The organism is Thioalkalivibrio sp. AKL7 (assembly GCF_000381705.1).
In the GTDB taxonomy this organism is placed as follows: Bacteria; Pseudomonadota; Gammaproteobacteria; order Ectothiorhodospirales; family Ectothiorhodospiraceae; genus Thioalkalivibrio; species Thioalkalivibrio versutus.
Window position 1 is genome coordinate 56,710 of sequence record NZ_KB906949.1, and the last position, 114,216, is coordinate 170,925.

Genomic DNA, 114,216 nt, shown 5'->3' on the forward strand with positions numbered 1-114,216 from the left:
CCCTGGGCGCCTTCGACGTGGAACTGCTGGCCGAGAAGGTCGAAACGGCCGAGGCCTATGCTCGCTGCCAGGCCCTTGGCTTCAGCCTGTTCCAGGGCTTTCACCTGTCCTTCCCCCACGTGATCGAGGGGCAGCGCCTGGAGAGCCTGGAAGTGGCCCTGCTGCGCCTCCTGCGGGCGCTACAGGCGCCGGATCCGACGCCGGCCGAGCTGGAGGAACTGATCGCCGCCGAGCCCGGGCTCGCGATCCAGCTGCTGCGCATCGCCAACAGCCCGGCCTATCGCGGCTCTCGCCCGACCGATTCGCTCTACAACGCGATCCTGCGCCTGGGCCAGGGGCGCATCAAGCGCCTGGCGATGCTGATGGTACTGCGAGGTACCGGCAATCCCACCCACGGGCTCGAGCAGGTCATGATCCGTGCCCGTATGGGCATGCTGATGGCGCGCGCCCTGGGCCTGCACCCCGAGGAGTGCGAGCGTTACTTCACCCTCGGCATGCTCTCCGGGATGGATCGCGTGCTGGGGGTACCGCTGCGACACATCCTGGGCGAACTCCGCCTGTCCACCGAAATGGAACAGGCCCTGATGGAAGGCGCAGGACCGCTGGCACCGCTGCTGGCGACCATCGCCGCCTTCGAAGGCCCGACACCCCCGCTGGACAGCACGAATGCCCCGGTCCCGGCGCCGGTCTCCAGCCGCCTTTACCTGGAGGCCGTACGCTGGACCGAGGATTTGCTCGCCTCGCTGGCGGAGAACTAGATGCCCCCCCTTACCCTGCGCAGCCAGCTCATGCCGGAAGCCGCCGCCGGCCCCGATACGGGAATGCACATCCGGCTGCGCGAACCCGCCGGGATCGACAGCGGGCCCGGCCACCTGGAGATCCGCCCGGGCCTGCACCCCCTGGCGCCGGATCACTATGTCGAGTACTGGACCGCCAGCGGCACGCCAACGCCGATCCACGAGGGGCCCGTCCGCCTGCTGGAACACGAGGACGTCCTCTTCGCGACCTGGAGCGGACCGGATAACGGTCTCCGGGAGCAGACCGAATACGCCTACCGCGCCCTGCTAGCCGCCTGCCGAGCGCGCGGCTTCGAGCATTTGGCACGCGTGTGGAACTACTTTGGCGACATCCATACCGAGGAGGACGGGCTGGAACGCTATCAGGCCTTCTGCATGGGCCGCGCCACCGCGCTTGAGGCCCTGGAGATACCGCTGGCCAGCATGCCCGCCGCCACGGCCATCGGGAGCGACCAGCGCCAGCTGGTCATCTACCTGATCGCCACTCGCACCCCGGCCGATTCCCTGGAGAACCCGCGTCAGGTCAGCGCCTATCATTACCCGGCGCGCTACAGCCCGAAGAGCCCGACCTTCGCCCGCGCGACCCGCCTGGAAACCGCGGACGGCCCCCTCATCCTGCTCTCCGGCACCGCCAGCATCGTCGGCCACGAGAGCCGTCACCCCGACGACGTTGTCGCCCAGACACGCGAGACCCTGGCCAACTTGCGGTCCCTGCATGACACCGCTGGCCACGAACTGCCACACCCGGCCTGGCTGCGCGTCTACCTGCGACATCCGGAAGATCGGCCGAAGGTCGCCGCGGTCCTCGCCGAGCACTACCACGACGTCCAACCGGGGCCGATCGTCCAGTGGGTCCGCGGCGACGTCTGCCGGCGCGAGCTGCTGCTGGAAATCGAGGGCGTGCATGCCTGAACTGCCCGAGGTCGAGACCACCCGGCGCGGGCTCGCCCCCCTGCTGGCCGGGCGCCGCATCACGGCCTTCGAGGTCCGCGAGCCGCGCCTGCGCTGGCCGGTGCCGCCGGAGCTGGTGCAGCAACTGGCCGGCGCCCGGGTCCGCAGCCTGACCCGGCGCGCCAAATACCTGTTGCTGGAGACCGATCGTACCGGCCTCCTGCTGCATCTCGGGATGTCCGGGAGCCTGCGCCACTGCACGCCGGAGACGCCTTTGCGCCGGCACGATCACCTGACCCTGCACCTGGACAACGGCTACCAGGTTCGGCTGCACGACCCGCGCCGCTTCGGCTGTTGCCTGCCGCTCCCCGAGGGCGCCGGACCCCACGCCTTGCTGGCCGACCTCGGCCCGGAACCCCTGGACCCGGAATTCGATGGCGACTCCCTGTTCCGCCGCAGCCGCGGCCGCCGGGGCCCGGTCAAGGCCTTCATCATGGACCAGGCGATCGTGGTGGGAGTGGGCAACATCTACGCCACCGAGGCCCTGTTCCTCGCCGGCGTTCGGCCCGGGCGCGCGGCCGGACGCATCACGCGCGCCGAATACGAGCGCCTGGCAAGCCACATCAAGGCGGTGCTGGCGGCGGCCATTGAACAGGGCGGGACCACCCTGCGCGACTTCCTGCACGAGGACGGCACCCACGGCTACTTCCGCCAGTCGCTGCGCGTCTACGGCCGCGCCGGCGAGCCTTGCCCGGTCTGCGCCGAGGTATTGCGCACGCGCCGCATCGGCCAGCGCGCCAGCAGCTACTGCCCCGCCTGCCAGAAGTAGATCGACCCCACACGGGTCAGCGGCCGTTGTTCACCGCACAGGGCACGGAACACACGCAGAGAACACCAGGAAAGGATTCGCTGCGGTAAGCGACCCGCAACCGCCAGACGGCGGCCGTGCACCGCACAGCGCGGGCGGGCTTACAGATAACGCGAGACGCGCGGCACGGCATCCAGCAGGTGGCGGGTGTAGTCGGCCTGCGGATTGGCCAGCACCTCGGCGGTGGCGCCGATCTCCTCCATGCGCCCGTCGTGCATCACCAGCATGCGGTCGGAGAAGTACTCGACCACGCCCATGTCATGGGTGATGAAGATCATCGCCAGACGTCGCTCCGCGCGTAGCCGGCCCAGGATCTGCAGCACCTCTGCCTGGACGGATACGTCCAGCGCGCTGGTCACCTCGTCGCAGATAATCACGTCCGGGTCCAGCACCAGGGCGCGCGCGATCGCGATACGCTGGCGCTGACCACCGGAGAACTCGTGCGGATAGCGCCACAGGGTGTCCTCCGGCAACGCCACCTGATCCAGCACCTTCCCGGCCAGCGCAATCCGCTCATCCTGATTGGCGCCGATGCCGTGCACCGCCATCGGCTCGGTCAGCAGCGTCAGTACGTTCAGGCGCGGGTTCAGCGACGAGGCCGGGTCCTGGAACACCACCTGCAGATGCCGCCGCAGCCGGCGCAACGGCTTGCGTGCCATGTGGGTCAACGACTCGCCCCGGTAGCGGATCTCGCCACCGGTCGGCTCGATCAGGCGCAGGATCGCGCGGCCCAGGGTGGTCTTGCCACAGCCGGACTCCCCCACTACCGCCAGCACCTCGCCGTTCTCCAGCTCGAAACTGACGTCATCCACCGCCCGCACCACATCCACCTGGCGACGCATCAGGCCCTTCAGCACCGGGAAGTGCACCTGCAGGCCGGACACCTGCAACAGCGCTTCGCGCCCCGCGCCCGGCACCGGCGGCAGCGGTGGCAGGTTCTCCGGCAGCGCCTGGATCAGCTTGCGGGTGTAGGCGTCCTGCGGAGCGCGCAACAGCGGCAGGCATTCCCCCTGCTCCACCAGGCGCCCCTGGCGCATCACCGCCACGCGATCAGCCACCGAGGCCACCACGCCGAAGTCGTGGGTGATCAGCAGGACCGCCATGCCGTTCTTCTCGCGCAGGTGGTCGATCAGCTTCAGGATCTCGGCCTGAATGGTCACGTCCAGCGCGGTGGTCGGCTCGTCCGCGATCAGCAGATCCGGTTCGGCGACCAGGGCCATGGCAATCATCACCCGCTGGCGCTGGCCGCCGGAGAGCTTGTGCGGGTACTCGTCGCGGCGCTGTTCGGGGTTCGGCAACTGCACCTCGCTCAAGACCTCGAGGGTGCGCGCCGCGCGCTGCTCCGGACTCATCTGCGGGCGATGCAGGCGCAGCACCTCCTCGATCTGATCGCCCACCTTCAGCACCGGATTCAGGGAGGTCATCGGCTCCTGGAAGATCATGCCGATGCGGTCGCCGCGCACATGCTGCATCACCGCGCCTGGAAGCCCCAGCAACTCCTGGCGGCCTTCGCGTCCGGCCAGCCAGGCCTCGCCCGAGGGCCTCTCGAACCCCGCATCCAGCAGACGCATGATGGCCAGCGCCGTGATCGACTTGCCGGAGCCCGACTCCCCGACCAGGGCAAACAGCTCGCCCGCGCGGATGGCGAAGCTCACATCCTCCACCAGCGTTGCCTCGCCGTCGCGGTGGCGGATCTGCAGATTGCGCACCTCCAGCATTCAGCGCACCCCGCCGCTGGTGGCGCTGGTGGCCCCGGCCGCCGGACGCGCGCCGTCATCGCGATTGGCAGTGCGCGCCGCGGAGCGGGCATGCGGGTCCACCGCGTCGCGCAGGGCCTCGCCGATCAGGTTGTAGGCGAACACGGTCAGGAAGATCGCGCCCCCGGGGAAGGCCGCCATCCACCAGTTGAAGGTGGAGCTCTGTACCGCCTGGTTCAGCATCTGGCCCCAGGAGGGATCGTCTACCAGGCCCAGGCCGAGGAACGACAGCGTCGCCTCGGCGAGGATCGCAGAGGCGACGCCAAAGCTCGCCGCGACCAGGATCGGTGCGATGCCGTTCGGCAGCATGTGCCGGAACAGGATGGACGGCAGCGACAACCCCGAGGCGATGGCCCCCTGCACGAAGTCCTGCTGGCGCAGGCGCAGGAACTCGGCGCGCACGTAACGGGCGTAGCCGGACCATGAGGTCAGCCCAATGATCAGCATCATCAGGTACAACGAACGCCCGAAGAAGGCGACGAAGGTCAACAGCAGGAACAGCGTCGGGATGGCCTCGAAGATCTCCACCAGGCGCATCCCGATCATGTCCACGATCCCCGAGAAATAGCCCATCAGCCCGCCCAGGATCACCCCGATCCCCAGCGCAATCCCGGTCGCGATGAAGCCAATGGACAGCGCGATGCGCGTGGCGTGGATCATGCGCGAGAGCACGTCGGCGCCGGTATCGTCCGTACCGAACCAGTGCACCCGATCCGGCGACTCGCGCGGGGCCTCCAGCCCGGTATCGGCGTAATCGCGCAGGTAGTCGCGCGGCGAATACGGGATCGGCGCGCGGATTACCCGCTGATACTCGCCCAGCACCTCGGCCTCGCGGTACTGCTCGTGAATCACCAGCGACGGCGGCGACACTGTCTGCCAGGCCACCACGCCCAGCACCGCGCCCAGCACCGCCCAGAGACCGAAGCGCCGCCATGGCCGCCCGGGCAGACGCCAGAAGATCAGTGCCAGCACCAGCAGACCAAACAGGGTGACGTCCGCCGCCGTCAGGTAGCGCAGAAATGGCAGCGCCCACGCGCCGTCGGCGGTCTGCACCAGCAGCGGGTGGGAATTCGCCAGCACCGGCGCGAGGACCGCGACCAGGGTCAGCAGCGCGATCCAGCCAATCCCGAGGCGGGCGCCCCAGCGCAGCAGGATCTCGCCCACCACGCGCCGGGCCCAGGAACGGCTGCGGCGATCCGCCTGCTGCGCGTTGTGCGCGGTCTCAGTCATAGCTCACCCGCGGATCGACGATGGCGTAGGCCAGATCCGCCAGCAGATAGCCCACCAGGGTCAGCACGCCGGAGATCAGGGTGATCGACAGTACCAGCTCGCGGTCGCGCGTCTGCACGGCCTCCACCGCCAGCTTGCCCATGCCATCAATGGAGAAGATCGCCTCCACGATCACCGAGCCGGCCAGCAGCGAGGGCAGCAGCGTGGCCGACACGGTGATCAGGGGCAGCAGGGAATTGCGGAACACGTGACGCCACAGCACGTCGTGCTCGGCCACCCCCTTGGCGCGCGCCGTACGCGCGTAATCCGAGGTCAGGTTCTCCAGCACCGCCGAACGCGAAAGCTTGGCCAGGAATGCCAGCCCGCCGTAGGACAGGCACAGCACTGGCAACACCAGGTGCCAGGCCCGGTCCAGCAGGAAGCCCGGCACCATATGGCCCGGCGCCAGGCCCAGCGCCAGCGCCAGCCCGGCACCCAGCCCCAGGGTGCCCAGATAAAACCCGCGCAGGACGCCCCAGTCACTGTGCGCCATCATCCAGCCCACTCCGCCCCCGAGAAGCACGGCCACTGCGGTACTGACCATCCCGGCCGGTGCCAGATCGCGGAACATCAGCCAGCCGCAGACGGCCCCGAGTGCCGCCCCGACCCCGCCGCGGATACGGGCGGGCAGGTAGCGCGCAAGGTAGATCCCCAGCGCCACCCCCAGAAACGGCAGGATCAGCAACAACGGCAACGCCCAGACCACCTCCACCGTGGGCAGGAAAGTCATGTCCAGCGCCGCGCGCTGGCTGAGCCCCCCGGTGGGGAACCACTGCCAGAACTGGTCGGAGGCAAAGAAGCCGATCAGCAACACGCCGGCCAGCATGGTCGGCACCGACCACAGGGCCAGCAGCACGACGCCAGACTGCGAATCGAAGGCCTGGCCATGCTGGGTGGCCGCGCGCACCCCCACCGCAACCGCGACGATGTAGATCAGCGGGATGGAGAGCACGTTCAGCAGCAACGTGATCGGCAAGCGTTCGGCCACCAGATCGATCACCGGCCGGCCATAGCGGAAACTGGTGCCCAGATTGGGGACCTTGAAGTGTGGCCAGCCGGTGAGCGAGCCGTCCGCGTCCTGGGCAAATCCGATCGGCGAGATGTTGTTCAGCCAGCGCCCGAACTGCACCGGGGCCGGCTGGTCCAGCCCGTAGAGCTGGTTGTAGTAGTCCTCCATCGCCTTCTGTGCCTGGGGCTCCAGGCCCTGGCCTTCGACCAGCGTCAGGGCGCTGATCCCACCGGGTGCGGCCGCCATCACCGCAAACACGACCACGGTGATCCCGAACAGGGTCGGCACCATCAGGAGCATGCGACGCAGGATGTAGGTCAGCATCGCGTGCGGCGCTCCCCTGCCGCTTCAGCTTCCATGGGCATCGCCGGCTACTGCCCGTACCGTTGCGATTCGAACGGGACGTAGATCTCCAGCGGCACCGCCCCCAGGTTGAGCCCCAGCGCGGTCTGCTCCAGGTTCTGGATGCGTCGGTCGATGAAGGCCAGGGTCTGGCGCCGCATCAGGAAGGTATACGGCTGGTCCTCGTGCAGGATGCGCTCGGCTTCGCGCCAAAGCTCCATGCGCGCGGGCTCGTCCACCTCGCCACGCGCCGCCTCGATCACCGCATCCAGCTCGGGATTCTGGTAGTGGATGAAGTTGTCGCCACCGGAAACCACCTGACTGGAGTGGAACATCTGGTAGATATCCACCTCCACACCGCTGGTCCAGCCCAGGGTGATGGCATCGAAATCCTGGCGGGTGAGTTGTTCCAGCATCACCGACCACTCGGTCGGCGACGGGCGCATCTCGATCCCGGCACGCGCAAAGAGGTCGCGCAGGAACAGCGCGATGCGGCGGGTGTCCTCGTTGTCCTGGAAATACGACAACTCGAAGGAGAACGGCTCGCCGTCCTCGTTGACCAGCACGCCATCGCGATTGCGTTCGCGGAAGCCGGCCTCGGCCAGCAGCTCCAGGGCGCGCTCGACATCATAGGGGATCGGATCGAGATCCGGATTGTGCTGATCGCTGCGCGGTGAAAACGGGGAGATCGCGCGCTCGGCATACCCCAGCATGACCTCCTCGATCAGCCGGTCAACGTCGGTCAGGTAGCTCATCGCCTGGCGCACCCGCGGGTCGGCGAAACGCGTCGGCTCGCCATCGCGCTGCTGGTTCCAGGCAATGTACGAATAGCCGGCCGTGGGGCTCATGTACTCGTGGGTATCCGCGCGCTCGCGCAGGGCCTCGTCGTCGCGCAACCGGGCATACTCGCGCGGGCGCGCCCCGTACACGTCGATATCGCGATTGCGGAAGGTGGTCAGACGCGCACTGTCATTCTGGATGACCCGCCACACCAGACGATCCAGCGGCGGCTCCACCGGCCCCCAGTAACGCGGGTTGCGCTCCAGTTCGATACGCCCAGCGTCCGGGGTCCAGCCGGTCGGATCCTCGAGGCGGTAGGGCCCGGACCCAAGCAGGATGCCGCGTGACTCGTTGAAGGTCTCCGGGTCACCGAGATAGCGCTCGTAGAAGTGCTTCGGCAATACGTCGAGCCCCCCGGCCACCCGCATCGCATCGAAGTACGGCTCCTCGAAGGTGAACCGGACCGTGCGCTCGTCCAGTGCTTCCACCGCCTCGACCTTCTCCAGAAAGGCACGCGCCCGCGGCACCGCGATGGCATCGGTCATCAGGAAATCAAAGGTGAACTCGATGTCCGCGGCCGTCAGGGGCTCGCCGTCGGAGAACTGAGGCCCCGGGCGCAGGCGGAAGGTCAGCTCGGTCCCGCTGTCGTCGAACTCCCAGGATTCGGCCAGCAACCCCTGCCACTCCAGCGTCTCCGGGTCGCGCACCACCAGCGACTCCAGCACGTAGTTCTGCACCTCGGAGGCATAGGCATCGGAGGAGACATACGGCGTGATGGTCGCCAGGCCCGTGCCAAAGGCCTGCACCAGCCAGTCACCCTCGGCGTAGTCCTCCTGCTCGGCCGCGCGCGCCGCGCGCCGGAACGCCGAGGGGACATCGTCCGCCCGCGCGGCACGCTCGCCATCCATCCCGGCGAAGCGCCCGGAGGCAAGGTCGGATTCCAGGCCCTGCAGGCTGCGCCGCAATGCACGGAGATCCCGGGCCTGCTCGGTCATGGTGCTCTGCATGGAGGCCATGCGTTGCCACTGGCGGTCGATCTGGACCATCACCAGCAACAGCAGGATACCCAGCACGATCAGGGTCACGATCCAACCAAAATGACGACTCACAAGGCCTCCGGGTTGCTGCGGTGGCAGTCCGGCAGGCCCGATTCCGGGGCGCCGGGTGGGCGGCCCTGAAGACCGCAAGTGTTCGCACTATAGCAAGCCGCTCCCTCCGGCTCATCGGGTGCTGGCCGCACTTGCGGCACATCGGTATGATCCCGAAGACAGTCGCGTCCGTCCCCGGTTCCGCTCGCGGTCGGGCGCCGTCGAGACGACCCGCCCGGGTGCGTCGGCACGGATCAGAATCAAGGAGTTTTACATGGGTTTTCTCAAGGGCAAACGCGCACTGATCGTCGGCGTGGCCAGCAACCGTTCCATCGCCTACGGCATTGCCGCGGCCATGCATCGCGAGGGCGCCGAACTCGCCTTCACCTACCAGAACGAACGCCTGCGCGATCGCGTCGAGAAGCTGGTTGCGGATTTCGATTCCGACATCCTTGTGCCCTGTAACGTCGAGGACGATCGCGAGATCGAACAGGTCTTCGAGCACCTGGACAATTACTGGGACGGCGTCGACATCCTGGTGCACTCGGTCGCTTTCGCGCCCAAGGAGCAGCTGGAGGGGGACTTCCTCGACAACATGACCCGCGACGGCTTCCGCATCGCGCACGATGTCAGCTCGTACAGCCTGGCCGCGCTGGCCAAGGCCGGGCGCGGCATGATGAAGGACCGCGACGCCTCCATCCTCACCCTCAGCTATCTGGGTGCCGAGCGCTCGATGCCCAACTACAACGTGATGGGCCTGGCCAAGGCGAGCCTGGAGGCCAATGTGCGTTACCTGGCCTACACCCTGGGGCCGGAAAGCACCCGGGTGAACGCGATCTCCGCGGGTCCGATCCGGACCCTGGCGGCCTCCGGCATCGGCGACTTCAAGCGCATCCTGGATCACGTCCAGGCCAACGCGCCGCTGCGCCGTAACGTCACCACGGATCAGGTCGGCAACGCCGGCGCCTTCCTCTGCTCCGACCTTGCCTCCGGGATCACCGGCGAAGTGATGTACGTCGACTCCGGCTACAACACGGTCGGCCTGGGCGCAGCCGAGATCGGCCTCGAAACATAAGGCGACCCTGCGCTACCCGGGCGATCCCGGGTACCAGAAAAAAGCCCGGCACCGCGCAAGCGGGCCGGGCTTTTTCGTGGTCGGGAGCGCACCAAGCGCCCCCTCACGGTTCTACGGCGACTAGTCGAGCGCGTCGGGGAAGCGCTTGATCTCCGCCTGCTCTTCCAGCCATGCGAGATAGGACCGGAACTCGGCACTCCCGTAGGCGTTGCCAATCTGGTCGCGCGCCTGCTGGCGCGCCGCAGTATCCACTGCGTCCTCGCCCATGCGTACGGCTTCCAGCACGGTCACCGCGAAGTCACCATCCCCGACCCGGGCGCCGGCAATCTCCACTGCGCCCTCGCCTGGCGCCGGCAGCCGGAACAGGTGGTCCTGCAACCCGGTTGGCAGTTCGGTCGCCCGTTCACGGGTGATCTCGACCGACCGACTCCATTCTCCGTTCTCCACGGCCTCGGCGGTCCAGTCATCGGCTTCGCGCAGTTGCTCGATCAGGGCCTCTCCCGCCTCACGCGCGGCATCCGCAGCGGCCTGACGCTGCAGGCGCTCGCGGATCTCGTCCTCCACCTCCGCCAGCGGGCGCACCTCGGCCGGCTCGTGCTCATCGACACGCAGGATCACGGTGGAACGGTCCTGCAGGTCGATCGCCTCGCTGTTGTTGCCGTCCTCCAGTACCCGCGGGTCAAACGCCGCATCGCGGATGGAACGATGGCGGGCGATGCCATCGCCCGAGCCGCGGGAGAACCAGTCGCTGGTCTGGACCTCCAGGCCCGTTGCGTCGGCGGCCGGCTCCAGAGTGTCCGGAAACTCGATTGCCAGTGCCATCAGGTCGTCCAGGGCGTCGATCTGCATCTGCTCGGCCGTCCGGTCGCGTAGATCCTGCTCGACCTCCTCGCGCACCTCTTCGAACGGCTGCGCCCGGGATTCCTGGATCGAGGTCACCTCAAGGATGAACCAGCCACGATCCGTTCGTACCGGCTGGCTGATGAGGTCCTTCGGCAGGGTGAAAATGACGGTCTCCAGGGTGGAATCCAGATCGCCCCGGGCGACCTCGCCCAGGCTGCCACCACGGTCGGCCGTCAGGCTGTCTTCGGAGTATTCCTCCGCCAGGTCGCCGAAGTCCTCGCCATCATCCAGGCGACTACGCAGTTCACGGATACGTTCCTCGCCATCCTCGTCGGTATCCTGGATGCGGATCTGGCGCACCTCACGCAGTTCCGGCTCTTCGTAGCGGCTGCGATTGACCCGGTAGTGTTCGCGCACCTGATCCTCGGTGACATCGACCCCGGCCTCGAGGCCTTCCGGGTCCAGGCGCAGATAGCTCACCCGCACCCGTTCCGTGGTCGTGAAGTCTTCCGGATTGGCGTCGTAATAGTCGCGGATCGCGTCGTCATCCACCACATCCGGACGATCAAAGTCGTCCGCGGCGAAGACCTTCCAGCTCGCAACCCGCGTCTGGTTGCGCAGGCGGCTGTAATCCTCCACCAGGGCTTCCGGCACCACGCCCGTGGCCTGGATGCCACGCTGAATTTGCGACATGACAATACTGCGGGCGATGTCCTGCTCGAAGTCGGCCGGGCTGATGCGCTGGGCATTCAACAACTGGCTGTAGCGTTCGCGGCTGAAGCGGCCCTCCTCCTGAAACACCGGCATGCCGCGGATCTCGCGCAACACGCTGTCGCCCGCCGCCTTGAAGCCGGCGGAATCGGCCGCCTGGCGCAGCAGTTCCTGGCGGATCAGGGTCTCCAGCGCCTGCAGGCGGATGCCCTGCTCGTCCAGCACGTCATCCGGGATCTCGCCGCCAAACATGCGCGCCATCTCGTCGCGCTGGGCGCGGGCCTCCTGGTGCACGTCGCGCACCGCGATATCCGTGCCGTTCACCTCGGCGGCGACCAGCGGGCCCGCCCCGCCGAAATACTCGCCCAGGCCCCACAGGGCAAAGGGGATGGTGATCAGGCCAATGATCACATAGGCGAGCCAGCCGCTCGCCCGGTCACGAATCGCTTGCAACATGATGGTCTCTGCTCACTCCGGCAATTAGGAGGAAAACGGGAATCAGCGGCCGATGGTAGCAGGCACGCCCGCGCGCGTCTGCGCCTGGGCTCGGGTGTCTCCCACGAAGCGGCCGATGGCACGAAGAAGGGCCCGACCAAGAGCGTCTACCGGAAGATCAGAAGACTGGAAGGGAGGCGCGGCGAAAACCTGACCTCCTGGACGGGTCTCCTCGCATGAAGCCTTGCGCACTCTCGTGCCGGCGCCGATCGCTGTGGACATACCTCGGAGCCGTCGGCCCGGAGGATCGGACCTCGCATTCGATGCGCTCGCGCGATGACAGTGCCCGGCCCCGGACTCCCGGAAATGCGTCTCGGGCTTTGTTCCGCCCTTCCCACGTTCCGGTCGACTGCTGTGGACCTTGGTCTGGCCCAAAGACGTGGCTTCGAGCGCTCCGTGGCAGCCAACAAAGAAAAAGGCGCCACAAGGGCGCCTTTCTCAGAGATGGCGGAGCGGACGGGACTCGAACCCGCGACCCCCGGCGTGACAGGCCGGTATTCTAACCAGCTGAACTACCGCTCCGTATTCGTGCAGCGCAACCAGGGTCAGGGTTGCACTTGGTGGGTGCTGACGGGTTCGAACCGCCGACATTCGCCGTGTAAAGGCGACGCTCTACCAACTGAGCTAAGCACCCCATAAAGCGCGCTAGTTTACTCGATCCTTGAGCGCTTTACCAGCCTTGAACGAAGGCGTTTTCGACGCGGCAATCTGAATGCTCTCACCGGTACGCGGGTTACGGCCGGTGCGGGCTTCGCGCTCGCGCACCAGGAAGGTACCAAAGCCCACGAGGGAGACCTGGTCACCCTTGGCGAGGGTATCGCCGACCACACTCACCAAGGCATCCACGATGTTGCCGGCCTGGGCCTTGGGAACATCGGCTTCCGCCGCGATCGCGTCGATCAATTCGGATTTATTCATGAAGCGCTTCCTTATCTCAGTGGTGACTCAGGCTTTCTGCCGGACGGGGCCTAGCTTACACCAGCCGGGGACCTTTTCTCCATGGCCCCGCGACTGCCCTCGGCACGAAATCAGATGATGCGCATGGGGTTATAGCAAGCCCCCCGAAAAAGTGTCAAACGCCCGCCCGGCGGGGCCCTCGGGCTGGCTTGAACCAGCACACAAAAAACCGCGGGCGCCGATGAATCCAGCGCCCGCGGTTTCGCACCAATTACAGATGCTTAGTGATGCCGGACCCGACGGCGACCGGATTCCTTGGCCGGCTTGACGACTTCCTCGACCTTCTCCGGCGTTTCCCCGGCCTTGCCTTCCGGCATGTGGGTCAGCGCGAGCTCGAGGACCTCGTCGATCCAGCGCACCGGACGAATATCCAGCTTCTGCTTGATGTTCTTCGGGATGTCGACCAGATCCTTCTCGTTCTCTTCCGGGATCAGGACGGTGCGAATCCCTCCGCGGTGGGCGGCCAGCAACTTCTCCTTCAGGCCCCCGATCGGCAGAACCTGACCACGCAGCGTGATCTCGCCGGTCATCGCGACATCCGCACGCACCGGGATACCGGTCAGTGCCGAGACGATCGCGGTGCACATGCCGATGCCCGCGGACGGGCCATCCTTCGGCGTCGCGCCCTCCGGCACGTGGATGTGCAGGTCCTTCTTCTCGTGGAAGTTCTCCTCCAGGCCCAGGGCCTCGGCGCGCGAGCGAACCACGGTCAGGGCGGCGTGGATGGACTCCTGCATTACATCGCCGAGCTTGCCGGTCTGCTGGGTCTTACCCTTGCCCGGGACCACGCTGGCTTCGATGGTCAGCAGCTCGCCGCCGACCTCGGTCCAGGCGAGGCCCGTGACCTGACCGACCTGATCGTTTTCCTCGGCCAGGCCGAAGCGGAAGCGACGCACGCCGAGATATTTCTCCAGCGTCTTGGGTGTGACCGAGGTGGTGCGTGCCCGCTCCTTCTCGCTGGCCAGCAGACGCTGCTTGGCCACCTTGCGGCAGACCTTGGCGATCTCGCGCTCCAGCGAGCGCACGCCCGCCTCGCGGGTGTAGTAGCGCACCATGTCGCGCACCGCCGAATCGGAGATCTGGATCTCGGCCGGCTTCAGGCCGTTGGCCTTGATCTGCTTGGTCAGCAGGTAATTGTGCGCGATGTGGACCTTCTCGTCCTCGGTGTAGCCGGACAGGCGGATGACCTCCATACGGTCCAGCAACGGCCCGGGGATGTGCATGCTGTTGGCCGTGGCCACGAACATCACGTCCGACAGGTCGAAATCGACCTCCAGGTAATGGTCGCTGAAGGTGTGGTTCTGTTCCGGATCCAGCACCTCGAGCATCGCCGAGGCCGGGTCACCGCGGAAGTCCATCGCCATCTTGTCGATCTCGTCGAGCAGGAACAGGGGGTTGCGCACCCCGACCTTGGCCAGGTTCTGGATGATCTTCCCCGGCAGCGAGCCGATGTAGGTCCGGCGATGGCCGCGGATCTCGGCCTCGTCGCGCACCCCGCCCAGCGCCATGCGCATGAACTTGCGATTGGTCGCGCGGGCGATGGATTGCCCCAGCGAGGTCTTGCCAACCCCGGGCGGGCCGACCAGGCACAGGATCGGGCCCTTCAGCTTGCGCACGCGGGACTGCACCGCGAGGTATTCGAGGATGCGTTCCTTGACCTCTTCCAGGCCGTAGTGGTCCTCGTTGAGGATCTTCTCGGCGCGCGTCAGGTCCTTGCTGACCCGGGTCTTTTTCTTCCACGGGACGTTGACCAGCCAGTCGATGTAGCTGCGCACGACCGTAGCCTCGGCCGACATCGGCGACATCATCTTCAGCTTGTTCAGCTCGGCGGTGGCCTTCTTCTTGGCCTCCTCCGGCATCCCCGCCTTCTCGATCTTGTCGGCCAGGTCTTCCTGCTCGTTCGGCGCGTCCTCGAGATCCCCCAGCTCCTTCTGAATGGCCTTCATCTGCTCATTCAGGTAGTACTCGCGCTGGGACTTCTCCATCTGCTGCTTCACGCGGCCACGGATCTTCTTCTCGATCTGCAGCACATCCATCTCGCCCTCGATCTTGGCGACCAGGTGCTCCAGGCGCGCGCGCACATTGGCGATCTCGAGGACTTCCTGCTTCTCCTCCAGCTTCAGCGACATGTGCGCGGCAATGGTGTCGGCCAGGCGCGAGGTGTCGTCGATCCCGGCCAGCGAGGTCAGGATCTCCGGCGGGACCTTCTTGTTCAGCTTGATGTACTGCTCGAACTGATTCAGCGCGGAGCGGCCGAGGATCTCCAGCTCCTTGTCCTCGGTGTCGTATTCCTCGTCGATCAGCCGGATGTCGGAGACGAAGTAGTCCTCCTCCTTCTCGACATTGCCGGTAGTGGAGATATCCATCACATGGGCGCGCTGGGCACCCTCCACCAGCACCTTGATGGTGCCGTCGGGCAGGCGCAACAGCTGCAGGATATTACCCAGGGTGCCGATCTGGTGCAGATCGCCGGCCTCCGGCTCGTCGACCTCCGCGCTCTTCTGCGCGACCAGCAGCACCTGCTTGTTTTCGGCCATGGCCGAATCCAGCGCCCGGATCGACTTCTCGCGACCCACGAACAGCGGGATGACCATGTGGGGATAGACCACGACATCGCGCAGCGGCAGGACCGCGACGCGCTTGACGGGGGAGTCCACCTCGTTCTGGGAGGAGTGGGTATCGGTCATGTTGCCCCCTAAGGGCTGGACGAATGTACAGGAGGAAGTGGGGGCGGCGGCGCCCGTTTCAAGAGCGCCGCAACACTTCCGCTCAGGAATCCGCAGCAGCCTGCTTCTTGGCGAACGAGTCGTTCTCGTAGACCAGGTACGGCTCGGCATCGCCACGGATCACCGCCTCGTCGATCACCACCTTGCTGACCCCCTCCATGGAAGGCAGCTCGTACATGGTGTCGAGCAGGATGTTCTCCATGATGGTGCGCAGACCGCGCGCACCGGTCTTGCGGGCCATCGCCTTGTGGGCGATCGCGGACAGGGCATCGTCGCGGAACTCGAGCTCCACGCCCTCCATCTCGAACAGGCGCGCGTACTGCTTGATCAGGGCGTTCTTCGGCTGGGTCAGGATCGTGATCAGTGCGTCCTCGTCGAGCTCGTCCAGCGTCGCCTGCACCGGCAGGCGGCCAACGAACTCGGGGATCAGGCCATAGCGCACCAGGTCATCGGCCTCCAGCTGCTTCAACCACTGGCCACCGGACTTGGCCGCCTCGGTGGTGCGCAACTCGGCGCCAAAGCCGATCCCGCCCTTCTCGGCGCGCTGCTGGATCACCTTCTCCAGCCCGGAGAAGGCACCGCCACAGATGAACAGGATATTGCTGGTATCGACCTGCAGGAATTCCTGCTGCGGGTGCTTGCGCCCGCCCTGCGGCGGCACCGAGGCGGTGGTGCCCTCGATCAGCTTCAGCAGGGCCTGCTGCACGCCCTCGCCCGAGACGTCACGGGTGATGGACGGGTTGTCCGACTTGCGCGAGACCTTGTCGATCTCGTCGATGTAGACAATGCCGTTCTCGGCCTTCTCGACGTCGTAGTCGCACTTCTGCAACAGCTTCTGGATGATGTTCTCGACATCCTCGCCCACGTAGCCAGCCTCGGTCAGCGTGGTGGCATCGGCAATGGTGAACGGGACATTCAGCACCCGCGCCAGGGTCTCGGCCAGCAGCGTCTTGCCGGAGCCGGTGGGGCCGATCAGCATGATGTTCGACTTGGACAGCTCGACATCATCCTTGCCGGCCCGGGCCTGCAAGCGCTTGTAGTGGTTGTACACCGCCACCGAAAGGATCTTCTTCGCGGAGTTCTGGCCGATCACGTAGTCGTCGAGGATCGCGCGGATCTCGTGCGGGGTCGGCAGGGAATCACGCTCGGCGTGCCCCGCTTCCTGCATCTCCTCGCGGATGATGTCGTTGCACAGCTCGACGCACTCGTCGCAGATGAATACGGATGGCCCGGCGATCAGCTTGCGCACCTCGTGCTGGCTCTTTCCGCAGAAAGAACAGTACAGGAGCTTGCCGTCGGCGGGGGGGGTTGTTTCGTCGCTCATCCGTTTGCCTCGGTTGCGATTTCAGTGTTCTTCAGAACATGCCCCGTTTGCCTGGCAGTTGCAAACGAGCCAAGCGGAAGTCCGGTATTGACGCCCCCGCCCCGAAACGGTGCTCGGGGGCGAGCTTGCGAACAACGCGAACTCAATCGCTCGCGGAGTCGCGATGGGTCAGCACGTGGTCGATCAGGCCGTATTCCTTCGCGTCGACCGCGGTCAGGAAACGGTCACGATCGGTGTCCTCCGCGATCTTGTCGATCGACTGGCCGGTATGATGGGCCAGCACACGGTTCAGCTCATCGCGGATCTTCAGGATCTCGCGGGCGTGGATGTCGATATCCGAGGCCTGGCCCTGGAAGCCGCCCAGCGGCTGATGGATCATCACGCGCGAATGCGGCAGGGCATGCCGCTTGCCGGCGGCACCGCCCGCCAGCAGCAACGCGCCCATGCTGGCCGCCTGGCCGACACACAGGGTGCTGACCTCGGGCTTGATGAACTGCATGGTGTCGTAGATCGCCATGCCGGCGGTCACCGCGCCACCCGGAGAGTTGATGTACAGGCTGATTTCCTTGTCCGGGTTTTCCGACTCGAGGAACAGCAGCTGGGCCACGATCACGTTGGCCATATAGTCCTCGACCGGACCCACGCAGAAGATCACTCGATCCTTCAGCAGGCGGGAGTAGATGTCGTAGGCGCGCTCGCCGCGGGCGGTCTGCTCGACCACCATCGGTACCAGGTTCAGGCCCTGGGCGTGTTGTGCGCCCTGGTCGGCCATATCGTGGCTCATTCAGTCGACTCCTTGTTCGGATTCATCACGTCCTGGAAGCTGGTTTCCTTCTCGGTGACCTTGCCCTGCTCGAGCACCCAGTCAACCACCTGATCTTCCAGCACCAGTGACTCCAGGTTGCTCTTCGCCTGGGGATTGGAGCGGTAGTACTGCTTCACCTCTTCCGGATCCTCGTAGGTCGCCGCCATCTCCTCGAGATCGCGCTCGACCCGCTCGGCGTCCACCTCGAACCCCTTCTGTTCGATGATGGCACGCAGCGCCAGACCCAGACGCACGCGGCGCTTCGCCTCTTCCTCGAACAGGCTGTCCGGCAGCGGCTGCGTCTGCTCGGCGCCGCCGAAGCGCTTCTCGGCCTCTTCGCGCAGGCGGTTGACCTCAGACTTCACCAGGGCATCCGGAAGATCGAAGTCGTGCTTGTCGACCACGGCCTCCAGTACCTGCTGCTTGACCCGGCCCTTCAGGGCCTGACGCAGTTCCCGCTCCATATTGGACCGCACATCGGCGCGAAGTTTCTCGACCGAGCCGTCTTCGATCCCGAATTTCTTGGCGAACTCCTCATCCACCTCCGGCAGCTTGGGCCCCTCGACCTTCTTGATGGTCAGCGCGAACTGCGCGGTCTGGCCCTTCAGGTTCTCGGCCGGGTAGTCGTCGGGGAAGGTGACATCAATGGTCGGCTCCTCGCCGGCCTTCACGCCCGTGAGCTGCTTCTCGAAGCCCTCGATCAGGCGCCCGGCGCCGAGCTCGATCTGGAAGTCTTCGGCCTTGCCGCCCTCGAACTCCTCGCCGTTCAGGCTGCCGACGAAGTCCAGCGTCACCCGGTCGCCTTTCTTGGCCTTGCGCTTGACCTCGGCCCACTCCTTGTTCTGCTCGCGCAGGGAGTCGATCACGCGATCGATGTCCTCGTCCCCGACCTCGGCCACCGGGCGTTCGATCTCGACGCCGCTGAAGTCAGCCACGGCCACTTCCGGGAACACCTGAAAGCTGGCGGTGAACTCGATCGCGTCGTCGCCTTCCAGATTGGTCGGCTCGATGCTCGGGTTACCGGCCGGCTCCAGGCCCTCCTGCTGCACCGCCTCGCGGTAGCTTTCCTGCAGGACTTCGCTCATCACCTCCTGGTACACCCCGGAGCCGTAGCGCTGGCGCACGACCTTCAGCGGGACCTTGCCCGGGCGGAAGCCGTCCAGCTTGACCCTTTTGGCGAGGGACTTTAGGCGATTGTCGACCTCGGTATCGATCCGCTCGGAGGGGACCTGGATGGTCATCTTGCGTTCCAGGTTGCCGGTGGCTTCAACAGAAACTTGCATGGAGGGCCTCGTCATAGTTCGGTAATCGGTCATCCCTGCCGATCGCAGTGGTAACCTTCATGGCTGGTCGGAATGCAGACAGTGGTGCGAAAGGAGAGACTCGAACTCTCACGGGTTTTACCCCACTGGGACCTAAACCCAGCGCGTCTACCAGTTCCGCCACTTTCGCGATCTTGCAGAAAACTCTTGTTGCGTTCGCGCGTTAGCCGCGCATTCTAGCGTGTTCCCCACCCACAAACACAAAGAGCCCGTATAGACGGGCCCTTGTGCCGGTGCGGGGACCGGAGAAAATGGTGGGTCGTGTAGGATTCGAACCTACGACCAATTGGTTAAAAGCCAACTGCTCTACCAACTGAGCTAACGACCCTTTTCGGTTCGGCCCGGAGCGAACATCTGGATCGCCCTGGCCGTTGCAAAGTCGAAGGCCCGGGATCGCCGGGCCTCCAGTGCCGCGTAGTTTACGGCGCGACGGGGAAAACGCAAGACGCGCCCCCGTCGCTAGGCCATCAGATGGCTTCCAGCTTGCGCATGCCACCCGGCAGCAGCTTCATGTCCACCAGCGAGGTGATCAGCGCCTTGCCGAAGCTGGCCTCGTCTTCGTAGACCATCTTGTAGTACTGGATCTTCATGGTCAGCGCGGCGCCGAAGACGATCATGATGAACGTCAGGAAGCCGCCCAGGGCCAGCGTGGAGATGCCGGTGATCCCCTGGCCAATGGTGCAGCCCATGGCCAGCACCCCACCGAAGCCCATCAGGATCCCGCCCACGAAGTGGTTGACGAAGTCGCGCACCGAAGCGAACCACTCGAAGCGGAAGGCACGCGTGACCAGGGCCCAGAAGAAGGAACCCAGGATCACGCCGGCCAGCGCCATCACGCCAAAATACAGGACGGTGTTGTCGAAGCCGCTCGACACGTAGCGCAGGCTCTGTCCCATCGGGTTGATGAAGGTGAACGACTGGTTGGCCCAGGGGGCACTCTCGGCCGGACGCTCACCGGCGTCGGCATCCGCCACGAAGTCCCAGTCAGAGACATAGGCTTGCGGGGTGTAGGTGTCCATGCCGTCATCGACCTGGATGTTGCTGGTCAGCCACCAGGCGCCCAGCACCACCAGACCGATCACCAGCCCCCCCAGGATATTGTCAAAGCTGCGACGGAAGTCCGCGGCCTTGAAGATCAGGGCCAGCAGCAGCACGCCGATCACCAGACCCAGCACCAGGCGCGCGGTCAGGCCGTTCTCTTCACCGGCCACCAGCGTGCCCAGATCCTGGCCCGCCGGGGTGGAGATCGCCAGCGCGGTGGTCCAGTCCATGAACAGCAGGGAGTACAGGGTGTCGGACGTGCCCGGGAACGGGCGCACCATGAAGTACGCGATGATCGCGATCACGATCAGTACCATCAGCGACTTGATGTTACCGCCGCCGACGCGCACCAGGGTCTTGTTACCGCAACCCGAGGCATAGGTCATGCCGATCCCGAACAGGAAGCCGCCCAAGGCGTGCTCGACCCACTGGAATTCGGTCATGCGATAGTTGGGGAAGGAGCCATCCGCGCTCAGCACGCCGAAGAACTCGAGGATCGCCACGCCCAGCATGGCCACGGCAATCGCCAGCAACCAGGAACGCATGCGTCCGGTATCGCCCATGTTCACCCAGTCGGACACGGCGCCCATGGTGCAGAAGTTGGTCTTGTTCGCCACGGCTCCCATGATGAAGGCGAGGATGAACGCCCCACCCAGGAACGCCATTGCGGCAGTCGAAAAACTGGAGAATTCCATCACGTATCCTCTCGATGAAAGATTTCAGGGCACGCCTGCACCCATGGGGTGCGCAGCATACATCGGACGCTAGACGAGATCGAGCCCGCTTTCATTCCTGCCCGAGGCATTCCGGGGCCGCGGCTCAGTCGGGGACATAGCGAGTCGGGTCGGGGACACCGGCGGCCGCGAAGCCCTCGCGGCGGATGCGGCAGCTGTCGCAGCGCCCGCATGCGCGGCCGTCGGCGTCGGCCTGGTAGCAGCTGACCGTCTGGCTGTAGTTGACCCCGAGGCGGACCCCGGCCTGGATGATCTCGGCCTTGGACCGGTGCATCAGCGGCGCCCGCACCTCCCAGGGCGTGCCCTCCACCCCGCTGCGGGTCGCCACCCGGGCGAGGTCGCGGAAGGCCTCGATGAAGGCCGGACGACAATCCGGGTAGCCGGAGTAGTCCACCGCATTGGCCCCCACATACAGCAGGCGCGCGTCCAGAGTCTCGGCAAACCCCAGGGCGAGCGCCAGAAACACCGTGTTGCGTGCCGGCACGTAGGTCACGGGGATACCCTCGGTCGGTGCCGTGGGCACGGCGATCGCGGCGTCCGTCAGTGCGGACCCACCAATCGCGCTCAGATCCACCGCCACTACGCGGTGATCCGTCACGCCCTGGGCGGCGGCTACGCGCCGCGCGGCATCCAGCTCCGTGTGATGGCGTTGACCGTAGTCGATCGACAGGGCGTGACAGTCCAGCCCCTCGGCGCGGGCCATGGCCAGGCAAGTCGCCGAATCGAGCCCGCCCGAGAGCAGCACCACGGCCTTCTCCGCGCGCTCACCCATCTCAGCGCCCCGGCTGGTCGCCCCAGAGGAGCTTGTGCAGCTGCATCTGAAAGCGAACCGGGAGACGTTCCGCGATGATCCAGTCGGCCAGGGCCCTCGGTTCCAGTTCGCCGTACACCGGCGAGAACAGGACCTCGACCTCCGGGGCCAGCGCCAGACGCTCCAGCTCGGCTCGCGCCCAGTCAAAGTCCTCGCGCCCGGCCAGCACGAACTTCAGCTGGTCGCCGGCCCTCAGCCGAGGGATGTTGTCGGGGTGGTTGCGAGCGGATTCCTGCGACGCTGGCGCCTTCCAGTCCATCACGATGGCCACCCGCGGATCGACACCCGCGATCGCCATCGCCCCGCTGGTCTCCAGCGAAACACTGAAACCGGCATCGCACAGGCCCTCCAGCAGCGGCAGACAGCCCGGCTGCGCGAGCGGCTCACCGCCCGTCACGCAGACATGCCGGACCCCGGCACGCCCGACCCAGTCGAGGATCGTCGCCAGCATCAGGGCCTCGCCACCCTCGAAGGCGTATTCGCTGTCACACCAGCGACAGCGCAGCGGGCAACCGGTCAGGCGCACGAAGGCGGTGGGCCAGCCCACCTGCGCCGCCTCCCCCTGCAGGGAGACGAACATCTCGGTGATCCTCAGCCGCACCGCGGCCGGATCGATCACCCCGGCGCCCCGGGCATCGCGCAGCGTGTCCGTGGTCATTGGCTGTCTTCGATCCGCCGCAGGCGCTCACGGGCCAGGCGATCCAGGGTGGTCCCGCCGTAGTCGGCCCGTACCGCCTCCAGCGCCTCGCGCGCCGCGTCGAAGTTCTGCAGTTCGTAGTGGGCGTAGCCGATCTTCAGCAGGGCATCGCCACCCTTGTCGCTTTCGGGGAAATCCTCTCGCAGCCGCTCGAAATCCTCCAGCGCTGCTTCGAACTCGCCACTGGCGTATTTCGCCTCGGCCAGCCAGTACCAGGCATTGGCGGTGAAGTTGCCCTCGGGGTAGTCCTCGATGAACTGCTCCAGCTTGCGCATGGCGGTGGTGTAATCCCCGGCCATCAGGTCGTCAAACGCCGCCTGATAGGCGGCCTGCTCGTCCGCTTCCGGCAGGTCCAGTTCGACCACTTCCTCCCGCGGCGCAGCATCCGTGGCTACCGCCCCGCTCTCGAACGCGCCCACCCGCTCATCCAGGTGACGGAACTGATCGCGCTGGCGGGTGCTGAGACGGTTCACCTCGTGGCGCAGGGTTTCCACCTCGCCGCGCAGTTCGCGCAGATCCCGACTCAGCGACTCGGAGACCTGCAGCAGTTCGTTCATCGCACTGGAATCCAGCACCCGCTCGACCCGCTCGAGGCGGCGTTCGAGCTGACGGATCTGCGACTGCGTGGCGAACACCGTACCGTCCTGGGCCCCGGCCGTGCCCGGCACCAGGGCCAACGGGGCCAGGGCAAAGGTTACCGCCAGAATGGCGCCAAGAAGAAGGCCCGGACGTCCCGGGCACCGAAACAGAAATGCCCCCGAGGGGGCATTTCCGCAAGACTTGTCGAGCTTTGATTGCATCTGGCTTCCCGTCGCTTAGCGCCGGGATTCGTAGACCAGCTCGACCCGGCGATTCTTGGCCCAGGCCTCCTCGTTCTGCTGGAAGGCCACCGGCATCTCTTCACCATAACTGATGACCTCGAGCTGGTCATCCGAGGCGCCGTTCAGATTCAGCACCCGGCGCACCGACTGCGCCCGGCGTTCGCCCAGAGCCAGGTTGTACTCGCGCGTGCCGCGCTCGTCGGTATGCCCTTCCAGACGCAGGCGCGCACCCGAATTCTGCGAGAGATAGGCGGCATGCGCCTCCAGCATCGGCATGTATTCGGACTTGACCTCGTCGCGGTCGAAATCGAAATACACCAGGCGTTCGGCCAGCGGGCTGTCCGGGTCGTCCAGGGCCGCCGCGTCGAAATCGCGATCTCGACCCAGGCCGCGGGCCTCGGCGGCCTCGCGTTCGGCGCGCGCCTGTTCGGCGGCCGCCTCGCGCTCGGCGGCACGTTCGGCATCCTCGGCATCGCGCGTTGGTGTGGCACAGGCCGACAGGACCGCAATGACGACAGCCGCAAGGGCCAGGCGAAACAGGTTATTCATGGCTTTCGTTTCCTCGAAAAAGGGACAGTAAATAGGTCTGTGGACATCAGTTCAGGGGCGACCAGGCAGGTTCGCGCACTTCGCCTTCGCGGGCGGCCAACCGCTGGTGCACCTGGCCGTCGCGACTGACGGAGCCGAGCACGCCTCGCCCCCCATCCGTCATGGCATACAGGATCATGCTGCCATTGGGTGCGAAGCTTGGCGACTCTGCATCGCGCCCGTCCGTGAGGCGCGTCACACGGCGATCATCCAGATCGAGACGCGCCAGCTGAAATCCGCCATCGCCCCCATGGACGTACACCAATGAGCGACCATCCGGGGAAATCGTGGCCGCCGCCGCGTAGCCGCTCTCGAAGGTGAGACGGCGCGCATTGCCACCGCTGGCCGGCTGGGCATAGATTTGCGGCGCGCCCGCACGATCCGAGGTGAAGTAGATGGTATCGCCGTCGGGCGACCAGACCGGCTCGGTCTCGATCGCGCTGGAGCGCGTCAGTTGACGCAGATCGCCTGAGGCCAGATCCATCACGTAGATATTCGGCGAGCCGTCGCGCGAAAGGCTCAGCGCCAGCTGGCGGCCGTCCGGGGACCAGGCCGGGGCGCTGTTGATGCCGGTAAAACTCGCGATCCGGTTGCGCTCGCCGGTCTCCACATTCTGACGGAACACCTCGGAGCGGCGATTCTCGAAGGAGACGTAGACCAGCTCACGACCGTCCGGCGACCAGTCCGGCGACATGATCGGATCCCGCGACCGGAACAGGGTGCGCGGATTGGCGCCGTCGGAGTCCGCGACCTCCAGGCGAAACTCGCGCAAGTCGTTGCGGCGCTCGACGCTGACAAACGCGATACGCGCACTGAAGGCACCCGGGTCTCCGGTGATCTGCTCGTAGACGATATCTGACACGCGATGCGCGCCGCGGCGCAACATGTCCGCCGGCACCGGGATACGCCAGCCGCCCAGGCGTTCCTCGGCCAGCACGTCGAACACGTGGAACTCGACCATCACGTTGTCGCCGTCGGGGCGCATCGAGCCGACCACCAGGTACTCCAGACCCGCCTCGGCCCAGGGCTGGGCAAGGAAGTCGGCTGGGCCCGAGGGTGCTTGGGGCAAACCGTCGCGTTCGACGTCAAACAACCCGCTCCGGGTCAGGTTCGCGGCCAGGATCTGGTCCACATCCTCGCCCGGACGCCCGTCGCCGTCCCAGGTGAACGGAGCCACAGCCACCGGGATCGCACCCGTCACCCCCTCGGTTACCGTCACTTCCAGAACGGCCTGGGCCTGCGCCGACCACAGCAGCGCCAGCCCCAGCAGCATCGCGTAAATCATTCGTTGCATGGTGTTCCTCGTGGCCCGGTTGGCAGCGGGCCGGTCAGTCGGGCTCGAAGCGGATGCTTACCCCGCCGCGCACGGCATCCGCATCCGGCGGGCGCGGCAGCGACGACAGGCGATCCATGGTCTGCCGAACCGAGTCGCAGAAGGCGGTCCCGCCGGAGCAGCTCTGGATGTCGAAATTGATGATACGCCCGGTCTCGTTGACGCGCACGAGAACGATGGCACGATCCGAGGCATCCAGCCCCGATGGCTGGCGCCAGCGGCGCTGCACCACCGACTGCACCTGCGCGCGCCATTCGTTCAGCTCGCGATCCGCCTGTGCCTGGCGTTCCGCGGCCTCGCGCCGGGCCTGCGCCTCGGCCATGCGCTCCTGCTCGCGCTCCATCGCCTCGCGGCGGCGCTGCTCTTCCAGTTCGCGCTCCTGCTCGGCGCGACGCTCGGCCTCTTCCCGTTCGCGGCGTTCGGCCGCCTCGCGCTCGCGGCGCTCCGCCTCTTCCTGCGCCTGACGCTCCGCTTCCTCGCGCTCCCGCCGTTCCGCCGCCTCACGCTCGCGCGCCTCCTCGGCCTCACGCCGGGCCTGTTCCGCAGCCTCGCGCTCCTGGCGGATACGCTCGCGTTCGGCCTCGGCCTCCTCGCGCGCCTGGCGCCGCGCCTCCTCGGCCTCGCGGCGGGCCTGTTCGGCATCCTCCAGGGCCTGCTGGCGCGCGCGCTCCTGTTCCTCGCGGCGGCGTTGCTCCTCGGCCTGGCGGCGCTCTTCCTCGCGCCGGGCCTGTTCCTCGGCGCGGCGGCGTTCCTCTTCGGCGCGCAGCTGTTCGGCGACCTGCTCCTGCTCGGCCACCTCGCGCTGGTGTTCGATGCGATCGAAGGTTTCGGCATCCACCGCGACCGCGTCGATCACCTCGATATCCTCCTGCACGGCGATCTCGACAGCGGCACGGGTGGAGGTCGGCGAGACGAGGCTGACATTCAGCAACAACGCCGCAAACAACACGCCATGCAGAAGCAGGACGAGGACCAGGCTCAAGGGATGACGGCGCAGGAGCTCGAACACGGCGGGGCGGCTCAGTCCTGGTTGTCGCGCGGCGGCTCGGTGATCAGCCCGACGCGGCCGCCTCCGGCACGCTGCAGGGCAACCATGGCATCGATCACGCGGCCGTAATCGACATTGCGGTCACCGCGCACGAAGGTCTGGGTGCCCGGATTCTCGGCGAGGAACTCGCGCACGATCTCGGTCATCTCCTGCGGCGCCAGCGGCTCGTTCACATAGGGCCCCTGATTCAGGCTCATGGCGCCGCCAGCATCCACCGTGACCACCAGCGGCTCGGCCGCCTGCGGGTCCTCTTCCATGGCCTCGGCATCGGCCTCCGGGAGGTCGACCTCCACGCCCTGCTGCAGCATGGGCGCGGTGATCATGAAGATGATCAGCAGAACGAGCATCACGTCGATGAACGGCACGACGTTGATCTGCGACATGGGCCGCCGCAGGCGGCGACTGTTGCGACGCGACTCGGCCATGGCTTAGGCCGGCGCCCCGGCGGCACCCTCGGCAGGCTTGCCCGCCCCCTGGCGATTCAGCAGGGCCACAAACTCGTCGCCGAAGTTCTCCAGGCGCGAGGCCACGCGGTCAACATCCCCGGCGAAGCGATTGTAGGCGATCACCGCCGGGATGGCGGCGAACAGGCCAAGCGCGGTCGCGATCAGGGCCTCGGCAATCCCGGGGGCCACCATCGCCAGCGTGGCCTGCTGCACCCCGGACAGCCCCAGAAAGGCATGCATGATGCCCCACACCGTCCCGAACAGGCCGATGTACGGGCTGGTCGAGCCAACCGTGGCGAGGAACTGCAGGTAGCGCTCCATCTCGTCGGTCTCGCGCGCGATGGCCACGCGCATCGCGCGGTGCGCGGGCTCGCCGGGCGCCATGCCGTGCTGGCGGGCCCGCAGGAATTCCTTGAAGCCCGAGGAGAAGACATGCTCCATGCCGGACATCTCCGACTTGCGCCGCACCCCCTCGTACAGATGCGACAGATCGGCGCCGGACCAGAAGCGCTCCTCGAATTCATCGCTGGCGCGGTGGGCCGCGTTGAGGGAACGCGCCTTGATGATAATCACCAGCCAGGAGAGCACCGAGGCGACCACCAGGATCACCATGACCAGCTGCACGATCAGACTCGCGTCCATGATCAGCTGGTACATTGAAAAGTCGACTGTCACTTGTCCATCTCCCGTTATGCCTTTGTTCCATCCGCCGCACGCAGCGCGTGCGTCACTTCATCGGGGATTGCCACCGGCGCCTGCCGGGCCACGTCCACACAGGCAATGCCGACCTCGCCGGTCACCAGCACCGCCGCGTCACGCTGCACCGCCTGCGCGAATTCGATGCTGGCGCGGCGCAGACGCTGCACCCGGCAGGTCACCGTCAGGGCCTCGTTGAAATGGGCGGGGCGCTGCATCTCCACAGACAGACGCCGCACGGCGAACACAATTCCGTACTCGGCGCGCAACCGGTCCTGCTCGAAGCCCAGCGCACGCAGCCATTCGGTCCGCGCGCGCTCCATGAATTTCAGATAATTCGCGTGGTAGACCACGCCACCGGCATCGGTGTCCTCGTAATACACCCGCACCGGCCATTCGAAATCCGTCGTCATGGCTGGCGCGCGCCCTCGGCCATCGGCGTCAGCAGGTCACCCTCCTCCGTACGCGCCAGACCAAACATGGCCAGCGTGCGGCGGGTCGCCTGGCGCCCGCGCGGGGTGCGCTGCAGATAGCCCTGCTGGATCAGGAACGGCTCGACCACATCCTCCAGCGTGCCGCGGTCCTCGTTCATCGCGGTGGCCAGACTCTCGACCCCGACCGGGCCGCCATCAAACTTCTCCACCAGCACCTCCAGCAGACGGCGGTCCTGGGCATCCAGCCCCGAGGCATCGATCGCCAGCAGGTCCAGCGCCTGCGCGGCCACATCGAGCGTCACCACGCCGTCGGCCCGCACCTGGGCGAAATCGCGCACCCGCCGCAACAGACGATTGGCCAGACGCGGCGTGCCGCGCCCGCGGCGCGCGATCTCGGTCGCGCCCTCGGCCTCGATCCCCACGCCCAGCAAGCCGGCGGCGCGATTCACGATATGCGCGAGATCCGGGACAGTGTAATGATCGAGGCGCTGGACGATACCGAACCGGTCACGTAACGGGGCCGAGAGCAGCCCGGCGCGGGTGGTGGCCCCCACCAGCGTGAACGGCGGCAGGTCCACCTTGATCGAACGCGCGGCCGGACCCTCGCCGATCACGATATCCAGCTGGCCATCCTCCAGGGCGGGATACAGGATCTCTTCCACCACCGTCGGCAGGCGGTGGATCTCGTCGACGAACAGGACATCGCGCGGCTCCAGCGCGGTGAGGATCGCCGCCAGGTCGCCGGCGCGCTCCAGCACCGGGCCGGAGGTCTGACGCAGGCCCACCCCCAGTTCGTTGGCAATGATATGCGCGAGGGTCGTCTTGCCCAGCCCGGGCGGGCCGGCGACCAGCGTATGGTCCAGGGCCTCGTCACGCCCGCGGGCGGCCTCGATGAACAGCCCCAGCTGCTCGACCACGCGCGGCTGACCGGTGTAGTCCGCGAGCCGTTTCGGGCGCAGGCTGACCTCCGCCCGCTCTTCCTCGGACCGACTCTGCATATCCACCAGACGTGATTCCATAGCCTCGCAGTATGCATCGCCACCGGCGCCGTTTACAGGGCCTGCTGCCGGGTTTTCGGACCGGGGTCCGGGCGCGGGCCCGCGTGGGTCGGCGTGGTCAGGCGCTGGCGGGCAAGTCGCGGGCGTAGACCAGGAACACGCCATGCCCGCCGGCCTCGAACTCCAGCCAGATCATTGGCAGGTCCGGGAAGGCGGCCTCCACCGCGGCCTGGCTGTTGCCGACCTCCACGATCAGCGCGCCGTCCTCGGTCAGGTGCTCGCGGGCCCCGTCCAGGATGCGGCGCACGATATCCAGCCCGTCGCCCCCGGCAGCCAGTCCCAATGCTGGCTCGTGGCGGTACTCGTCCGGCAAGGCCGCCATGTCCTCGGCATCCACGTACGGCGGATTGGACACGATCAGGTCATAGCGGTCGCCGGCTTGCAGCCCATCGAACACGTCGGACTGCAATGCGCGGACTTGTTCGCCCATCTGGTGGCGCTCGATGTTGATCCGAGCCACCGCCAGCGCATCCGGCGAGACATCCGCCAGGTCCACCTGCGCCTGCGGCAGGGCCAGCGCCATCGCGATACCGATGCAGCCACCCCCGGTGCAAAGATCCAGGGCCCGCGTCACCCCATCGGGATCCACCCACGGCTCGAAGCCCGCGGCGATCAACTCCGCCAGGGGCGAGCGCGGCACCAGCACGCGCTCGTCGACATAGAACGGCAACCCGGCGAACCAGGCCTCGCGGGTCAGGTACGCCGCCGGCTTGCGGGTGGCGATGCGCTCGCGCAACACCGCCACGACCCGCGTGCGCTCGGCCTCGCTCAGGCGCGAATCCCACCACGACTCGGGTAGATCCAGCGGCAGGTGCAGGGTGTGCAGCACCAGCCAGGCCGCCTCGTCAAAGGCGTTGTCGGTGCCATGGCCGAAGGTCAGCCCGGCGCCGCGAAACTGGCTGGCGCCGAAGCGAATGAAGTCGCGCAAGGTGCGCAATCCGGTGGTTGAATCCATGCCCGGTCTTTCCGTTGCGTGCGGGGGCGGTCATCATACCGCCTCGATGTCACTGTGTACGCCCGAACGAGATCCCGCATGAGCAAGATCGACCCCTGGCTGGCGCGCCTGTCGCACCTGCTGCCGCAGCACGCCCTGTCGCGCGTGGTGCATCGTCTGGCGCGCATCGAGTCGCCGCAGCTGCAACCGCTGCTGCGCGCCTTCGTGCGCCGCTTCGGCCTGAACATGGACGAGGCCGCGGAACCGGACCTGACCACCTACCCCAGCTTCAACGCGCTGTTCACCCGCGCCCTGCGCGAGGACGCACGGCCATTGGAGGGGGACGCGAATACCCTGGTCAGCCCGGCCGATTCCCGGGTCAGCGCCGCCGGGCGCATCGAGGGCGGACAGATCTTCCAGGCCAAGGGGCATCACTACACGGTCCGGGAACTGCTGGGCGGGGAGGACGAGCTCGCGGAGGCCTTCCGCCACGGGCACTTCGTGACCCTGTACCTGTCGCCGCGTCACTACCACCGACTGCACATGCCGCTGACCGGCACCCTGACCCACATGATCCATGTGCCCGGACGGCTGTTCTCGGTCGCCCCGCGCATCGTGCGTCACGTGCCGCGGCTGTACGCCCGCAACGAACGCGTGGTGACCTGCTTCGACACCCCGGTGGGGCCGATGGCCATGGCCCTGATCGGCGCCCAGAACGTCGGTTCCATCGAGACCGTCTGGGCCGGCGAGGTCACCCCGCCCCATGGTCGCGAGATCAGTGTGAGCGAGTATCCCGACCGCGAGATCACCCTGGAGCGCGGGATGGAGATGGGACGCTTCAACCTGGGATCGTCAGTCGTGCTGCTACTGCCCGATCACCCACTAAAACTCGCGGAACACCTCACGCCCGAGACCGAAGTCCAGGTTCGCTCGGCGCTCGGCCAGTTCTACTGAGTTTTCAGTACGAAGCACACGCAGACAGGAAGAAGTTCAAGGGCGATTCACAGGAAGACGGGAAATCAGAAGAGTTCTTGAACGCTCACACCCAGCCCCAGTGCCTGGCGCGACGCTGTCGTCCGCAGTTCTCCCCAATGCCCTCGGAGCAAAAACGCCCCGTCTTCCCGCCGACCTGTAAAGGCTTTTCGCTTTGGACCTGGCCCGTCTTCGAGTCTTCGTGCGCGTGGTGGCGAACAAGGCACTTCAGGCCTGGGCCCCGGCCGGCTGATTGAAGTAGGCGGCCTTCCAGCTTTCGTAGTCGGCGACGAGCCGCTCGACATCGGCGGCATCGAACGCGCGCAGCCCGCTCAGCACCAGGTGCTTGCTGCCGTCGGCAACCACCGACTGGTCGATGACCAGTTCGTAGTCCAGGCGAATCTCTCCGCGCTTGCCATTGACCGTCATCACTGCATCCTTCAGACGGGGCTCCGGCACCCCGGCGCTGGCTGCCAGCGGCTCGGGCAGATGAAAACCCATGCGCTCATACATCACCAGTGGGCGCTTGGGGTTCACCATCACGCCGTGCTCTTCCATCAGCGGCACCAGCACGTGCGGGAAGTTCTGGCCGGAAAAGCCGACATAGCTGCGGATCAGCGACTCGATCGCACTGGGCTCGTCGATCACCGCCCCCGAACGCTCGACCTCGATTACGCTCTTGCCACTCTCGTCGGTAATGGCAAAGGCCGCGCCCGGGTTTTCCGGAAAGATCAGCGGCACATTGCCGCCGACCATGCCGGTGAAACGGAAGAGCATGTCCGCGCTCGCGCCGTAGGTGTCCAGCACCAGGGCAAACAGTAGATCCCCCGGGACACAGAAGCGCCGGTTGTCGGCATCGTGGATCGGATTGAAGTCGCCCGCGAGGGTCTTGGCGAAGTCGCTGCCCTGCTCCGGGGTTACGACCAGCTGACCGTCGCGAAGGCGGTAGAAATCCTCAAGGAAGCGGGTATCGGTCACGCGGTCTCCCCGAACGCATCATTTGGTGTGGTTTTCGCACCACTATAGCCCGAAATGCCCCTCGATGGCCTTGATAAAGGCATCGCCGTAGCGTTCCAGCTTGTGCTGCCCGACCCCGGAGATCCCGGCCATCTCGTCATGGGTGCGCGGCGCGGCCGCCACCATCTCCAGCAATGTGGCATCGCTGAAGATCACGTAGGGCGGCACCCCCTGATCCCGCGCCAGCTCGGTACGCAGGCCCCTCAGCGCCTCCCACAGGGAGCGATCCTCGGTGTCCATCGCCGCGACTGTACGGGCCGTATCACGCCGTGCCGGGCTGGCGGTACGTGCCCCCTTCTCCGGACGGGCCGCCTCCTCGCGCAGGTGAATCCCCTCCTCGCCGCGCAGAACCGGGCGACAGGCCGGATCCAGCTTCAGTCCGCCGTAGCCCTCGTCATCCAGGCGCAGCAGCCCACGCGCCAGCAACTGCCGGACCACGCCGCGCCACTGCGCCTTGTCGAGTTCCTTGCCAATACCGAAGGTGCTCAGACGATCGTGTCCCAGACGGGTCAGGCGCTCACTGGCCGAGCCGCGCAGCACGTCGATCACATGCCCGGCGCCGAAGCGCTCGCCGGTTCGATAGATGCAGGACAGGAGCTTTTGCACCGGCACGCTGGCATCCCAGGTCGCCGGCGGCTCCAGGCAGTTGTCGCAGGCCCCGCAGGGTTCCGGCATGTGCTCGTCGAAATATCCCAGCAGGGCCTGGCGGCGACAGCTGGTGATCTCGCAGAAGCCCAGCATGGCCTCCAGCTTCTGCTGTTCGACCCGCTGACGCTCGGCCCCGGCCTGCGACCCCTCCAGCATCTGGCGCAGGGTCACGACATCCTGCAACCCAAAGACCATCCAGGCATTGGCCGGCAGGCCATCGCGGCCGGCGCGGCCGGTCTCCTGATAGTAGCCCTCCAGACTCTTCGGCAGGTTCAGGTGGGCGACGAAGCGCACGTTCGGCTTGTCGATGCCCATGCCGAAGGCGATGGTGGCGACCATCACCACCCCCTCCTCGCGCAGGAAGCGGGTCTGGTTCGCCGCGCGGGTCGCGGCCGGCAGGCCGGCGTGATACGGCAGGGCGGTGACACCCTGCTCCGCCAGCCATTCGGCCACGGCGTCCACCTTCTTGCGTGACAGGCAATACACGATCCCCGCCTCCCCGGCGTGTTCCTCGCGGATGAAGCGCAGCAGCCGATCACGTGCCGAGCCGCCGCGGCCGCCGTCCGCCTGGGCGATGCGGTAACGGATATTGGGCCGGTCGAAGGAACTGACGAAGGCGCGCGCCTGATCGAGGCACAGCCGTTCGCGGATCTCCTGGCGGGTCGGGCCGTCGGCGGTCGCGGTCAGGGCCAGGCGCGGCACCTGTGGAAAACGCTCGGCCAGCACCGCCAGTTGACTGTATTCGGGGCGGAAGTCATGCCCCCACTGCGAGACGCAGTGCGCCTCGTCAATCGCGAACAAGGCGAGGTCGATGCCTTCCAGGCGTTCCAGCATGCCCGAGGCAAACAGCCGCTCTGGCGACATGTACAGGAGATCCAGTTCGCCGGCGTGCAGGGCCGCCAGCACGGAACGCGCCTCGTCCGCCTTCTGGCCGGAGTCCAGGCTGGCCGCGGCCACGCCGTTCTGGCGCAGGGCGGCGACCTGATCCTGCATCAGCGCGATCAGGGGCGAGATCACGATGCCGCAGCCGGATCGAGCCAGCGCCGGGATCTGGTAGCAGAGCGACTTGCCGCCGCCGGTGGGCATCAGCACCACCGCGTCGCCGCCCGCGGTCACATGCTCGACGATCGCCTGCTGCTGGCCGCGAAATTCCGTATAGCCGAAGGTCTCGCGCAGGATCTCCAGTAGCGCCGCCGCCGGAGCGCTTCCCTGCGCTTCTCCAGCTGCAAGACCCGAGGGTTCCAATGGATACACTCCAAACAAGATGACAGGCGGGCAAGACTGCCGAATGCCCGGCACCGCTGCAAGCGACAGGCGTCGGAATCACCCTGCGCCGCCCGCAACCGACACCTTCAAGAAGGCGCTGATTCGGTTTTTTGCGCCTTTCCGCGATAACACCCGCCACGCTAGACTGCCAACCCAGCCCCTCTTCTCCGGAGTCCCAATGCCGACCCCCGTCCGCCTCCTGCCCGTTGTCTGTCTCGCGCTATTGACGCTCGCCGCCTGCTCCGAGGCTCCGGATTCGGACACCGGCGACGCGGCCGCGCAGGCACCCGCCGGCGAGTCGAACGCGGCCTCGGGCTCCACGGCGCAGCTCGACTACAGCCTGCCGCCGGAGGATTTCGCCGCCGACCCCGAGGCCGGCCGCTCGCTGTTCCGGTCCAACTGCATGCAGTGCCACGGGGAGGAGGCGCGCGGCACCGACCAGGGGCCGCCGCTGATCCACCGGATCTACGAACCCTCGCACCACCCGGATATCACCTTCCATCGTGCCGTGGCCCTGGGCGTGCACCAGCACCACTGGGAATTTGGCGAGATGCCTCCGGTGGCCGGCGTATCCGGCGAGGACACCGCCCACATCATCGCGTGGATCCGCCAGGAGCAGCGCGCCGTCGGCATCGACTGATCTCGATGCCCTCCAACGGCAAGGCCGCCATCCGCCAGGTCGTTCACGGTTACCTCGACGCCTGGCTGCGTGAGCGCGACCTCGCGGATGTACTCGAGTGGCACGCACCACAGGTCAGTGGCTTCGGAACCGGAGGCGACGAAGCGGCCTTCACGCCGGAGGACGTGGAGCGCGTCGTCGGACGCGACATCGAACAGGTCCCGGAACCCTTCGACTACGAGATACACCGCGAAGACGTCCGCCTCGTCACGGATGAGGTCGCCCTGGTGATGCTGGTATTCGACATGCTGCTCGACACCCGCGGACAACGGGTGCGACTGAACGGGCTGCGGGCCAGCCTCTTGCTGCACCGGACCGGCGACGGCTGGCGCCTGGAACACCTGCACGGTTCCTTCCCCGCCAGCGTCCACGATGCCGACGAGCCGTACCCGGTCAAGGAGCTGGAGGAACGCGCGCATGTGCTCGAACGCCTGGTCCAGGAGCGAACACACTCCCTGGAGGCGGCCCAGAGACGCCTGGAACGTCTCGCCACCACCGACCCGCTGACGGGCCTGCACAACCGCATGAAGGCGAGCGAGATGCTGGCCGACGAAATCCGGCGGGCCGAACGTCACGGGGGCCTGCTTGGCGCGATCATGATGGATCTGGACCACTTCAAGCCGATCAACGACACCCTGGGGCACGGTCGCGGCGATGCCGTACTCACCCAGGTCGGTCGCGTGATCGCCGCCCGCATCCGCGAAACCGACCGGGCCGCCCGCTGGGGTGGCGAGGAATTCCTCATCCTGTGCCCGCAGGGCGATGTCGTGGCCACGAGCCAACTGGCCGAGGACCTGCGCCGCACCCTTGAGGCCACCGACTTCGAGACCGGGCACGCGCTGACCGCCAGCTTCGGCGTGGCCCAGCTGAACCCGGGCGAGAGCGCGGAGGCCCTGGTCGATCGCGCCGACCGCGCCCTGTACGCTGCCAAAAATGCCGGGCGCAACCAGGTACAGGGCACGTGAACTCGATCCGGCGTCTGCGGGTCGACCTGGAACAGGACCGGGGCGAGGGCTACCGCATCCACCGCTGACCTTCCGCGGACGCAGGGATGAGCCGCTACTGAACGCGCGCCCATGTGCGAATTCCGCCGCGCCTCTCTAAAGTAAGCGACCTACCCAGCCCCGGACTCCCCCATGCGCGGTCATTCCAGCGTGCACGATGCGCCCGACGAGGCGATCAACTGGCGCATCGTTCGCTCCCTGTTCCCCTATCTCGCGGAGTTCCGCGGGCGGCTGTTCCTCGCCCTCGGGCTGATGGGCCTGGCCAAGCTCGCGACCGTGCTGGTCCCGCTGGCACTCAAATACATCGTCGATCACTTCGAGGATTCCGGCACCGACGCGCTGGTGACAGTACCGGTGGCACTGGTGGTGGCCTACGGCCTGTTGCGCTTTGGCGGCACCCTGTTCGGGGAGTTGCGCGACGCGGTCTTCGTGCGGGTGGCCGAGCGCGCCATGCGGCGGGCGGCCCTGCGCGTGTTCGAACATCTGCATCGGCTGGAGCTGAGCTTTCATCTGGCGCGCGAGACCGGCGGCCTGGCCCGGGACATCGAGCGCGGCACCAGCGGTATCAGCTTCCTGCTGCGCTTCATGGTATTCAACATCCTGCCGACCATCATCGAGATCGCGATGGTCGCGGTCATCCTGCTGATCGCGGTGGGCCCGGTATTCACCCTGACGGTGATCATCGCGGTGGCGGCCTACATCGCCTGGTCGGTGTGGATTACCGAGTGGCGCACCCGCTTCGTGCGCGAGGCGAATCAGCGCGACAACGAATCCAACACCCGCGCAATCGACAGCCTGCTGAACTACGAGACGGTGAAGTACTTCGGCAACGAGGGCTTCGAGGCCCGGCGCTACGACGAGGGCCTGGCCACCTGGGAACAGGCGCGCACCAAGAACGTCCTGTCGCTGGTGCTGCTGAACTCGGGGCAGGCCCTGATCATCGCCGGCGCGATCACCGTGATGATGCTGCTGGCCGCCAGCCGCGTGGCCTCGGGGCAGATGTCACTGGGCGACCTGGTCATGGTCAACGCCTACATGATCCAGCTGTTCATGCCGCTGAACTTCCTCGGCTTCGTCTATCGCGAGATCCGCCAGTCGCTGGCGAACATCGAGCGCCTGTTCGGGCTGCTGGAGAAGCCCGTGCAGGTCGAGGACCGGCCGGACGCACCGGATCTCGAGGTCACCAGCGGGCATGTGTGCTTCGAACAGGTCGCCTTCCACTACCAGCCGGAACGGCCGATCCTCGCGGACGTCTCGCTCGACATCCCCGCCGGGCACAAGCTCGCGGTGGTCGGGCCCAGCGGGGCCGGCAAGTCCACGCTCGCCCGGCTGCTGTTCCGCTTCTTTGACGTGACCGGCGGGCGCATCACCATCGACGGACAGGACATCCGCGCGGTGACCCAGCAGAGCCTGCGCCGCGCGATCGGCGTGGTCCCGCAGGACACCGTGCTGTTCAACTCCAGCATTCGCTACAACATCGCCTACGGCGACCCGGAAGCGTCCGAAGAGGCGATCCGGCGCGCGGTCCACCTGGCGCATCTGGACGACTTCATCGAGCGCCTGCCCGACGGCCTGGACACGGTGGTCGGCGAACGCGGGCTCAAGGTCTCCGGCGGCGAGAAGCAACGCATCGCCATCGCCCGCATGCTGTTGAAGGACCCGCCGATCCTGGTGTTCGACGAGGCCACCTCGTCACTGGACTCGGGCTCGGAGAAGGCCATCCTGCAGGCCCTGAACGAGGTCTCGGCGCGGCGCACCACGCTGGTCATTGCCCACCGCCTGTCCACCGTGAAGGACGCCGAACAGATCGTGGTGCTGGACCAGGGCCGCGTGGTCGAACGCGGCACCCATCGCGAACTCCTCGCCAGGAACGGCGCCTACGCCCGCCTGTGGCAACACCAGCAGGAACACGAACCCACCACCGCCAACGCAAGCCCGAACGCCGGGGACTAAACCCTTGTTCACCACGGAGGGGTCAGAGAAAACAGGGAAGTAGGAGTGAGATACGGGTATTGATTGCAGCCTGGGTTACTGCCGGTTAACCGCCGCTGGTTCGTGCGCTTGGCGGCACCCCGCACCCTTGACGGATCGTTCAAATCAGAGCCTTTCGAATTTCTCCGTGTCCTCCGTGCTGAATACGCCCTTGAGTTCCTTCATGTCTTCGTGCGCTTCGTGGTGAACCGAGAAGTGAATCAGTCCGGGTCGACGCGGCCGCGCAGGGCCTTCTTGCGGCCGCGCTGGGTCTTGCCCTCCAGGCGGCGCAGCTTGGATGCGCGCGTCGGCCGCGTGGCCTTGCGGGCCTTGATCGGGCGGCCGGCCTCGCGCAGCAGCTCCGCCAGGCGTTCGAGCGCGTCCTCGCGATTGGCCTCCTGGGTACGGTACTGCTGCGCCTTGATGACGATCACGCCCTCCTTGCTGATGCGCTGATCGCGGCGGCGCAGCAGGCGTTCCTTGTAGACATCGGGCAGGCCGGAGGCGCGGATATCGAAGCGCAGGTGAATGGCCGAAGCGACCTTGTTGACGTTCTGGCCGCCAGCCCCCTGGGCACGGATCGGAATCAGCTCGATCTCGTGCTCGGGGACGCTCACGCTGTTGGAGATTTGCAGCATCGCGGGATCAGCGAAACTCGCCGCCACGGATACGATTTTCGTCGTCCAGATCCGCGAAGAACCGGCTGTGATCGGTGCGGTATTCCTGGGTCACGATGTCGCCGGGCAGCACCAGCATCACGTCGGGGTAGACGCGCCCGAATTCCGCGGGTGTCGGGCGGCTCTCGAGAAAATGCAGGAACGGGTTCATCTGCTCGACCGTGCCCGGACGCGGCTCGGGCCCGTCACCCCGGGTCTCGGTCTTGTGCACCGAACAGGCACCAACGCCCAGCGCCAGCACTACAACCACAAGGGCCGGGGTCCATCGGAAATTCAACGCCATGCGAACCTCCTGTGCAGGCAAGATGCAACGTCATTGCGAGGCGCGGAAGGCGCCGCAGCAACTTCCAGAAGCTCGCACCCCAGCTAGATCCGATGGCCCACGGGAGATTGCTTCGTCGCTTCGCTCCTCGCAATGACGGGCCAATGTCCCGCGCGCCGAGGGAGTAATTAGGAGCGCGGAGGTTACTCCGTCGGCTGTCCGTGCTCGCGGGTCGACTGGAAGCGGATCTCCGGCCACTTCTCCTGCGCCATCTGCAGGTTGACCCGGGTCGGGGCGATATAGACCAGATCGCCGCCGTGGTCGATGGCCAGGTTGGTCGCCGCCTTCTCCTTGAACTCGTCGAATTTCTTCGGATCATCGCTTTCGACCCAGCGCGCCGTCTGGACGTTCACGTTCTCGAACTGTGCCTCCACCTTGTACTCGGTGCGCAGTCGCTCGGCGACTACCTCGAACTGCAGCACGCCGACCGCCCCCAGGATCAGGTCGTTGTTGGTCAACGGGCGATAGAGCTGGGTTGCGCCCTCCTCGCACAGCTCCTGCAGCCCCTTGGCGAGCTGCTTCATCTTCAGCGGGTCCTTCAACTGCGCGCGGCGGAACAGCTCCGGGGCGAAGTTCGGCACGCCGGTGAAGGTGAGGTCCTCGCCCTGGGTGAAGGTATCCCCGATGCGGATGGTGCCGTGGTTGTGGATGCCGATGATGTCGCCGGGATAGGCGGTCTCCACATGCTCGCGGTCGGAGGCCAGGAAGGTCAGCGCGTCCGGGATCTTCACGTCGCGCCCGATGCGCACGTGGCGCAGCTTGGCGCCCTTGTCGAAGGTGCCCGAGCAGATGCGCATGAACGCGATGCGGTCGCGGTGGTTCGGATCCATGTTCGCCTGGATCTTGAACACGAATCCGGTGAACTTCTCCTCGGTCGGCTCTACCTTGCGCGAGTGGGTCGGCCGCGGCAGCGGGCCGGGAGCGTACTCGACGAAGTCGTCCAGCAGCTCCTCGATCCCGAAGTTGTTGATCGCCGAGCCGAAAAACACCGGGGTCTGCGCACCGCTCAGGTAGGCCTCCGGGTCAAATGCGTGCGAGGCGCCCTGCACCAGTTCCAGTTCCTCGCGCAGCTCCCCGGCCTGCGGCCCCAGCACCTCGTCCAGGCGCGGGTTGTCCAGGCCCTCGATGATCTCGCCGGTGGACTTCTTGCCGCCCTCTTCGGGGTCGTACAGATGCACCGCGTCGCGGCGGAGGTGATAGACGCCACGGAAGCGCTTTCCCGAGCCGATCGGCCAGGTGATCGGGGCGCACTGGATCTTCAACACCTCCTCGACCTCGTCCAGCAACTCGATCGGATCGCGGCCCTCGCGGTCCATCTTGTTCACGAAGGTCATGATCGGCGTATCGCGCAGCCGGCAGACCTCCATCAGCTTGATGGTCCGTTCCTCGACACCCTTGGCGGCGTCGATCACCATCAGCGCGGAGTCCACTGCGGTCAGCGTGCGATAGGTGTCCTCGGAGAAGTCCGCGTGTCCCGGGGTGTCCAGCAGGTTCACCATGCGGCCCTTGTACGGGTACTGCATGACGGAAGAGGTGACCGAGATGCCACGCGATTTCTCCATCTCCATCCAGTCGGAGGTGGCATGGCGCGCTGACTTGCGCCCCTTGACCGTACCGGCGAGCTGGATCGCGCCGCCGTACAGCAGGAGCTTTTCGGTCATGGTGGTCTTGCCTGCGTCCGGGTGCGAAATGATCGCGAAGGTCCGGCGTCGGCGGGTTTCCTCGATAAAGGACATGAATACGGGCCGCTTGAATCAAGCCCGTCAGTTTAACGCGAAAGCGCGGGTCCGGTTCATCTTTCCGGGTGCCCAACATGCAAACGGCCCCGAAAAACGGGGCCGTTTGCATGGGTTCCGGCGCTGCCCGATCAGCGCGCCGAGGCTGCCTGAAGCGCGGCGTTCTGTTCCTTGAGGCGCCCCTGGGCAGTCACCAGGTCACGGTTGTTCATGCGGGTCTCCAACGAGGCCAGGCGTTCCCGGTCGTCCGCCATGCTGTACCAGACATGTGCCTGCACCAGATCACGTTCGACCCCGCGACCGTTCTGGTGCAGGCGACCCAGCCCGATCTGGGCATGCCGGTAGCCCTGCTCCGCTGCAGCGGTATACCAGCGCGCGGCGGCGGCCGGATCACGCGAGGTGCCCTGACCATTCTCGTGCATCAGCCCCACATAATACTGCGCGGCAGGCAGTCCCTGATCTGCCGCCTTGCCCAACCACTCGAGTGCAGCGGTCGGATCCTGCTCGCCATTGGCCAGATGGCTGCCCAGCCAGTACTGGGCATCGGCATGACCCAGTTCCGCCGCGCGTGAGTAATGTTCGTGACTGCGTTCGGCGTCGGCCGCGGTGCCCTTGCCGGTCGCGAAGAGGTAACCCAGATAGTAATGCGCACTGGCGTGGTCGGCATCCGCAGCGCGAGCAAACCAGCGCAGGGCCTGATCGTAATCCACCGCCGTGCCGCGCCCGGCGTAGTTCGCCATGCCCACGTCGAACATCGCCGCCGTATTGCCCTTCTGTGCGTTGCTTTCACGGATCTCGTACCAGACTTCCAGCAGCTCCTGCTGGCGCTCGGCCTCGTCGTAGCCGAAGGCCTGCTGGGCATGGGCAAGCCCTCCGGTAGCCAGGAGCGGCAGCGCCAGAGGGAGCGAAACAAACAATGCACGTAGGGATCGGGACATGGGTTACCTCATCCGGAGTCGGGGCCAATACCGAGTTCGATCATAGACCCGGGGGGTGACCGTCACAACGCGGAGGTCCCGGGACGAGAACCCAAGGCGGCAAAACCCGACCGGGTTACGGATTTTGCACCCGACGCTGTGACTGACTTCACACTCCGGCGCCGAACCGACACATCATGCCCCGGCGGGTGCGGCGCAGCGACGCGTCAGCACCCAGGCATCCTCGCGGCCGCTGGGGAGCGGGTAATAGCGCGGACGGGTACCGATATGCTCAAAGCCCTCGGAGCGGTAGAGCTGCACCGCCGCCACATTGGATGGGCGCACCTCGAGGAACAACGCCTCTGCATCCTGACTGCACACATAGTCAAACAGGCGACGGACCATGAAACGGCCAAGCCCGTTGCCCTGCCAGCGCGGGTCCACCGTAAGGTTGAGCAGGTGGGCCTCGCCGGCGGCCACCGTCAGCACACTATGCCCCACCTGGCGACCATCCACCGCCAGCACCCAGCAGTCGTAACCCACCCGAAGGCAGTCCTCGAAGATGCGGGCGGTCCAGGGGTACACATAGGCCTCGCGCTCCACGCGCATCACGCCTTCCACATCGGCCACCTGCATGCGGCGCAACTCGGGCTGGACGCGGGGTTCGGCACTCATGACGCAGGCTTCTCCAGCAGCAGTGAAGGAAAGGACGGGGCGAGGTGTCGTTGGTTCGGAACCCGGCGACTCGGCCAAGGTTCCCAATCCCTCAATCAGTGAGCGGTTCTGACAGACAGGTCCGGGCGCGCTGCAGGTCCTGCCAGGCACGGGCCTTGTCACCCGGCTTGCGCAGCAGGTAGGCCGGATGGTAGGTCACGATCAGAGGAACGCCCTGGTAGCGCTGCTCCGTGCCACGCAGCCGACCGAGAGGCTCGTCCGTCGCCAGCAAGGCGTGGGCCGCTACACGCCCCAGCGCCACAATAACCTCTGGCTGGATCAGTTCGATCTGGCGATCGAGAAACCCGCGGCAGGCCGCGGACTCCTGGGGTTTCGGGTCACGGTTTCCGGGCGGGCGGCACTTCAGCAGATTGGCGATGAAGACATCGCGGCTCCGGTCCAGGCCCAGCGCCAGCAGCATGTTGTCCAGCAGCTGCCCCGCACGACCCACGAAGGGCTCGCCACGGCGGTCCTCTTCCGCACCCGGGGCCTCGCCGACGAACAGCCAGCGCGCGCGCGGGTCGCCCACCCCGAACACGGTCTGCGTGCGTTCGCGGGCCAGCTCGACGCAGGCATGGCAGCCGCGCACCCGCGCCTCCAGGGCCTCCCAGTCCAGGGTACCAACTGCGGCGCCCGGCGCCCCGGCATCCACGACCTCGGCGCGCTCGCCCGCCACAAGGGCGGATTCCGCCGGAGGCGCCGCGGCCTCGGTCTTGTCCTCCAGCGCGATGCGCGAGCGCCACACCGGAATGCCCATATCCGCGAGGATGCGGCGCTGGCGCACCGACAGCAACACGCGGCTACTCCCCCGACGGCGCCCGGCGACGATGCCGGCGCCAGCGCTCCAGGGTCAGCAACGGTCCGGACAGGGCATAGATGACGAAGGCCGCCAGCAGGACCTTGGGTGGATCCAGGGCCAGCAGCATCAGCGCCAGCACCACCCCGACAATCGCCAGGAAAGGCACCCGGTGCTTGAAGTCCATGTCCTTGAAACTGAAGTAGGTCAGGTTGCTGACCATCGCCGCCCCGGCGAGCACGGTGACCACCAGGATGCCCACCAGATAGGGGTCGGCCAGCTCCGCCGGGATGCCCCAGTCCTCCAGCACCCAGACCATGCCCACCAGGATCGCGGCGCTGGCGGGGCTTGGCAGCCCCTGGAAAAAGCGCTTGTCGCTGACCGCGAGCCGGCTGTTGAAGCGCGCCAGCCGTAGCGCCGCGGCGGTGGCAAAGAAGAACGCCGCCACCCACCCGAAGTTGCCAAGGTCGTGCAGTTGCCAGAGGTAGACCACCAGCGCCGGGGCCACACCGAAGGACACCAGATCCGACAGCGAGTCGTACTGCGCGCCGAACTCGCTCTGAGTGTCGGTCATGCGCGCGACGCGGCCATCCAGGGTGTCCAGCACCATGGCCACGAAAATCGCGATGGCGGCGGTGATGTATTCGCCGTTGATTGCGGACACGATGGCGAAGAATCCGGAGAACAGCACCCCGGTGGTGAACAGGTTGGGCAGCAGATACACCCCGCGCCGGCGCCGGCGATGGGGCGGCTGATCGTCGGCGACGGTATCCTCGCCCTCGATGTAGTCCGGCTCGGGATCCGTCCGTCGGTCGCCTTCGTCCCCTGTACTCATTGCAGCACCTCCGCCGCGCTCTCGTCGTCCCCGGTCGCCTCGGATTCGGGTAACCCGCCGAGCAAGGCCGAACCCGCCAGGACCCGCTGACCCGGCTCGACCATCACCTGCGCGCCGACCGGCAGCCAGACCTCGAAGGTACCACCAAAGCCGGCGAACCCCATGCGCTTGCCGCGTCCCAGGCGGTTGCCGGGGACGTTGTTCTGCATGCGCACCATGCGGGGCCAGTGATCGACGCTGAGCGCCAGGGTCAGCCGGGCGCCCTCGTCGGTCTCCAGCGCATAGGCCAGACGCCCCTCCAGCTGGGCATCCGTCACCTCGTCGGTCTCCTTGCCGGGCCAGACCCGTTCGCGAATCTCGGCCTCCTGCGGGGCGTGCACGTTGTATTCGCCCAGGCGGCGCTGACGCAGGCGGATGCAGACCGCCGGCTTTTTCGTAAACGGATCCCGGGTCTCGGTAATCGACTCGATCGTGCCATCGGCCGGGGCGATCACGCCCAGGGCCGGTGCCGGGGCCTTGCGCCGCACGTTCCGGAACAGCCCCATCAGGGCCACGGTGAGGATCACCATGAACAGGCCCAGCTCCGCCTCCCCGACCAGCAGCGTAATCACCGTCATCCACGCGGCGATGATGACGAACAGACGGCCTTCGGGAGCTAGCGGAAACAGCATCGGGTGCTCGGGAGAGAGGACGCCCTGCGACAGACCGGAATGTCCATCGCAGGGCCTCGCATCAGTTGCGGGACTTGTCGACCAGCTGGTTGGCCGTGATCCACGGCATCATGGAGCGCAGACGCTCGCCGACCTGTTCGATCTCGTGGGCGGCGTTCAGGCGGCGGTTGGCGGTCATCGACGGGTAGTTCATCGCGCCTTCCAGGATGAACTGCTTGGCGTACTCGCCATTCTGGATGTTGCGCAGGGCCTCGCGCATGGCCCAGCGCGACTCTTCGTTGATCACCTTCGGGCCGGTCACGTACTCGCCATATTCGGCATTGTTGGAGATCGAGTAGTTCATGTTGGCGATGCCGCCCTCGTACATCAGGTCGACGATCAGCTTGAGCTCGTGCAGGCACTCGAAGTAGGCCATCTCCGGTGCATACCCCGCCTCGGTCAGGGTCTCGAAGCCCGCCTTGACCAGTTCCACGGCACCCCCACACAGCACGGCCTGCTCGCCGAACAGGTCGGTCTCGGTCTCGTCCTTGAAGGTGGTCTCGATGATGCCAGTACGCCCGCCGCCGATCGCCGAGGCGTAGGACATCGCGATATCGCGCGCCTTGCCGGAGGCGTCCTGCTGGATCGCGATCAGATCGGGGATGCCGCCGCCGCGCACGAACTCGGAACGCACGGTGTGGCCCGGGGCCTTGGGCGCGATCATGATCACGTCCAGGTCCTCGCGCGGCTCGATCTGGTTGTAGTGGATCGCGAAGCCGTGGGCAAAGGCCAGCGTCGCGCCCTGCTTCAGGTTCGGCTCCAGCACGTCGCGGTACAGCGCGGCCTGGTACTCGTCCGGGGCCAGCACCATGATCAGGTCGGCGCCGGCGGTCGCGGCATCGACATCGGCCACCGTCAGGCCGGCCTCTTCGGCCTTGGCGCGCGAGCCGGAGCCTTCGCGCAGACCCACGGTCACGTCCACACCGGAGTCCTTCAGGTTGTTCGCATGGGCGTGGCCCTGCGAACCGTAGCCAATAATGGCCACCTTCATGCCCTTGATGATGGAGAGATCGGCGTCTTTGTCGTAATAGAGATTCATCGCAATTTCCTTGATATCAGCCCCCAGCGGGGCCCATGGCAAACAAACGGGCCCCGCCCCCGCAACCGGGGGCGGGGCCCGGGGATTCAGATTTGCAGGGCGACGTCGCCCCGGGCGATGCCCATCACGCCGGAGCGTACGACCTCCAGGACGGTAAACGCGTCGAGGGCCACGAGGAAGGCGTCCAGCTTGGAGCCCTCGCCGGTGATCTCGATCACGTAGCTGTCGTGGGCCACGTCGATGATCCGGCCGCGGAAGATATCCGCCAGGCGTTTGACCTCCTCGCGCTCGGCGGCCTCCGGCACACGCACCTTGACCAGCGCCATCTCGCGCTCGATGTGCGGATAGGCGGTCATGTCCAGCAGCTTGATCACGTCGATCAGCTTGTTCAGCTGCTTGGTGATCTGCTCGACGATCTCGTCGGAACCGCTGGTGACGATGGTCATGCGCGACAGCGACGGGTCGTCGGTCGGCGCGACGGTCAGTGATTCGATGTTGTAACCACGCGCGGAGAACAGTCCGGCCACCCGCGAGAGGGCACCGGATTCGTTTTCCAGCAGGACACTAATGATATGACGCATACGGCTCTTCCCTGTACCCGGCTCAGACCAGGATCATTTCGTTCTGGCCGGCACCGGCCGGGATCATCGGATACACGTTCTCGGACTGGTCGGTAATGAAGTCCATGAACACCAGGCGGTCCTTCTGCGCCAGGGCCTCGCGGATCGCGCCCTCGACGTCGCCCGGCTGGGTGATCTGGATACCGACGTGGCCATAGGCCTCGGCCAGCTTCACGAAGTCCGGCAGCGCATCCATGTAGGACATGGCGTAGCGGCCCTGATAGAAGAACTCCTGCCACTGCCGGACCATGCCCAGGTAGCGGTTGTTCAGGTTCAGGATCTTCAGCGGCAGCTGGTACTGGAAGCAGGTCGACAGCTCCTGGATGCACATCTGGATGCTGGCCTCGCCGGTAATGCAGCCCACCGTCGCCTCCGGATGCGCGAACTGCACGCCCATCGCAAACGGCAGACCCACGCCCATCGTGCCCAGGCCACCAGAGTTGATCCAGCGATTGGGCTTGTCGAAGCGATAGAACTGCGCCGCCCACATCTGGTGCTGGCCGACATCGGAGGTCACGTAGGCATCGCCCTCGGTCAGCTCCCAGAACTTCTGCACCACGTACTGCGGCTTGATCAGCCCAGAGGTCTGGTCGTACTTCAGGCAGTCCTGCGCCTGCCATTCCGCGATCTGTTTCCACCAGGTGGCCAGGGCCTCGGCGTCCGGCTTGCTGCCGGCCTCGTTCAGGCCCTTGATCAGTTCGCGCAGCACCGGCTCCACCTCGCCGACGATCGGCACATCCACCTTCACGTTCTTGGAGATGGAGGACGGATCGACGTCCACATGCACGATCTTCGCATGCGGACAGAACTTCTCGATGTTGCCGGTCACGCGGTCATCGAAGCGCGCGCCAATGGCGATCAGCACATCCGCGTGGTGCATGGCCATGTTGGCCTCGTAGGTGCCGTGCATGCCCAGCATGCCCAAGAACTGCTTGTCCGACGCCGGATAGCCACCCAGCCCCATCAGGGTGTTGGTGATCGGATAGCCGAGCTGGCGGGTGAACTCGGTCAGGGCCTCGGAGCCACGCCCCAGGATCACGCCGCCGCCGGTGTAGATCATCGGCTGCTTGGCCGACAGGATCAGGTCCACCGCCTTGCGGATCTGGCCGGTATGTCCCTTCGTGGTCGGGTTGTAGGAGCGCATGTGGATGCTCTCCGGGTACTCGAACACGCAGGTATCGGCCGTCACGTCCTTCGGGATATCGACCACCACCGGGCCGGGGCGCCCGGTGGTCGCCACGTAGAAGGCCTTCTTGATCGTGGTCGCCAGGTCCTTCACGTCCTTGACCAGGAAGTTGTGCTTCACGCAGGGACGCGTGATCCCCACGGTATCCACTTCCTGGAAGGCGTCGTTGCCGATCATGCTGGTCGGCACCTGCCCGGTGAACACCACCAGCGGCACCGAATCCATGTAGGCATCGGCAATCCCGGTAATCGCGTTGGTCGCGCCGGGGCCCGAGGTGACCAGGGCCACGCCCGGCTTGTCGGAGGACTTGGCATAGCCCTCGGCCGCGTGCACCGCACCCTGCTCGTGGCGCACCAGCACGTGGGAGACCTTGTCCTGCCGGTACAGCGCATCATAGATGTGCAGTACCGCACCACCGGGATACCCGAATACGACTTCGACGCCCTCGGCCTGGAGGCTGCGACAGAAGATTTCGGCGCCGGTGATGGCGGTGGCGGAGCTTGCGGACTCGGACATGGTGGTCGACTTCCTTACCGGGGGCTTGTGCACGATCGTCGGGCGATCACGCACCACAAATCAAAATAGCCCACCATCCTAATATGAAATCGCCCCCATTTCACGCCATAAAGCGGATGGGCACGCGCCGGTCCTCGCGGGGAACCAGCGACGTAGCCATCGGCACACGGGGCTAACCGACCCCGCCGCCCTGCCCGCTCCCACGAGATTGCCAGGCCCCCTGCGGGGCCTCGCAATGACGGGGGCAACAAGCACCGTCATCGCGAGGCGCGAAGCGCCGTGGCACAAAAGCGCGGAGCGCGTTGAACGGCCGCAGGCCGGCCCGCAGGGCGAGCGCAGCGAGTAATCTCCGCGGGCGGCCCCGGCGCCGGACCGAGCCGACACCGTAGGTCAGCTGTGCTCGCCCCCGGCCTGCGCGGTGGGCAACTCGGCAAAATGCTCGCGGGCCCGCGCCACCAGCTGCGGTGGCAGGCCGTTCTTCTCGGCAATGGTCAACCCGAAGGAGACCCCCGGCTCGCCGATCAGCAACCGATAGGTGGGCGACAGGGTCTCCGCGTCGAACTGCATCGAGGCATTCACGATGCCCGCATGCTGCGCCGCGTAGTCCTTCAGCGGTGCCAGATGGGTATTCACAATCCCGCGCGTACCGCGGGCGCGCAGCTCGTCCAGCATCGCCATGGCGAGGGCTGCACCTTCGTCGGGGTCGGTACCGGTACCCAGCTCGTCCAGCAGGATCAGGCTCTCGGAGCCAGCATGGTCGAGGATCCGCTTGAGCACCTCCACATGCCCGGCGAAGGTCGACAGATGGTGGAACAGGCTCTGGTGGTCACCGACATCGACCATGACCCGATCAAAACGACCGATGCGACAGTCCTGCTCGGCCGGGATATGCAGCCCGCACCAGGCCATGGTGACCAGCAGGCCCAGGGTCTTCAGCGCGACTGTCTTGCCGCCGGTGTTCGGGCCGGTAATCAGCAACAGCGGCTGCTCGCCATCCAGACGAATCGACAGGGGAACCGGCTGCGGGCCGTTCCCCTCGGCGAACTGCAACAGCAGCAGCGGGTGGTAGGCCTCGATCAGCTCCACGCCGGCCTCGGGCTCCAGCCTCGGGGCATGGGCATTCATCTGCGCCGAAAGCTGTGCGGCGGCCGAGGCCAGATCAATCCAGGTCAGCGCGGTCAGCATCAGATCCAGGGGCTCGCCATGCTGGCGCACCCCATCGGTCAGCTCGCGCAACAGACGCTGCTGTTCGGTGTTGATCTGACTGTTGACCGTATCGAGCTGGTTGTTCAACGGGACCGCCTCGATCGGCTCCACGATCTGGTCACGCCCACCCATCGCGGTGCCCCGACGCACACCCTTGACCGCCCCGGCCGCGTCGCCGCGCAGCACCATGACTGCGCGCTCCTGGTGCCACTGCACCTTCAGCGCATCCTCGCCCTTCTGCGCCAAATCGGAGTCCGCCAGGCGCTTTTTCACCACCGCCTCGACCTCGTCACGCAGCCGCCCGCGCTGCCCGAAGGCCTCGACCAGCTCGGCGCTGGCGTCTTCGCGCAGCGAGCCGCCGGGGTTGAGGCAGGCAGCCAGGCGCTCTTCCAGCGCCTCGGGTGGGTACAGCTTGTTCAGGTCCGCCGGATAGATCTCCGGGGTGTCGGCCAACCGATCCGCCAGTTCACGGGCCTGGCGCATGATGACCTGCAGGTTGTGCAGCGCCTGCACTGGCAGGGCCGCGCCGGGGTTGGCCGCCTGGCGCAGCGCGGCACGCACATCCGGCAGCTGGCCCAGCCGCGGCAGCGTGCCGGCATCCAGACGCTGGCGTGCGACGGTCACCGCCTTTTGCAACGCCCGCGCCGCATCCAGGTTCGGCGCCGGTTCCAGCCCGCGCGCGGCATCCGCGCCGTAGGGCGTGGCAGTCAGGCGCTCCAGCAGACGCTGGATCGCGGGGAATTCGAGGGCCTTCAGATCAACCTGCATGGCATACCCTTGTGTATGAAATCTCCACCACCGCAGAGGCTCCGGAACCCTTGTAGGAGCCGGCTTGCCGGCGAAGCCCCTGCCAAAGTCGGACGCGGGCAGGGGCTTCGCGTGCAAGCACGCTCCTACAAGGCGTTATTCCTCCTCGGCCTTCTTGAACATGCCGAGATAGGCCTTCTTGTCCATCATCGGCTCGCGCATCACCGCCAGCATGTCGTCCAGATGCTCCGGCGTGCTCATGCCGACCAGCGAGGTGCCCAGACCCGGCGTGGAGCGGTTGAACTGCAACGCGCGCTGCGCCGGGTTGGGCAGGCTCGCCAGTTGCTGCTCGACCACCTCCACCGACTGCTTCGCCAGATGCCCCTTCAGCATGGAATGCGAGGCGATCATGTACACCTCCAGCTGGTGCGCGGCCTGCAGCGGGCTCGCCACATTGCCCTGCCCGGTCGCGGTGTTGAAGCGGGTAAAGCCTTCCAGCATCACCTGGTTGAACGGCAGCATGGCGATCTTGAAGTGGTGCCGCGCATGGTCGTCGCCGGTCACCGTCTGCGCGGCGCGTTCGGCCAGGCCCTGCATGGAGGTGAGCGACTGGAACACCGCCGCGTCGGTCTCCTCGCGGAAGCCCTCGAAGGTGGAGATGCCGTAGGTGCGGATCTTCTTTTCGAGTACCGCCCGCTCCAGCATCTCGAACACCGGCTCCAGCTTGCGGTTGGTCGGCTCCTTGCCGATCTCGTGGATGTGCACTTCGGGCTGATCGATCAGGAACGCGTCCAGCGTCTCCACCCCCATCAGCGAGCGCGACAGCTCCATCTGGTAGTGGAGGTATTCCGGCGTCAGCAGATGCGCGCCCTTGGCCAGATCATCCTTCGTGCCCATGCCCTGGGCCTCGATCTCGCGCTGGAACCAGGCCTCCATATCGTCCGGAGGCCCACCGCGCAGGGTCAGGAAGCCGCCCTTCGAGATCAGGAACATCGCCTCGCGCGGAACCCCGGCCTCCAGCGCGGTACGCACGCCGGCCCCCACCGCGGCCAGCGACCGGCCGTAGCGGTAGTGCGCGCCGGTATCGACCACGTTGACGCCCTCGGCCAGGCCACGCGCAACGATCGCGGAGATCTGCGCGTCGACCTCGGCGGTGGCTGCCCCGCCGAAGGTGCCGATCCCGAGGCTCGACAGGCGCATCTTCGCGCGCGAGAACTCGCTGTAATGCCCCTCGGCGGCCTTGCCCTCGGACACGAACTGCTCTGCGTAACGACGCGTCGCCTTGGCATTGGCGTATCCGGGTATCAGTTTCTGCACGGGCTGCATGCGTCTCCTCGATTGGTCGCGGGCCCCGGGTGACGGACTCCGGGAAGCCCCGAACCCTCACCCACCCGATGAGGGGGAGAATCGTACGTCAGCGGACGGGATTTGCGAAAACCCGCAACGCGAGCGGGCCACTACCGGCGGCATTGTACGGCCGCACAAACAGCCGCGCCCTGGCATGTGCCAGGGCGCGGGGCAGAGGCCGACCCGAGCCGGAAGCCGGGGGCGGCAGAGGAAAGCAGCAGAGGCTACAGGCCCGGGGCCGAATGCCGATAGCGGCGGAAGGCCCCCAGCATCACGAGCCCAAGCCCGATCAACCAGACCGGCCCAGGGAGCGGGACCTCGGTCGTGGTCGTGAACCGTCCGCTGAGATAGAGCTCCTCGAAGCCATTGTTCAGGTCATCCAAGAAGAAATCGATCCCGAACAGATAGCCTTCGCCGGAGAACAGGCCGAGATCCATGGTCGGGGCAAACACGATGTAGTCCAGCTTGCCGCTGCCCTTGTTGGCATCGGCCTCGTACACCTCGCCCGAATCGCCAATCACCTCGACCTCGCCGGGCGAGAGAACCGGGCCGCCATTGCCGTCGTCGAAGATCCAGCGAGCCACGCGTTCCCCGGTGACGGGGTCGTAGATAAAGACCTCGGCCTGGACCCACAGATCGGGGGCTGAGCCTGTCTGGTTGTGGTCGAAGATGAACGTGGGGATTGTGGCCCCCGGGTTGATCGCATCCAGGTACGCCAGGAGGTTGTCCACCAGCACAGGCCCGTTGGCCTGGGTGCCCAGCCCCCAGTCACCAGTGAAGTCGGTCGTACCGCCACCCGGCAAGGGCATGGGGTCCTCGAAATTGTAGCTGCCGCCGGGCCCGATACCCTGGTTATCCGCGCCACCAGCACCCGTGCCCACAATCAGATCCAGCGTGCCGGTGCCCTGCCCGGTAAACTGGTCATTGGACAGGAAACCCCACTGGTTCAGCAACGAGCCGGAGTAAGAATAGAAATCGTTGTACTGAATGGCGACCGGGATCCCGTCATAGGTCGCGTCGACGTCCGGAAGCTCGATAATGGCCGCGTTCGCCACCGAGCCTGCGAGCATTACGCCCGCTAGCACCACCACCTGCTTACTCCACCACTTGCGCATCACACTCACCTCCGGGTCCCGGCCTTTTGACCGCTCAGGGCGCCTTTCGCCCTCTCGAGCAACTACGAAGCAAGACACGCGCCAAAGCCGCTACATCCCTGTTTTATCGTGAGTTTTTCGCAAGTCCGATTCACCGCGAAGGGCCTCGTGTAAACCATACCGACACTTTTCTGGAAATCGGCCCGAAACCCCGTCGGAAAGCTTTACACCCGATGAGCGCCCCAGGAGACACGGAGCCGCAATCCAGGCTCGGTATCGTCTGTGCCCGCAGTCACGGGCCGGTGATGGTTCAGCGTCTCTCCACTACCCGCGCAACAGCGGGTGTGTATGGAAAAGCCGCTCCAGGCGCTCCTCGAGTTCGGGACGCACGGGGCCGGAACGATCGGCGTCCAGGCGGGAGACGAACAGGTTCGCGTACCACGCCTCTTCCTCGTCCATGTCCCAGTCGACCTCGCGGAGCAAGGCCTGGCCGGCCGCGGGGATCGCGGCGGGCAGGTCGCGCCCGGTGAGCAGGGCCCAGACGCCGGTCCAGCAGCGGGCGAGCGCGAGGGGGTGATAACCGCCACCGCCGAGGACCAGCAGCTTCGGCGTGCCATCCACATGGCGCGGGCTGGTCTCGATCACGTCGTCGATGCAGGCGAGGAAGCACTGGGTGGAGATGCCGAACTTGCCCAGCGGATCCGGCAGCAGGGCATCGGTGCCGGCCTGGACGACAATCACGTCCGACCGCCAGCGATCAAGCACCGCGCCCCAGACCCGGGTGAAGGCGGCGCGGAATTCGCTGTCGTTGGTCTCCTTCGGCAGCGGCACGTTCACGGCGTTGCCGAGCGGACCGGTGTCCTCGATGCGGCCGCCCTCGAAGGGATAGCCGTATTCGGTGTCCATGTGCAGGGAGACGGTGATGACATCCGGGTCATCGATGAACGCTGCCTCGACGCCGTCGCCGTGGTGGGCATCGATGTCGAGATAGAGCACACGCTGACCGGCCTGGCGCAGGCGCAGGATCGCGAGCGCGGGGTCGTTGAAGTAGCAGAAACCGCGCGCCTGGTCGGGGGCGGCGTGGTGCATGCCGCCAGCCGGATTAAAGGCCATCTGCCCGCCCAGCACGACCTCGGCGCCCTGGATGGAGCCGAAGGTGGCAGTGGCCGGGGTGGCGAAGAAGCCGGCGAAGAACGGGTTTTCGAAGTTGCCGATGTTGTGGCGGTCGCGGTAGCGCTGGAAGACCTTGCCCAGCGCCTCGGCGCGCTGCATCGCGGAGACATACTCGCGGGTGTGGAACCATTCGAGCTCGGCCGGCTGCGCACGGCGCGTGACGGCCATCTCCCCGGGGGTGATCGCGTCATAGGCCTCGATCAGGTCAATGGTCAGCGAGACGCGCGGGATACCGAGGGGATGGTTGTCGCCGTAGCTGTGCCCGCGATAGCGCGGCGCATGCAGCAGGGTCGCGTGGCGCCGGGCCGGAGCGCGCTCCGACCCCGGGGCTGTGGCGTCCTGATCGATGGCTTCGGGGGTGGCATTCACTGGCGCAGCCTCAGGTAGATCTCGGGCAGACGGCGCGGCAGCTCGTCCACGTGGTCGATGATGGTGTAGTGCCCGGGGCCGAAGATGGCCGGCAGGTACTCGGACCCGGACGGGTCCAGGGTGATGCAGAAGGGGTGAATACCGGCATCCACCGCCTCCTTCATCGCCATGCGGGTGTCTTCGTGCAGATAGCGCTGGTCACCGCCGTCGTCATAGTCGGCCGGGCGCCCGTCGGTGAGGATCAGCAACAGGCGGCGCTGGCTGGAGTTGCGCTTGAACGCCTCCAGCGAGTGACGGATGCCCGCCCCCATGCGCGAGGCCAGGCGCCCGGACACCCCGGCGATGCGGGCGCGCACGGTGTCGTTCAAGTCCTCGTTGAAATCCTTCAACCAGTAGTAATTGACCTGGTCACGCTGCTTGGAGGCAAAGCCGGCGAGCGCATAGGGGTCGCCGACCTTCTCGATGGCCTCGGCGAACAGCATCATCCCCTCGCGCACGCGGTCGACAATCTTGCCCTGCCCACTCGGGTGGCGCGCCATGATGGAGGTGGACATGTCCGCCAGCATCAGCACCGAGGTGTCGCGGTGCTGCACTGCGCGGCGGCGGTAGATGAAGGCCTTGGGCGAGAGCCCGGCCTTCTTGTCGGCGATGTAGTCGATCACCGCTTCGGTATCCAGCTCGTCGCCGTCCAGCTGCTTGCGCTGCGGCGCCAGGCGCATCGGGCGCTGCATCTCCAGGCCGCGGGTCAGACGCTTCAGGGTGTCGGCGTTCTCCGACAGGATGGTCGCCGCCAGCTCCGGGTTCTCGTCGTCCAGCACACGCTCGTAGAGGTTCACCCAGTCGGAGATGTAGCGTTGTTCGCGGTAGTCCCACTCGGGATACGGGATGCCGTCCTTTCGTGGCGTATAGGGTACGCCGCGCTTGGCCACCTGGGCCGGCTGCGGTATGCCGGTGCCGATGCGCCCGCCGGTGCCGGAGGTCTCCTGCTGCGGGGTCTGGATATCCGCGTCCGGATCCTTCTGCGCCTGCTCCGGGGCCTGCTGGGGCTGTTCTTCCTGTTTCTGGTGCTCGAGCTTGTGCTCGTCGTGCGCCTCGTGGTCACGGAAATCGGCCAGGATGCCGTCGCGCTTGCGCTGCGGGTAGACCGGCAGCGACTGGTTCAGCGACAGCCCCGGCAGATAGGCCTCGGCACGCTCCTCGATCGTAATGTCCGGGAAGGTATCGTCGGCGAACAGCGCCTCACCCACGGCCCACGCAGTGACGATATCGGCGTCCGGCTCCAGCATGCGCGCCAGGCGCGGGTCCTGGGCCTCACCGCGCAGCAGGGCCTCGTGGGCGCGCAGGGCGAAGTCGTAGTAGATGCCGGCCGCACCCTCCGGACGCTCGTGGGCGCGGGCAAGCTCCACCAGGCGCGACAGGAAGTTCGGGATGCGCGGGGCCAGGCGCGCGTTCACGCGCAGATCCTCGGCCAGGTCAAACAGCACCTGGAAGCTGAACATGCGCGCCTCGAATTGAGCGAACAACGGGCGCCAGGTGATGCGCGACTTGTCGTCCAGCGGCGGATGCTCGGCGCCGGCACGCTCGAACAGGCGCTCGACATCGGGTTGCGCGTAGGTATCGAACGCGAGATGCGCGGCCGCGTGCTGGGTGGCGACGATCGCCTCCTCGCGGGAGTCCATCACGGCCGGCATGAACAGGCGGCGCCCGTCGGTCTCGAGCATCGGGCGGCCCTCGCCCGGCTTCCAGCTCGAATCCGCCAGCGGGATGTCGGCATCCAGCCAGGCCATCAGCACCAGGCGCAGGAAGCGCCCGTTCATGCGCGGGCGGAAGCCCGGCAGCGCCTCCAGCAGGAGCTTCAGACTCTCGTCGCTCTCCAGGCGGAAATAGGCCTCGCCGCGCGAGCGCCCGGCCTTCAGCAAGTCCGCCCCGCGCCGCGCCCAGGAAAGCAGCCCCGCGTCACCGACCAGGTTGCGCGCGATCGGGGCACCCTCGAGGTAGGCGTCCAGGGTCAGGCCACGCTCGTCGAACAGCTTTTCGGCCGGCTCGATCAGGGCGCGCAGGCCCTCGATGCCGCGCCCGCCCGAGAGCTTGTCGAATGGGGCCTCGAAATAGGCACGGGCATCCGGCAGGCTACGTGCGCACCAGCGCAGGCCGATCTCGGCCCACTCGCGCTCGCCGGCCTCGCCCCACTCCGCGTACACCCGGTCGGCCTGCGCCATGAAGCCTTCCAGGGCGTAATTGGAGTTCACCCACTCCTGAAAGCGCGCAGCCTGCTCCAGCCACAGCTCCACCGTCTGCATGTGCTCGGCAAGTCGGGCCGAGTGGCGCATGAAACTCTTGCCGGCCTCGCGGTCATGGAAGAACAGGTCGCGCGCGGTCTCGATCCAGCGCCGCGCGATGGTGGCCCCGAACGGACGGATCGCCGGCAGGGCCTCCTTCGTATCGCGGTGCGCGACGAAGCTGATGTCCTCCAGGTGCTGGAGGATCTCCTCGATCTCGACGAGTTCTTCCGCCTCCGGTTTCGCGCCGCCGTTGGTCGCGGGGTCCCTCACGCGGCTTCGGACTCGGGGAAGTGGGCGTCGAAGATCTCCTCCAGTGCCTGGATCAGCTCGGGGTCATCGGTGATCGGGGCGATCATCGCGGCGCGGCAGGCGACGCGCGGGCTCAAGCCCGCCTGCATCAGTTCGCCGGCGTAGGCCAGCGCACGGGTGGAGGTGGCCTCTTCCAGACCGTGGTCCTTCAGCGCGCGGGCCTTGCGGCCGGCGGCGACCAGCTTCTCCACGCGATCGGCATCCAGGCCGCCGGATTCCTTGGCGACGATCTCGCGTTCGACGTCCTCCGCCGGGTAGTCGAAGTGGATACCGACGAAGCGCTGCTTGGTGGAGGGCTTCAGGTCCTTCAATACGGTCTGATAGCCCGGGTTGTAGGAGATCACCAGCATGAAGTCTTCATGCGCATCGATGATCTGCGACTTCTTGTCCAGCGGGAGCTGGCGGCGGTGGTCAGTCAGCGGGTGGATCACCACGGTGGTGTCGGTGCGCGCCTCGACGATTTCGTCGAGGTAGCAGATCGCACCCTCCTTGACCGAGCGCGTCAGCGGGCCGTCCTGCCAGACGGTTTCCTCGCCCTCCAGCAAGAAGCGGCCGACCAGGTCGGAGCTGGTCAGGTCCTCGTGGCAGGACACCGTCACCAGCGGCTGGCCCAGGACGTGGGCGATGTGTTCCAGGAAGCGGGTCTTGCCGCAACCGGTCGGCCCCTTGAGCATCACCGGCAGGCGCTTCGAGTAGGCCGCCTTGAAGATCTCGATCTCGTCGCGCTGGGGCTTGTAGAACGGGGCGTCGCCCGCGTCCCCCGGTTTCTCGATGACGTCGCGTTCCACACCGCGGATGCGGTTGATCAGGTTCTTCATGGGATCTCCGATGTCGACCGCGCGGTCGGGACTGACCGCGGGGCCGGGACTGGTGTATGCGCGGGGGCGGCGTTACCCTGCTGCGCGTTGGGCGGGCCGCCAATCGTGTTCCCGCAGGCTTTGTTGTATCATTCTCTGTTTCTATTCTATCGAACCTGCGCACTTGCATGAACCAAACGCCCCACGGCTGCGGGGTTGGTCTTGCGGATGCGCCCGTCACTCGGATTCAGCGCTTCAATAGAGGACCCGGTATGAAACTTGTCAAGCTCGTCAAGCTGAACAACCTGCAGTACAACCCGAACCGCGACCCGAACTTCTACCGCCGTCCGGTCAACGAGGAATTCCGGCTGCAGGCCGTGCTGAACGGCTCCGGCAGCGCCCAGTGCTCGTTCTCCGTGGAAGGCGAGACCCTGTGCGAGGGCAGCGTGTCCCTGCCGGGCACCTTCGACTGCAAGTTCAGCTACGACACCGCCGGCACCCGCATTGGCGACCTGGTGATCGAGGGCAATGGCGAGACCTTCCACGAGAAGGTCCGCATCGACGTGCTGGAACACGCCTGGATCGGCTGATCCAGTCCGGCTAGCGCGGCCCCGCTCCATCGGGGACGGCAACAGCGAAAGGCCCCGCGGCAACCTGTCCGGGGCCTTTCGCGTTTCGGGTCCAGCCACAACCGTCCCTTGCCATCTCCTGCCACACGCCCCTCGTCATCCCCGGCCGCATGCCCCTCGTTATCCCCGGCCGCATACCCCCTCGTCATCCCGGCCGCACGCAGCGAAGCGGAGAGCCGGGATCTCCCGGGCGAGCCCCCGGACGTCCGGGTGATCTCCAGCAGTGGCGATCCCGGATAACCGCTGCGCGGTTTCCGGGATGCCGAGGGAGGGGCGTCTTCATGGTGACCGGAGAATGCCGACAAGGTGTTCCGATCGACCCGTCGCCCGCCCCCTAATCGCGCTTCTGCGTACTGATTTGTGTCCTCCGTGGTGTGATCGCCTTGGCCCTTCTTCGTATCTTCGTGCGCTTCGCGGTTAACAATGGAGTCGGGGCCCCAGACGAAGAAAGCCCCGCCGGAGCGGGGCTTTCGGGCATGGCCATGACCTGCGGTGATCAGTCGATCACGCCGGTCACCCAGTACTGCACGTACTTCGGGTTGTCCTCGATAAAGCGATCCACGGCCTCCGCGTAGGAGTTTTCCTGGGCGTAGAACATCGCGTCTTCCAGGACCTCGAGATCCAGGTGCATACGCGAGATCATCATCGCCACGTCGTGGTACTCCTCGGCGAAGCCTTCACGCGCCAGGGCATGGATCCGTTCGAAGCTGCCCAGGGCCCCTTCCGGGTCTTCGAGGTAACGCAGATCATGGGCGCCGAATTTCCAGTGCGGGCTCCAGCCGGTCACCACGATCCACTCGTCACGACGGATGGCGCGTTCCAGCGCGGAGGTCATACCCGCCCCGGAGGAGATCTGCAGGTTGTAGCCATCCAGGCCGTAGGTCTCCATGGCCTCTTCCGACAGCCGCGTCAGGCCAGCGCCCGGGTCGATCCCGGTGATGCGGCCATTCAGCTTGTCCCGCACGGAGTCCTTCTTCAGGTCCTCGATGGAGCCAAGCTCGTCCTCGGGGATATAGTCCGGCACCACCCAGCCGAGGCGGGCGTTGCCGTACAGAGGACCCAGGTTCACCACGTCCTGCCCCACACGATCCATGTAGTCGGCATGGGTCCCTGGCAGCCAGGCCATCAGCATCATGTCGATGTCGCCGGAGGCCAGGCCCTGGTATTGCGGGGCGATATCGGTCTGGATCAGATCGACCGAGTAGCCCATCTCGTCCTCGATGACGCGTTCAGCCAGCCTGGTCACGAATTCGGCATCGGACCAAGCGGTCCAGCCAATCTGGATATCGTCGGCCTGGGCCGTGGAGAGGCCCATGGAGGCGGCCAGCACGCCGCCCAGCAGGGTTGAAGTCAGTGTCTTGTTCATCGTGCTACTCCTTCCTTCGAGTGAAACGGATAGCGCGACGCGAGGGCCGGTCAACTGCTCGCCTTGCGCCGCAGTCCTACGCTCTGAGTGATCCGGTCGAGCAGGATGGCGAGGATCACGACCCCCAGGCCGCCCTCGAACCCCAGCCCGACATCAAGCCGCTGGATACCGGTGAGCACGGTGTTGCCAAGCCCGCCGGCACCGATCATCGACGCGATCACCACCATGGAGAGCGCCAGCATGATGGTCTGGTTGATGCCGGCCATGATCGACGGCATCGCCAGAGGCAACTGAATCTTGGTCAGGAGTTGGCGCCGATTGCAACCGAAGGCCAGCCCGGCCTCGATCTGCTCGCGATTCACCTGCCGGATGCCGAGATTGGTCAGACGCACCACCGGCGGCATGCAGAACACCACCGTGGCGATCGCGCCGGGCACCGTGCCCAGCCCGAAGAAGATTGCGGCGGGGATCAGGTAGACAAACGGAGGCATGGTCTGCATCAGATCCAGCACCGGACGAATCGAGGCCTCGAGCCAGTCGCTGCGCGCCATCGCGACCCCGACCGGCATACCGATCGCCAGCGCCACGGCGGTGGCCGCCAGCACCAGCGACAACGTCTTGATGGTGGGCTCCCACAGGTCCATCCCGAGGATCAGGCCCAGCGCCACGATGGCGAAGATGCCGAAGCGCCAGCTGACCCGCCACCAGCTGAGCCCCACCAGCACCAGCACCAGCAGCCACGCGGGGATCGCGAGCAAGGCCCCCTCGAAGGAATTGGTCAGCAGCCCCAGGAACCAGGCAATACCGTCCAGCGCCGGCTCCAGGTTATCGAGGATCCAGTCGACTCCGCTCTCGATCCAGTCGCCCACCGGGATATTGATGCGCCCCTCCATGTCAGTAATCTCCGTTCGCGGCGGCCGCGTTGCGGCTGCGGTCCAGGGCCTCGACCAGGCGCTGCAGGGTTACCAGGCCGCGGAACCGGCCCTCGCCATCCACCACCGGGATGGATACCGGGCTCTGCGCAGCGCGCCGCGGCAGGTCGGCCAGCGCCGTATCCTCGGGGACCGGCTCCACCTCCACCGCGATCTCGCTGGCGGCGCGATCCAGGGTAAGCTCGCCCAGACGCTTGGCCTGGACGACGGACTGGAAGCGCCCGCCGGCATCGACGATCACGGCCTCGTTACCCGGTACGTGGGCAATGCGGTTGCGCGCCTCACCGGCCGTGGTATCGGCATCCAGTACCGGGATGTTCTCGCTGTCCATGATGTCGCAGGCCTGGAATACCTGGGTGATGTCCACGCCGTGGAAGAACGAGCGCACGTATTCGTTGGCCGGGTGCGTGATGATTTCCTTCGGCGTACCGACCTGCACTACCTCGCCACCCTGCATGATGGCGATGCGATCCCCGATCCGGATCGCCTCGTCGAGATCGTGGGAGATGAACACGACCGTACGTCGTTGCTCGCGCTGCAGGTCCAGCAAGCGGTCCTGCATCTCGGTGCGGATCAACGGATCCAGCGCCGAGAAGGCCTCGTCCATCAGCATGATCGAGGGGTCGGTGGCCAGCGCACGGGCCAGGCCCACGCGCTGCTGCATGCCGCCGGAAAGTTCATCCGGATAACTGCGGGCATGGGCCTTGAGACCCACCTGGTCCAGCGCCTCCTGGGCGCGTTCACGGCGGCGGGCGCGGCCGACCCCGGCGATCTCCAGGCCGAGGGCGGCGTTGTCGATCACGGTCTTGTGCGGCATCAGGGCGAAGGACTGGAACACCATCGCCAGATCCTCGCTGCGCAGCCGGATCAGATCGCGCTGGCTCATGCGCGTGACGTCACGCCCACGGACCTCCACGGTGCCGGCAGTGGGCTCGATCAGGCGGTTGAGCAGACGCACCAGGGTGGACTTGCCCGATCCGGACAGCCCCATCACCACGAAGATCTCGCCCTCGGCGATATCGAGGTTGCAGTCCTTCACGCCCACCGTGTTGCCGGTGCGCTCGAAGATGGTGTCCTTGTCCAGGCCGTCCTCGATCAGGCGCAGGCCTTCCTGCGGGTTCGGCCCGAAGACCTTGTACAACTCGCGCACCCGGATGATGGGTTCCATGCCACGATCTCCCTGTAACGCTGCGTCCGACCCTCGGGCCGGACCGGGGCCCGTTACCAGTCGTACTGGCGAATGAACTCGGGAAGCTTGTCGATCATTTCGTCGCGCCCGAAGAAACGATCGGCGCGGGCCAGGCGCATCTCGTCCTGGATGTCCTGATCCCCGCCGAAGCAGAATACCGGAAGATTGATCTGGTATTCCATGCGCAGCATCCGGATCACGTCCAGCGGGTCGAAGGCCTCGATCTCCTCCAGATCCAGCAGCAGGAAGCGATACAGCAGGATCTCGTTCCACGGACCGAGCTCATCGAGGTCGGTCACCCGGTGCAACTGCCAGCCCTGCGGCAGTTGGGCCTGCATGTGCTCGGTCAAGCCGGCATCCTGCGTCATCAGGATGACGCGTTTCTCCAGGCGGCGTTCGATCGTCGGTTCGGACATAGGGCATCTCCGGCGTTCGTGGGTAACGAAATGGGCGGGTCAGGCCGCCGCGATTCCGCGATAGAGCCCGTCGATGCGGGCACTGATCTCGTCGACCATGCGGGCGTCGAGCTGGCCATTCAGGCGCGAGCGCACGCGCAGGCGCTCCGGAGACTCGCCAACCAGGTGCTCCTCGAGGATGGCGGTGGTCGCCGGGTCCTCGCACCAGACCCGTGCGATGTGCGAGCCCTCGACGTGCAGGCGCAGGCGCCCACAGGCCCCGCGGGTCTCGAACACGTGGTTGTCGCGGTTCACCCGAATCCCGTCGCGCACCGCAGGCGACCCCTGCCCGTCGGCCAGATCCTCGAGCTCCTCGCGCCCGGCCGCCAGCCACTGTTCGATGGTGTCTCGGTCCGGCTCGATCACCCGCACCGGCACGCCGAAACGGCGCTCCAGGACCGCGCGCAGGGCGGCCTCGACCTGCGCGGGCTCGGGCGGCTCCGGGCACTGACGGGCGCAATCCGTCATGCCGGTCTCCAGCGCCGGGCGCAGCCAGTCGCGGTAGCCCTCGCTAGGGGCATGGACACAGGCGAGAAAACGCTCGACCGGGAAGTGCCGCAGGAAGCTGGCCCCGAACACGCAGCCCTCGTCGAGCGTGGCCGCGCCGGTACCCATGATCTTGCGCCCCTGGACCCAGACATCCTGACCCCGCGCCTCCACGCCCTCCAGCCCAAGCTCGCGCAGGACATCCATCGCAATGCCCAGGCCCATGGCAAACAAGTGGCGATGCCCCCGAGCGAGGACATGACGCGGCTGGATCAGGAAGAAACAGGCCTGATCGGCATCCACCCAGACCGAGCCACCGCCCAGCGGGCGCCGCACCACCGGGACGCCCTGCTCCGCACAGGCCGCAAGGTCCAGATCGGACGCGGCATCCTGGCTGGCGCCGACCGATATATGTGGCTCGCGGGCGTGCGTCCAGAGTACGCGCGGGGGGGCGTCCGGCGAGGTCATGCTCGCCAGCCCCGCATACAGCGCGTGGAGTTCCTCGGCGGAGCGAGCCCCGGCGTCGATCCACTCCGGGGTCACCGTCGATGCGACCAAGTGTCAGCCCTCGGTCTTGTCCTGGCCGGCAGCGGGATCGTCCGCCTTGTCCTCCTGGCCGGGCTGGTAGAAGTAACGGAAATAGAAGTCGCTGCGCGAGAGGTCCTCGTACAGCTTGGCGCGTTCCTCGACCCCACTGCGCATGATCTCGACCATGGCCATGGCCTGCTCGCCATCGATGATATGGATGCCGCCGGACAGCTCCTGGTCGGTATCGAGAAAGTGCGCGGCCAGCTCTTCCGGCTCCTGGATGTAGACCAGGAAGGACTTGCACTCGGCATCTTCCAGGTCCAGCGGCTGCATCACGATCTTGCCGAGCCAGGCTAGGCGCGCGACCTGGTTGAACTGATGGATATCGAGCTTCTTGCCCTTCTTGTACTTGTTGAGTTCGTTGCGGATCTCGCCAATATTGGCGATCTTCATCGATTTCATGGATGTGCATCCTGCCGCGAGTGTTGCGGGAGCATAAAACAACTGCGTGCCCGGGCCGTAAAAAAACCCCGGCAGACCGGGGTTCTTGAGTGGGGTACGCGGGAATTCCGCCACCCCTTGCGCCGTTCCGTGGCGCGTACGGATTATAGCGGGGTTACCACTCGAATCCGCTGTCCTCCGGTTCCTCAAAGCCGGCGACCGCCTTCAGGGTCTCCTCCAGCGCGCCGGGCGAGCTGCGCAGACGCATGAAGCTGTTGTCCCCCAGCATCCGCAGATCCGGGAAATGCAGCGCCTTGCGGAAGCGCATGTGCAGCGCCTCCACCTCGCCCCCGCGGACCATGATCTCCAGCGGCACGGTCGCGGTATGGCGGAACTCGCCCACATCCACGATGCCGAGCTGGTGCAGGTCGGCCGAGTCCTGGGCGGCCCCGTCGGCCTCGCGCACGGCCACGCCGATCACGGTGACGTCCTGCCCCGGGATGTCCACCCGGTAGACCTCGCTGACCCCGGCGACACGGGACGCGAGATTGCCATCCAGCTCGCTCAGCGCCGCCCGCCGGGAGCCATGACTCGCCAGCTCGTACGGGGCATCAAAGCGCTCCATGCCAAAGGTATAGCGATAGCGACTGAGATCACGTTCGCTCAACCCGTCCTCGGAACCGTACTCGCGTTCGGCACCCAGGGTGCTGGACAGGCGGTTGGCGACACCCGTTACCGGACGATCCAGGCGATAGGCGTGACGGAAGTACTCCAGGTTGTTGTAGCTCACCTGCAACTCGCCATCGACCGCGGTGACGGCCACGCGGATCGGGGCGATATAGCCACCCCGCTCCTCCGAGCCCGCGACGGACAGCAGGTCATCGTGGGTGACCACGACCACGTGTCGGTCATTGCTGACGGGGTATTCGCCCAGGAACCGGAAATCGGCCCCCTCCAGGCGTTCCCGCACACTGGCAGCCTCGCCGGAGACATCGGTCCCCGATCCGGTGTAGGCCAGTACAAACGGGCGATAGGTATCGGCCGCCACGGTCTGGCTCGCCGCGAACAGCGCAACCGCCGCGACCATGCCGACCGCACGGACGCTCCCGCGCAAGGCGTGGATTGCTCGCATGGCATCCTCCTTTGAATTCACTAATAGGTTCGAGCGGAATGCTCGGCAGGAAGAAGGGCCCGGAACGCACCCCCCAGTGCGTCACGAACCTCGGGGTCACCCGCCCTCCCCGGCGGATCCGGCCTTCCCCTCAAGGCCGGGCGCCCCTCCCGGGCGCACAACACCGAGGCCCGCTGCGGTCAGACGACCGCCCCGAGCCTCCCGATCAGAACCGGTACGCGTACCCGATCTCGAGCTCGTACTGTTCCATTTCGATCTTCACGTCCGTTCCCGGCTGCATCATGTGTGCCCCGGATACACTCTTGCTCGGAGCATACATGGCCGCGAAATTCAGCTCATGCTGACCGAATGCCTTGGTGAATCCGGCGGTGAAGTGATCTTCCATCACGGCCGGCGCCAGGATATTGAGCGTTACGTCACGTGCATGGATCGGGTTCTGTCCCCGGTTGTAGCCCACACGCCAAGTCCAGTCGTTGGCCGTTTCGAACTGGGCACCAATCTTGAATACCCCGATGTCGCGCCAGCCGAAACCGGGGCCACCTTCGGCGCCGAAGGGCATACCGGTCATGCTCGAGTTGGAAATCGAATCAATCTCGGAATAATTGATGCGCGTGTAGTCTGCGGAAACCGTAATACTCGGGGTTACGTCAACGGCAATGCCCAGACCCAGGGTCGATGGGATATCAAAGCTCCCGCCGTCTGCAAAGAGACCACTGTAGTCATCAAATTCACTGTTGCGAATCTTGGTGCGATAACTACCGCCCAAAGTCACGGTCTCGGCAAGTTCAGCCTGGAAACCAATCTGCGCGCCGTAACCCCAAGTAGTGTCCGTCCCCTTGTTAGTGAGGTTGTCGGGGTCGCTGCTCATCCCCTGAAACGCCCCCAGACCCTTCGCACTAAATCGCTGGTAACTGATAATCGGACTGAAGCCAACGCTGAAACCGCCGTTGGCCGATTGCTGAGCGTAGGTCGGGATAATCGCCAGCTGCTCCAGGTCCACTCCAGCCGGGCCTCCACAAAAGATCCCGCCCCCCCCTTGGTCACACTCCGCATTACCGGTCATGTAGCCGGGATAATCGGTGTTCATGCCGCCATTGCCCAGCAGCGCAATACCCCAGGAGCGGTTCTGATCGATCTGTTGCACGTAGCCGAACGAGGGAATGAAGAAGTCTTCACTACCAGAATCGACGGTCATGGCTCCCATCTGATTTTCAAAGGTGACCGAACGTTCGGGGCGGAAGTAGGCGAACGAGCCGTCGATGCGGGTTTCCATGCCGGCGATGCCAGCGGGGTTGATGCCCGGGGCGTAGGAATCCTGGGAGATCGCCATGCCGACGCCCCCCATGCCCTTGGCCTTGGTGCCGTAGCCGTGGGCGAAGTAGCCGTTGGTGGCGTGCGCGACGCCGACGGAGCCCATGGCCAGGCCGACCGCGATCGTCACCAGGCTGCGGCGAATGAAGCGTGCTTCCATCTTTTATCTCCTTTGGTGGTCTTCTTGTTGTGTTGCGCGAACACCCCGGTTCCGCGCGGCCCCCTTGTATCGCCGCCGGTCCGGTCTTGGTGGTGTTCCCACGGCCCGCGTCACGGTGACCGACCGTGGCGCGAGTTTTTCGGCAGGTGTGTTCAAGGGCACTCGGACGAATGGCCTTGATAACCCCGCTCGAAACCTGAATATTCAAAAAGTCTTATTGATCCCCTGACGTGCGAAAGCCCCGGGGGTGCCGGGGCTTTCGCTGGATACTACCACTATCGATTTCAGGCTGTCTTCTCGTCTTCCGCCTCGTCGGCGTCGAAGTCGAAGGTGCCGACATCCTCCCCGGCCATTTGCCGCTGGACGAACCCGACATCGGTCGAGTTGAGCGCAAACGGGAAGGACAGGATGTCCGTCGGGCTGGAATCGCCATACGGGCGGTTGCAGGCTGAGACCTCCTCGTCCGACTTGCCGGGGCAGCCGGAGGTCTGGAACGGCTTGCCGGAGGCAATCAGTCCTTCCACCTCGGCCTGCGGCAGACCGAAGTCCACCACCTGGCCGTCGGCATTGAACTTCATGTCGTCGATGCGGCCACCGGCGTAGTCGATGACGAAGCGGCCGAGCTGCACGCGGCGCCACTGGTCACGCGGGACCGGGTTCCAGTCTTCCATCAGCGAGCCCTCTTCCGGGAAGAAGGCAAACATGTGGTTGTGGCCACCCAGGTCACGGATGCGCTGGCAGACCTGCAGGATCTCTTCCTCGGTCTCGCCCATGCCGCAGATCAGGTGCGCGCCAAACTTCTCCGGACCGAAGATCTCGGCGGCCCACTCGATGGACTGCCAGTACTTGTCCCAGCTATGCGGGCTCTCGACCGCCTTGCCGCGGGTGCGCTCGAAGATCTCCGGGGTCACCGCGTCCAGTGCGACGGTGAAGATGTCCGCCCCCTTGTCGCGCAGGAGCTGGAGGTCTTCATAGCTCATGGTGGTCGGATTGGACAGGATCGACACCGGGATATGGTTGACCTCGGCGACCCAGCGCTCCAGCAGCTCGACGGTGTCGGCGTCGGAGTTCGGGTGGGTGATCATGGAGATGCACATGCGCTCGAACTGGCCGCCGTCGGCGTGGTTCTTCACGCGTTCGATCACCTCGTCGTACTTGGCGGTCGGCCAGTCGACGCGGATGAAGTTGCGGTCGGCGTAATCCCGCGATTCCTCGCGGTGGCGGGCCAGGCCGCAGTAGGAGCAGTTGGCACGGCAGCCTTCCGGGTACGTGACCAGGAGGTTCAGGCAGTGCGTGCAGGACGTGCGATGCATGGTGCCCGGCACCAGGCCCAGCGTGATCGCGGCCGCGGTGGACATCTGCACGTACTCCGGCGAACGCATGTCCGGGGTCTTGATGTGATAGTCGGGCCGATAAAAGTTGATCGGCGCGACCATCTCCTCTGCACTTGCACTCATGGAATTCCTCCAGCGTTGTCTCGGGGATGCCAGGCATCCGTCGACCGGGGCCGATTACGCGGCCCGGTCACCATCGTTGAAATACTCGGAAAATGCAATCCATCCGCGGCGCTGAGTGACATCTTCCTGCGCCCGCGGGGTTCGCCAGTGTTCGTTGAGGAAGGCGCGCCGCTCGCAGGCGCGATCCAGCGCCGGCCCATACTGGTCGCGCATGTCCTCGTCGTAGTCGGCCAGGGCCTCGGCGTCGCCCTCCAGGTGGCCGATCGCGGCCTCGCCGGCGGCCTCGCCCGAAACCACCGCGGCGGCAATACCGGCACCGGTAATCGGGTGCGTCAGACCACCCGCGTCGCCGACGAACAGCACGTCTCCCGCCACCAGCGAGTCGCGCAGGCCGCCGACCGGGATCGACCCGCCGGTGCGGTAGCGGATCTCCTCGCCCAGCAGTCCCTGTTCGACCAGCTGGGCATGCAGGGATTCCAGCGGCGCCTTGAGGTCACCGGCAATGCGCTTGTCCGCGCCCAGACCGAGATTGGCCCATTGGCCCTTGGGGAACAGCCAGGCGTAGCCGCCCGGGTAGTCATCGGACAGCCAGACATCGGTGGCGGTGTAGGGCTTGTTCAGCGGCACGGTGTACTGGCGGGTCTGCACCGTCGGCAGGGCCGGCAGGCCCAGCGACTCGGCAACCGGCGAATGCGGCCCATCGGCCGCGATCAGCACGCGGTAGCCGATCTCGTGTTCGGCACCGGCGTGTTTCACCCGGGCGGTATGACGTTCCGCGTCCACCGCCACCAGCGGAGTCGAGGTCACCAGCTGCGCCCCGTTCGCCTCGGCGGCACGGATGATGGCGCGATCAAACTCGCCACGATCCACCATCAGGCCCGGGAAGTCGGAATGTTCCACCGCGCCGGAGGGCAGGAAGCTCTGCATCGCGTCGATCCGCTGCAGCAACACGCCGTCGGGCTGCGCGTACGCGCCCATCGGGTTGGGGATGAACTCGGCGCACTGCACCGGCTCGCCGAAGGCCTTGTTACGCTCGACCGCGAGCACCGACAACCCGGCCTCGGCACACACACGCGCGGCCGAGGCCCCGCCCGGGCCCAGACCAACGACCAGCACATCCACCGCGGCGGGCAGCATTAGCGAAAACCTCGTGTTCCGTTCATCATTCCGCGACCGCTTCGACCTCGGCCTGCGCCAGCGCCGACTGGATCGCGGCGATGAAGTCATCCGCGCTCAGCTGGAGCATCTCGACGTCGCGCTCGGCGAAGAAGGCGCGCACGCGCTCTTCCATCTCCGCCTGCGGCGTATCCCGCAGGGCCGCCTCGAGATCGGCGATCGTGCGGGCCGGCTTCACGAAGATGTCCCCGGTAATCCACAGCTGCTTCAGACGCTTGCGCTCCGGGTCCAACGCCACGCCCACCCGCATCAGCCCGCCATCGGACTTGGAGATGCTCTCGAACATTGGGGCATCGGTCGCCGGACGGTTGCGCTGATACACCCACTCTTCGGTATCGATGTCGGCCAGCGCCTCGTCGAAGGCGCGGCGCTCTTCCGGGAGCAGGCCGGCGGCTTCGGTGCGCACCCCGAACTCCTCGGCGAAGGCGCGCGCAATGGCCCCCTTGACCACGTCCAGTGCGGGCATCTCGTCGAGCAGCGTGGCGAGGTTCACTACCCGGTCGCGCGCGGACTCGATGGCCTTGTTGGAAAGCTTCTCCGCCGGAATGCGCAGGATGCGCAGCATGTCCTCGACATCGAACTCGATCAGCAACGTGCCCTGGTACATGATCGAATCGCCGTCAAAGGCGCCGCCGGTACCGGAGATCTTGCGACCATCCACTTCGATATCGTTCCGCGGGCGGAACTGCGCGTCCACGCCCAGCGAACGCATGCCGGCCGCCGCTGCGTTGCAGATCCGCGCGGCAATCTGCGCCATGTCGGCCGAACCGAGAAAGCGTTTGTCCAGATACAGTTCCCAACCGAGCTGGGTGGCATCGAAATAGATCGCACCACCGCCGGTGATGCGGCGCTGGATGGCAATGCCGTTCTTCTGGCAGTACTCGGTGTTGATCTCCTGGTCCACGTTCTGGTGGAACCCCACCAGGGCACAGGGCTGGAACTGCAAAAAGCGCAGGGTATGCGGCGATGCGCCTTCTTGATGGCATTCCAGCAGGGCGCGGTTGAACGCCATGTTCTCGGCGGCCGGGCGCAGCCCAGTGTCGAGGATGCGCAGGGCCGTCTGGTCGCGCTCAGGCATGACATCCACCTCCGGCTGCAACCTCGCCCCCCTCGGTGACGATGCGAATGCCGCCCAGGCCCTGGCGCGCCTTGCGCTCCTGCTCGCGACGCCGGGCTTCCTCCGCCACGATGGTGTCCAGGTCCAGTTCGACGCCACTGGCGGCGCCGGCGTCTTCGGCCATCACCTCGTCACCGACAGCGATCGAGCAACAGGCCGGAGTCACGCGCACCTTCTTGCCCAGGCGCGCGGCGAGCTCCACCACCCCTTCCGCCGGGTGAGCGATCCCGGACAGGCCCGCCATGACGGCATAGCTGTCGATCTGGCTCTTGGCCTCGCCCGGCGGACGGGCGCAGCCCAGCAGCAGCGAGGTATCACCCAGGCGTGCGCGGGCGTCGTGGAAGAAGCGGCCTACAGCATGCACATCCGGGGTCTCGAACGGGCGACTGGCCGGCGCGTAGAACGGCATGACTACCACCAGCACCACGGCGTCCGGCAGGTGGCGCGCCAGCATCTCGAGCGCATTCCATTCTCCCAGCAGCTTGCCGTAGTGCAGGCCGATCACGATATGCGGGACCACCTTCATGTTGGTGTTCACCAGGCTTTCGAGCGTGCGCTCGAAGTCGTCCACGCTGCGCCGCAGGTGATAGACCTGCGTGATGGTGTCCTGGGCACCGATGACGTCCATCATCGCCGCATCGATTCCCGCCTGTTCCATGGACAGCGCAATGTCGTCGTCCACTAGGGCGGTATGCATGGCAATGCGGAATTCGGGGAACTCGTCCTTGATGCGCCGGATGGTGGAGTAATACGGGTCGTATTCGACCTCGTTGCGATGATTCGAGCCACCGGTCAGGAGCATGCCCTGGGCGCCGGACTCGATCACGCCATTCACCTGGCGCCAGAGATCCTCCGGGGTGCGGACGGGGATCATCGGGTCCAGGATCTTCGCCTTGCAGTGATCACAGGCCAGCTTGCAATCGCCACCGGTGATGGACATCGCAGGCCACGCACTCTTGCCACAATCGGCCAGCTCGCTGGACTGGTAGGACTTGAAGGTCGGGGTATAAAAGTGCACCGAACCCGGATCCCCGGCGTCTTGCAGGCTATGCTGGAGGTCATCAACCAGCAACGGATCGACGGGGACGTCCTCGAGGGGCTCTACCCGCTGGATTACATCGTTCCAGCTTATCATCGGCGGTCTCCGGGTCGGCGCATTTCTTGAAGGTTTTACTCGGGTATTACCGAAAAAAAGAGGCCGCTAACCGCAACGGGTCAGCGGCCCGGACCGGATCGGGGCTTAGCAGCCGCCGAAACCGTCCGCTTCCATCTTGGCTTCGAAGGCCGCATGGGCGTCGGAACCGGTCTTCAGATCGCCGATTTCGCCATCCCAGTCTTCCGGCTTCAGCTTGATCAGCCAGCCTTCGCCGTAGGGATCTTCGTTGATCAGGCCCGGGTTACCCGCAACCTTGTCGTTGGTCTCGGTGACTTCACCGGTGACCGGGGTCTTCGCCGGACCCACCCACTTGCCGGATTCGACGGTGGTGCAGGACTTGTCCTTCTTGACCGTCTTGCCGACCTTCTTCGGGGTGTAGGACACAATCGTGCCCGCCAGCGAACAGGCGTAGGACGTCAGACCGACGGTGGCGGTACCGTCGCTTTCCTTGCGCACCCAAACGTTGTTTTCAACGTTGTACATCAGATCTTCCGGAATATCACAACCCCGAACTGCACCCATGTCTTCCTCCAGGAATATTCAAATAAAGCGGGAAAATTAAAACGTTATCGTTTTATCACTGCGTAGTATCAGGTCGGCTAACTCGCTCGCCCGATTCACTTCATCGACATCGTCGATGAGATCCGAAGACGCGTCGATTCTATACCCCGGCAGAGCGGGCTGGCAAACGTGCAAGCGCACGCCTGCACGTTTTGCGTCCTGGATAAAGTCCTTGATCAGCTTGCCGTCTTCCATGGCCCGCAGATCATCCGCTACACCCTGCTCCATCAGGCGCACGCCCTCCATGGTGAAGAAGATGTGCACGTCCACATCCATCGAGGCCATCACCGCGCCGAGATAGAACGGCGTGGCGCAACGGCCGGGCGTCGACGGACCCGAGGTCATGATGATCACGACCGTCTGTTCGTCGTTGTCCAGGTAATAATCGTTGTCGATATCCGCCATGGTCCCGCTCACCGCAGCTTGCGCTGGCACTGGATGTCATCGTCCTTGGCCCGCTTGCAGTAGCCTTCCTCGGCCTTGTCCCCGGTCAGGAACACCTCCAGCGCGGCCTCGATCCCGTTGGTGGGCTCGACTCGGGCAATCCAGGCATTGTAGGGATCGGAATTCAGCAGCACCGGGTTCTCCAGCACTTCCTCGTTCCCCTCGACGATCTTGCAGTCGATGAAGTTGGGGATCGGACCCGCCCATTTTCCACTTTCGATCGTGGCAACCGGCTTGCCCGGCGGTCGCCGCGTACCCGGCCGCCGCACCCGCACGTGGATGATCTTGCCCGCAATCGTCTGCGACAGGTCGGTCATCCCCACGGTCAGGGTGTCGTCGTCCTCGCGACGAAGCCAGATCTGGAATTCGTCGTCGTAGAACAGTTCAGGGTGAAACTCGCAGCCGTTGCAATCCATGTTTCGCCTCATTCCCGGGACCGCGGGGACCCGTGCCTACACAAAAAAACGGGCGCCAGGCGCCCGTCTTCCAAACTCATCGATGGGCCATGCCGGGCATGGGTCCAGGGATCAAATGACCCCCTTCTCCTTCAACAGGCCAATCGAATCACTCACGTTCTCGTGAATGCCCAGTTTCCGCGCAGACAGGCCCATGGCCAGACCCAGCAACTGGGTGAAGTACAACACCTTCACATCGGTCTTGATGCCGAACTCGGTCTCGGCACGCACCTGGTGCATCTCCAGACCGGAGTGGCAGGTCGGGCACTCGGTGGCGATCACTTCCGCACCGGAGTCTTCCGCCGACTGCAGCAGGTTCAGCACCAGCTGGGTCGAGGTATCGGAATCGGACAACGTGTGCGCACCCCCGCAGCAGGACGTCTTCAACGGATACTCGACGTTCACGGCACCCGCGGCACCCAGAAGGTCATCCATGAAGTGCGGCTGATAGCTGGAGTCGGAGCCCGGGCCATTGTCCTTCTCCGGGAAGATCTGGCGCGGACGGGTGTACATGCAGCCGTAGTAGTTCGCGACCTTGATACCGTTCAGGCTCTTGGTCATCTTCTGCTTGATGCCTTCCGGGCCGAGTTCTTCCATCAGCCACTCGAGCAGGTGCAGGGTGCGAACGTCGCCGCTGTAGACCGGGTCATCCGACTGACGCGCAAGATCCTGCACGGTGTTCATCGCGTCTTCCGACGTGGCAGTTTCGAACTCGGCTTTCTTCAGGTTGTGATAGCAGCCGTTGCAGGGGGCCATCACGGTGTCCATGCCCATCTGCTCGGAGGCGATCGCCATGTTCCGTGCGGACAGGTAGGTCTGCAGCATGGGGTGAACGTTCTTCACCTCCATCGCGCCACAGCAGTTCCAGTCGCGCAGGTTTTCCATCTCGAGACCCAGCGCCTTCACCAGCACACGGGTGGAGCGGTCATACGGCCCACCGGAGCCCTCAAGTGCGCAACCCGGATAGTAAGCAACCTTAGCCATGAGCGGCCTCCTTCTGTTCGCGCACGTAACTCTTCAGCACGTCCCCGGTCTTGCCCCAGGACTTGGTGCGCGGCGTATGAATCGTGTTGAAGCCCATCGCCATCAGGTGCTTCACCGGGAGGTGCTTCATCATGCGGAAGACAAACACCTTCAGCCATTCCTGCAGAAGCGGCTGGCCAGTCTTCTTGAAGAAGTTCTGCATCACCTTGCCGTCTTCGATGCGGCCGGTCTTGTAGATCTGATCGGCGAACTCTTCATCAAAGATGCTGGACGGGGTCTTTTCTGTGATCCCTTCCTCTTCCATCCAGTGCGCCAGCGCCTTCATCACGCCTTCCGGCTTCACGTCCTTCGGGCAGATGTTCGTGCATTTGTTGCAAGACACGCACTGCCAGATGATGTCCTTGTCCTTGACCAGCTCTTCCTTCATGCCAAGGCGGGTCAGGTAGATCCAGTAGCGCGGATTGAACTGCACATTCTGCGCGTACATCGTGCAGGAGTTGGTGCAGGACCCGCACTGCCAGCAGCGGTGCACATTCTCCGCACCCGTGTAGGTCTGAATCTTCGTCTCGAAATCGTCGTCGTAATCGCGAACGGTGCGCGGGGCAATCATGGTGTTCCAGTGACCGGAAACATCCACCCCGTCGACCACCAGCTCGTCGTGCTGCTGGAGTCGTTCGTCCTCGATCAGTGCTTTTTCATGTATTGCCATGACGTCTCTCCGAAAACCTGTCTTGCCAGGCTCAAGTTCGTTCCGTTATTCAATGCAGCGACGCATCGGTTCCTTTCAGGCGACCTTCCGGGGAATCGATCCCCAGCATCTTCACCGCCAGCTCCAGCGGATCCTGCTTGCCACCAAACTGGTTGTCGATCATCCCTAAACTCATCGATAGCGAACGGGCGTAGTCCGAATAGGCCTGGACCCAGACCAGATCCGTCACGAACGGCAGGTCACGGTAAAAGCCCTCTTCCGCCAGCGCCTCGTAAAACCAGCGCCGCGCTCCCTCGATCGCACCGACCGACTCCCCGATCGGGATCGACCGCAGCGTGTCGTTGGCGCGAATGAACTCGCGCAACGACCCGGTCGTGGTCGACGTATCCCAGACCCAGCGACAAGCCAGTGGCACGGCGTCGGGATCTGCAAAATGCAGGATCTCGGCACCGAAGTCCCAGATCGCCCGGCGCAGCTTCTTGTCATCCGCCGCCAGGTCCGCGAATGCGGCCAGGCGGTCGTTGACATCCACATCCGGGCGGACCAGGGCACGTACCCCGTCCACCAGGGCCCCTTGCCGTTCCGCCATCAGGGTGACCAGTTTCCGGCGAACCGAAAATATCAGCCCCCCAAGGGCCCGAACATCCTCTGCATCGATCTCGTCGCCCTTGGCCACGATCGCCGCAAAGACTTCGTGCTTCGAACGCAAGGCCTCGATGAACGTCTCCAGCCCATCGACCCCGCCCGCTTCGGCGATGGCCTCTTTCAGGGTGGAGAGCTTGGACGCGAGGATCTCCTTGTCAAAGGTAACCTCAAGCGGCTCCGGGACCAGCCCCGAAGCCGCGTCGTCGCTGACGACCTCAGCCGGCTTTCTGAACCAGCGCATGCAGATCCGCAACCGCGCGGCCACCCGCGGCGGCACCCTGGGCGATCGAGTCGTCGATCGTCTCGGGACCGTAGGCCGCACCACAGGAGTAGACCCCCTTGCGGGTGGTGCCACAGGTGTTGGTGTACTGCTCGGCCTTCTCGATGAAGCCGTGCTTCTCGAGACCGATACCGAAGACCTGAGAAAGCTCGGGGTTATCGGCGTTCGGATCCATGCCAATGGCATGCACGACGATATCGAACGGGATGATGATCGGGCGCTTGACCAGGGTATCTTCACCCTTGACCAGCAGGCGACCATCGCCCGAGGCCGTCACTTCCGCGATACGGGCCTTGACGAACTTGGTCTTGAACTCTTCCTGGGACTTCCAGTAGAACTTGTCTTCGTACAGGCCGTAGGTCCGGATGTCCATGTAGTAGATGAACACGTCCGTTTCCGGCGAGATCTCCTTGATCTCCATCGCCAGGTTGGCGGAGACGGTACAGCAGATCTTGGAGCACCACTCGCGGCCGATCTGACGGTCACGGGAACCGACGCACAGCAGGATGCAGACGCGCTCCGGCACGCGGCCGTCGGACGGGCAGGCGATCTTGCCGCTGCCCACCATCTGTTCCATCTGGGTGGTGGTCAGCACGTCTTCATACGTGCCAAAGCCCCACTCCGGCTTGTTGATGGAGTCGAAATGGGTAAAGCCGGTGGCCAGAACCACGGCGCCCGCCTGGACGGACTCGCCGTTGGTCAGCGTGGCGGTGAAGTTACCCGCCTCGCCTTCCAGCTTCTCGACCTTGGCGCTCTTGTGCACGGTCGAGTTGGCGTCGTCTTCGACGCGCTTGACCATGCGACCAATGGCGTCCTTGGCCCACTCGCCGGAAGGCACCAGCTTGGCGTAACCCGACAGGATCGGGGCGCCGCCCAGGACGTCTTCCTTCTCGACAACCACGGCCTTGTAGCCGGCCGAGTTGACATTGGCGGCAGCGGCCAGACCGGCCGGCCCACCACCCACTACTAGAACGGTATCTTGCTGCATCAGACCTTGCCCCCGTAAGCGAGTTCAGGATTGTAGAGGTATTCGATATTGCCGGCTTCGACTTCCTTCAGGTATTCCTGGAAGGTCTTCTTGGCCTCGGACCAGGACATGCCCATCTTCTCGACCAGGTCCTCGCAGGGCGACGCGTGCCACTGCAGCTGGACGATCTTGAACGGGTCCGCACCGCAGGCCAGGGCCGCGAACTGGACTTCCGCCATGATCGGGATCTGGAAGTTCTGGTTGTGTGCCTTGCCGATCCACTGGTTCTTGTCCATGGTCGTGACACAGCCGGTATCGTTGGCCAGCATCACGTCGGCGTTGGCTTCCTCGCGGGCCACGCGGATCTTGCGATCCATCGTGAACGAGCGAGTGAATTCGCGCTCGGAGATGATGTGGCGGAAGCCGAAGCCGCAGCAGTCGTACCACGTGGAATAGTCGATCACCTGCGCACCCAGAGCCTGGGCGGTGGAGGTGATGATCGCGGTACGGTTGCCGCCCAGCACGGTCGGATCGTACACCGCGTCCTCGTGGACCATCTTGTAGTAATGGCAGGCCACGTGAGCGGTGGTGCGGATGTTGGAGACGTCGATGGTCTGCAGCTCGGAAGCGATACGGTTACGCATCACGTGCACCCACTCGGAGTAGTGGATGATCTCTTCCGGGATGACCAGCTTGCCGTCGACCAGGCGACCCAGCTTGCCGAGGATCTTGGTGACCTTCTCGCGCAGCTCGGCGGACTCGATCAGGTACTTGCGGATCTCCTTGTAGTTGCCGAAGGAGGTGCCGCAATGCACCAGCGGGAAGAAATGACCCAGCTCGTGGCCGTGCTGCTTGCCGGAGACGTAGGCCTGGTGGAAGTTGCGCAGGAACACGGCAGCGAGCGATTCGACGTTCCCGATACCGGAGCCGTGGTAGTTCCACGCGGTGCAGGAGGTCTGGTCGGTTTCGTCGAGGTAGTCCTTGCCCGGCTCGAAGTCGAACTTGTTCATGAACCACAACAGCGAGGTCGGGTAGCCAGGGATGTTCCCGCACTGGCCACAGGACTTGTGGTGCCAAAGCTGCTTGGTCGGGATCTTCTTGTCCCAGCCGAACAGGGTCTTCACCGACATCGGCTCGTGTTCATCGTTGATGCGATGAATAATGATCTGGCCGTCCTTCTCGAGCTCGTACATATGCTCGCGGACGTCGTCCATGCGGTCGCCAAGGTCGACGGTGCGGCGGTCGACGTGCTTGCGCACCCAGTCGGTGGCCTTGACTGCGTCTTCCTTCGACAGGTCGGTCGACTGGAAGAACGAACCGTGACCGGCGATGCCCTGCCCGTCGGTGTTGTGGGAACCGGGCTTCATGGTGCCGGCGCCAGCGCCTTCACCATTCTGGTTGTGATTGCCTGGGGTCTGTTCACTCATAACGCTTCTCCTGATGTCTTGGATGCGGGAATCGGTGGACGACTTACTCGTCGTCTTCCTCTTCCTGCTCCTCGAGCCAGTCTTCGTAGTCCTCGCGCTTCTCGTCGATGAAGTCTTCGATCACGTCGAAGAGGTTCTCGTCCATCAGCTCGAGGGACTTCAGGACTCCGGTCATTTCCCAGATGGTGTACATCTCCACCGAGGTCTTCAGGGACACTTCCCAGGCGGTCTCGACCGTCTGCAGCGTCTTCACCGGAATCGCCTTGCGCAGGATGCGCAGATCACCTTCCACCTTCTGGATGTTGGGGCCCCAGTCAGGGAAGTGATCGGGCTGGATCATATCGGGAGACAGCTGGTTCCCCGTGGTGATCAGCTTGAGCATGACGCGGCCGAACGGACGAAGCACGTCCTTGGCGGACTGCATCTCGTGCTTGATGGCCACTTCGCGCATGATCGCGACCAGGCCACCAGGGGAGTTCTTGAACGGGCAGCGCGCCGCACAGGTCATGCACTGGGCGCAGGCCCAGATCTTTTCCTGCATCGCGTCGTAGATCTGCTCGACGTTCTCGGTCCAGAGCAGCTGCACGATCTCGCGCGGCGAGTAATCGTAGAACTGGGCGGACGGACACGTGGCCGTGCAGATGCCGCAGTTCAGGCAGCCGTTAAGCTCGTGGTCGTAGCGAAAATCTCCACGAATATCGTCGAAGATTTGCTGCATCTCAGCGTATGTCGCCATATCTCACACCTCTTCGCTTTAGGCGATGCAGGTTTCTTGTGAACCTTGCGCAGCCAGCCTAGACCTCGTCCAGGCACCAATCCAGTTACCGCATGGCAACCATCGTTATTCAGGATTCGGGGCGGCAACCCTTGCGAATTGCCGCCCCGAATCAAGCACTTGAAGCGCCTTAGCCCTTCTTGATCAGGAAGTAGAACTTGCCGCCTTCTTCCTTGTGCTCCATCAGCTCGTTGCCGGTCTGCTTGGAAAACGCCTGGAAGTCCTTCACGGCGCCCGGGTCGGTCGCGATGATGTGCAGAACCTGGCCGGCGTCCATCGCGGCCAGCGCCTTCTTGGCGCGCAGGATCGGCAGCGGGCAGTTCAGGCCGGAAGCATCGAGTTCTTGGTCAAAGTTGGCCATCGTTTCTCTCCTTTGAGTGCGTTTTATCAGTCGTGTACTGCGGTCCGGTTGGGCCCCGTGCACTGCAGCCATTACCGAACGGTAATCCACCGAATTCCCCCTTATAGGCGAATCGGCATCGGAATACAACCGAATTCTAATCCGGGCTTACCACCGGTTTTCCGGTCTGGGCCCACCCGACAATGCCGCCGCGCAGGCTGCTTGCACAGTCCACCCCCTGTTGGGCGAGAAAGGCGCAGGCCTGGGCGGAACGCGCCCCACTCTGACAGTAAATGACCACCGGCGCATCGCTACCGGCGAACTCGTCCTTGCGCAGCGGCAAGGTGGCCAGCGGGACAAGCTCGGCCCCCGGGATAACGCCGCGACCGGTCTCGCCCGGCGAGCGCACATCCAGCAAACGAAAGCTCTTGCCCTCGCTGCGCCACTGTTCCAGTTCGTCCGGGGTGATCTCGGTAAATCCGTACACGCTGCGCTCCGGGTCGTTCACTTGCGGGGGATGCCGTACTCGTCGCGTGAGCTCTGACCGGCGGCCGCTCTACGCAAGGAGTGGGCGCGGAGCATAGCGAAACCGATCGGAAATGCAAACAAGACCAAGCGAGGAGAGGTGGATGGTCGCCCGGGACGAAAAGTTCTGCTATCGTCGCCCACGCTTAAGAAAACGCTGATGCAGACTCATCAGCTTCATTGCTTCGCGGAGGATATCCCGGTGGACAAGAGCGAATTCCAGGTGGACGGCCACTATGCCGTTACGCTGAAAGACGAAAACGGCAAGCTGCGCCCTGCCAACATCTACGTGCACGACATGCAGGACAACTACATGATCGCGCGGCGTACCTCCGGCGGCGACGTGGGCCTGCTGTTCAAGATGGACTACGACGACGTGATCAAGCTCGTCCGCACCCACAAGGTGCTGGACCGCAAGAAGTTCATGGTGCCTGCGGCGATGCTCAAGCCGAAGCTGTGGGAAACCCGCGACAGCATGCGCACCTATTCGTCGGCCCCGGGGCTTGGCAAGTAACGACCGCCCCCGGCATGCCCACACCAGAGGGCCGGCGCCCGCCGGCCCTCGCGGCATGCCCTCTATTGTCCATTTCCTGCTCGCCGCCCTTCTGGTGGTGGCGAGCCTGGCGGTACCACCCGCCCACTCCAGCGGCGTTTCCCTGCCCGACCTGGGCGAGGCCTCCGGCGGCGTACTGACCCCGGCGGAAGAACGCGAGCTCGGCCGCTCCCTGCTACGCGAGGTCCGCCGCAGCGCCCCCCTGGTGACCGATCCCGAGATCGTCTTTTATGTCGACTCCCTGGGACGCCAGTTGCTGGCCAACGCACCCAGCGCCGATGGGCCGTTCTACTTCCTGACCATCGACAATAGCCAGGTGAACGCCTTCGCGATGCCCGGGGGCATTATCGGCATCCATGCGGGTCTGATGCTGGAGGTCCGCGACGAGGCCGAACTGGCCGCCGTGGTCGCACACGAAATCGCCCACGTCACCCAACGGCACCTCGCGCGCATGTTCGCGCGCGGGCGCGACATCAATTTCACCACCGGCCTCGCCATCCTGGCGGGCATCCTTGCCTCGGCGGTGGATCCGACCCTGGGCTCGGCCATCATTACCGGGGGTGTGGCCGGCGGCATCCAGCAACAGATCAATTTCACCCGCGCAAACGAGGCCGAGGCGGATCGTGCCGGGATGCAGATCCTGCAAGGCACCGGCTTCGACCCCAATGCGATGGCCGATTTCTTCGAGCGCCTGCAAGAACTCTCGCGCGGGGTCGGCGACCAGGTGCCGGAGTACCTGCGTACGCACCCGGTCACCCTCGACCGGATCACCGACGCCCGCAACCGCGCCAACCAGATGGCTGCCAGCGACACCCGCAACCGCGGCCCCGAATTCCAGTGGATGCAGGCGCGCATGCAGGCGCTGCAGGATCCACGGCGAACCCTGGAACGCTTCCGCGCAACGGACACCCCTTCGCCCCAGCAGCGCTACGGGGCGGCGGTCGCCTATCTCCAACGCGGCGAACCCGGCCGCGCCCGCGAACAGCTCGAACGCCTCGATGCGGCGGACGCCCCCGGACTGACCCTCGAACTCGCGTTCGCAGCACTGCTGCGCGAGGAAGGCGACCACAGCGCGGCGCTGGAGCGGCTGGAGGATCTGGACGCGGTGTATCCCGGCCACCCGGTGATCCGCGAACGCCTGGCCCGGGTCCACCGGGACCTCGGGCAGCCCGACCGCGCCATTCGCATCCTGTCCGACATGATCCGCCGCGAGGCGGCCCCCAATCCGGAGCTCCTGCGCCTGCAGGCGGACATCGCGGACGCGGCCGGGTATATTGCAATCAGCCGCGAGGCCATGGCCGAATACTTCTTCCATCGCGCCCAGTACGAGGAGGCCGTGCGCCAGTTCGAGGCGGGGATGGACGCCTCGGATGCCAGCGAGCGCGACCGTCAACGCATCGAGGACAAGCGCGACACGGCCCGACAGACCGCACGCGAGGCGCGCGAGGACCGGCGATAGAAACCGCGTACGCAGGGAATGTTCCCGCAGGACCATTCGTCTACCGACAGTCATAGAACTGCCCGAAAACCCACCACCAATTCACCCGGACAAGAGAGGTAGAACTCCTCATGCACATCTCACGCCGAGAATTCATGCAGTTACTGGCCGCCGCCAGCGCCGCCGGTTTCCCCCTGGGCACCGCCGCCTGCAGCAACAACAAGGGCGGTACTGCGGGTGATCCCTACGACACCCTGGATCGCTTCGGCAATGTGCACCTGTTGCACTACACCGACTGCCACGCCCAGCTGAAGCCGGTGTACTTCCGCGAGCCGAACGTCAACCTCGGCGTGGCGGACATGCGTAACCGTCCGCCGCACATCGTGAGCGAGCACTTCCTCAAGCATTACGACATCGAACGCGACAGCATCTACGCCCACGCCTATACCAACCTGAACTTCATGGAGGCGGCCGAACAGTACGGTCGCGTAGGCGGCTTTGCGCATCTGAAGACGCTGATCAACAAGCTGCGTGACTCGCGACCCAACGCCCTCCTGCTGGACGGCGGCGACACCTGGGGCGGCGGCTCCGGCTCCGCGCTGTGGACCAACGCGCAGGACATGGTCGATGCACAGAAACTGCTGGGCATCGACGTCATGACCGGTCACTGGGAATTCACCTACGGCGCCGACCGTGTGGAAGAGGTCGTGAACGGCGACTTCGCCGATGCCGGCATCGACTTCGTCGCCCAGAACGTGCGCGACGTGGACTGGGGTGACCGCATCTTCAAGCCCTACGTGATCCGCGAGATGAACGGCGTGAACGTGGCGGTGGTGGGCCAGGCCTTCCCCTACACCCCGATCGCCAACCCGCGCTGGATGGTCGAACAGTGGTCCTTCGGCATCCGTCCGGACGACATGCAGGAGACCGTCAACGACGCGCGTGCCGAAGGCGCCGAGATCGTCGTTGCCCTGTCGCACAACGGCATGGACGTGGACATCAAGATGGCCGGCATGGTCGAGGGCCTGGACGCCATCATGGGCGGCCATACCCATGACGCCGTGCCGCAGCCCCTGCCAGTCGAGCGCCCCGACGGCGGGACCTGCCTGGTCACCAATGCCGGCTCCAACGCCAAGTTCGTCGGCGTGCTGGACTTCGACTTCCGCGACGGCGCAATCAAGGACTGGGAATACCGCCTCGTGCCGGTGTTCGCCGAGATGCTGCCGGAAGACCCGGCAATGGCGACCTACATCCACAACATGCGCAACAGCGAGGTCACCTGGAAGGGCGAGACCTTCAACATGGAGGAGAAGCTGTCCGAGGAACTGGCGGTCACCGAGGACCTGCTGTTCCGCCGCGGCAACTTCAACGGCACCTTCGACCAGCTGATCTGCGATGGCCTGATTGAATACAACGATGCGCAGATCTCGTTCTCCCCGGGCTTCCGCTGGGGCACCACCGTGCTGCCGGGCATGCCGATCACCTTCGAGCACGTGATGGACCAGACCGGTCTCACCTACCCGGAGATGACCCGCAACGCCTTTACCGGTGCCCAGATCAAGGAGATCCTGGAAGACGTGGCCGACAACCTGTACAACGCCGATCCGTTCTACCAGCAGGGCGGCGACATGGTCCGTGTCGGCGGCCTGAAGTACGCCATCGACCCGAGCGCCAGTGCCGGCAACCGGATCTCCGAAATGGAACTGGACGGCAGGAAGCTGGACGCCGACAAGGAATACGTCGTCGCCGGCTGGGCCAGCGTGCAACAGAGCGTGCCCGGCGGTGTCGGGGTCGACATCTGGGACGGCGTCGCCGATTACCTGCGCAGCCAGGACGGTAATGTGCGCATCAGCGACCTCAACGAACCGAAGGTCAAGGGCATCGGCGAGGACAACCTCGGCTACGTCCCGACCACCGAGGACATGTACCGCAGGTCCTGATCGGTTCGCACCCCCTTCCGGGGGCAACCCCGGAACGAGAAAGCCCCGCTCATGCGGGGCTTTTTTGTGGCCGTCTTCCGGGTGACCCGCCTCCGGACAAGTCGCCCGGGGCCCCAGGGGTTCCCTCTAAACATCCACCCAGCGCCCGCTGGCATCACGGCAGGCCGTGCCGTTAATCGTTTCGGGGTAGCCGTCCATGGTGGCCTGCACCTGGTACTCGCGGCAGTCCTGCCCCGAGGAGCGGTAGGTCCGGGTCGGTGTGGCGTGGTACTGATGCCCGGTATTCGGGTTGCGCCAGGTCGAGCTCTGGCGATCCGGGACCGTCTCCAGCGTACGCGACACGCGCATCCGGTCTACGTCATCCATGCTCCGCCCCACCGAACCGCCAACCGCCGCACCCGCCAGGGTCCCGGCAATAATCGCCGCAGTACGCCCGCGCCCGCCCCCGATCTGACTGCCGATAACACCGCCTGCCGCGCCCCCGATCAGGGCCCCCGTCTGCTGCTTGCTCACCGTCTGACACCCCGACAACAGCAAAATCAGGCCCGCTGCCACCAGGAACAGCACTAGTTTTGTCATCTCTGCCTCCATTGCGCGGCCCGGGGGGCTGCGCGATTCGGTCTCGCCATTAAGGAAACACTGATTAATGTGCACACTCGCGCTCGAGTCGCTTTTGCGTGCGAACAAGGCGCGGTGACTGCCGTGCAGTCATTCTGCACAAGGGAGCCGCAACGCCGTGCGCACGCCCGTTTTTGATCAACAACGGGCGGCCGAGCCCCTGCTTTTCATGGTTTGTGGGGTTGGCACCCCAGGTTCCCCGATCCTGCGTTGCACCCCTTGCCGGTAGAACCACTACCGGCTGCGGACCGCGCCTTGTCTCGGAAAACCTGGCGTGCCAACGCGAGTGTGCGCATTAATCAGTGTTTCCTTAAGCCTAGACCGGCCAAGCTGAACGCTTCGTGAAAGGGTCCGCGGGACAAGAACCACCCACGAATGTGACCTCCAGGAGGCAAAATTTCCAACTGGTTCAAGACACGTGCGCGAAACCTCCCATTCACCTCTCAGAATCAACCCCGTCTGCTGTTCCCGGCGGACATCCATTCCTACACTGTCCCTCGGTAAACGACACCCCCGGTGAAGTGAGGAACGTGACCATGATCAAGAAGATATTCGCCACTGCAATTGTTGCCAGCGTTTTCGCATCCAGCCCCCTGATGGCCCAGTCGGCCGGGGGCGCGGGAGGCCCCTCCGCTGGGACCAGTGCGGGCGCCAGCGCCAGTGCCCCGCAGGGCACCCCCAACTCTCCGGTCGCCGGCGGCTCCCCGTCGGGCGGCATCTCCGCTGCGGCCCGCTCCGAACCCGGCGCGGTCTCGCGCATCGCCACCCGTTCCGGCCGCCTGGTCGGCCTGATCGCGTCCACCGGGACCACCCCGGGCACGGGCACCACTCCGGGTAGCGGTACCACCCCGGCCACGGGCACCCGGTAACGCACGCCCATGCGGACCAATCCGCTCTTCCTTCGCGAAGGCCGCCTCCGGGCGGCTTTCGCATGTCTGGGCCTGGGAATTTTCGTGAGCCTGATCACGGCCTGCGGTAGTGGCGGTCCCACACCGCTGGGGGCATCCCTGCAAAGCATGGTATCCGGTGGCCCGGATGCGTCTTCCCGCGCGGAGGAAATCCCCTACGCCTCGCTCGCGGTCCACACCGAACATCACCGGGGACTGCTGATCCTCGGGGCGATGTCCAATGGACACACGTACTGGCCGAGTGCCGAGGGCTTGTCGCTCCAACTGCACGACGGGGGCCTGTTTGCCACCGCCGGCCTCGGCGCCGACCTGCTTGGCACCCACCACCCCGACCTGGAAACGCCCCCATGGCGCGGCGAGGCCTCCGCAGGCTACCGGATCGAACGCCATGTCCGGGATGACTCGGGAACCGTGGTGCGCCACGTCGGCCAGGGCACCCTCGAGTGTGCCGCACCCTCGGCGCGGGACCTTCCCCTGGCGACCCTGGAGCTCGAGCGTTGCCGCGAGCGAATCGACTGGCAAGGGGACGGCACTACCCGTGCCGAACTCTGGCGCGACCCCGAAACCCGCGATCTATGGGCATACGACGGCCAGGCCTGGCCGGGCGGCCCCATGATCGCCTGGCAGGTGGCTCGCCCCTGGTGGTAGCCCCGGCAGGAGGCCTGATGCAACACCCTATCCGTTTCCCTTGGCTGGCCCTGTGTCTGCTGGCCGCGGCTCCGTCCGCGGGCCTGGCCGACCGTTCGCCCGCCGAGACCCCGCTCACCGATCACTGGGTGGCCTGGCAAGGCGAGCTGTCCGCGCCAATCGACTGGGCCTACAGCTTTGGCCTGCGCAGCCGCGATATGCGCCCGGTCGACCACGAACGCAGGCGGCTCCTGGCCGAGATTGAACTGATCGCACAAACCATGGACATCGCCGGGCGCCCACACGTCGCGCAAGCGCTGGACAACTGGAGCCGTACGGTCGAGTCGATGGAGCCCACCCCCCATGCGCGCAGCGCGGAACGTCTCGATCTGCCCTGGCTCCTGGCCAACCTGCGGCATACCCCGACGGCGACGGACCTGGAACATATCGGTTACTGCGACCCGCCCGACTGGGTGGAGCTGTGGTCCATGGACGGCGTTCAGCGCCACGAATGGGACCCGGGCATGACCTTGCAGGACCTCCTGTCACGTCCGCCACGCGCCGCGGTGCGCGGCTCCGATACGGCCGCCGTAGTGACACCGCTTGGCGAAGTCCATGTGTTCGGGGTCGCGGCCTGGAACAGGGAAGACAATACGATCGCCCCCGGCACCCGGGTGATGGCCCATCTCAACATCCGCGACCTTGGAGGCACCCTGGAGGGGGACCTGCTCAACCATCGTCTGCCGCGCTTTCTCGCCACTCGCCTGCCGGGTGACAACTGCACATTACGGACCCTCCCATGAACATTACCGCTTCGCGCCTGCGCCGCCGCAGCCTGGTGGCCGCCGTACTCGTCGGCCTGGGCATTCCCTCGGCCCAGGCCGAGGACTTCGGACTCGGCCTGGGCCAGCGGGACACCGGTGGCATCGGCCTGATGCAAACCCCGACAGCCCGCACCGGCGATGCCGGCCATTTCGCGGGAGGCTGGAATCGCACCTTCCCTTATCGCCGCTGGAGTGTCTTCGTCCAGCCCATGGACTGGATGGAACTGGGCTTCCGCTACGTCCAGGTGGAAAACCGGGCCTACCTCGCGGCCGGTGATGATGACCGCTACAACATCGACAAGGGCGTCGACATGAAGCTGCGCCTGAAGCAGGAGACCCGGTACATCCCGGAGGTGGCCGTGGGCTTTCAGGATCTCGGCGGCACGACCCTGTTCGGCGGCGAATATCTGGTCGCGAGCAAACGCTGGAACAACCTCGACTTCTCCCTCGGGCTCGGCTGGGGCTACCTCGGTAACCACGGAGACATCGAATCGCCGCTGGGCTGGATCCACGACAGCTTCGACCGCCGCCCGCGGTCCGCCGGCGGCGGCCAGGGGGGCGAAGTCGCCACGCACCAGATGTTCCGCGGTCCCGCCGCGCTGTTCGGCGGGGTGGAATACCAGACCCCCTGGGATCGCCTGCTGCTGCAGGTCGAGTACGAGGGCAACACCTATCAACAAGAGCCCCAGAGCAATGCCCAGGAACAGGACTCGCGCTTCAATTTTGGCGCCCGCCTGCGCCTGACCAGCAACGTGGAACTGCATGCCGGCTGGCAGCGCGGGAACACCGCGATGGTCGGCCTGCACTTCACGACCAATCTGGCTCGACTCTCGCAGCCCAAGGCCGATGATCCACCCCCGGTCGAACCCGCGCATCTCGACCGCCGCGACTGGGACGCGGTCGCCGCGGACCTCAATGCCAACGCCGGGATTCATGTGACCGAGATTCGCCAGGTCGGCGACACCATTCAGGTGACCGGCCAGCCCAGCCGCTTCCGCGACCTGAAGCAGTCCGAAGGGCGCGCCAACCGCCTGCTGGAGGCCCAGGCCGAAGCTGGCATTCATACCTTCCAGTATCGCTGGCAGACCCTCGGTCTCGATCTGCGCGAGAGCCTGCACGATCGCGAGGCTTTCGGCCGTGCCCTGGCTTCGGCCGATCACGAAACCGACTACCGCCACAGTGTGCGGGTACGCGATGCCAAGCCCACCGACAACGATCGCGGCGAGGTGCTCTACGCAGCCGAACCGCGCCGGTTCGAATGGGGCATGGGGCCCTCGCTGGAGCAGAACTTTGGCGGACCGGATGGCTATCTCTATCGCCTCTCGGCCTACTTGGACGCCAGCTATTTCCTGAGCCAGGGCACCTGGATCTCGTCGATGCTCTCCACCACCTTGCTGGACAACCTGGAGAACTATGACTACATCGCCGACTCCGAACTGCCCCGCGTGCGCACGCACATCGGGGACTACCTGGCCGAGACCGGCGTGGGGGTCTCCAACCTGCAAGCCACGCATACCCAGCGTCTCGGCCAGGACTGGTACGCAATGGCCTACGGCGGCCTGCTGGAGACCATGTACGCCGGCATCGGGGGCGAGATCCTGTACCGGCCGTTCAACAGCCGCTGGGCCCTGGGGGTCGATGCCAACTGGGTCCGCCAGCGCGAGTTCGACCAGCAGTTCGGCCTGCGCGACTATGAACAGGTGACCGGGCACGTCACTTCCTATCTCGATACCGGTATCCAGGACATCCATGCCCGAGTCAGCGTAGGCCGCTATCTCGCAGGGGATCTCGGGACCACACTCGACTTCTCGCGCCAGTTCGACAATGGCGTGGTGGTTGGTGCCTGGTCGACCTTCACCGACGCCGGCGACGACTTCGGCGAAGGCAGCTTCGACAAGGGTCTGTACCTGTCGATCCCCTACGATTCATTCTTCTCCACCTCCAGCCGCAACCGGGCCAACATCGCCTGGCAGCCGCTGACCCGCGACGGTGGGGCGCGCCTGAACCGGCGCCATCAGCTCTTCGACATCACCGAGGAGCGCCAACTCGGTCGCTACTGGGACGAGCCCGGCGCCACCTGGCGATAACTCTTAGGTATCCGGGTCCCTCGGGGCCCGGATACCGCTTCCACCAGACCCGCCGCCCTTTGCGCTGGCAGAGCGACCAGTCCAGCCTCAGCCCGGCCGCATGCACAACCCCCTGGCGGCGCGGGGCCCGTGCCAGGATGCCAGCCGGGCAGGCCGTCTATTCCCATGTCGGGCCTTCTGAATGCCCACTCTCCCCCGTTTGCGCTTGAGTTCGACCTTCACGGAGTCTCGCGAGGCCGGTGATACCGACCCTCTGCACCTACACGGCCGCAATCGATTCCGGCGACCCGCCCTGCCACAAAAAGGCCCCGGCAAGAGCCGGGGCCTCGGGTTAGCGCGTTCGCGACCGCCAATCCCTGTCAGGAAGCGCTATTTGTAGGAGTAGTGATAGTAACCGTACCCGTAACTGGTCGAGGCCTTGTACTCGATCGAGTTCAGGATACAACCGCGCACGTCGACCCCGGCCGCTTCGAGACGCCTCCGGGCCGACTCGATCTCGCGCAGCGGATTCAGCTGGAAACGCACGACCATCAGGGTGGTCGCGCACTGACGTGCCACCACGGCCGCATCGGTCACCGCCAGGATCGGGGGCGTGTCGATCAGCACCAAGTCGTAGTCGCGGCTGACTTGCTCCAGCAGACGGCTGAAACGATCCCCCATCAGCAGCTCCGACGGATTCGGCGGAGCACTCCCGCGGGCGATGTAGTGCAGCCCATCGATCTCGGTGCCTCGCAGGATCCCGTCCAGCGATTCGCGGTCGGCCAAATACTCCGACAGGCCCCCGTCACTGCGCTGCCCGAACGCATGATGCACATGCCCCTTGCGCAGATCGGCATCAATGACCAGGACCCGCTGCCCCGCCTGAGCACAGACCGCGGCAAGATTCACCGATACAAAACTCTTGCCGACATCCGGACTCGGCCCGGTGATCACCAGGCGATTGTCTCCGGCTTCGAGCATCGCAAAGTGCAGGCTGCTGCGCAGTCCGCGCAGCGCCTCGATGGCGTCGTCGGCCGGGTCAAGGGAGGCGAGCACGCCACCCGGCACGTCGAAGCCGCGCGGCTGACGCCGCCGCTTGACCCTGCGCAGCAGGTTCTCCTGCTGCCGCGACCGGGGAACACTGGCGTACACAGGCAGATCGATACCCTCGATCTCTTCCTGGGATTCCACACCGCGCGTCAACATCCCGCGGACCAGCACCAGCGCAATGGCCAGGCCACCGCCAAAGACCGTGGACAACATCACGATCATCCTGCGCTGCGGCTCCACCGCCGAGAGGCCGGCCTGCGCATCGTCCAGGATGCGGACATTCCCGACCGTACTGGCCCGGGCAATATCCATTTCCTGCATGCGATTCAGCAACTGCACATAGATGTCCTGATTGACCTCGACATCGCGGTTCAGGCGCAGGATCTGCTGCTGGGTCTCCGGCAGCGCACCGATCTCTTCATTCAACCGGCCGCGCTCGCTTCGCAACTTCTGACGCTTCTCGATCAGTGCCGCATAGGTCGGATGGCTGGGCGTATACCGCCGGGATATCTCCGCCTCTTCGAACTCCAGCTCATTGAGCTGACGCTCAAGGTTGACCAGCCGGTCCAGCACGGTGCGGGTCTCCTGCGAAAGGTCCACGCTCTCGCGCTCCATCCGGTATTCATTCAGGGCGTCTTCGGCCGTTTGCAGTTGTTCGCGAACATCCGGAACCTTCTCCTCCAGAAAATCGAGGCTCTTCTCCGCCTCGGCCGCCTTGCGCTGAACGTTCTGCGTGAGGTAGATCTGATTGATTGTATTCAGGATGCGGCGCGCATGGTCCGGGTCCGGGTCGGTCAGGGCCAGGCTGAACACGCCACTCTCCCGACCCTGCTGTCCGACATCGAACTGGGCGCGCAGGCCATTGATCGCGGCCAGGCGGGAACGCCTCTGGATATCGAAGCGGGCCCCAGGGGCCGCCTCCAGTTCGGCCACCCGGAGCCGCACGTCGCCATCAAGAAACTCCACGTCCGCGCCGACCCGGCCCTCGCCCAGGTCGCGATCGCCGCCCAACAGGCGATAGTGGTTGTCATCCAGGACCTCCAGCGTAAAGGTGTGTCCCTCGTATGCACGGGCCACCCGGAAGTCGCCAACATTGAGGGACTCGCCCGCCCAGACGCTCGAACCTGCAAAGGCAGGGCGCTCCATGCCGCGCCGCACCAGGTAGTCCCCCACCACGGGCATGCGGTGCGGGCGCACCACCAGGTCCAGCGACTCCTGGTCGACCGCGCGTCCGAGGACCATGCGGGAGCGGAGGATCTGTAGCTCGGCCTCGACCCGGGGTTCCTGCCCCAGCATTTCACGCACGTTGGCCAGGGGGCTGCTGAAACGCCCCATGTCTTCGACCTGCACCAGCGCATCGGCCCGGTAGATCGGAGTCGACAGCGTCGCATGGATCGCGCCCGCCACTGCGAACAGGACCGTGATCGCCACGATCCACCACTTGTGGTCCAGCAACTGACCGAGCAGTCGGCCAATATCCAGTTCGCCTTCCGGCCCCCCGGGAGAATGATTCTGGGTCATCGGGATTTACCTGTGTCGAAGATCATCGATTGAGCCGCCGCGCCCAGGCGTCGGCAGCCTCCACGAGCAGGGCATGTGCCTGCCCGAATACCTCGGGGCTCTTGCCATAGGGATCAGGAACATCACGGCCCCGGCCATCTTCCAGCCAGTGACCGAAGCGCATCGTCTTGCCCAGCACCTCGGGGTGGCGCGCCCCCACTGCCTGCCTCTGCCGCTCGCTCATGACCAGCACCAAGTCGGCGTGATGCAGGAGCTCCGGCTCCACCTGACGCGCCACGTGTGCCGAGACATCCAGGCCGTCGGCCTCGGCGAGACGCCGGGCTTCGGGGTGAACGCCCTCCCCGACCAGGGCCCCAAGGCCGGCGGATTCCACCGCGCGCTCGGGCAAACGATTACGCAACAGGGCTTCCCCAATGGGGCTGCGGCAGATGTTGCCGGTACAAACCACCAGAATCCGATTGAACATGGCTAGAAGTCGTCGCTGAGGTTTCGAACATCTCGCGTGGTCCGCGATGCCTGATAGACCGCGCTCACGGTGGGCAGGATCTGACTGATCACGCGATTCCAGCGCCCGAGGGGCGTGGTGGTGACATAGACGATGTCCAGCGGTTCGAGCTCGAACTCGGCCCCGAGCATCAGTGCCGAGGCATTGCGCGCGTCCAGCTGATAGACGGTCGCGAGCTTGTCGCTCTCGGGTGGTGCACGGCGGATCACGAAGATCCCGCTGGCATCCGCCCGGGTTTCGTTGAAGCCTCCAGCCTGGCTCAGCGCATCCATCAGGGTGACCTGACCACGGCCCAGGGGCAGGCGCTGAGGATCACCCACCTCGCCCATCACATAGACCTGCTGGCCGGCGGTGTCCGGGATGTGCAGGACATCCCCATCACGCAACAGCCGGTTCTGCGACATGTCCCCATGGCGCAGCATCTCGTAAAGCGAGACGACGATTTCCTCCCCGTCCCGGGTCAGGATCACCTCATGCCAGTTGGCCGTGTCCGCCAGACCACCGGCGTGGTGGATGGCATCGAGCACCGTCTGCGGGACGTTCGTAATGGGCTGCACACCCGGCTCGCGCACCTCGCCCGTCACCCGGACCTTCTGCGAGTTGAACGCGGCGAGCCGCACCTCGACCTGGGGTTCGTTCACAAAGGCCGCCAGGTCGCGCGCAATCAGATCGCGCACCTCCGCGACCGTGCGCCCCTCCACATGCACCCGTCCGATATACGGATAGAAGATCGTGCCGTCCGAATGCACGGTGTTGCCCGATTCCACCGCCGACCGCTCGCTCCCGGCCGGGATGGTCAGCTCCGGGTGCTCATACACAATGACCGCCAGCACATCGCCACGACCCACGCGGTAGTCGTACTCGTCGACGTCCCGCACCAAATCATCGCTCGCCCGCCGCAGGTCCGGCGGTACCGAGCGCTGCTCCTGTGCCCGGATCAGACCGAACGTAATCGGTTCAATGTCGACCAGATCTTCGACCGGGGCACTCGAGCTGCGCTCGGAGATATGCCCGCCAGGTGCCCAGGCACAACCGCTCAGCGCCAGTAGCGTGACCAGCGACAGGGCCCAGCGAATGGGGGTTGTCTCGTTCATGGATCATCCTCTTTCGCGCATTACCGCAACGCCTGCCGTGCCAGCAGCTGCGGGGCTTCCAGTGATCGTGGCGAACCCGGGCGGCTTGGGCCTCAAGCGGGGTAACCCTGTCACGAATGAGCAGGATCGTCGCCGAACTGGCGCAGAATATCGGCGCACCCCCCCCGGGGGACAACGCCCAAACACGAAACTTACGGGCCTGTTCACAGCTTCGGCGGATCGACCTCACGTTTCCCGGAAACGGCGTTGCAGGGCCCTGAATGGGGGTGCTTGAATCCATCGCGTTCCGTCCATCTGCGACTGTCCCGGACCTCCATCACACCGCCCTACAGCGGGCTTGTGGTCCGGAAACAGCCGCCATTCATCCGACGAGGGAAAGGCGACATGAAAGTCCTGATCACCGGCGCGGCAGGTTTTATCGGCTCCCATCTGGCCCTGCGCCTGCTGGAACGTGGCGACACCGTGATCGGTGTCGACAATCTGAACGACTACTACGACCCGAGCCTGAAGCGGGCCCGGCTGGATCACATACGCGCCTTCCCCGGCGCCCGTCAGCACTTCGTGTTCGAACAGCAGGACATCTCCGATCGAGCGGCGGTGGAACGGGTGTTCCGCGAGCACCGGCCGCAGCGGGTGGTGAACCTGGCGGCCCAGGCCGGCGTGCGCTATTCGCTGGAGAACCCGGCGGCCTATGTCGACACCAACCTGGTCGGCTTCGGCAACATCCTGGAGGGCTGCCGCCATAACGGCGTCGAGCACCTCGTCTATGCCAGCTCGAGCTCGGTCTACGGCGCCAACACCACCATGCCGTTCTCGGTGCACGACAATGTCGATCACCCGCTCACCCTGTACGCCGCCAGCAAGAAGGCCAACGAGCTGATGGCACATACCTACAGCCATCTCTACGACCTGCCGGTGACCGGACTGCGCTTCTTCACTGTCTACGGCCCCTGGGGCCGCCCGGACATGGCGCTGTTCATGTTCACCAAGAAGATCCTGGCGGGCGAGCCGATCGACGTCTTCAACTACGGCCAACACCGCCGCGACTTCACCTACATCGACGACATCGTCGAGGGCGTGATCCACACCCTGGATCGGCCCGCGGCCCCGAACCCCGAGTGGAGTGGCGCGGCCCCGGACTCCGCGAGCAGTTCCGCGCCCTATCGCCTGTACAACATCGGCGCGCACCGTCCGGTGGAGCTGATGCACTACATCGAGGTGCTGGAGGACTGCCTGGGTCGCAAGGCCCAGAAGCACCTGCTGCCGCTGCAGCCGGGGGACGTGCCGGATACCTACGCCGACGTCGAGGCCCTGCGCGCCGATACCGGCTACGAACCAACCACCACCGTCGAGGATGGCATCGCCCGTTTCGTGGACTGGTACCTGGGGTATTACCGGGCGGCCGCCTGATGGGCATCTACCGCAAGACCCTGCGACTGCTCACCCCGGCCGAGAGACGGCGGGGCGCCCTGGTGCTCGGCATGGTGATGGTGATGGCGATACTGGAAACCGCCGGCGTGGCATCGGTCATGCCGTTCTTGTCCGTGCTTGGAAACCCTGAACTGGTCCACACCAACCCCGTGCTCAACCAGCTCTACACCGGGCTGGGCTTCACCTCGGTGGACCAGTTCATCTTTGCCCTGGGCGCCGCAGCCTTCGCACTGATCCTGTTCTCGGCGGTGTTTCGCACACTCACGCACTTTGCGATGAACCGCTTCATCGAGATGCGCCGCCACAGCCTCGGTAAGCGACTCCTGGAGACCTACCTGCGCCAGCCGTATGCATTTTTCCTGAATCGCCACAGCGGCGACATGGCCAAAAGCATCCTCTCGGAGGTCGACCAGCTGGTACTCAATGTCTTCCGCCCCGGGATCACCATGGTGGCCTACCTGGTGGTCACCCTCGCCATCGCGGCGCTGCTCGTCATCGTCGACCCGTGGCTGGCGCTGGGAGTCGCGGTCGTCATTGGCGGCGTGTACGGCACGATCTTTGTGTTCGTGCGCGGCCTGCTCGGACGCATCGGGCGCGATCGTTCGCGCGCCAACAAGGAGCGCTTCACCGCCGCCGGCGAGGCCCTGGGCGGCATCAAGGACATCAAGCTACTGGGCCGCGAGCACGCCTACCTGTCGCGCTTCGACGCGCCGTCCAAGCGCCAGGCCCGGCACCAGGCCACCAACCAGACCATCGCCCAGGTCCCCAAATTCCTCATCGAGGCGATCGGCTTCGGCGGCATCATCGCGCTGACCCTGATCCTGTTGCACACCCAGGGCGGAACGGGTACCGATTCCCTCGGCGAGATCCTCCCGATCATCGGCTTGTATGCCTTTGCCGGCTATCGCCTGCTGCCCGCCGCGCAGCACATCTACGCCGGCCTCGCCAAACTGCGCTTCGGCGCTGCGGCCGTGGAAAGCGTGACCGCCGACCTGCGTGAACGCGAGGCCCTCGCGGAGCTGCATCGACGTGCACCGCAGCCGTTGGTCCCACGCCAGACCATCCAGCTCAAGGGCATCGACTACACCTACCCGGGCGCCCACCAGCCCGCCCTGCAGTCCATTGATCTGGAAATCCCGGTTGGCAGCTCGGTGGGCATCATCGGCACCACCGGGTCCGGCAAGACGACCCTGGTGGACGTGCTTCTGGGCCTGCTACGGCCGACCCAGGGCGCCATCCTGGTGGATGGCCAGCCCGTCACGGATGCCAACCTGCGCGCGTGGCAACAGTCCCTGGGCTATGTGCCCCAGGACATCTTCCTGACGGATTCGACCGTGGCCGAGAACATCGCGCTGGGTATCCCGGCCGCACAAATAGACCACGACCGGGTGGAACGCTGCGCCCGCATGGCGCAGGTCCACGACTTCATCGTCCAGGACATGGCGGAGCAGTACGCCACCATGGTCGGCGAGCGCGGCGTGCGCCTGAGCGGCGGTCAACGCCAGCGCATCGGCATCGCCCGCGCCCTCTACCACGACCCCGATGTCCTGGTATTCGACGAGGCCACCAGCGCCCTCGACACCACCACCGAGCGCGCCGTGATGGAGGCGATCGAGTCCCTGGCGCAGAGCAAGACCATCATCCTGATTGCCCACCGTCTGAGCACCGTGCGGGCCTGCGATCAGGTCGCCCACCTGGAGCGCGGCTCGTTCACGTCAGTGGGCCGCTTCGACGACCTGGTCACCGAACCCGGGACGACCGAGTCTCCGGTCCAGTCGATTACCGACGCTGCGCCCTCCGGCACCCACGGCTGAAGCCGGCGTGCCGATGCAAACCGAGGAAATGCCCGTGACACACGTTCAATCCCAGCCCCTGCAGATCAAGAACAGCGGACGCCTCGCGCGCACCCTTGCGCGTGCGGTGCACCTGCGCCACCTGCAGAAGTCGCGCAAGATCGCGATCCAGTGGCGCGAAAAGCTGATCCGCGCGCATGGCGAATCGGTGGTGACGCGCCCGGTCCTACAACAGATCAAGCGTTACGCCGCTCAAACCTACGGCAGCGATTCCTGGTGGCCATGGCTGGCGGCCTACACCGAGGTCCGCCGCGAGTTCATCGAGGGCTGGATCGGCGACGACTACTACACCGAACACCTCAATCCGTTGTGGAACCGCCAGGACATCCGCCGCCTGAGCGGACTCAAGACGATGGACTCCCGCCTGTTCCCGGACAGCGTCGTACCGCCCATCTTCGTGCGCGTGGGTGGCCAGTATCTGGACGCCCGGGGCACACCGGAACCGCTGGCTGCCGCCCTCGCCCGTCTCGAAGACGACAAGAGCTACGTCCTCAAGCCCGACGAGGGGCGTCAGGGCCTCGGCGTGACCTTTGCGCCCGCCGACCGCGTCGCCGAGGAACTCGCCCGGATTCCCGGCAACTGCATCGTGCAGCCCCTGATCGAGCAGCACGCCGATATCGCGAGAATCAATGCCAGTTCGGTGAACACCCTGCGGGTCCTGACCTTCCTCGATCCCGAATCCGGCGAGCTGCGCATCCTGAACCACTTTCTGCGCCTCGGGCGCGAAGGACAGCGCACCGACAACGTCTCCACCGGCGGCTATTTCGTCGGCGTGGACGGCGGAGGCTGGCTGGATGGCCACCTGCGCGACCCGGTCTGCGTCAGCATCGGTTCGGTCCACCCGGACAGTGGCACTGACGTCAAAGGCCTGCGGATCCCCAACTTCGGCGCCGTGCGCGAGCTCTGCCTGAACGCCCACCGCCGCATCCCCTATCTGCGCTTCATCGGCTGGGACGTCTGCATCCAGGCCGACGGCAAGCCCGTGATCCTGGAATGGAATGCGGAGCAAGTGGCCTGGTCGCGCAACGAGTCCTGTTTTGGCCCGTTGCTGCCCTCGGTCCCACAGGGCTATCCGCGCTAACCCAGCCCGCCGCAATCACGAGGACGTCATGCACACGATCAAACTGCTGTGGACCGGTGGCTGGGACTCCAGCTACCGCCTTCTGGACCTGGCGCTGCACCGCCAGCACCGGGTCCAACCGATTTATGTCCTGGACCCGCGACGCAAGTCCTATGTCCACGAGCTGCGCGCCATGGCTACCATCCGGGCAGGGCTGGAGTCCCGCCCGGAAGCCCGCGGGCGGGTCGCGCCGGTCCGGGTCTACCTGCGCGACGACATCCTCGCGAACCCGGACATCACCACGCTTTATCAGCGCCTGGCCAGCGAGGTGCATGTGGGTACCCAGTACGACTGGCTGGCACGACTGTGCGCACAGGAGGGCCTGCGTGACCTCGAACTGTCGCTGACCGGTCACGAGGCCGGAACCGAGTTGCAGGAACGCTTGTTCCGCAATCCGCAGTGCGGCGATTACCGCTTTCGCGAGGACGACTTCGCCTGGGAGCTGTTCCAGTACTACCGCTTCCCGCTGCTGTCAGTAACCAAGGAGGCGATGAAGTTCGATGCCGAGGCCAAGGGCTTCCTGCCCCTGCTCGAACAATCCTGGTTCTGCCACTCGCCGATCCTGGGCCGGCCCTGTGGTCACTGCCAGCCTTGCCGCTTCTCGCGCGAGTCGAACCGGGCAATCCAGTATTCGCGCTTGGGGCCGCTCCTGGAGCTCGCACGCCGGGCACGCTCCAGCCTGCGCTTGATGCGCACCGCCGGCGCCTGAGACGCAAACGCCATGTCCCTCGCCTTTGGTGCCCTCCTTCCCTGGCTGTCCGGCCCGCGCGAATATGCCGCGTTGCGCCGCGCCGAGCGGCTCTCACTCCCTGCCCTGCAACGCCTGCAGGCCGAACGACTGGCCCGTCTCTTGATGCAGGCGCGAGACGAGGTCCCGTACTACCGCGACCTGTTGCCACCGGTGAACGTGATCGCGACTGATCCGGTTGCGGCCCTGCTGTCACTGCCCATTCTCGACAAGCACACCATCCGCCGCGAAGGCGAGCGCCTGTGTTCCGAGCGGCCACGCCCCGGACTGCGGCGCAACACCTCCGGCGGGTCGACCGGCGAGCCCGCAACGTTCTACCAGGACACCGCCTACCGCCGCTGGGGCCGCGCCACCAAGGCCCTGTTCGATGCCTGGACCGGCTACCGGCCGGGACACCGCAAGGCCGTGCTCTGGGCCGCTTCACGCGACCTGACCGCCGGGCGCGGCGTGCGCCGACTGGCCGAGCGGATGAAGAATCGCACCCTTCTGAACGCCTACTGCATGGATCCGGCCACGATGGATGCACACCTGGAGCAGCTGCGCGCGGCACCGCCCGCGCAGCTCCAGGTCTACGCGGAGAGCGGCCACGAACTCGCCCGGCACGCCCTGCGCCGGGGGATCCGCATTCAGGGTATCGGCAGCGTGCTGAGTTCGGCCGGAACCCTCTTTCCCGATATGCGCGACACCATCGAGGAGGCCTTCTCCGCCCCTGTGTTCAACCGCTACGGCTCGCGGGAGGTGGGCGACATGGCCTGCGAATGCGAATGCCACCGAGGCCTGCACGTGAACCCCCTGACACAGTTCCTCGAGATCCTCGACGACGAGGGCCGGCCGGCACCCCCCGGCACCCCGGGTCGCGTCGTGGTCACCTCGCTCACGAATCACAGCATGCCCCTACTGCGCTACGCGATCGGCGACCTGGCCAGCTGGGCGAGGGAGACCTGCGACTGTGGCCGTGAGTGGCCCCTGCTGGAGGGTGTATGGGGGCGCGTGACCGATCACCTGCGCGGCGCCAACGGTGCAGTCGTATTCGGCGGCTGGCTGCGCCAGCTTCTGTACCCGGAAGACTGGATCGGGCAGTACCAGTGGGTACAGCACGCGGAGGATCACCTCCGCCTGCGGCTGATCCCTGCAGACCACAGGTCCGACAGCGAGCGCGAGCAGGCCCTGCGCGAGCGACTGGAACCCGCCATCCACCAGCAACTGGGCGCGAGCACCCGACTCGATATCGAACGCGTGGGCACGATCCCGCCCTCGGCCAGCGGGAAGCACCTGCATGTCATCAGCGAATTGCGGGAGAATCGGCGGTGAAGATCCTGCATGTGATCAATGGGCTCGGCCAGGGCGGAGCGGAACGCCAGCTAGGGAACCTGCTACGGGCCGCGCCGGATACCGGGGCGGTCTTCGCACTCAAGGAGCCCGGCGTAATGGCCGGGACCATCCGCGCGCACGGCATCCCGGTGTATTCCGGAGGACTGCGCAGCCCGCTCTCGGTGGGATGGATCGCGGCATTGCGCCGGACACTGGACGCCTATCAGCCGGATGGCGTCATGGGCTGGATGTACCACGGCAACCTTGCCGCCTCGCTCACCCGGCGCCTTGGACACCGCGGTCCGGTGTTCTGGAATGTACGCCACTCGGTGCACGACCTGGCACACGAGAAACGCGGAACCCGCTGGGTGATCCGGACCGGGGCGTGGCTGTCGCGGCATCCGGCGCGCATCGTCTACAACAGTGCGGCCGCGGCCGCGCAGCACGAGGCCCTGGGTTTTGCGTCCAGCGGTCGCGTGGTGCTGCCCAACGGCTTTGATCTGGGGCGTTTCTGCCCCGAACCCGAGGCGCCCGGTGGCCTGCGCGCGCAGCTGGGCATTGGTGCGGAAACCTGGTTGCTGGGCATGGTGGGCCGCGCCCATCCGATGAAGAACCATGCCGGACTGGTGGCCGCCCTGGCGCAACTGGTCCAGTCCGGGGTGGACGTGCACTGCGTGATGGTCGGCACCGGGGTCTCCGCAGACGACAATCCCCTGGCCCTGGCCATGCGCGAGCACGGGATGGCCCGGCACGTAACACTGCTGCCTCCGACCCCCGAACCCGAGGCCCTCTATCCAGGCCTGGATTTGCTGGTGCTGCCATCGCGCTGGGGCGAGGGCTTCCCCAACGTCGTAGGCGAGGCAATGGCCTGCGGCGTCCCCGCCGTGGTCACGGACATCGGCGATGCAGCCACCGTGGTCGGAGAGACCGGTTTTGTCTCCGCAAGCCCAAAGCCGCCGGACCTGGCCGACGCCATTCGCTACGCCGTTGGCCAGGGCCGTGAACGCCTGCGCGGTCTCGGGGGCAAGGCTCGTGCACGCATGCAATCGCATTACGCCCTCGATGCCGTGAGCGCGCGCTATCAGGCCCTGTTCCAGGATGCCCTGGCAGGCACCGCGTCCGTCTCGCCATGAGCTATACCGCGATCCCGTTCACCTTCATGGAACTGCTTCTGTCGGGCAGCTTCCTGATCATCGTGCTGGTCGCCGTGCTGTGGACGGGCCGCACCCGGGAGGGCTATCTGTGGCCACTGCTGGCGGCCCTCCTTGCCCGCATCGGCGCCGCCCTGGTGCAGCGTTTCCTGTTCCCGTTGCCCCAGGGCGGCGCCGATGCGATCAGCTTCGAACGCCGCGCCTGGTTCTGGGCCCAAAGCGGCTGCGGCAATCTCGGGGATCACTTCAGCATGGGCAGTTCCTACCTGCACAGCTGGCTGATCGCGAACATCTATGCCTGCGTCGACCGCGCGCCCTTCGCCTTCCAGGCCGTGAATATCGCCCTGGGCATGCTGACGGTCTACCTGATCGCGCGCATCGCCGAACAGCTCTGGGACCGCCAGGCTGCGGTGCGCGCCGCCTGGATCGCCGCGCTGTTCCCCATCCTGATCGTGAACGCCGCCGTGCCGTTGCGCGAGGTCTGGTTCACCGCCTTCTTCCTGCTCGGGGTGCTCTGGCTGGTGCGCTGGGTGCAAAGCCAGCGCAGCGTTTTTCTGGTGGCGGCGGTGGGGGTCTTGCTGGCCTCGGCGATCGTGCATGGCGCCGCGGTGTTTGCGATCGCCGGCATTGCGGTCGTGCTGGTCGGCTGGTCGATCAAGGAGTTTCTGCGCGCCTCGGACCTGGGCCGCATGCGCCCAGGCCTGCTGTTCGGCGGCATCCTGCTCGGCGCGGCCGGTGTCCTGGGCTTCCTGGTGATGGACGACATGCGTTTCTCCTCCATTGGTCAGCTAGGCGATGTCATGGAGCAGACCGAGACCCTGGACCAGCGGGCCGAGCGCAGCGCGCGTGGCGGCGCCGCCTATCCGTCTTTTCTCATTCCCTCCAATGATCTTCAGGCGCTGGTCCTGACGCCGGTCCGCATGGGCTATCTGCTGTTCGGCCCCCCGCTGTGGGAGGTGCGCTCCCCGGTTCACCTGATCGGCATGCTGGAGGGCTTGTTCTACTTGTCCCTGGTGCTGCTGCTGGCGGTTTATCGCCACCACTGGTGGCAACGCAAGGACTTCCGACTGCTGGTGGTGATGTTCGTCGTGCTCACGATCATTTTCGCCTGGGGCACCAGCAACTTCGGTACCGCCGCCCGCCACCGCGCGAAATTCCTCGGAATTCTGATTGCCCTGGCCGCGGGCCTGGCCGGCCGCCGCGTATGGCGCTGGGAACGCCTGCAACGGCTCACCGGGAGGCGTGCAGCGACGACCGACAATGTCACCGATCCACCCGAATCTTCCGATACAAGCCTGCCGCACCCGCGGCGTGCCTCGCCCTGATTTGCCGCGCACCCCACGCGCACCCGCCCCACTCCCGGGGCCCCTACGCACATTCACACAGGAGATTGAAAGATGGCGGAATTTGCGGCACCGGACGCCCCGCGTCTGGCCATTATTGGTCTGGGTTATGTCGGCCTGCCTCTGGCGGCCGAGTTCGGACGGGTCCTGCCCACGCTGGGCTTCGACATCGATACGGGTCGGGTCGAGGAACTGCGTGGGGGGCATGACCGCACGCGCGAAGTCTCGCGCGAGGAACTCGCCGGCGCCGAACATCTGGAGCTGACCGCAGACAGGGAGCGGCTGCGGGAATGCAATGTGTTCATCGTGACGGTGCCGACCCCGATTGATGCGCATCGCTGCCCCGATCTGGGCCCGCTACTGGCCGCCAGCCACACGGTGGGGGGCGTGCTGAAGCCGGGCGACGTGGTGATCTACGAGTCCACGGTCTACCCCGGAGCCACGGAGGAGGACTGCGCCCCCGTGCTGGCTGCCGAGTCGGGGCTGGAGCTCAATCGGGATTTCTTCCTCGGCTACAGCCCGGAACGGGTCAACCCCGGCGACAAGGAACACCGTATCCCCGACATCGTCAAGGTCACCTCCGGCTCCACCCCCGAGGTCGCCGCCTTCGTCAACGCGCTCTACACCCGCATCATCCGCGCAGGCACCCATCCGGCGGCCAGCATCCGTGTCGCCGAGGCGGCCAAGGTCATCGAGAACACCCAGCGCGACGTGAATATCGGGCTGATCAACGAACTCGCCATGCTGTTCGAGCGCCTGGACCTGGATACCGAGGCGGTACTGGCCGCGGCCGGGACCAAGTGGAATTTCCTGCCGTTCCGGCCCGGCCTGGTGGGCGGGCATTGCATTGGCGTAGATCCGTACTACCTGACGCACAAGGCGCAGGCCGTCGACTACCACCCGGAGATGATCCTCGCCGGACGCCGCACCAACGACGGCATGGGGGGGCATATCGCGGACCGCACCATCAAGGCAATGATCCGCAAGGGGTTCCCGGTCGTGGGTTCGCGCATCCTGATCATGGGTCTCGCCTTCAAGGAGAACTGTCCGGATCTGCGCAACACGCGCGTGGTGGACATCGTCCATGACCTGCACGGTTATAACGCCAACGTCGACATCTGGGACCCCTGGGTGGACGCAGCCGAGGCCCATCACGAGTACGGCCTGGACCTCCTGTCCGATACCCCGGAGCCGTCTCGTTACGATGCAATCGTCCTCGCCGTCCCGCACTGGGAGTTCGTGGAACTGGGCCCGCAGGGCGTACAGAAGTTCGCACGCGAGCGCGCGGTGATCTTCGACGTCAAATCCGTGCTCCCGCCGGAGGCGAGTGACCTGCGTCTATAAACGCTCAATCCCTCTTGGTTCGCGCTGTCTTTTCGGGGTGTCTCGCACACTTTGAGCCCCCGGAAAGATGGCGATAAACCATTGTCTTGTTTACCTTTTGCCCTCATGCACACGGACTTACGAGGTGCCTGAACGCCGCCACCCCGGAGGGGGGCGAAGCACCCTCGAGACAGGAGCGCAACGCATGCAGGAAACCGAGCATCGCCGAATCGTATCGCCCCTGCGCGGCAACACCTCCAGTGCTGCCGAGACCGCCCGTCAAGGCGCGGTACGCGAACGCTGCAGCGTCGATCTGCTGATCGTGGCCGCCAACGCCCGCTCGCTGATCGCCAACCGCGGTGATCTGATCCGCGAGATTCAGGCGCGAGGGCATGGCGTGGCCGCGGCAGTCCCGCGCAAGGACTATCTACCCGAGGTCGAGGACCTGGGTATCCCGATCTACCCCTTCGACCTGGGCCGGACCGGAGTCAACCCGGTCGAAGACCTGCGGACCACAATGTCCCTGGCGCGGCTGATTCGGCGGCTGCGCCCGGAGGCGGTGTTCAGCTACACCGTCAAGCCCGTCGTGTACGGCTCCCTGGCTGCACACTGGGCCGGCGTTCCGCGGGTATACGCCATGATCACCGGCCTGGGGCATGCCTTCACGACCGAGTCCTGGCGGACACGGGTGTTGCGGACCATCAGTTCGCGTCTGTACCGAACGGCACTCGCTCGTTGCGATCGCGTGTTCTTCCAGAATCCGGATGACCTGCAGGATTTCCTCGACCGCGGGGTTTTGCCCGACACCCAACGGGTGGTCCGCATCAACGGATCCGGCGTGGATGTGGAGCGCTTCGCGCGGCAGCCCCTGCCCGAGGGCGACCCACTGTTCCTGTTTGTCGGTCGCCTGTTGACCGAAAAGGGCATCCTCGAATTCGTGGAGGCGGCGCGCCAGGTCCACCAGCAATCCCCCAGCGCCCGGTTCGTCGTCGTCGGTCCCCACAACCCGGACCTGCCCCACTCGATCCCGGCAGAACAGGTCGAGGCCTGGAAGCGCGAGGGCATCGTCGAGTTCGCAGGCGGCGTTACCGATGTTCGGCCCTGGCTCGAGAAGGCCTCGGTCTTCGTCCTGCCCTCCTACCGAGAAGGCACGCCCCGCTCGGTGCTGGAGGCGATGAGCGTGGGGCGCCCGATCATCACCACGGATGCCCCTGGCTGCCGTGAAACCGTCCTGGATGGCGAGAACGGCTTTCTCGTCCCGCCCCGAACCACTGCGCCCCTGGCCGAGGCCATGCAACGGTTTCTGGATCAGCCGGAACTGTTACCCCGGATGGCCGGGGCCTCGCGTGAGCGGGTGGAAGCGAAATACGAGGTTGGACAGGTCAATCGCGTGATTCTTCGGTCCATGGAGCTCACATGAACGCGACTCTCAAACGACTGTTCGACGTCCTGTCCAGCATGGGGGCCCTGATCCTGCTGGCACCGGTCCTGTTTCTGATCGCCGCGGCAATCCGCCTCGACAGCCCGGGCCCGATCCTGTTCCGCCAGCGACGTATTGGCCTCCATGGCCAGCCTTTCCGGGTGCTCAAGTTCCGCACCATGGTGGATCGCGACCCGGACACCATCGACCAGCACCACGAGCAGGTCGTCAGTACCGGGATCGATCCGCGCATCACGCGTGCAGGCCGGCTGCTGCGCGCCAGCAGTCTCGATGAACTGCCACAGCTCTGGAACATCCTGCGTGGAGACATGAGCGTGGTCGGCCCCCGCCCCATCCTGCCGGAGCAGGTGGAGGTCGTCCCGCCTTCCTACGCCTCCCGTTTTTCCGTGCGGCCCGGCCTGACCGGCCTGGCCCAGGTCCGCGGTCGCCGCACCCTGGGCTGGATCCAGCAGCTCGAGGCCGATACCGAGTACGCCGCGCAGCATCACCTGCTGTATGACCTGGGATTAATCCTGCGGACCATTTACGTAGTCCTGACCGGCCAGGGGGTGTACGGCGAGGCCGGCATCAACTGGCGTACCTATCGCGATTCGTTGCGTAACCGACAGCAAGGGGACACGAAATGAACTCGACCCTGAAACACATGTTCATCACCGCCTCCGCCAACGTCGCCCGACAAGCTGAGGCAGCCGGGATCGCGCGCATCTTTGTCGATATGGAAGTCCGCGGGAAGGCCGAGCGTCAGGGCCATATGGACACGCACAAGGCGCGCCACACGCTCGAGGATGTGCGCCGCATTGCCGGCGCGTTGACGAGCGCCGAATTGATGGTTCGCATCAACCCCCCGGCATCGCAAACGCCCTCCGAAGTCCGCCAGGCGATCGAAGCCGGCGCCGACCGGCTGATGCTGCCGATGTTCACCCACATCGACGAGGTCGCGCTCTTCCTCGACGCAGTGGGCGGACAAGTGCCGGTCGCTCTGCTGGTCGAGACACCCCAGGCACTGATCCGGCTCCCCTCCTACCTGCCGCTGCTGGGGCCCGACGACCAGATTCACATCGGCCTGAATGACCTCAGCCTGGCCACCGGGCTCGATTTCCTGTTCGAACCCCTGGCCGGCGGCATGCTCGAGGCCCCTGCGGCACTGTGCCGCGAGGCCGGCGTCGCGTTCGGGTTTGGAGGCGTCGGGGCCGTGGGCAAAGGCGAGATCCCGGCGGAATCCATTCTGGGCGAGCATGTCCGCCTCGGCTCCGAATGGGTGATCCTCTCGCGCGCATTCCGCGAGGTCGTCAGTCAGGAAGACCCGGCCACCGGGGCCGCGCGCCTGCGCGGCGAACTGGGACGCCTGCAAGCGGCGGAACAACGGTTTCGCGCGGCGACGCCGGAACAGCTGGGGGAGAACCGCGACGAGGTCCGCAGCCGCATCTTCCGGCTGGCGGCCCGGCTGCACAACCGGAGTCGGGCATGCGCCTGAGCCGGACGCTGTTCCTGCAGAAGCCTGACGTCCTGCGGCAACAACAGGGCCTCATCGAAAGCCGCCTGTGCGAGGCATTTCCCAACACCGCGCTGACCTTCGCCGGGGGGCCCGACGCCGTTCCCGAGGGGCTTGAGGTCGACGCGGTCATCGCCCCCACGCTGCCCTGGCTGCCCGAGGCCCTGAACCGCCTGTCGCGCTATCAGTGGATCCATTTCCTGTCCGCCGGGGTGGAGCGAATCTGGGACATGCCCTTCCCCAAGGATGGCCTGATGATGACCAAGAGCAGCGGCGTCCATGGTGCCCCGATGAGCGAGTATGCGATCGGCGCCATGCTCTACTTCGCCAAGCACTTCGATCGTTTCAACGAGCAAAGCCGCCAGAAACGCTGGGAGCGCAGCTGGCTTGGGGAACTGACCGGACGCACCGTCATGGTGCTCGGCATGGGGCACATCGGCGCGCTGGTAGCCCGCCGCGCCCAGGCGTTCGACATGCGTGTGATCGGCGTCCAGCGCAACCCGCGGGCCCATGACCATGCCAGCGAGGTCATCCCGCTGGACGCTGTGGAAGACCGTCTATCCGAAGTGGACTACCTGGTCGTCTGCCTGCCCCTCACGCCGGGCACTCACCACCTGGTCGCCGAGCCCCAGTTGCAGCACCTGAAGCCCGGCGCGGTTCTGGTGGACATATCGCGTGGCGGCGTGGTGGATCAGCGGGCCCTGACCCAGGCCCTGGACACGGGCCACTTGCGCGGCGCCGCACTGGATGTCTTCGAGGAGCAGCCCCTGCCCGCGGGCTCGTCCCTGTGGAACCGGGAGAATGTCCTCGTCACTCCACACGTCTCGGGAACCTCGCCGCACTATATGGAGCGCGCCCTCGAGATCTTCGTGCGCAACGCCCGCGCGCTTGAACAGGGCCACGCCCCGATCACGCCGGTCGATCCCGCCGCCGGCTACTGACTGCCGCCCGACAAACGCGGCTCCGCAAGAGCCCTGCTCGTTTCTCTCGCACTTCCCTTCCTGCAAGTATGCGGGCCCGGAGAACATCACTCGCCCCCCCCCCAGGGGGGCGTGGATCCATCCGCACGGCCGCGGAAGAGTCGACCCCACTTGCCGGGACGCCGCGCCTGGTCCTGGAAAGACCCGGTCCTGGAAAGAATCGGGCGCCAACGCGCCCCCCCGAATGGATCCGCTCGGCCTGCCACCACGCTATATCGCGCCACCACAGGGCCTCTCACCTTGCGCACCGTGGCCAAAATGGGGCGGAAAGGCGACTGGCGACAGCCCGCCCGCGAAGCCACCCGGACGTTATTTCCGAGACACATCCGCGGACCGGCAAGCGGTACGGACATGGCACTGGAAAGGTACGGAGGTGCCAACGCCAGTGCATTGGCAACCCGCGTGACCGCACCGAAGGCCGCGAGTCATCCACGACGGTATGCGAGGTGCACGACCACCGAACCGTGATCCGCCGCATCACCTACCGCGAAGCGGGCGCGGCCGTTCGCGCATAGGTCACCACTGCAGGGCGCACCGGAGCCGGAACCGGTCGTGGCGGGCAGGACGACGCCGGGGCACTGTGCGTTGCCTCTTCCTCGCTCCCGGGCTTGTACCCATCCACGACCCGGCGCAGTGTCTCGAACGCGGCCCGGGCATCCCGCTCGTGGTCAGCCTGCTTCAACGCTTGCAATGCCTGGGCGAGGACATCCGCCGCCACGCAGGTCTCGCGGGCTCGCATGATCTTGGCGTGAGGCGTCGCCTCCACGTTATCTCCGATCAGCAGCTCCTCATAGAGCTTTTCGCCGGGACGCAGGCCCGTACAGGTGATGGCGATGCCTTCTCCCCCGGCGGCCTCGCCCTCGCGCACCTGATGGCCATGCAGGCGAATCATGCGCCGGGCCAGGTCGATGATCCGGACCGGTTCCCCCATGTCGAGGACATAGACCTCGCCACCCTCGGCCATCGCGCCGGCCTGAATCACCAGCTCGGCCGCCTCCGGAATGGACATGAAGTAACGGGTAATCTCGGGGTGGGTGACCGTCACCGGCCCCCCTTCGCGTATCTGCCGGTGGAATAGCGGGACCACGGAACCGGACGAACCCAGCACATTGCCAAACCGCACCATGCTGAAGACCGTCGCATGCTGGCGCCGCGCCCGATCCTGCAGGACCATCTCGGCCAGGCGCTTGCTTGCACCCATGATGTTGGTCGGACGCACGGCCTTGTCGGTGCTGATCAGGATAAAGCGCTCGACTCCCGCGGCGATCGCTGCATCGGCTACCACAGCCGTACCCAGCGTGTTGTTGCGCAGGCCCTCGAGCAGGTTGCCTTCAACCAGCGGCACATGTTTGTAGGCGGCGGCATGATAGAGCGTCTGCACACCGTGCTCGCGCAGGACCTCGGCGACCCGCGCGCGGTTCGCGACCGATCCGAGCACGGCGTGCACCGCCACCTCCGTCTGCATGCCGGAACGACGCTCCGCGAGTTCCTGCTCGATCCGGTAGAGCGCGAACTCGTTACGTTCGAAAAGCACCAACGCGGCCGGCTCAAGGCTGAGGATGCGCCGACACAACTCCGAACCGATCGAACCACCGGCACCGGTCACCATCACTACACGCCCCCGGATGCTTCGGGCCAGCAGGGCCTCGTTGGGCGGCACCGGATCGCGCCCAAGGAGATCCGCGATATCGAGATCCTCCAGTTGATCCAGCGGTGCCTGCCCCGACACCACCGCCTCCAGCGACGGCACCGACTGCACATGCAACGGATACGGTTCCAGCCATTCGAGGATACGCCGGCGATCGGCTCGACTCGCCGATGGAACGGCCAGCAACACGCGCGCGACACCGCACTGGTCCACAAGAGTCTCCAGGGCCGCGGGCCCGCATACCGGGATATCGTCAATGGCACGCCCCTGGACCGCCGGATCCTCGTCGATGAACGCCATCACGCGGAAGCGTCCACTGGACTGCAACCCGGAGGCCAGCTGAATACCCGCCTCGCCAGCACCGAAGACCACCACGCGCTCACTCCCCGATCGCGCATCGGAGACCGCCTGATACCAGCTACGCACCAGAGATCTCCCGGCCGCCACCAGGGCAAAGGCCAACAGGGCAAAGTTCACCGAAATCGCTCCGAAGAAGCCGGGTGTCTGCGTCAACTCGGTGGACGCCCAGATCATCACCGCGAGCGCCAGCACACCGACGATCACGGCCTTGAACGCCCGCGCCCCCATGAAGCGCACTACCGTCCGGTAGAGCCCCAGTCGGGCAAACACCAGAATACCGACCGCCGAAACCAGCGGGAAAAGCCACCAGGCCTCGACCATCATGGCCGGAAGCGGCTGCCCCGTGCGGATTACAAACGCCAGCCACAGGGCAAGGGGCAGCATCGCGCTGTCTGCCAGCACCATCAACCCCTGCTTCGCGCCACGCGGCAGCTGCAGCAGGTTTTCAAGACTACGATCCAGTAGCGCCATCGTATGGCCTCCCTTCGTGTCATCGATCGGATCACGAGGCAGAACAACGACGTTTTCATGTCGCCGTTCGCCGCAAGCGAGAAGGGAGGCTACCAGTGCAATCACCGGACATCTGGGGGGGGAATCACGCTGTAGGGGACGCGACTGAGGGCGTCGTCACGCTATCCGGACGTCCCTCCGAAAGAGCCGGAGAATACCTTCCGCATCCCACAGGGGGATCGCCGCGACGGGCACCTCAAGGAGACACAGATCAGACGGAAGAAGAGAGAGCCGCCACGAAACGCGGGCTCATGCCCCATGCGCACCCACACGGCTTCGAGCCCGATCAATCGAGCGTCAACAAGGTATGCAAGGATCTGGAAAGAAATGGTGGGCCGTGTAGGAATCGAACCTACAACCAATGGATTAAGAGTCCACTGCTCTACCAATTGAGCTAACGGCCCCCTGAACAAAAAAGGGGGTGGGGTGACCGATGGGACTCGAACCCACGACAACCGGAGTCACAATCCGGGACTCTACCAACTGAGCTACGGTCACCACCGTGTCACTGTACAGCTACTTGCGCGAAGGGCGGCCCTGGCGCGCCCGGCAGGACTCGAACCTGCAACCGTCGGCTTAGAAGGCCGATGCTCTATCCGGTTGAGCTACGAGCGCGTTACCGCCGAGCATTGAGGCCATGGCGCCTGATCCGAGCCTGCCGGAAAACCGTGGCCGGGAGCCATGGTCGGGGTAGAGGGATTCGAACCCCCGACATCCTGCTCCCAAAGCAGGCGCGCTACCAGACTGCGCTATACCCCGTCGAGCCGTCCCCGCTAAAGGGCCTACACAGCGAGCGCAGGATGGTAGCCCCGCGAGGGGTTCGCGGTCAACATTCATCAACAGTCTTCGCCTGCAATGCACTCCCCTCGGGCGCGGCTCCGTGCTAACGTCGGCTCGGGACGTTCGCAGGGTCGCGAGCGCGGAGGGGACGGATGCTCGACTGGGTAGCCAACACAGCCATTGTATTGGGGGCAAGCGGCCTCCTGTATGCCCAATGGACACTCGCCCGGCTGCTGCGCGAGCTCCCCGAGAGCCGGGTCCGTACCGGCTGGAAGATGATGTTCTTTCTGGTCCCGGTCTTTACCCTCGGCTACTTCGGCTATATCCCGCTGAACTGGGGGCTCTACGAGGGCCTGCCCGACCTCCTGGTGCCGGCCATCTTCCTCCTCGGGGGGTGTTTCGTCTGCACCGTGGTCGGTCTGACCCACAGCTCGGTGGAGAAGATCCGCCACATTACGCGGCTGGAACACGAATCCATCACCGACCCGCTGACCGGCCTGTTCAACCGCCGGCACATGGATCGCCGGCTGGACGAGGAGGTATCCCGCGCCCGGCGCTACGGCCAGCCATTGTCCGTCGTGATGCTGGATATCGACCAGTTCAAGCCGATCAATGACCGCCTGGGCCACCTGATCGGGGACTACATCCTGACGACCCTGGCCGAACGCATGCAGCAAGTCCTGCGGCGCTCCGACCTTGCCGCGCGCTTCGGCGGGGAGGAGTTCGTCGTCGTCGCCCCGCATACCGACCTCGAGGCAGCCATGGCGCTGGGCGAGAAGCTGCGCGAAGCCATATCCGGCCACCCGATCACCCTGACCGGGCACCAGGCCGCCCCGCCCTGCGCACCAGATACCCTGACGGTCACGGTCAGCGTCGGCATCGCCAGCCTCGACGCGAACCCGAAATCCAGGGACACCGCCGAGACCCTGATTGCCCGTGCCGACGACGCGCTCTATCGCGCCAAACAGGACGGGCGCAACCGCTGCGAGGCCAGCGCGCCCGCAAGCGGCCTCTCGGCGGCCCTGTAGCCAGGCACCTCCGCTGGTCGAGGCATCCGCCTCGCCCCCATGCAGATCCCGCCCGGCAAATCGCTTGAGCCCCCGCGCCCGCCATGGGAAGATCGCGGGCGTTCCCCCGGAGGCGAGACCCCATGACGGCCCAGATCATCGACGGACGCGCGATTGGCCAGACCCACCGCGCAAGAATCGCGACCGAGATCGAATCCATGACCGCCCGCGACCTGCGTCCGCCGGGTCTCGCCGTGGTGCTGGTCGGGACCAACCCGGCCTCCGAGGTCTACGTGCGCAACAAGCGCAAGGCCTGCGAACAGGTGGGCGTGGTCTCGCACTCCTATGACCTGCCGGCGGGCACGCCGCAGACCGATCTGCTGGCGCTGATCGACCAGCTCAATGCCGACCGCACCATCGACGGCATCCTGGTCCAGCTGCCGCTGCCGGATCACATTGACCCCGAGACGGTGATCGAGCGCATCTCCCCGGCCAAGGACGTGGACGGCTTCCATCCGTACAACGTCGGCCGCCTGGTGGCGCGCGTGCCGCGCCTGCGCCCCTGCACCCCCTGGGGCGTCATCCAGCTGCTGCGGCATATCGAGGAACCGTTCAAGGGCCGCACGGCCTGCGTGATCGGCGCCTCCAATATCGTCGGCCGACCCATGGCCCTGGAACTGCTGCTGGCCGGTGCGACCCCGACCATCTGCCATCGCTTCACCCCGGATACCGCCGCCATTGCACGACAGTCCGACATCGTCGTCGCCGCGGTCGGCAAGCCCGGCCTGGTCAAGGGCGACTGGATCAAGCCCGGCGCCACGGTGATCGACATCGGCATCAACCGCCGCGACGACGGCACCCTGACCGGCGACGTGGAGTTCGACGCCGCTGCCGAGAAGGCCGCCTGGATCACGCCCGTGCCGGGCGGGGTCGGCCCGATGACCGTGGCGATGCTGCTGGACAACACCTTGCGCGCCCGCGCCTTCGGGACCCACGAAGCGGCCTGAACAATGGCGTCCAACGCCCGCCTGCGGGCGCTTGCTTCTCGCGGGTTCAGCCCGCTGCGTGACGACGCGCGGCTTCCAGGCGCAGCCGCACGCGTTCGCGCCCCAGATACTCCCAGATACGCGGCAGCTCCGGCCCAAAGGTCTGCCCGGACAACGCCGCCCGCAACGGCATGAACAGCTTGCGCCCCTTGCGTTCGGTGGCCTGCCCCACCGCCTTGGCCAGGGCGGGAAAATCCTCGGCCGCATCCAGCGCCTCCAGCCCCGCGCTAAAGAACTCCGCGCCGGCGGCCGTCAGTTCCTCGCGCGCGGCCGCGCTGTACGGCGCCGGATCGGCGGCGAACGCCGCCACCCACAGTGGCGCCTCCTCGGCGCGGGTGATGTTGTCGCGCAGCAGCTGCGCCAGCGCCGGGCGCTGCTCGGCGGCCACCGCCTCCAGCACCCCCGCCGCCTCCAGGTAGGCCTGCATCTCGGCATCCGAAAGGCTGCGCAGGGCCTCTGACTGCCAGTGATCCAGCTGCTGCGGATCATGCCGCGCCGCGCTGTGACCAATACGCTCGGGGCTGAATCCGGCCGCCAGCTCCGTGGGCGACAGCAGGGCATCGCTCTCGTAGCGATGCCCAAGACGCGCCAGGTGGTTCAGGATCGCGACCGGCAAATAGCCCTTCGTCCGCAACTCCTCGACGCTCGCGGAACCATTGCGCTTGGACAGCGGCGCCCCGTCCTGCCCCATCACCAGCGGCAGGTGGTGATACGCGGGTGCCGCGAGGCCCAGCGCCTCCAGCAGCAGCATCTGCCGCGGCGTGTTGGCGATATGGTCCTCGCCGCGCACCACGTCGGTCACGCCCATCAGGGCATCATCGATCGCGTTGGAGAAGAAAAAGGCCGGCGTGCCGTCGGAGCGACGGATCACGAAATCGCCGATCTCGTCGGTGCGGAAGCTGACCGCGCCGCGCACGCCATCCTCGAAACGCACCGTCCGGCCCAGTGGCACACGGAAGCGCAGCGTCGGCTTCTGGCCCTCGCCCTCGCGCCGGGCAACCTCCTCGGCACTCAGCTGGGCACAGGTCCCGGGATAGCGCGGCGGCTTGCCCTGCGCGCGCATCCGCTTGCGCCCGCGTTCCAGCTCGGCGGACGAACAAAAGCACGGGTAGGCCAGACCCTGTTCGGTCAATTGCCGGTAATAGCCCGCGTAGAGTTCGCCGCGCTCGGACTGCGCGTAGGGGCCGGCATCGCCCCCGGCGCCAAAGCCTTCGTCCCAGTCCAGCCCGAGCCAGCGCAGATCGCGCTGCAGCGCGTCGACGAACTCCGGGCGCGAGCGCTCGGCGTCGGTGTCCTCGATGCGCAGCAGGAAATGCCCTCCGCGCGAACGGGCCCGCAGCGCGCTGAACAGCGCCGTGCGTACATTGCCCAGGTGCAACAGGCCGGTGGGACTGGGGGCGAAGCGGGTGCGGATTATCGAGTTCGTCATCACGCGCATGGTAGCGGAGCGTCCACCGGCTCACCAGCGCCTCGCCCTCACGCCCACACACACATCCGGCATGCTGGCAGGCCTTGCCAGTGGCGGGTACCATTGCCGGTCTTAATCTTCCGGAGGTCAGTCCAATGCAACGCTTCCGCACCCGGCTCGGCGTCGTGCTGGCCACCCTGCTGATCACCCTTTTCACATCAGGAGCCCTCATGGCCGACACCCATCCGCAGGTCGCAATCGAAACCAACCACGGCCGCATCGTGCTGGAACTCAACGCCGAAGCCGCCCCGGAGACGGTCGCCAACTTCCTCTCCTACGTGGATGATGGCTTCTTCGACGGCACGATCTTTCACCGCGTGATCCCGGGCTTCATGGTCCAGGGCGGCGGCTTCGACAAGGATATGAAACAGAAGTCCGCTGGCGAGCCGATCCGCAACGAAGCGGACAATGGCCTGAAGAACGAGGTCGGTGCGATCTCCATGGCGCGTACCCAGGACCCGCATTCCGCCACCGCCCAGTTCTTCATCAACGTGAACGACAACGACTTCCTGAACCACACCGCGCCGAACGCGCAGGGCTGGGGCTATGCCGTGTTCGGCAAGGTCTCCGAGGGCATGGACGTGGTGCGCAAGATCGAGGCCCTTCCCACTGGCCGCGCCGGCATGCATCAGGACGTGCCGCAGGAGCCGGTCGTGATGGAAAGCGTCAAGCGCGTCGAGGACTAACCTCTTCGTGAGTGCCCGCGCGCCGGCCCTGGTCATCTCCGACCTGCATCTGGATCGCGAACCCGGCCCCCTGCTCGAGGCCACGCTCGCCTTCCTCGAAGGGCCGGCGCGCGCGGCCTCCTCGCTGTACATCCTCGGCGACCTGTTCGAGTACTGGGTCGGCGACGACGCCGGCTTTCCCGCCGCCGAACGGCTCGCCGCAGGCCTGAAGACACTGGACATCCCGGTTGCCTTTATCCATGGCAATCGGGATTTTCTCGTGGGCGAGGCCTACGCCGCGCGCGCGGGGATGCAGCTCGCTCCCGACCCCCTGCATGCGGCACTGCCCTGCGGACCCGCCGTGCTCCTGCACGGCGACTCCCTGTGCACCGACGACACCGAGCACATGGCGTTTCGCCAGCAGGTACGCAGTGGCGAATGGCAACGGACGTTTCTCGCCCATCCGCTGGAAGAACGCATCCGCCAGGCCGAAGCCATGCGCGCCGCCAGCCGCGACAGCGGCCAGATGAAGGCCGCCGCGATCATGGACGTCAATGCCGAGGCAGTCGCCGACACCTTCCGCGACGCCGACGTCCCGCTGATGATCCACGGTCACACCCACAGACCGGCGATCCACAAGCTAACCGTCGACGGCCAGCCGCGGCAGCGCTGCGTGCTGCCCGCCTGGGATGAACACCCCGGCTACCTGGAAATCAGCGCGACCGGCCCCGTCCTGCGCCAACTCGACGGCTCGCCCTACCCCGAACACCTCCTCTGCACCTAATCGAATCCGCCACAACGCGCGTTGTGGGAGCGGGCTTGCCCGCGAACGCCCCCGCCTAGCCCTGACAGAAAACCCGCAGGGTCCCGAATCGTATCCGTACGAAGATAGCCTTTTACGTCGAGGCTAGGCCTGGTTCGGCAACCGGTGTTTACGGTGGCTCCGGTCCGCCGCCTGCCAGGCGCTCTCTCGCCAGCGCACCGCGAGGTACTTCTTTGCTCGTGCAAAGAAGTACCCAAGAAACACGCCCGACTGCCGCGACCCCGGCCCGCTGCGCGGGCCGGGGTTTCCCTCGCTCCGAGGCTTTTCGCGGGCGGC

Annotated in this window: 102 protein-coding genes and 8 tRNA genes (1 of these 110 only partly in view); 32 read left to right on the forward strand and 78 right to left on the reverse strand. The window is 65.9% G+C overall.

The annotated features are described in order from the left end of the window. The 3 genes in view from G315_RS0105240 to mutM are tightly spaced (each overlapping or abutting the next) and all read left to right on the forward strand, a layout consistent with a single transcriptional unit that may run on beyond the window. On the forward strand, nt 1-758 hold the 3' portion of the coding sequence (locus G315_RS0105240) for an EAL and HDOD domain-containing protein (protein ID WP_018143939.1). It extends 457 nt beyond the left edge of the window; 758 of the gene's 1,215 nt are visible here — the last part of the coding sequence; the start codon falls outside the window, past its left edge; the stop codon is at nt 756-758. Next, a complete protein-coding gene (locus G315_RS0105245) occupies nt 759-1,709 on the forward strand; it encodes a hypothetical protein (protein WP_019612050.1) in 951 nt (316 codons plus the stop codon). Beyond that, a complete protein-coding gene (gene mutM / locus G315_RS0105250; RefSeq protein WP_018143941.1) occupies nt 1,702-2,517 on the forward strand; it encodes a bifunctional DNA-formamidopyrimidine glycosylase/DNA-(apurinic or apyrimidinic site) lyase in 816 nt (271 codons plus the stop codon). Before G315_RS0105245 ends, mutM begins: the two co-directional genes overlap by 8 nt. Before the next feature lie 140 nt (nt 2,518-2,657). Here the strand turns inward: mutM and G315_RS0105255 are convergent, their stop codons facing one another. From G315_RS0105255 to G315_RS0105270, 4 genes are read right to left on the reverse strand one after another with little or no spacing between them, the layout of a single operon-like run. Then, entirely contained in the window at nt 2,658-4,274 is a 1,617-nt protein-coding gene (locus G315_RS0105255) for an ABC transporter ATP-binding protein (RefSeq protein WP_019612051.1), read from the reverse strand. After that, complete coding sequence (locus G315_RS0105260) at nt 4,275-5,543, reverse strand: ABC transporter permease (RefSeq protein WP_019612052.1); 1,269 nt, start codon at nt 5,541-5,543, stop codon at nt 4,275-4,277. It abuts the gene before it with no gap. Further along, entirely contained in the window at nt 5,536-6,915 is a 1,380-nt protein-coding gene (locus tag G315_RS0105265) for an ABC transporter permease (protein ID WP_018143944.1), read from the reverse strand. Before G315_RS0105265 ends, G315_RS0105260 begins: the two co-directional genes overlap by 8 nt. A 47-nt stretch (nt 6,916-6,962) precedes the next feature. Further along, nucleotides 6,963-8,822, reverse strand: a complete 1,860-nt coding sequence (locus tag G315_RS0105270) for a peptide-binding protein (RefSeq protein WP_019612053.1) — start codon at nt 8,820-8,822, stop codon at nt 6,963-6,965. A gap of 253 nt (nt 8,823-9,075) precedes the next feature. Between G315_RS0105270 and G315_RS0105275 the strand changes: the two genes are divergently transcribed. Beyond that, nucleotides 9,076-9,876 carry an enoyl-ACP reductase gene (locus G315_RS0105275; protein WP_018143946.1) on the forward strand — a complete coding sequence of 267 codons (801 nt, stop codon included), beginning with the start codon at nt 9,076-9,078 and terminating at the stop codon, nt 9,874-9,876. 120 nt (nt 9,877-9,996) lie between these two features. On the opposite strand, the gene G315_RS0105280 is transcribed toward G315_RS0105275, so the two are convergent. The 22 genes from G315_RS0105280 to prmB form a co-directional block, all read right to left on the reverse strand. Further along, nucleotides 9,997-11,886 (reverse strand): SurA N-terminal domain-containing protein, encoded by a 1,890-nt coding sequence (locus G315_RS0105280; RefSeq protein WP_019612054.1) that lies wholly within the window; start codon nt 11,884-11,886, stop codon nt 9,997-9,999. Nucleotides 11,887-12,370: 484 nt separating this feature from the next. After that, nucleotides 12,371-12,447, reverse strand: a tRNA-Asp gene (locus G315_RS0105285). A gap of 36 nt (nt 12,448-12,483) precedes the next feature. Next, nucleotides 12,484-12,559, reverse strand: a tRNA-Val gene (locus G315_RS0105290). Between the two features lie 11 nt (nt 12,560-12,570). Further along, nucleotides 12,571-12,843, reverse strand: a complete 273-nt coding sequence (locus G315_RS0105295) for an HU family DNA-binding protein (RefSeq protein ID WP_018143948.1) — start codon at nt 12,841-12,843, stop codon at nt 12,571-12,573. A gap of 260 nt (nt 12,844-13,103) precedes the next feature. Next, the gene (gene lon / locus G315_RS0105300; protein ID WP_018143949.1) at nt 13,104-15,569 is read right to left on the reverse strand and encodes an endopeptidase La; all 2,466 of its coding nucleotides are present in this window, start codon (nt 15,567-15,569) and stop codon (nt 13,104-13,106) included. A gap of 82 nt (nt 15,570-15,651) precedes the next feature. Next, nucleotides 15,652-16,932: an ATP-dependent Clp protease ATP-binding subunit ClpX gene (gene clpX, locus G315_RS0105305; protein ID WP_018143950.1), complete on the reverse strand. Its 1,281-nt coding sequence runs from the start codon at nt 16,930-16,932 to the stop codon at nt 15,652-15,654. Between the two features lie 142 nt (nt 16,933-17,074). Next, nucleotides 17,075-17,716: an ATP-dependent Clp endopeptidase proteolytic subunit ClpP gene (gene clpP / locus G315_RS0105310; protein WP_018143951.1), complete on the reverse strand. Its 642-nt coding sequence runs from the start codon at nt 17,714-17,716 to the stop codon at nt 17,075-17,077. Beyond that, nucleotides 17,713-19,020 carry a trigger factor gene (gene tig / locus G315_RS0105315; protein ID WP_018143952.1) on the reverse strand — a complete coding sequence of 436 codons (1,308 nt, stop codon included), beginning with the start codon at nt 19,018-19,020 and terminating at the stop codon, nt 17,713-17,715. The genes clpP and tig overlap by 4 nt, the downstream gene beginning before the upstream one ends. Before the next feature lie 82 nt (nt 19,021-19,102). Next, nucleotides 19,103-19,189: transfer RNA gene (locus G315_RS0105320), tRNA-Leu, on the reverse strand. Nucleotides 19,190-19,311: 122 nt separating this feature from the next. Then, nucleotides 19,312-19,387 (reverse strand) — tRNA-Lys (locus G315_RS0105325). Between the two features lie 139 nt (nt 19,388-19,526). Then, on the reverse strand, nt 19,527-20,795 hold the full coding sequence (locus G315_RS0105330; protein ID WP_019612055.1) for a YeeE/YedE family protein: 1,269 nt from the start codon (nt 20,793-20,795) through the stop codon (nt 19,527-19,529). 124 nt (nt 20,796-20,919) lie between these two features. Beyond that, complete coding sequence (queC, locus tag G315_RS0105335) at nt 20,920-21,606, reverse strand: 7-cyano-7-deazaguanine synthase QueC (RefSeq protein WP_018143954.1); 687 nt, start codon at nt 21,604-21,606, stop codon at nt 20,920-20,922. A 1-nt stretch (nt 21,607) separates the two neighbouring features. Continuing rightward, on the reverse strand, nt 21,608-22,303 hold the full coding sequence (gene queE, locus G315_RS0105340) for a 7-carboxy-7-deazaguanine synthase QueE (protein ID WP_018143955.1): 696 nt from the start codon (nt 22,301-22,303) through the stop codon (nt 21,608-21,610). Then, entirely contained in the window at nt 22,300-23,142 is an 843-nt protein-coding gene (gene ybgF / locus G315_RS0105345) for a tol-pal system protein YbgF (RefSeq protein WP_026181992.1), read from the reverse strand. The genes queE and ybgF overlap by 4 nt, the downstream gene beginning before the upstream one ends. Nucleotides 23,143-23,157: 15 nt before the next feature. Beyond that, nucleotides 23,158-23,712, reverse strand: coding sequence for a peptidoglycan-associated lipoprotein Pal (gene pal / locus G315_RS0105350; RefSeq protein WP_019612056.1), 555 nt, complete (start codon nt 23,710-23,712; stop codon nt 23,158-23,160). A gap of 46 nt (nt 23,713-23,758) precedes the next feature. Continuing rightward, nucleotides 23,759-25,045: a Tol-Pal system beta propeller repeat protein TolB gene (gene tolB / locus G315_RS0105355; RefSeq protein WP_019612057.1), complete on the reverse strand. Its 1,287-nt coding sequence runs from the start codon at nt 25,043-25,045 to the stop codon at nt 23,759-23,761. A 34-nt stretch (nt 25,046-25,079) separates the two neighbouring features. After that, nucleotides 25,080-26,093: a cell envelope integrity protein TolA gene (gene tolA, locus G315_RS0105360; protein ID WP_019612058.1), complete on the reverse strand. Its 1,014-nt coding sequence runs from the start codon at nt 26,091-26,093 to the stop codon at nt 25,080-25,082. Nucleotides 26,094-26,104: 11 nt separating this feature from the next. Beyond that, nucleotides 26,105-26,557 (reverse strand): protein TolR, encoded by a 453-nt coding sequence (gene tolR, locus G315_RS0105365; protein WP_018143960.1) that lies wholly within the window; start codon nt 26,555-26,557, stop codon nt 26,105-26,107. A 3-nt stretch (nt 26,558-26,560) separates the two neighbouring features. Then, nucleotides 26,561-27,235, reverse strand: a complete 675-nt coding sequence (gene tolQ / locus G315_RS0105370) for a protein TolQ (protein ID WP_018168448.1) — start codon at nt 27,233-27,235, stop codon at nt 26,561-26,563. A gap of 32 nt (nt 27,236-27,267) precedes the next feature. Then, the gene (gene ybgC, locus G315_RS0105375) at nt 27,268-27,687 is read right to left on the reverse strand and encodes a tol-pal system-associated acyl-CoA thioesterase (RefSeq protein WP_018143962.1); all 420 of its coding nucleotides are present in this window, start codon (nt 27,685-27,687) and stop codon (nt 27,268-27,270) included. Then, nucleotides 27,684-28,727, reverse strand: a complete 1,044-nt coding sequence (gene ruvB / locus G315_RS0105380) for a Holliday junction branch migration DNA helicase RuvB (protein WP_026313016.1) — start codon at nt 28,725-28,727, stop codon at nt 27,684-27,686. Before ruvB ends, ybgC begins: the two co-directional genes overlap by 4 nt. Before the next feature lie 97 nt (nt 28,728-28,824). Beyond that, a complete protein-coding gene (prmB, locus tag G315_RS0105385) occupies nt 28,825-29,721 on the reverse strand; it encodes a 50S ribosomal protein L3 N(5)-glutamine methyltransferase (protein WP_018949924.1) in 897 nt (298 codons plus the stop codon). Nucleotides 29,722-29,799: 78 nt separating this feature from the next. On the opposite strand from prmB, the gene asd reads away from it, so the two are divergent. Next, entirely contained in the window at nt 29,800-30,654 is an 855-nt protein-coding gene (gene asd / locus G315_RS0105390) for an archaetidylserine decarboxylase (protein WP_018143965.1), read from the forward strand. Nucleotides 30,655-30,900: 246 nt separating this feature from the next. On the opposite strand, the gene G315_RS0105395 is transcribed toward asd, so the two are convergent. Both G315_RS0105395 and recQ read right to left on the reverse strand, forming a co-directional pair. After that, nucleotides 30,901-31,650, reverse strand: a complete 750-nt coding sequence (locus G315_RS0105395; protein ID WP_018143966.1) for a DUF3581 family protein — start codon at nt 31,648-31,650, stop codon at nt 30,901-30,903. A 42-nt stretch (nt 31,651-31,692) separates the two neighbouring features. Then, the gene (gene recQ, locus G315_RS0105400; protein ID WP_018143967.1) at nt 31,693-33,582 is read right to left on the reverse strand and encodes a DNA helicase RecQ; all 1,890 of its coding nucleotides are present in this window, start codon (nt 33,580-33,582) and stop codon (nt 31,693-31,695) included. Between the two features lie 199 nt (nt 33,583-33,781). Here recQ and G315_RS0105405 point away from each other — a divergent pair, with 199 nt between their 5' ends. The 3 genes from G315_RS0105405 (at nt 33,782) to G315_RS0105415 (ending at nt 37,239) form a co-directional block, all read left to right on the forward strand. Further along, nucleotides 33,782-34,243, forward strand: coding sequence for a c-type cytochrome (locus tag G315_RS0105405; RefSeq protein WP_018143968.1), 462 nt, complete (start codon nt 33,782-33,784; stop codon nt 34,241-34,243). 5 nt (nt 34,244-34,248) lie between these two features. Next, a complete protein-coding gene (locus G315_RS0105410) occupies nt 34,249-35,247 on the forward strand; it encodes a diguanylate cyclase (RefSeq protein ID WP_018143969.1) in 999 nt (332 codons plus the stop codon). Nucleotides 35,248-35,418: 171 nt separating this feature from the next. After that, nucleotides 35,419-37,239, forward strand: a complete 1,821-nt coding sequence (locus G315_RS0105415; RefSeq protein ID WP_018143970.1) for an ABC transporter ATP-binding protein/permease — start codon at nt 35,419-35,421, stop codon at nt 37,237-37,239. 239 nt (nt 37,240-37,478) lie between these two features. On the opposite strand, the gene arfB is transcribed toward G315_RS0105415, so the two are convergent. The 17 genes from arfB to G315_RS0105500 form a co-directional block, all read right to left on the reverse strand. Then, nucleotides 37,479-37,895: an alternative ribosome rescue aminoacyl-tRNA hydrolase ArfB gene (gene arfB, locus G315_RS0105420; RefSeq protein WP_018143971.1), complete on the reverse strand. Its 417-nt coding sequence runs from the start codon at nt 37,893-37,895 to the stop codon at nt 37,479-37,481. A gap of 7 nt (nt 37,896-37,902) precedes the next feature. Next, on the reverse strand, nt 37,903-38,217 hold the full coding sequence (locus tag G315_RS0105425) for a hypothetical protein (protein ID WP_018143972.1): 315 nt from the start codon (nt 38,215-38,217) through the stop codon (nt 37,903-37,905). 182 nt (nt 38,218-38,399) lie between these two features. Then, complete coding sequence (locus G315_RS0105430) at nt 38,400-39,992, reverse strand: peptide chain release factor 3 (RefSeq protein WP_018143973.1); 1,593 nt, start codon at nt 39,990-39,992, stop codon at nt 38,400-38,402. A 131-nt stretch (nt 39,993-40,123) separates the two neighbouring features. After that, nucleotides 40,124-40,930, reverse strand: a complete 807-nt coding sequence (locus tag G315_RS0105435) for a tetratricopeptide repeat protein (RefSeq protein ID WP_038031762.1) — start codon at nt 40,928-40,930, stop codon at nt 40,124-40,126. A gap of 174 nt (nt 40,931-41,104) precedes the next feature. Beyond that, on the reverse strand, nt 41,105-41,584 hold the full coding sequence (gene rimI / locus G315_RS0105440) for a ribosomal protein S18-alanine N-acetyltransferase (RefSeq protein ID WP_018143975.1): 480 nt from the start codon (nt 41,582-41,584) through the stop codon (nt 41,105-41,107). 91 nt (nt 41,585-41,675) lie between these two features. Next, nucleotides 41,676-42,419, reverse strand: coding sequence for a uracil-DNA glycosylase family protein (locus tag G315_RS0105445; protein ID WP_018143976.1), 744 nt, complete (start codon nt 42,417-42,419; stop codon nt 41,676-41,678). Nucleotides 42,420-42,423: 4 nt separating this feature from the next. After that, entirely contained in the window at nt 42,424-43,254 is an 831-nt protein-coding gene (pssA, locus tag G315_RS0105450) for a CDP-diacylglycerol--serine O-phosphatidyltransferase (RefSeq protein WP_018143977.1), read from the reverse strand. Next, nucleotides 43,251-43,925 carry a phosphatidylserine decarboxylase gene (locus tag G315_RS0105455; protein WP_018143978.1) on the reverse strand — a complete coding sequence of 225 codons (675 nt, stop codon included), beginning with the start codon at nt 43,923-43,925 and terminating at the stop codon, nt 43,251-43,253. Before G315_RS0105455 ends, pssA begins: the two co-directional genes overlap by 4 nt. A gap of 61 nt (nt 43,926-43,986) precedes the next feature. After that, the gene (gene ilvC, locus G315_RS0105460) at nt 43,987-45,003 is read right to left on the reverse strand and encodes a ketol-acid reductoisomerase (RefSeq protein WP_018143979.1); all 1,017 of its coding nucleotides are present in this window, start codon (nt 45,001-45,003) and stop codon (nt 43,987-43,989) included. A gap of 86 nt (nt 45,004-45,089) precedes the next feature. After that, nucleotides 45,090-45,584, reverse strand: a complete 495-nt coding sequence (ilvN, locus tag G315_RS0105465; protein WP_018143980.1) for an acetolactate synthase small subunit — start codon at nt 45,582-45,584, stop codon at nt 45,090-45,092. Nucleotides 45,585-45,606: 22 nt separating this feature from the next. Next, the gene (gene ilvB, locus G315_RS0105470; RefSeq protein WP_019612059.1) at nt 45,607-47,325 is read right to left on the reverse strand and encodes a biosynthetic-type acetolactate synthase large subunit; all 1,719 of its coding nucleotides are present in this window, start codon (nt 47,323-47,325) and stop codon (nt 45,607-45,609) included. Nucleotides 47,326-47,715: 390 nt separating this feature from the next. Further along, nucleotides 47,716-49,299: a DNA mismatch repair protein MutS gene (locus G315_RS0105475; protein ID WP_019612060.1), complete on the reverse strand. Its 1,584-nt coding sequence runs from the start codon at nt 49,297-49,299 to the stop codon at nt 47,716-47,718. 135 nt (nt 49,300-49,434) lie between these two features. Then, a complete protein-coding gene (locus G315_RS0105480) occupies nt 49,435-50,604 on the reverse strand; it encodes an aldo/keto reductase (RefSeq protein WP_018143983.1) in 1,170 nt (389 codons plus the stop codon). A gap of 245 nt (nt 50,605-50,849) precedes the next feature. Beyond that, on the reverse strand, nt 50,850-51,740 hold the full coding sequence (locus G315_RS0105485; RefSeq protein WP_018143984.1) for a PEP-CTERM domain protein: 891 nt from the start codon (nt 51,738-51,740) through the stop codon (nt 50,850-50,852). Between the two features lie 303 nt (nt 51,741-52,043). Further along, a complete protein-coding gene (locus G315_RS0105490) occupies nt 52,044-53,261 on the reverse strand; it encodes an acetoin utilization protein AcuC (RefSeq protein ID WP_019612061.1) in 1,218 nt (405 codons plus the stop codon). Continuing rightward, nucleotides 53,258-55,813 (reverse strand): nitric oxide reductase activation protein NorD, encoded by a 2,556-nt coding sequence (locus G315_RS0105495; RefSeq protein ID WP_019612062.1) that lies wholly within the window; start codon nt 55,811-55,813, stop codon nt 53,258-53,260. The genes G315_RS0105490 and G315_RS0105495 overlap by 4 nt, the downstream gene beginning before the upstream one ends. Next, nucleotides 55,810-56,670, reverse strand: coding sequence for a CbbQ/NirQ/NorQ/GpvN family protein (locus tag G315_RS0105500; RefSeq protein ID WP_018143987.1), 861 nt, complete (start codon nt 56,668-56,670; stop codon nt 55,810-55,812). Before G315_RS0105500 ends, G315_RS0105495 begins: the two co-directional genes overlap by 4 nt. Before the next feature lie 251 nt (nt 56,671-56,921). Between G315_RS0105500 and G315_RS0105505 the strand changes: the two genes are divergently transcribed. Continuing rightward, nucleotides 56,922-57,239 (forward strand): hypothetical protein, encoded by a 318-nt coding sequence (locus G315_RS0105505; RefSeq protein WP_018143988.1) that lies wholly within the window; start codon nt 56,922-56,924, stop codon nt 57,237-57,239. 535 nt (nt 57,240-57,774) lie between these two features. On the opposite strand, the gene G315_RS0105510 is transcribed toward G315_RS0105505, so the two are convergent. From G315_RS0105510 to G315_RS0105620, 23 genes are all read right to left on the reverse strand, one after another. Beyond that, nucleotides 57,775-58,644, reverse strand: a complete 870-nt coding sequence (locus G315_RS0105510) for a glycine betaine ABC transporter substrate-binding protein (RefSeq protein ID WP_018143989.1) — start codon at nt 58,642-58,644, stop codon at nt 57,775-57,777. 50 nt (nt 58,645-58,694) lie between these two features. Continuing rightward, nucleotides 58,695-59,537 carry a proline/glycine betaine ABC transporter permease gene (locus tag G315_RS0105515; protein ID WP_018143990.1) on the reverse strand — a complete coding sequence of 281 codons (843 nt, stop codon included), beginning with the start codon at nt 59,535-59,537 and terminating at the stop codon, nt 58,695-58,697. A gap of 1 nt (nt 59,538) precedes the next feature. Further along, the gene (proV, locus tag G315_RS0105520) at nt 59,539-60,744 is read right to left on the reverse strand and encodes a glycine betaine/L-proline ABC transporter ATP-binding protein ProV (protein ID WP_019612063.1); all 1,206 of its coding nucleotides are present in this window, start codon (nt 60,742-60,744) and stop codon (nt 59,539-59,541) included. A 53-nt stretch (nt 60,745-60,797) separates the two neighbouring features. Next, nucleotides 60,798-61,181 (reverse strand): hypothetical protein, encoded by a 384-nt coding sequence (locus G315_RS0105525; RefSeq protein WP_019612064.1) that lies wholly within the window; start codon nt 61,179-61,181, stop codon nt 60,798-60,800. A 39-nt stretch (nt 61,182-61,220) separates the two neighbouring features. After that, nucleotides 61,221-62,264, reverse strand: coding sequence for a lipoate--protein ligase family protein (locus G315_RS0105530; RefSeq protein ID WP_019612065.1), 1,044 nt, complete (start codon nt 62,262-62,264; stop codon nt 61,221-61,223). 3 nt (nt 62,265-62,267) lie between these two features. Next, nucleotides 62,268-62,696 carry a hypothetical protein gene (locus G315_RS0105535; protein ID WP_018143994.1) on the reverse strand — a complete coding sequence of 143 codons (429 nt, stop codon included), beginning with the start codon at nt 62,694-62,696 and terminating at the stop codon, nt 62,268-62,270. A gap of 154 nt (nt 62,697-62,850) precedes the next feature. After that, entirely contained in the window at nt 62,851-63,807 is a 957-nt protein-coding gene (locus G315_RS0105540) for a hypothetical protein (protein WP_019612066.1), read from the reverse strand. Between the two features lie 205 nt (nt 63,808-64,012). Next, nucleotides 64,013-65,278 (reverse strand): OmpP1/FadL family transporter, encoded by a 1,266-nt coding sequence (locus G315_RS0105545; protein ID WP_019612067.1) that lies wholly within the window; start codon nt 65,276-65,278, stop codon nt 64,013-64,015. Between the two features lie 284 nt (nt 65,279-65,562). Then, a complete protein-coding gene (locus G315_RS0105550) occupies nt 65,563-66,735 on the reverse strand; it encodes a radical SAM protein (protein ID WP_019612068.1) in 1,173 nt (390 codons plus the stop codon). Nucleotides 66,736-66,789: 54 nt separating this feature from the next. After that, nucleotides 66,790-67,872, reverse strand: a complete 1,083-nt coding sequence (locus G315_RS0105555) for an NAD(P)/FAD-dependent oxidoreductase (RefSeq protein WP_019612069.1) — start codon at nt 67,870-67,872, stop codon at nt 66,790-66,792. 25 nt (nt 67,873-67,897) lie between these two features. Then, a complete protein-coding gene (locus tag G315_RS0105560; protein WP_019612070.1) occupies nt 67,898-68,989 on the reverse strand; it encodes a biotin/lipoate A/B protein ligase family protein in 1,092 nt (363 codons plus the stop codon). After that, the gene (locus G315_RS0105565; RefSeq protein ID WP_019612071.1) at nt 68,982-70,163 is read right to left on the reverse strand and encodes a radical SAM protein; all 1,182 of its coding nucleotides are present in this window, start codon (nt 70,161-70,163) and stop codon (nt 68,982-68,984) included. The genes G315_RS0105560 and G315_RS0105565 overlap by 8 nt, the downstream gene beginning before the upstream one ends. A gap of 105 nt (nt 70,164-70,268) precedes the next feature. Next, nucleotides 70,269-70,706: a glycine cleavage system protein H gene (locus G315_RS0105570; RefSeq protein WP_077276997.1), complete on the reverse strand. Its 438-nt coding sequence runs from the start codon at nt 70,704-70,706 to the stop codon at nt 70,269-70,271. A gap of 36 nt (nt 70,707-70,742) precedes the next feature. After that, nucleotides 70,743-71,150, reverse strand: a complete 408-nt coding sequence (locus tag G315_RS0105575) for a DsrE family protein (protein WP_026181993.1) — start codon at nt 71,148-71,150, stop codon at nt 70,743-70,745. A gap of 8 nt (nt 71,151-71,158) precedes the next feature. Continuing rightward, entirely contained in the window at nt 71,159-71,605 is a 447-nt protein-coding gene (locus G315_RS0105580) for a glycine cleavage system protein H (protein WP_018168416.1), read from the reverse strand. Nucleotides 71,606-71,716: 111 nt separating this feature from the next. Further along, a complete protein-coding gene (locus G315_RS0105585; protein ID WP_018144004.1) occupies nt 71,717-72,628 on the reverse strand; it encodes a CoB--CoM heterodisulfide reductase iron-sulfur subunit B family protein in 912 nt (303 codons plus the stop codon). Further along, entirely contained in the window at nt 72,621-73,337 is a 717-nt protein-coding gene (locus G315_RS0105590) for a 4Fe-4S dicluster domain-containing protein (RefSeq protein WP_018144005.1), read from the reverse strand. Before G315_RS0105590 ends, G315_RS0105585 begins: the two co-directional genes overlap by 8 nt. A 49-nt stretch (nt 73,338-73,386) precedes the next feature. Beyond that, a complete protein-coding gene (locus tag G315_RS0105595; RefSeq protein ID WP_026338824.1) occupies nt 73,387-74,259 on the reverse strand; it encodes a hypothetical protein in 873 nt (290 codons plus the stop codon). Beyond that, nucleotides 74,198-75,226 carry an FAD-dependent oxidoreductase gene (locus tag G315_RS0105600; protein ID WP_026338825.1) on the reverse strand — a complete coding sequence of 343 codons (1,029 nt, stop codon included), beginning with the start codon at nt 75,224-75,226 and terminating at the stop codon, nt 74,198-74,200. Before G315_RS0105600 ends, G315_RS0105595 begins: the two co-directional genes overlap by 62 nt. Before the next feature lie 23 nt (nt 75,227-75,249). Beyond that, nucleotides 75,250-76,656, reverse strand: a complete 1,407-nt coding sequence (locus tag G315_RS0105605; RefSeq protein ID WP_018144008.1) for a heterodisulfide reductase-related iron-sulfur binding cluster — start codon at nt 76,654-76,656, stop codon at nt 75,250-75,252. A gap of 43 nt (nt 76,657-76,699) precedes the next feature. Further along, nucleotides 76,700-77,374 carry a 4Fe-4S dicluster domain-containing protein gene (locus tag G315_RS0105610; protein WP_017941141.1) on the reverse strand — a complete coding sequence of 225 codons (675 nt, stop codon included), beginning with the start codon at nt 77,372-77,374 and terminating at the stop codon, nt 76,700-76,702. Nucleotides 77,375-77,561: 187 nt separating this feature from the next. Further along, nucleotides 77,562-77,792: a sulfurtransferase TusA family protein gene (locus G315_RS0105615; RefSeq protein WP_018144009.1), complete on the reverse strand. Its 231-nt coding sequence runs from the start codon at nt 77,790-77,792 to the stop codon at nt 77,562-77,564. Nucleotides 77,793-77,928: 136 nt separating this feature from the next. Beyond that, a complete protein-coding gene (locus tag G315_RS0105620) occupies nt 77,929-78,258 on the reverse strand; it encodes a rhodanese-like domain-containing protein (protein WP_019612074.1) in 330 nt (109 codons plus the stop codon). 198 nt (nt 78,259-78,456) lie between these two features. On the opposite strand from G315_RS0105620, the gene G315_RS0105625 reads away from it, so the two are divergent. From G315_RS0105625 to soxB, 3 genes are all read left to right on the forward strand, one after another. After that, a complete protein-coding gene (locus tag G315_RS0105625; RefSeq protein ID WP_018144011.1) occupies nt 78,457-78,810 on the forward strand; it encodes a hypothetical protein in 354 nt (117 codons plus the stop codon). A gap of 55 nt (nt 78,811-78,865) precedes the next feature. Continuing rightward, nucleotides 78,866-80,308 carry a M48 family metalloprotease gene (locus G315_RS0105630; RefSeq protein WP_019612075.1) on the forward strand — a complete coding sequence of 481 codons (1,443 nt, stop codon included), beginning with the start codon at nt 78,866-78,868 and terminating at the stop codon, nt 80,306-80,308. Nucleotides 80,309-80,418: 110 nt separating this feature from the next. Beyond that, entirely contained in the window at nt 80,419-82,227 is a 1,809-nt protein-coding gene (gene soxB / locus G315_RS0105635; RefSeq protein ID WP_019593684.1) for a thiosulfohydrolase SoxB, read from the forward strand. A gap of 126 nt (nt 82,228-82,353) precedes the next feature. Here soxB and G315_RS0105640 read toward each other — a convergent pair whose 3' ends face one another. Next, nucleotides 82,354-82,806, reverse strand: coding sequence for an RT0821/Lpp0805 family surface protein (locus G315_RS0105640; RefSeq protein WP_018144014.1), 453 nt, complete (start codon nt 82,804-82,806; stop codon nt 82,354-82,356). 575 nt (nt 82,807-83,381) lie between these two features. On the opposite strand from G315_RS0105640, the gene G315_RS0105645 reads away from it, so the two are divergent. The 4 genes from G315_RS0105645 (at nt 83,382) to G315_RS0105660 (ending at nt 87,291) form a co-directional block, all read left to right on the forward strand. Beyond that, the gene (locus G315_RS0105645; protein WP_019612076.1) at nt 83,382-83,714 is read left to right on the forward strand and encodes a hypothetical protein; all 333 of its coding nucleotides are present in this window, start codon (nt 83,382-83,384) and stop codon (nt 83,712-83,714) included. A gap of 147 nt (nt 83,715-83,861) precedes the next feature. Next, nucleotides 83,862-84,401 (forward strand): YjbF family lipoprotein, encoded by a 540-nt coding sequence (locus G315_RS0105650; RefSeq protein WP_026181998.1) that lies wholly within the window; start codon nt 83,862-83,864, stop codon nt 84,399-84,401. Nucleotides 84,402-84,418: 17 nt separating this feature from the next. Next, on the forward strand, nt 84,419-85,183 hold the full coding sequence (locus G315_RS0105655) for a capsule biosynthesis GfcC family protein (RefSeq protein WP_019612077.1): 765 nt from the start codon (nt 84,419-84,421) through the stop codon (nt 85,181-85,183). 17 nt (nt 85,184-85,200) lie between these two features. Continuing rightward, on the forward strand, nt 85,201-87,291 hold the full coding sequence (locus G315_RS0105660) for a YjbH domain-containing protein (RefSeq protein WP_026338826.1): 2,091 nt from the start codon (nt 85,201-85,203) through the stop codon (nt 87,289-87,291). Nucleotides 87,292-87,660: 369 nt separating this feature from the next. Here G315_RS0105660 and G315_RS0105665 read toward each other — a convergent pair whose 3' ends face one another. From G315_RS0105665 to G315_RS0105675, 3 genes are read right to left on the reverse strand one after another with little or no spacing between them, the layout of a single operon-like run. Then, complete coding sequence (locus G315_RS0105665; protein WP_019612079.1) at nt 87,661-89,841, reverse strand: polysaccharide biosynthesis tyrosine autokinase; 2,181 nt, start codon at nt 89,839-89,841, stop codon at nt 87,661-87,663. 22 nt (nt 89,842-89,863) lie between these two features. Then, a complete protein-coding gene (locus G315_RS0105670) occupies nt 89,864-90,307 on the reverse strand; it encodes a low molecular weight protein-tyrosine-phosphatase (protein ID WP_019612080.1) in 444 nt (147 codons plus the stop codon). 2 nt (nt 90,308-90,309) lie between these two features. Next, nucleotides 90,310-91,440, reverse strand: a complete 1,131-nt coding sequence (locus G315_RS0105675; RefSeq protein WP_019612081.1) for a polysaccharide export protein — start codon at nt 91,438-91,440, stop codon at nt 90,310-90,312. A gap of 384 nt (nt 91,441-91,824) precedes the next feature. Here G315_RS0105675 and G315_RS0105680 point away from each other — a divergent pair, with 384 nt between their 5' ends. The 12 genes from G315_RS0105680 to G315_RS0105735 all read left to right on the forward strand — a co-directional run bounded on the left by G315_RS0105680 (nt 91,825) and on the right by G315_RS0105735 (nt 105,594). Further along, a complete protein-coding gene (locus tag G315_RS0105680; RefSeq protein WP_019612082.1) occupies nt 91,825-92,850 on the forward strand; it encodes an NAD-dependent epimerase in 1,026 nt (341 codons plus the stop codon). Then, nucleotides 92,850-94,685, forward strand: a complete 1,836-nt coding sequence (locus G315_RS0105685) for an ABC transporter ATP-binding protein (protein ID WP_019612083.1) — start codon at nt 92,850-92,852, stop codon at nt 94,683-94,685. The genes G315_RS0105680 and G315_RS0105685 overlap by 1 nt, the downstream gene beginning before the upstream one ends. 34 nt (nt 94,686-94,719) lie before the next feature. Next, nucleotides 94,720-95,805 carry a sugar-transfer associated ATP-grasp domain-containing protein gene (locus G315_RS0105690; RefSeq protein WP_026182000.1) on the forward strand — a complete coding sequence of 362 codons (1,086 nt, stop codon included), beginning with the start codon at nt 94,720-94,722 and terminating at the stop codon, nt 95,803-95,805. Nucleotides 95,806-95,833: 28 nt separating this feature from the next. Next, nucleotides 95,834-96,553 (forward strand): hypothetical protein, encoded by a 720-nt coding sequence (locus tag G315_RS0105695; protein ID WP_018168169.1) that lies wholly within the window; start codon nt 95,834-95,836, stop codon nt 96,551-96,553. A gap of 12 nt (nt 96,554-96,565) precedes the next feature. Then, nucleotides 96,566-97,903 carry a phenylacetate--CoA ligase family protein gene (locus tag G315_RS0105700; RefSeq protein WP_019612084.1) on the forward strand — a complete coding sequence of 446 codons (1,338 nt, stop codon included), beginning with the start codon at nt 96,566-96,568 and terminating at the stop codon, nt 97,901-97,903. Further along, nucleotides 97,900-99,036 (forward strand): glycosyltransferase, encoded by a 1,137-nt coding sequence (locus G315_RS0105705; RefSeq protein ID WP_019612085.1) that lies wholly within the window; start codon nt 97,900-97,902, stop codon nt 99,034-99,036. The genes G315_RS0105700 and G315_RS0105705 overlap by 4 nt, the downstream gene beginning before the upstream one ends. Next, nucleotides 99,033-100,379 (forward strand): glycosyltransferase family 39 protein, encoded by a 1,347-nt coding sequence (locus G315_RS0105710; RefSeq protein ID WP_018144028.1) that lies wholly within the window; start codon nt 99,033-99,035, stop codon nt 100,377-100,379. The genes G315_RS0105705 and G315_RS0105710 overlap by 4 nt, the downstream gene beginning before the upstream one ends. Nucleotides 100,380-100,451: 72 nt before the next feature. Then, a complete protein-coding gene (locus tag G315_RS0105715) occupies nt 100,452-101,741 on the forward strand; it encodes a nucleotide sugar dehydrogenase (RefSeq protein ID WP_018144029.1) in 1,290 nt (429 codons plus the stop codon). Between the two features lie 184 nt (nt 101,742-101,925). Beyond that, the gene (locus G315_RS0105720; RefSeq protein WP_018144030.1) at nt 101,926-103,140 is read left to right on the forward strand and encodes a glycosyltransferase family 4 protein; all 1,215 of its coding nucleotides are present in this window, start codon (nt 101,926-101,928) and stop codon (nt 103,138-103,140) included. Continuing rightward, nucleotides 103,137-103,787 (forward strand): sugar transferase, encoded by a 651-nt coding sequence (locus G315_RS0105725; protein WP_018144031.1) that lies wholly within the window; start codon nt 103,137-103,139, stop codon nt 103,785-103,787. Before G315_RS0105720 ends, G315_RS0105725 begins: the two co-directional genes overlap by 4 nt. Continuing rightward, nucleotides 103,784-104,635 carry an aldolase/citrate lyase family protein gene (locus tag G315_RS0105730; protein WP_018144032.1) on the forward strand — a complete coding sequence of 284 codons (852 nt, stop codon included), beginning with the start codon at nt 103,784-103,786 and terminating at the stop codon, nt 104,633-104,635. The genes G315_RS0105725 and G315_RS0105730 overlap by 4 nt, the downstream gene beginning before the upstream one ends. Beyond that, nucleotides 104,626-105,594: a D-2-hydroxyacid dehydrogenase gene (locus G315_RS0105735; RefSeq protein WP_018144033.1), complete on the forward strand. Its 969-nt coding sequence runs from the start codon at nt 104,626-104,628 to the stop codon at nt 105,592-105,594. Before G315_RS0105730 ends, G315_RS0105735 begins: the two co-directional genes overlap by 10 nt. A 520-nt stretch (nt 105,595-106,114) precedes the next feature. Here the strand turns inward: G315_RS0105735 and G315_RS0105740 are convergent. From G315_RS0105740 to G315_RS0105760, 5 genes are all read right to left on the reverse strand, one after another. Continuing rightward, nucleotides 106,115-108,112 (reverse strand): nucleoside-diphosphate sugar epimerase/dehydratase, encoded by a 1,998-nt coding sequence (locus G315_RS0105740; protein ID WP_019612086.1) that lies wholly within the window; start codon nt 108,110-108,112, stop codon nt 106,115-106,117. A gap of 367 nt (nt 108,113-108,479) precedes the next feature. Beyond that, nucleotides 108,480-108,555: transfer RNA gene (locus tag G315_RS0105745), tRNA-Lys, on the reverse strand. Nucleotides 108,556-108,573: 18 nt separating this feature from the next. Beyond that, nucleotides 108,574-108,649 (reverse strand) — tRNA-His (locus G315_RS0105750). 40 nt (nt 108,650-108,689) lie between these two features. Beyond that, nucleotides 108,690-108,766, reverse strand: a tRNA-Arg gene (locus G315_RS0105755). A 67-nt stretch (nt 108,767-108,833) separates the two neighbouring features. Next, nucleotides 108,834-108,910 (reverse strand) — tRNA-Pro (locus G315_RS0105760). A 173-nt stretch (nt 108,911-109,083) separates the two neighbouring features. On the opposite strand from G315_RS0105760, the gene G315_RS0105765 reads away from it, so the two are divergent. Together G315_RS0105765 and folD are read left to right on the forward strand one after the other, a co-directional pair. Beyond that, nucleotides 109,084-109,959: a GGDEF domain-containing protein gene (locus tag G315_RS0105765; RefSeq protein WP_018144035.1), complete on the forward strand. Its 876-nt coding sequence runs from the start codon at nt 109,084-109,086 to the stop codon at nt 109,957-109,959. Nucleotides 109,960-110,081: 122 nt separating this feature from the next. After that, nucleotides 110,082-110,945: a bifunctional methylenetetrahydrofolate dehydrogenase/methenyltetrahydrofolate cyclohydrolase FolD gene (gene folD / locus G315_RS0105770; RefSeq protein ID WP_019593686.1), complete on the forward strand. Its 864-nt coding sequence runs from the start codon at nt 110,082-110,084 to the stop codon at nt 110,943-110,945. A gap of 46 nt (nt 110,946-110,991) precedes the next feature. On the opposite strand, the gene gltX is transcribed toward folD, so the two are convergent. Continuing rightward, nucleotides 110,992-112,422, reverse strand: coding sequence for a glutamate--tRNA ligase (gltX, locus tag G315_RS0105775; protein ID WP_019612087.1), 1,431 nt, complete (start codon nt 112,420-112,422; stop codon nt 110,992-110,994). A gap of 200 nt (nt 112,423-112,622) precedes the next feature. On the opposite strand from gltX, the gene G315_RS0105780 reads away from it, so the two are divergent. Both G315_RS0105780 and G315_RS0105785 read left to right on the forward strand, forming a co-directional pair. After that, the gene (locus G315_RS0105780) at nt 112,623-113,138 is read left to right on the forward strand and encodes a peptidylprolyl isomerase (protein WP_026338827.1); all 516 of its coding nucleotides are present in this window, start codon (nt 112,623-112,625) and stop codon (nt 113,136-113,138) included. A gap of 7 nt (nt 113,139-113,145) precedes the next feature. Then, nucleotides 113,146-113,901, forward strand: coding sequence for a UDP-2,3-diacylglucosamine diphosphatase (locus G315_RS0105785; RefSeq protein ID WP_019612089.1), 756 nt, complete (start codon nt 113,146-113,148; stop codon nt 113,899-113,901). Nucleotides 113,902-114,216: the final 315 nt, after the last annotated feature.

What these genes read in the sequence shown, in the direction of transcription:
- soxB (WP_019593684.1), top strand. Translation starts at nt 80,419, where the DNA reads ATGCACATCTCACGCCGAGAATTCATGCAGTTACTGGCCGCCGCCAGC.
- G315_RS0105780 (WP_026338827.1), top strand. Translation starts at nt 112,623, where the DNA reads ATGGCCGACACCCATCCGCAGGTCGCAATCGAAACCAACCACGGCCGC.
- ybgC (WP_018143962.1), bottom strand. Translation starts at nt 27,687, where the DNA reads ATGACGACGGATTTCGAATGGCCGGTGCGGGTGTATTACGAGGACACC.
- mutM (WP_018143941.1), top strand. Translation starts at nt 1,702, where the DNA reads ATGCCTGAACTGCCCGAGGTCGAGACCACCCGGCGCGGGCTCGCCCCC.
- rimI (WP_018143975.1), bottom strand. Translation starts at nt 41,584, where the DNA reads ATGAGTGCCGAACCCCGCGTCCAGCCCGAGTTGCGCCGCATGCAGGTG.
- G315_RS0105630 (WP_019612075.1), top strand. Translation starts at nt 78,866, where the DNA reads ATGCCCTCTATTGTCCATTTCCTGCTCGCCGCCCTTCTGGTGGTGGCG.
- G315_RS0105645 (WP_019612076.1), top strand. Translation starts at nt 83,382, where the DNA reads ATGATCAAGAAGATATTCGCCACTGCAATTGTTGCCAGCGTTTTCGCA.
- G315_RS0105410 (WP_018143969.1), top strand. Translation starts at nt 34,249, where the DNA reads ATGCCCTCCAACGGCAAGGCCGCCATCCGCCAGGTCGTTCACGGTTAC.
- G315_RS0105640 (WP_018144014.1), bottom strand. Translation starts at nt 82,806, where the DNA reads ATGACAAAACTAGTGCTGTTCCTGGTGGCAGCGGGCCTGATTTTGCTG.
- G315_RS0105575 (WP_026181993.1), bottom strand. Translation starts at nt 71,150, where the DNA reads ATGGCGGATATCGACAACGATTATTACCTGGACAACGACGAACAGACG.
- G315_RS0105765 (WP_018144035.1), top strand. Translation starts at nt 109,084, where the DNA reads ATGCTCGACTGGGTAGCCAACACAGCCATTGTATTGGGGGCAAGCGGC.
- folD (WP_019593686.1), top strand. Translation starts at nt 110,082, where the DNA reads ATGACGGCCCAGATCATCGACGGACGCGCGATTGGCCAGACCCACCGC.
- gltX (WP_019612087.1), bottom strand. Translation starts at nt 112,422, where the DNA reads ATGCGCGTGATGACGAACTCGATAATCCGCACCCGCTTCGCCCCCAGT.
- G315_RS0105565 (WP_019612071.1), bottom strand. Translation starts at nt 70,163, where the DNA reads ATGATAAGCTGGAACGATGTAATCCAGCGGGTAGAGCCCCTCGAGGAC.
- G315_RS0105505 (WP_018143988.1), top strand. Translation starts at nt 56,922, where the DNA reads ATGAAACTTGTCAAGCTCGTCAAGCTGAACAACCTGCAGTACAACCCG.
- G315_RS0105255 (WP_019612051.1), bottom strand. Translation starts at nt 4,274, where the DNA reads ATGCTGGAGGTGCGCAATCTGCAGATCCGCCACCGCGACGGCGAGGCA.
- G315_RS0105295 (WP_018143948.1), bottom strand. Translation starts at nt 12,843, where the DNA reads ATGAATAAATCCGAATTGATCGACGCGATCGCGGCGGAAGCCGATGTT.
- G315_RS0105510 (WP_018143989.1), bottom strand. Translation starts at nt 58,644, where the DNA reads ATGAACAAGACACTGACTTCAACCCTGCTGGGCGGCGTGCTGGCCGCC.
- G315_RS0105430 (WP_018143973.1), bottom strand. Translation starts at nt 39,992, where the DNA reads ATGTCCTTTATCGAGGAAACCCGCCGACGCCGGACCTTCGCGATCATT.
- G315_RS0105275 (WP_018143946.1), top strand. Translation starts at nt 9,076, where the DNA reads ATGGGTTTTCTCAAGGGCAAACGCGCACTGATCGTCGGCGTGGCCAGC.
- G315_RS0105605 (WP_018144008.1), bottom strand. Translation starts at nt 76,656, where the DNA reads ATGAGTGAACAGACCCCAGGCAATCACAACCAGAATGGTGAAGGCGCT.
- prmB (WP_018949924.1), bottom strand. Translation starts at nt 29,721, where the DNA reads ATGGATTCAACCACCGGATTGCGCACCTTGCGCGACTTCATTCGCTTC.
- G315_RS0105405 (WP_018143968.1), top strand. Translation starts at nt 33,782, where the DNA reads ATGCCGACCCCCGTCCGCCTCCTGCCCGTTGTCTGTCTCGCGCTATTG.
- G315_RS0105585 (WP_018144004.1), bottom strand. Translation starts at nt 72,628, where the DNA reads ATGGCTAAGGTTGCTTACTATCCGGGTTGCGCACTTGAGGGCTCCGGT.
- arfB (WP_018143971.1), bottom strand. Translation starts at nt 37,895, where the DNA reads ATGCTGCAAATCTCCAACAGCGTGAGCGTCCCCGAGCACGAGATCGAG.
- G315_RS0105685 (WP_019612083.1), top strand. Translation starts at nt 92,850, where the DNA reads ATGGGCATCTACCGCAAGACCCTGCGACTGCTCACCCCGGCCGAGAGA.
- G315_RS0105680 (WP_019612082.1), top strand. Translation starts at nt 91,825, where the DNA reads ATGAAAGTCCTGATCACCGGCGCGGCAGGTTTTATCGGCTCCCATCTG.
- clpX (WP_018143950.1), bottom strand. Translation starts at nt 16,932, where the DNA reads ATGAGCGACGAAACAACCCCCCCCGCCGACGGCAAGCTCCTGTACTGT.
- ilvB (WP_019612059.1), bottom strand. Translation starts at nt 47,325, where the DNA reads ATGTCCGAGTCCGCAAGCTCCGCCACCGCCATCACCGGCGCCGAAATC.
- G315_RS0105580 (WP_018168416.1), bottom strand. Translation starts at nt 71,605, where the DNA reads ATGGATTGCAACGGCTGCGAGTTTCACCCTGAACTGTTCTACGACGAC.
- G315_RS0105515 (WP_018143990.1), bottom strand. Translation starts at nt 59,537, where the DNA reads ATGGAGGGGCGCATCAATATCCCGGTGGGCGACTGGATCGAGAGCGGA.
- ilvN (WP_018143980.1), bottom strand. Translation starts at nt 45,584, where the DNA reads ATGCGTCATATCATTAGTGTCCTGCTGGAAAACGAATCCGGTGCCCTC.
- tig (WP_018143952.1), bottom strand. Translation starts at nt 19,020, where the DNA reads ATGCAAGTTTCTGTTGAAGCCACCGGCAACCTGGAACGCAAGATGACC.
- G315_RS0105485 (WP_018143984.1), bottom strand. Translation starts at nt 51,740, where the DNA reads ATGCGCAAGTGGTGGAGTAAGCAGGTGGTGGTGCTAGCGGGCGTAATG.
- lon (WP_018143949.1), bottom strand. Translation starts at nt 15,569, where the DNA reads ATGACCGATACCCACTCCTCCCAGAACGAGGTGGACTCCCCCGTCAAG.
- G315_RS0105540 (WP_019612066.1), bottom strand. Translation starts at nt 63,807, where the DNA reads ATGCGAGCAATCCACGCCTTGCGCGGGAGCGTCCGTGCGGTCGGCATG.
- G315_RS0105710 (WP_018144028.1), top strand. Translation starts at nt 99,033, where the DNA reads ATGAGCTATACCGCGATCCCGTTCACCTTCATGGAACTGCTTCTGTCG.
- G315_RS0105715 (WP_018144029.1), top strand. Translation starts at nt 100,452, where the DNA reads ATGGCGGAATTTGCGGCACCGGACGCCCCGCGTCTGGCCATTATTGGT.
- queC (WP_018143954.1), bottom strand. Translation starts at nt 21,606, where the DNA reads ATGGGTGAGCGCGCGGAGAAGGCCGTGGTGCTGCTCTCGGGCGGGCTC.
- G315_RS0105655 (WP_019612077.1), top strand. Translation starts at nt 84,419, where the DNA reads ATGCAACACCCTATCCGTTTCCCTTGGCTGGCCCTGTGTCTGCTGGCC.
- G315_RS0105265 (WP_018143944.1), bottom strand. Translation starts at nt 6,915, where the DNA reads ATGCTGACCTACATCCTGCGTCGCATGCTCCTGATGGTGCCGACCCTG.
- ybgF (WP_026181992.1), bottom strand. Translation starts at nt 23,142, where the DNA reads ATGCAATCAAAGCTCGACAAGTCTTGCGGAAATGCCCCCTCGGGGGCA.
- G315_RS0105700 (WP_019612084.1), top strand. Translation starts at nt 96,566, where the DNA reads ATGTCCCTCGCCTTTGGTGCCCTCCTTCCCTGGCTGTCCGGCCCGCGC.
- queE (WP_018143955.1), bottom strand. Translation starts at nt 22,303, where the DNA reads ATGACCACGGACACGCTGCGCGATGCCCGGGGCGCCGGGGTGATCGAT.
- G315_RS0105695 (WP_018168169.1), top strand. Translation starts at nt 95,834, where the DNA reads ATGCACACGATCAAACTGCTGTGGACCGGTGGCTGGGACTCCAGCTAC.
- tolR (WP_018143960.1), bottom strand. Translation starts at nt 26,557, where the DNA reads ATGGCCGAGTCGCGTCGCAACAGTCGCCGCCTGCGGCGGCCCATGTCG.
- tolQ (WP_018168448.1), bottom strand. Translation starts at nt 27,235, where the DNA reads ATGTACCAGCTGATCATGGACGCGAGTCTGATCGTGCAGCTGGTCATG.
- G315_RS0105730 (WP_018144032.1), top strand. Translation starts at nt 103,784, where the DNA reads ATGAACTCGACCCTGAAACACATGTTCATCACCGCCTCCGCCAACGTC.
- G315_RS0105720 (WP_018144030.1), top strand. Translation starts at nt 101,926, where the DNA reads ATGCAGGAAACCGAGCATCGCCGAATCGTATCGCCCCTGCGCGGCAAC.
- G315_RS0105245 (WP_019612050.1), top strand. Translation starts at nt 759, where the DNA reads ATGCCCCCCCTTACCCTGCGCAGCCAGCTCATGCCGGAAGCCGCCGCC.
- G315_RS0105625 (WP_018144011.1), top strand. Translation starts at nt 78,457, where the DNA reads ATGCAGACTCATCAGCTTCATTGCTTCGCGGAGGATATCCCGGTGGAC.
- G315_RS0105590 (WP_018144005.1), bottom strand. Translation starts at nt 73,337, where the DNA reads ATGGCAATACATGAAAAAGCACTGATCGAGGACGAACGACTCCAGCAG.
- G315_RS0105545 (WP_019612067.1), bottom strand. Translation starts at nt 65,278, where the DNA reads ATGGAAGCACGCTTCATTCGCCGCAGCCTGGTGACGATCGCGGTCGGC.
- G315_RS0105560 (WP_019612070.1), bottom strand. Translation starts at nt 68,989, where the DNA reads ATGCCTGAGCGCGACCAGACGGCCCTGCGCATCCTCGACACTGGGCTG.
- G315_RS0105615 (WP_018144009.1), bottom strand. Translation starts at nt 77,792, where the DNA reads ATGGCCAACTTTGACCAAGAACTCGATGCTTCCGGCCTGAACTGCCCG.
- G315_RS0105610 (WP_017941141.1), bottom strand. Translation starts at nt 77,374, where the DNA reads ATGCAGCAAATCTTCGACGATATTCGTGGAGATTTTCGCTACGACCAC.
- G315_RS0105500 (WP_018143987.1), bottom strand. Translation starts at nt 56,670, where the DNA reads ATGAAGAACCTGATCAACCGCATCCGCGGTGTGGAACGCGACGTCATC.
- asd (WP_018143965.1), top strand. Translation starts at nt 29,800, where the DNA reads ATGAGCAAGATCGACCCCTGGCTGGCGCGCCTGTCGCACCTGCTGCCG.
- G315_RS0105570 (WP_077276997.1), bottom strand. Translation starts at nt 70,706, where the DNA reads ATGGGTGCAGTTCGGGGTTGTGATATTCCGGAAGATCTGATGTACAAC.
- G315_RS0105735 (WP_018144033.1), top strand. Translation starts at nt 104,626, where the DNA reads ATGCGCCTGAGCCGGACGCTGTTCCTGCAGAAGCCTGACGTCCTGCGG.
- G315_RS0105665 (WP_019612079.1), bottom strand. Translation starts at nt 89,841, where the DNA reads ATGACCCAGAATCATTCTCCCGGGGGGCCGGAAGGCGAACTGGATATT.
- G315_RS0105550 (WP_019612068.1), bottom strand. Translation starts at nt 66,735, where the DNA reads ATGAGTGCAAGTGCAGAGGAGATGGTCGCGCCGATCAACTTTTATCGG.
- G315_RS0105650 (WP_026181998.1), top strand. Translation starts at nt 83,862, where the DNA reads ATGGTATCCGGTGGCCCGGATGCGTCTTCCCGCGCGGAGGAAATCCCC.
- G315_RS0105525 (WP_019612064.1), bottom strand. Translation starts at nt 61,181, where the DNA reads ATGTCCGAACCGACGATCGAACGCCGCCTGGAGAAACGCGTCATCCTG.
- G315_RS0105480 (WP_018143983.1), bottom strand. Translation starts at nt 50,604, where the DNA reads ATGCAGCCCGTGCAGAAACTGATACCCGGATACGCCAATGCCAAGGCG.
- G315_RS0105475 (WP_019612060.1), bottom strand. Translation starts at nt 49,299, where the DNA reads ATGCAGGTTGATCTGAAGGCCCTCGAATTCCCCGCGATCCAGCGTCTG.
- G315_RS0105260 (WP_019612052.1), bottom strand. Translation starts at nt 5,543, where the DNA reads ATGACTGAGACCGCGCACAACGCGCAGCAGGCGGATCGCCGCAGCCGT.
- G315_RS0105455 (WP_018143978.1), bottom strand. Translation starts at nt 43,925, where the DNA reads ATGCTGTTTCCGCTAGCTCCCGAAGGCCGTCTGTTCGTCATCATCGCC.
- G315_RS0105330 (WP_019612055.1), bottom strand. Translation starts at nt 20,795, where the DNA reads ATGGAATTCTCCAGTTTTTCGACTGCCGCAATGGCGTTCCTGGGTGGG.
- G315_RS0105280 (WP_019612054.1), bottom strand. Translation starts at nt 11,886, where the DNA reads ATGTTGCAAGCGATTCGTGACCGGGCGAGCGGCTGGCTCGCCTATGTG.
- ruvB (WP_026313016.1), bottom strand. Translation starts at nt 28,727, where the DNA reads ATGGAATCACGTCTGGTGGATATGCAGAGTCGGTCCGAGGAAGAGCGG.
- proV (WP_019612063.1), bottom strand. Translation starts at nt 60,744, where the DNA reads ATGGAACCCATCATCCGGGTGCGCGAGTTGTACAAGGTCTTCGGGCCG.
- G315_RS0105670 (WP_019612080.1), bottom strand. Translation starts at nt 90,307, where the DNA reads ATGTTCAATCGGATTCTGGTGGTTTGTACCGGCAACATCTGCCGCAGC.
- ilvC (WP_018143979.1), bottom strand. Translation starts at nt 45,003, where the DNA reads ATGAATCTCTATTACGACAAAGACGCCGATCTCTCCATCATCAAGGGC.
- tolB (WP_019612057.1), bottom strand. Translation starts at nt 25,045, where the DNA reads ATGCAACGAATGATTTACGCGATGCTGCTGGGGCTGGCGCTGCTGTGG.
- G315_RS0105740 (WP_019612086.1), bottom strand. Translation starts at nt 108,112, where the DNA reads ATGGCGCTACTGGATCGTAGTCTTGAAAACCTGCTGCAGCTGCCGCGT.
- pal (WP_019612056.1), bottom strand. Translation starts at nt 23,712, where the DNA reads ATGAATAACCTGTTTCGCCTGGCCCTTGCGGCTGTCGTCATTGCGGTC.
- G315_RS0105415 (WP_018143970.1), top strand. Translation starts at nt 35,419, where the DNA reads ATGCGCGGTCATTCCAGCGTGCACGATGCGCCCGACGAGGCGATCAAC.
- G315_RS0105675 (WP_019612081.1), bottom strand. Translation starts at nt 91,440, where the DNA reads ATGAACGAGACAACCCCCATTCGCTGGGCCCTGTCGCTGGTCACGCTA.
- G315_RS0105425 (WP_018143972.1), bottom strand. Translation starts at nt 38,217, where the DNA reads ATGGCGTTGAATTTCCGATGGACCCCGGCCCTTGTGGTTGTAGTGCTG.
- G315_RS0105435 (WP_038031762.1), bottom strand. Translation starts at nt 40,930, where the DNA reads ATGTCCCGATCCCTACGTGCATTGTTTGTTTCGCTCCCTCTGGCGCTG.
- G315_RS0105555 (WP_019612069.1), bottom strand. Translation starts at nt 67,872, where the DNA reads ATGCTGCCCGCCGCGGTGGATGTGCTGGTCGTTGGTCTGGGCCCGGGC.
- G315_RS0105535 (WP_018143994.1), bottom strand. Translation starts at nt 62,696, where the DNA reads ATGAAATCGATGAAGATCGCCAATATTGGCGAGATCCGCAACGAACTC.
- clpP (WP_018143951.1), bottom strand. Translation starts at nt 17,716, where the DNA reads ATGAGCCACGATATGGCCGACCAGGGCGCACAACACGCCCAGGGCCTG.
- G315_RS0105725 (WP_018144031.1), top strand. Translation starts at nt 103,137, where the DNA reads ATGAACGCGACTCTCAAACGACTGTTCGACGTCCTGTCCAGCATGGGG.
- pssA (WP_018143977.1), bottom strand. Translation starts at nt 43,254, where the DNA reads ATGAGTACAGGGGACGAAGGCGACCGACGGACGGATCCCGAGCCGGAC.